Origin of the sequence: Nonomuraea sp. AD125B (assembly GCF_041402765.1) — a bacterium.
In the GTDB taxonomy this organism is placed as follows: Bacteria; Actinomycetota; Actinomycetes; order Streptosporangiales; family Streptosporangiaceae; genus Nonomuraea; species Nonomuraea bangladeshensis.
The window spans coordinates 56,626-168,827 of the sequence record NZ_JBGLOU010000007.1 but is presented as its reverse complement, the minus strand read 5'-3'; the positions used below and the strand labels follow the sequence as shown (position 1 = coordinate 168,827).

General features: G+C 71.7%; 101 protein-coding genes (2 of these 101 only partly in view). 53 read left to right on the top strand and 48 right to left on the bottom strand.

What is annotated here, in order from left to right:
- The 4 genes from ACBR40_RS20140 to ACBR40_RS20125 all read right to left on the bottom strand — a co-directional run.
- Positions 1-148: the 5' portion of a hypothetical protein gene (locus ACBR40_RS20140; protein ID WP_371249714.1), read on the bottom strand. Its footprint begins 383 nt before the window's first position; 148 of the gene's 531 nt are visible here — the first part of the coding sequence; the start codon lies at positions 146-148; its stop codon lies beyond the left edge, outside the window.
- A 91-nt stretch (positions 149-239) separates the two neighbouring features.
- Positions 240-1,502 carry a hypothetical protein gene (locus ACBR40_RS20135; RefSeq protein ID WP_371249713.1) on the bottom strand — a complete coding sequence of 421 codons (1,263 nt, stop codon included), beginning with the start codon at positions 1,500-1,502 and terminating at the stop codon, positions 240-242.
- Entirely contained in the window at positions 1,502-2,044 is a 543-nt protein-coding gene (locus ACBR40_RS20130; RefSeq protein WP_364455503.1) for a MarR family transcriptional regulator, read from the bottom strand. The genes ACBR40_RS20135 and ACBR40_RS20130 overlap by 1 nt, the downstream gene beginning before the upstream one ends.
- Positions 2,045-2,073: 29 nt before the next feature.
- Positions 2,074-3,282 carry a PP2C family protein-serine/threonine phosphatase gene (locus tag ACBR40_RS20125; protein ID WP_371249712.1) on the bottom strand — a complete coding sequence of 403 codons (1,209 nt, stop codon included), beginning with the start codon at positions 3,280-3,282 and terminating at the stop codon, positions 2,074-2,076.
- Between the two features lie 165 nt (positions 3,283-3,447).
- Between ACBR40_RS20125 and ACBR40_RS20120 the strand changes: the two genes are divergently transcribed.
- Positions 3,448-3,870 (top strand): anti-sigma regulatory factor, encoded by a 423-nt coding sequence (locus tag ACBR40_RS20120; RefSeq protein ID WP_344211401.1) that lies wholly within the window; start codon positions 3,448-3,450, stop codon positions 3,868-3,870.
- A gap of 82 nt (positions 3,871-3,952) precedes the next feature.
- A complete protein-coding gene (locus tag ACBR40_RS20115) occupies positions 3,953-4,933 on the top strand; it encodes a hypothetical protein (RefSeq protein WP_371249711.1) in 981 nt (326 codons plus the stop codon).
- A gap of 201 nt (positions 4,934-5,134) precedes the next feature.
- Here ACBR40_RS20115 and ACBR40_RS20110 read toward each other — a convergent pair whose 3' ends face one another.
- The 3 genes from ACBR40_RS20110 to ACBR40_RS20100 form a co-directional block, all read right to left on the bottom strand.
- Positions 5,135-7,216 carry a right-handed parallel beta-helix repeat-containing protein gene (locus ACBR40_RS20110; RefSeq protein WP_371249710.1) on the bottom strand — a complete coding sequence of 694 codons (2,082 nt, stop codon included), beginning with the start codon at positions 7,214-7,216 and terminating at the stop codon, positions 5,135-5,137.
- A 149-nt stretch (positions 7,217-7,365) separates the two neighbouring features.
- Complete coding sequence (locus tag ACBR40_RS20105; RefSeq protein WP_371249709.1) at positions 7,366-9,177, bottom strand: ABC transporter ATP-binding protein; 1,812 nt, start codon at positions 9,175-9,177, stop codon at positions 7,366-7,368.
- 11 nt (positions 9,178-9,188) lie between these two features.
- Positions 9,189-10,937 (bottom strand): ABC transporter ATP-binding protein, encoded by a 1,749-nt coding sequence (locus ACBR40_RS20100; protein ID WP_371249708.1) that lies wholly within the window; start codon positions 10,935-10,937, stop codon positions 9,189-9,191.
- A 573-nt stretch (positions 10,938-11,510) separates the two neighbouring features.
- Between ACBR40_RS20100 and ACBR40_RS20095 the strand changes: the two genes are divergently transcribed.
- Genes ACBR40_RS20095 through ACBR40_RS20085 form a run of 3 tightly spaced genes read left to right on the top strand, consistent with a single transcriptional unit; the run spans position 11,511 to position 14,352 of the window.
- Positions 11,511-11,744, top strand: a complete 234-nt coding sequence (locus ACBR40_RS20095) for a hypothetical protein (protein ID WP_371249707.1) — start codon at positions 11,511-11,513, stop codon at positions 11,742-11,744.
- A complete protein-coding gene (locus tag ACBR40_RS20090; RefSeq protein ID WP_371249706.1) occupies positions 11,741-13,816 on the top strand; it encodes a DUF6571 family protein in 2,076 nt (691 codons plus the stop codon). The genes ACBR40_RS20095 and ACBR40_RS20090 overlap by 4 nt, the downstream gene beginning before the upstream one ends.
- Positions 13,813-14,352: a hypothetical protein gene (locus tag ACBR40_RS20085; protein WP_371249705.1), complete on the top strand. Its 540-nt coding sequence runs from the start codon at positions 13,813-13,815 to the stop codon at positions 14,350-14,352. Before ACBR40_RS20090 ends, ACBR40_RS20085 begins: the two co-directional genes overlap by 4 nt.
- Before the next feature lie 339 nt (positions 14,353-14,691).
- Here the strand turns inward: ACBR40_RS20085 and ACBR40_RS20080 are convergent, their stop codons facing one another.
- Complete coding sequence (locus ACBR40_RS20080; protein ID WP_371249899.1) at positions 14,692-15,204, bottom strand: ATP-binding protein; 513 nt, start codon at positions 15,202-15,204, stop codon at positions 14,692-14,694.
- A 169-nt stretch (positions 15,205-15,373) separates the two neighbouring features.
- Here ACBR40_RS20080 and ACBR40_RS20075 point away from each other — a divergent pair, with 169 nt between their 5' ends.
- Positions 15,374-16,231, top strand: coding sequence for a helix-turn-helix domain-containing protein (locus ACBR40_RS20075; RefSeq protein WP_371249704.1), 858 nt, complete (start codon positions 15,374-15,376; stop codon positions 16,229-16,231).
- 19 nt (positions 16,232-16,250) lie between these two features.
- A complete protein-coding gene (locus ACBR40_RS20070; protein WP_371249703.1) occupies positions 16,251-16,460 on the top strand; it encodes a DUF397 domain-containing protein in 210 nt (69 codons plus the stop codon).
- Between the two features lie 411 nt (positions 16,461-16,871).
- On the opposite strand, the gene ACBR40_RS20065 is transcribed toward ACBR40_RS20070, so the two are convergent.
- The 3 genes from ACBR40_RS20065 to ACBR40_RS20055 all read right to left on the bottom strand — a co-directional run bounded on the left by ACBR40_RS20065 (position 16,872) and on the right by ACBR40_RS20055 (position 18,881).
- Positions 16,872-17,681: a DUF6551 family protein gene (locus ACBR40_RS20065; RefSeq protein WP_371249702.1), complete on the bottom strand. Its 810-nt coding sequence runs from the start codon at positions 17,679-17,681 to the stop codon at positions 16,872-16,874.
- A 23-nt stretch (positions 17,682-17,704) separates the two neighbouring features.
- Positions 17,705-18,019 (bottom strand): hypothetical protein, encoded by a 315-nt coding sequence (locus ACBR40_RS20060; RefSeq protein WP_371249701.1) that lies wholly within the window; start codon positions 18,017-18,019, stop codon positions 17,705-17,707.
- A 610-nt stretch (positions 18,020-18,629) separates the two neighbouring features.
- On the bottom strand, positions 18,630-18,881 hold the full coding sequence (locus tag ACBR40_RS20055; RefSeq protein ID WP_371249700.1) for a GntR family transcriptional regulator: 252 nt from the start codon (positions 18,879-18,881) through the stop codon (positions 18,630-18,632).
- 92 nt (positions 18,882-18,973) lie between these two features.
- Between ACBR40_RS20055 and ACBR40_RS20050 the strand changes: the two genes are divergently transcribed.
- A complete protein-coding gene (locus tag ACBR40_RS20050) occupies positions 18,974-19,216 on the top strand; it encodes a hypothetical protein (protein ID WP_371249699.1) in 243 nt (80 codons plus the stop codon).
- Between the two features lie 48 nt (positions 19,217-19,264).
- Here ACBR40_RS20050 and ACBR40_RS20045 read toward each other — a convergent pair whose 3' ends face one another.
- Positions 19,265-19,516, bottom strand: a complete 252-nt coding sequence (locus tag ACBR40_RS20045; RefSeq protein ID WP_371249698.1) for a GntR family transcriptional regulator — start codon at positions 19,514-19,516, stop codon at positions 19,265-19,267.
- Positions 19,517-19,686: 170 nt separating this feature from the next.
- On the opposite strand from ACBR40_RS20045, the gene ACBR40_RS20040 reads away from it, so the two are divergent.
- The 3 genes from ACBR40_RS20040 to ACBR40_RS20030 all read left to right on the top strand — a co-directional run bounded on the left by ACBR40_RS20040 (position 19,687) and on the right by ACBR40_RS20030 (position 21,344).
- Positions 19,687-19,869 (top strand): hypothetical protein, encoded by a 183-nt coding sequence (locus ACBR40_RS20040; RefSeq protein WP_371249697.1) that lies wholly within the window; start codon positions 19,687-19,689, stop codon positions 19,867-19,869.
- Positions 19,866-20,156 (top strand): hypothetical protein, encoded by a 291-nt coding sequence (locus tag ACBR40_RS20035; protein ID WP_371249696.1) that lies wholly within the window; start codon positions 19,866-19,868, stop codon positions 20,154-20,156. The genes ACBR40_RS20040 and ACBR40_RS20035 overlap by 4 nt, the downstream gene beginning before the upstream one ends.
- Positions 20,157-20,234: 78 nt before the next feature.
- Entirely contained in the window at positions 20,235-21,344 is a 1,110-nt protein-coding gene (locus ACBR40_RS20030; protein WP_371249695.1) for an ROK family protein, read from the top strand.
- Positions 21,345-21,394: 50 nt separating this feature from the next.
- Here the strand turns inward: ACBR40_RS20030 and ACBR40_RS20025 are convergent, their stop codons facing one another.
- The gene (locus ACBR40_RS20025; RefSeq protein ID WP_371249694.1) at positions 21,395-22,117 is read right to left on the bottom strand and encodes a hypothetical protein; all 723 of its coding nucleotides are present in this window, start codon (positions 22,115-22,117) and stop codon (positions 21,395-21,397) included.
- Positions 22,118-22,267: 150 nt separating this feature from the next.
- On the opposite strand from ACBR40_RS20025, the gene ACBR40_RS20020 reads away from it, so the two are divergent.
- A complete protein-coding gene (locus ACBR40_RS20020) occupies positions 22,268-23,245 on the top strand; it encodes a zinc-binding dehydrogenase (protein ID WP_371249693.1) in 978 nt (325 codons plus the stop codon).
- Between the two features lie 70 nt (positions 23,246-23,315).
- On the opposite strand, the gene ACBR40_RS20015 is transcribed toward ACBR40_RS20020, so the two are convergent.
- Complete coding sequence (locus ACBR40_RS20015; RefSeq protein WP_371249692.1) at positions 23,316-23,765, bottom strand: DUF1348 family protein; 450 nt, start codon at positions 23,763-23,765, stop codon at positions 23,316-23,318.
- 88 nt (positions 23,766-23,853) lie between these two features.
- On the opposite strand from ACBR40_RS20015, the gene ACBR40_RS20010 reads away from it, so the two are divergent.
- Positions 23,854-24,417 (top strand): TetR/AcrR family transcriptional regulator, encoded by a 564-nt coding sequence (locus ACBR40_RS20010; protein WP_371249691.1) that lies wholly within the window; start codon positions 23,854-23,856, stop codon positions 24,415-24,417.
- 207 nt (positions 24,418-24,624) lie between these two features.
- Complete coding sequence (locus tag ACBR40_RS20005) at positions 24,625-25,254, top strand: 1,4-alpha-glucan branching protein (RefSeq protein ID WP_371249690.1); 630 nt, start codon at positions 24,625-24,627, stop codon at positions 25,252-25,254.
- A 16-nt stretch (positions 25,255-25,270) separates the two neighbouring features.
- On the opposite strand, the gene ACBR40_RS20000 is transcribed toward ACBR40_RS20005, so the two are convergent.
- From ACBR40_RS20000 to ACBR40_RS19990, 3 genes are read right to left on the bottom strand one after another with little or no spacing between them, the layout of a single operon-like run.
- Complete coding sequence (locus tag ACBR40_RS20000; RefSeq protein ID WP_371249689.1) at positions 25,271-27,466, bottom strand: xanthine dehydrogenase family protein molybdopterin-binding subunit; 2,196 nt, start codon at positions 27,464-27,466, stop codon at positions 25,271-25,273.
- Complete coding sequence (locus tag ACBR40_RS19995; RefSeq protein ID WP_371249688.1) at positions 27,463-28,542, bottom strand: xanthine dehydrogenase family protein subunit M; 1,080 nt, start codon at positions 28,540-28,542, stop codon at positions 27,463-27,465. Before ACBR40_RS19995 ends, ACBR40_RS20000 begins: the two co-directional genes overlap by 4 nt.
- Positions 28,539-28,988, bottom strand: coding sequence for a (2Fe-2S)-binding protein (locus ACBR40_RS19990; RefSeq protein WP_371249898.1), 450 nt, complete (start codon positions 28,986-28,988; stop codon positions 28,539-28,541). The genes ACBR40_RS19995 and ACBR40_RS19990 overlap by 4 nt, the downstream gene beginning before the upstream one ends.
- Before the next feature lie 95 nt (positions 28,989-29,083).
- Between ACBR40_RS19990 and ACBR40_RS19985 the strand changes: the two genes are divergently transcribed.
- Entirely contained in the window at positions 29,084-29,740 is a 657-nt protein-coding gene (locus ACBR40_RS19985; protein ID WP_371249687.1) for a TetR family transcriptional regulator, read from the top strand.
- A 111-nt stretch (positions 29,741-29,851) separates the two neighbouring features.
- Entirely contained in the window at positions 29,852-31,462 is a 1,611-nt protein-coding gene (locus ACBR40_RS19980; RefSeq protein ID WP_371249686.1) for a cellulase family glycosylhydrolase, read from the top strand.
- 35 nt (positions 31,463-31,497) lie between these two features.
- Here ACBR40_RS19980 and ACBR40_RS19975 read toward each other — a convergent pair whose 3' ends face one another.
- From ACBR40_RS19975 to ACBR40_RS19950, 6 genes are all read right to left on the bottom strand, one after another.
- The gene (locus tag ACBR40_RS19975; protein WP_371249685.1) at positions 31,498-33,552 is read right to left on the bottom strand and encodes a sensor histidine kinase; all 2,055 of its coding nucleotides are present in this window, start codon (positions 33,550-33,552) and stop codon (positions 31,498-31,500) included.
- Positions 33,553-33,647: 95 nt separating this feature from the next.
- The gene (locus ACBR40_RS19970) at positions 33,648-37,616 is read right to left on the bottom strand and encodes an Ig-like domain-containing protein (RefSeq protein WP_371249684.1); all 3,969 of its coding nucleotides are present in this window, start codon (positions 37,614-37,616) and stop codon (positions 33,648-33,650) included.
- A 2-nt stretch (positions 37,617-37,618) separates the two neighbouring features.
- Positions 37,619-39,430, bottom strand: a complete 1,812-nt coding sequence (locus ACBR40_RS19965) for a glycoside hydrolase family 127 protein (protein WP_371249683.1) — start codon at positions 39,428-39,430, stop codon at positions 37,619-37,621.
- Positions 39,423-40,187 carry a carbohydrate ABC transporter permease gene (locus ACBR40_RS19960; RefSeq protein WP_364455577.1) on the bottom strand — a complete coding sequence of 255 codons (765 nt, stop codon included), beginning with the start codon at positions 40,185-40,187 and terminating at the stop codon, positions 39,423-39,425. Before ACBR40_RS19960 ends, ACBR40_RS19965 begins: the two co-directional genes overlap by 8 nt.
- Positions 40,184-41,098 carry a carbohydrate ABC transporter permease gene (locus tag ACBR40_RS19955; protein WP_371249682.1) on the bottom strand — a complete coding sequence of 305 codons (915 nt, stop codon included), beginning with the start codon at positions 41,096-41,098 and terminating at the stop codon, positions 40,184-40,186. Before ACBR40_RS19955 ends, ACBR40_RS19960 begins: the two co-directional genes overlap by 4 nt.
- Positions 41,095-42,366: an ABC transporter substrate-binding protein gene (locus ACBR40_RS19950; RefSeq protein WP_371249681.1), complete on the bottom strand. Its 1,272-nt coding sequence runs from the start codon at positions 42,364-42,366 to the stop codon at positions 41,095-41,097. Before ACBR40_RS19950 ends, ACBR40_RS19955 begins: the two co-directional genes overlap by 4 nt.
- Before the next feature lie 110 nt (positions 42,367-42,476).
- On the opposite strand from ACBR40_RS19950, the gene ACBR40_RS19945 reads away from it, so the two are divergent.
- Positions 42,477-43,490, top strand: a complete 1,014-nt coding sequence (locus tag ACBR40_RS19945; RefSeq protein WP_344211480.1) for a LacI family DNA-binding transcriptional regulator — start codon at positions 42,477-42,479, stop codon at positions 43,488-43,490.
- Positions 43,491-43,534: 44 nt separating this feature from the next.
- On the opposite strand, the gene ACBR40_RS19940 is transcribed toward ACBR40_RS19945, so the two are convergent.
- Positions 43,535-44,230 (bottom strand): leucine-rich repeat domain-containing protein, encoded by a 696-nt coding sequence (locus ACBR40_RS19940; protein ID WP_371249680.1) that lies wholly within the window; start codon positions 44,228-44,230, stop codon positions 43,535-43,537.
- Between the two features lie 266 nt (positions 44,231-44,496).
- Between ACBR40_RS19940 and ACBR40_RS19935 the strand changes: the two genes are divergently transcribed.
- The 11 genes from ACBR40_RS19935 to ACBR40_RS19885 all read left to right on the top strand — a co-directional run bounded on the left by ACBR40_RS19935 (position 44,497) and on the right by ACBR40_RS19885 (position 56,285).
- Positions 44,497-45,519: a LacI family DNA-binding transcriptional regulator gene (locus ACBR40_RS19935; RefSeq protein WP_344211484.1), complete on the top strand. Its 1,023-nt coding sequence runs from the start codon at positions 44,497-44,499 to the stop codon at positions 45,517-45,519.
- 11 nt (positions 45,520-45,530) lie between these two features.
- Complete coding sequence (locus tag ACBR40_RS19930) at positions 45,531-47,135, top strand: FAD-dependent oxidoreductase (protein ID WP_371249679.1); 1,605 nt, start codon at positions 45,531-45,533, stop codon at positions 47,133-47,135.
- Positions 47,136-47,172: 37 nt separating this feature from the next.
- Positions 47,173-48,411 carry a sugar ABC transporter substrate-binding protein gene (locus ACBR40_RS19925; protein WP_344211488.1) on the top strand — a complete coding sequence of 413 codons (1,239 nt, stop codon included), beginning with the start codon at positions 47,173-47,175 and terminating at the stop codon, positions 48,409-48,411.
- A gap of 4 nt (positions 48,412-48,415) precedes the next feature.
- Entirely contained in the window at positions 48,416-49,330 is a 915-nt protein-coding gene (locus ACBR40_RS19920; RefSeq protein WP_344211490.1) for a sugar ABC transporter permease, read from the top strand.
- Positions 49,320-50,144, top strand: a complete 825-nt coding sequence (locus tag ACBR40_RS19915) for a carbohydrate ABC transporter permease (protein WP_371249678.1) — start codon at positions 49,320-49,322, stop codon at positions 50,142-50,144. Before ACBR40_RS19920 ends, ACBR40_RS19915 begins: the two co-directional genes overlap by 11 nt.
- A gap of 12 nt (positions 50,145-50,156) precedes the next feature.
- Positions 50,157-50,426: a sulfurtransferase TusA family protein gene (locus ACBR40_RS19910; RefSeq protein ID WP_344211493.1), complete on the top strand. Its 270-nt coding sequence runs from the start codon at positions 50,157-50,159 to the stop codon at positions 50,424-50,426.
- A gap of 87 nt (positions 50,427-50,513) precedes the next feature.
- A complete protein-coding gene (locus tag ACBR40_RS19905; RefSeq protein ID WP_344211495.1) occupies positions 50,514-51,524 on the top strand; it encodes a LacI family DNA-binding transcriptional regulator in 1,011 nt (336 codons plus the stop codon).
- Between the two features lie 192 nt (positions 51,525-51,716).
- Positions 51,717-52,034: a DUF3140 domain-containing protein gene (locus ACBR40_RS19900; RefSeq protein ID WP_344211497.1), complete on the top strand. Its 318-nt coding sequence runs from the start codon at positions 51,717-51,719 to the stop codon at positions 52,032-52,034.
- 57 nt (positions 52,035-52,091) lie between these two features.
- Positions 52,092-52,307 carry a hypothetical protein gene (locus ACBR40_RS19895; protein WP_371249677.1) on the top strand — a complete coding sequence of 72 codons (216 nt, stop codon included), beginning with the start codon at positions 52,092-52,094 and terminating at the stop codon, positions 52,305-52,307.
- A 13-nt stretch (positions 52,308-52,320) separates the two neighbouring features.
- A complete protein-coding gene (locus ACBR40_RS19890; RefSeq protein WP_371249676.1) occupies positions 52,321-55,191 on the top strand; it encodes a BTAD domain-containing putative transcriptional regulator in 2,871 nt (956 codons plus the stop codon).
- 191 nt (positions 55,192-55,382) lie between these two features.
- Positions 55,383-56,285 carry an acyl-CoA desaturase gene (locus ACBR40_RS19885; RefSeq protein WP_344211659.1) on the top strand — a complete coding sequence of 301 codons (903 nt, stop codon included), beginning with the start codon at positions 55,383-55,385 and terminating at the stop codon, positions 56,283-56,285.
- Here ACBR40_RS19885 and ACBR40_RS19880 read toward each other — a convergent pair.
- A complete protein-coding gene (locus ACBR40_RS19880; protein ID WP_344211503.1) occupies positions 56,277-56,498 on the bottom strand; it encodes a hypothetical protein in 222 nt (73 codons plus the stop codon). The two genes, ACBR40_RS19885 and ACBR40_RS19880, sit on opposite strands and share 9 nt — an antisense overlap.
- Before the next feature lie 31 nt (positions 56,499-56,529).
- On the opposite strand from ACBR40_RS19880, the gene ACBR40_RS19875 reads away from it, so the two are divergent.
- The 4 genes from ACBR40_RS19875 (at position 56,530) to ACBR40_RS19860 (ending at position 60,424) form a co-directional block, all read left to right on the top strand.
- Positions 56,530-57,654, top strand: coding sequence for a sensor histidine kinase (locus ACBR40_RS19875; protein WP_371249675.1), 1,125 nt, complete (start codon positions 56,530-56,532; stop codon positions 57,652-57,654).
- Positions 57,651-58,319, top strand: coding sequence for a response regulator transcription factor (locus ACBR40_RS19870; protein WP_344211507.1), 669 nt, complete (start codon positions 57,651-57,653; stop codon positions 58,317-58,319). Before ACBR40_RS19875 ends, ACBR40_RS19870 begins: the two co-directional genes overlap by 4 nt.
- A 98-nt stretch (positions 58,320-58,417) precedes the next feature.
- Positions 58,418-59,671, top strand: coding sequence for a cytochrome ubiquinol oxidase subunit I (locus tag ACBR40_RS19865; RefSeq protein ID WP_371249674.1), 1,254 nt, complete (start codon positions 58,418-58,420; stop codon positions 59,669-59,671).
- A gap of 12 nt (positions 59,672-59,683) precedes the next feature.
- Entirely contained in the window at positions 59,684-60,424 is a 741-nt protein-coding gene (locus ACBR40_RS19860; RefSeq protein ID WP_344211511.1) for a cytochrome d ubiquinol oxidase subunit II, read from the top strand.
- Here the strand turns inward: ACBR40_RS19860 and ACBR40_RS19855 are convergent.
- Together ACBR40_RS19855 and ACBR40_RS19850 are read right to left on the bottom strand one after the other, a co-directional pair.
- Positions 60,421-62,187 carry a bifunctional UDP-sugar hydrolase/5'-nucleotidase gene (locus ACBR40_RS19855; protein WP_371249673.1) on the bottom strand — a complete coding sequence of 589 codons (1,767 nt, stop codon included), beginning with the start codon at positions 62,185-62,187 and terminating at the stop codon, positions 60,421-60,423. The two genes, ACBR40_RS19860 and ACBR40_RS19855, sit on opposite strands and share 4 nt — an antisense overlap.
- A 36-nt stretch (positions 62,188-62,223) precedes the next feature.
- On the bottom strand, positions 62,224-62,994 hold the full coding sequence (locus ACBR40_RS19850) for an alpha/beta fold hydrolase (RefSeq protein ID WP_371249672.1): 771 nt from the start codon (positions 62,992-62,994) through the stop codon (positions 62,224-62,226).
- A gap of 73 nt (positions 62,995-63,067) precedes the next feature.
- Here ACBR40_RS19850 and ACBR40_RS19845 point away from each other — a divergent pair, with 73 nt between their 5' ends.
- Positions 63,068-63,709, top strand: coding sequence for a TetR/AcrR family transcriptional regulator (locus ACBR40_RS19845; RefSeq protein ID WP_371249671.1), 642 nt, complete (start codon positions 63,068-63,070; stop codon positions 63,707-63,709).
- Here the strand turns inward: ACBR40_RS19845 and ACBR40_RS19840 are convergent.
- Together ACBR40_RS19840 and ACBR40_RS19835 are read right to left on the bottom strand one after the other, a co-directional pair.
- Complete coding sequence (locus ACBR40_RS19840; protein ID WP_371249670.1) at positions 63,696-65,357, bottom strand: alpha-amylase family protein; 1,662 nt, start codon at positions 65,355-65,357, stop codon at positions 63,696-63,698. The two genes, ACBR40_RS19845 and ACBR40_RS19840, sit on opposite strands and share 14 nt — an antisense overlap.
- 29 nt (positions 65,358-65,386) lie before the next feature.
- Positions 65,387-66,079 carry a TetR/AcrR family transcriptional regulator C-terminal domain-containing protein gene (locus tag ACBR40_RS19835; protein ID WP_371249669.1) on the bottom strand — a complete coding sequence of 231 codons (693 nt, stop codon included), beginning with the start codon at positions 66,077-66,079 and terminating at the stop codon, positions 65,387-65,389.
- 54 nt (positions 66,080-66,133) lie between these two features.
- On the opposite strand from ACBR40_RS19835, the gene ACBR40_RS19830 reads away from it, so the two are divergent.
- The 3 genes from ACBR40_RS19830 (at position 66,134) to ACBR40_RS19820 (ending at position 68,904) form a co-directional block, all read left to right on the top strand.
- A complete protein-coding gene (locus tag ACBR40_RS19830; protein ID WP_371249668.1) occupies positions 66,134-67,252 on the top strand; it encodes an FAD-dependent oxidoreductase in 1,119 nt (372 codons plus the stop codon).
- A 92-nt stretch (positions 67,253-67,344) separates the two neighbouring features.
- Entirely contained in the window at positions 67,345-67,545 is a 201-nt protein-coding gene (locus ACBR40_RS19825) for an EF-hand domain-containing protein (RefSeq protein ID WP_091092764.1), read from the top strand.
- A 93-nt stretch (positions 67,546-67,638) separates the two neighbouring features.
- The gene (locus ACBR40_RS19820; protein ID WP_371249667.1) at positions 67,639-68,904 is read left to right on the top strand and encodes a PucR family transcriptional regulator; all 1,266 of its coding nucleotides are present in this window, start codon (positions 67,639-67,641) and stop codon (positions 68,902-68,904) included.
- Here the strand turns inward: ACBR40_RS19820 and ccrA are convergent.
- Positions 68,879-70,192 carry a crotonyl-CoA carboxylase/reductase gene (gene ccrA, locus ACBR40_RS19815; protein ID WP_344211529.1) on the bottom strand — a complete coding sequence of 438 codons (1,314 nt, stop codon included), beginning with the start codon at positions 70,190-70,192 and terminating at the stop codon, positions 68,879-68,881. The two genes, ACBR40_RS19820 and ccrA, sit on opposite strands and share 26 nt — an antisense overlap.
- On the bottom strand, positions 70,189-75,795 hold the full coding sequence (locus tag ACBR40_RS19810) for a beta-ketoacyl synthase N-terminal-like domain-containing protein (RefSeq protein WP_371249666.1): 5,607 nt from the start codon (positions 75,793-75,795) through the stop codon (positions 70,189-70,191). Before ACBR40_RS19810 ends, ccrA begins: the two co-directional genes overlap by 4 nt.
- 235 nt (positions 75,796-76,030) lie before the next feature.
- Between ACBR40_RS19810 and ACBR40_RS19805 the strand changes: the two genes are divergently transcribed.
- Positions 76,031-77,080: an alpha/beta hydrolase gene (locus ACBR40_RS19805; protein WP_371249665.1), complete on the top strand. Its 1,050-nt coding sequence runs from the start codon at positions 76,031-76,033 to the stop codon at positions 77,078-77,080.
- Positions 77,081-77,113: 33 nt separating this feature from the next.
- Here the strand turns inward: ACBR40_RS19805 and ACBR40_RS19800 are convergent, their stop codons facing one another.
- From ACBR40_RS19800 to ACBR40_RS19775, 6 genes are all read right to left on the bottom strand, one after another.
- Positions 77,114-77,446 (bottom strand): hypothetical protein, encoded by a 333-nt coding sequence (locus ACBR40_RS19800; RefSeq protein ID WP_371249664.1) that lies wholly within the window; start codon positions 77,444-77,446, stop codon positions 77,114-77,116.
- Between the two features lie 96 nt (positions 77,447-77,542).
- Positions 77,543-78,823 carry a hypothetical protein gene (locus tag ACBR40_RS19795; RefSeq protein ID WP_371249663.1) on the bottom strand — a complete coding sequence of 427 codons (1,281 nt, stop codon included), beginning with the start codon at positions 78,821-78,823 and terminating at the stop codon, positions 77,543-77,545.
- A 52-nt stretch (positions 78,824-78,875) separates the two neighbouring features.
- Positions 78,876-80,075, bottom strand: coding sequence for a glycosyltransferase (locus tag ACBR40_RS19790; RefSeq protein ID WP_371249662.1), 1,200 nt, complete (start codon positions 80,073-80,075; stop codon positions 78,876-78,878).
- A gap of 47 nt (positions 80,076-80,122) precedes the next feature.
- Complete coding sequence (locus tag ACBR40_RS19785; protein ID WP_371249661.1) at positions 80,123-81,469, bottom strand: MFS transporter; 1,347 nt, start codon at positions 81,467-81,469, stop codon at positions 80,123-80,125.
- Positions 81,466-83,892, bottom strand: a complete 2,427-nt coding sequence (locus ACBR40_RS19780) for an MMPL family transporter (protein ID WP_371249660.1) — start codon at positions 83,890-83,892, stop codon at positions 81,466-81,468. The genes ACBR40_RS19785 and ACBR40_RS19780 overlap by 4 nt, the downstream gene beginning before the upstream one ends.
- Positions 83,885-85,540, bottom strand: a complete 1,656-nt coding sequence (locus ACBR40_RS19775; RefSeq protein ID WP_371249659.1) for a fatty acyl-AMP ligase — start codon at positions 85,538-85,540, stop codon at positions 83,885-83,887. The genes ACBR40_RS19780 and ACBR40_RS19775 overlap by 8 nt, the downstream gene beginning before the upstream one ends.
- 175 nt (positions 85,541-85,715) lie before the next feature.
- Here ACBR40_RS19775 and ACBR40_RS19770 point away from each other — a divergent pair, with 175 nt between their 5' ends.
- Positions 85,716-86,966: an MFS transporter gene (locus ACBR40_RS19770; RefSeq protein ID WP_371249658.1), complete on the top strand. Its 1,251-nt coding sequence runs from the start codon at positions 85,716-85,718 to the stop codon at positions 86,964-86,966.
- Here ACBR40_RS19770 and ACBR40_RS19765 read toward each other — a convergent pair.
- Positions 86,956-87,591 (bottom strand): hypothetical protein, encoded by a 636-nt coding sequence (locus ACBR40_RS19765; RefSeq protein WP_344211548.1) that lies wholly within the window; start codon positions 87,589-87,591, stop codon positions 86,956-86,958. The genes ACBR40_RS19770 and ACBR40_RS19765 overlap by 11 nt on opposite strands.
- A gap of 71 nt (positions 87,592-87,662) precedes the next feature.
- On the opposite strand from ACBR40_RS19765, the gene ACBR40_RS19760 reads away from it, so the two are divergent.
- From ACBR40_RS19760 to ACBR40_RS19730, 7 genes are all read left to right on the top strand, one after another.
- A complete protein-coding gene (locus ACBR40_RS19760) occupies positions 87,663-88,292 on the top strand; it encodes a helix-turn-helix domain-containing protein (RefSeq protein ID WP_344211550.1) in 630 nt (209 codons plus the stop codon).
- Positions 88,293-88,373: 81 nt separating this feature from the next.
- A complete protein-coding gene (locus tag ACBR40_RS19755) occupies positions 88,374-89,543 on the top strand; it encodes a homogentisate 1,2-dioxygenase (protein ID WP_371249657.1) in 1,170 nt (389 codons plus the stop codon).
- Positions 89,540-90,313 carry a hypothetical protein gene (locus tag ACBR40_RS19750; protein ID WP_371249656.1) on the top strand — a complete coding sequence of 258 codons (774 nt, stop codon included), beginning with the start codon at positions 89,540-89,542 and terminating at the stop codon, positions 90,311-90,313. The genes ACBR40_RS19755 and ACBR40_RS19750 overlap by 4 nt, the downstream gene beginning before the upstream one ends.
- Entirely contained in the window at positions 90,310-91,440 is a 1,131-nt protein-coding gene (fahA, locus tag ACBR40_RS19745; RefSeq protein ID WP_344211556.1) for a fumarylacetoacetase, read from the top strand. Before ACBR40_RS19750 ends, fahA begins: the two co-directional genes overlap by 4 nt.
- Before the next feature lie 60 nt (positions 91,441-91,500).
- Complete coding sequence (locus ACBR40_RS19740) at positions 91,501-92,715, top strand: Ig-like domain-containing protein (RefSeq protein WP_371249655.1); 1,215 nt, start codon at positions 91,501-91,503, stop codon at positions 92,713-92,715.
- Between the two features lie 55 nt (positions 92,716-92,770).
- Positions 92,771-93,202: an NfeD family protein gene (locus ACBR40_RS19735; protein ID WP_344211560.1), complete on the top strand. Its 432-nt coding sequence runs from the start codon at positions 92,771-92,773 to the stop codon at positions 93,200-93,202.
- A 2-nt stretch (positions 93,203-93,204) separates the two neighbouring features.
- Positions 93,205-94,281, top strand: coding sequence for an SPFH domain-containing protein (locus ACBR40_RS19730; protein WP_344211562.1), 1,077 nt, complete (start codon positions 93,205-93,207; stop codon positions 94,279-94,281).
- A gap of 49 nt (positions 94,282-94,330) precedes the next feature.
- Here the strand turns inward: ACBR40_RS19730 and ACBR40_RS19725 are convergent, their stop codons facing one another.
- Together ACBR40_RS19725 and ACBR40_RS19720 are read right to left on the bottom strand one after the other, a co-directional pair.
- Entirely contained in the window at positions 94,331-95,500 is a 1,170-nt protein-coding gene (locus tag ACBR40_RS19725) for a Gfo/Idh/MocA family oxidoreductase (protein ID WP_344211564.1), read from the bottom strand.
- Between the two features lie 68 nt (positions 95,501-95,568).
- Entirely contained in the window at positions 95,569-96,708 is a 1,140-nt protein-coding gene (locus ACBR40_RS19720; protein ID WP_364455684.1) for an ROK family transcriptional regulator, read from the bottom strand.
- 162 nt (positions 96,709-96,870) lie between these two features.
- On the opposite strand from ACBR40_RS19720, the gene tdh reads away from it, so the two are divergent.
- From tdh to ACBR40_RS19700, 4 genes are all read left to right on the top strand, one after another.
- Positions 96,871-97,899, top strand: a complete 1,029-nt coding sequence (tdh, locus tag ACBR40_RS19715; RefSeq protein ID WP_344211568.1) for an L-threonine 3-dehydrogenase — start codon at positions 96,871-96,873, stop codon at positions 97,897-97,899.
- A complete protein-coding gene (locus ACBR40_RS19710; protein ID WP_371249654.1) occupies positions 97,899-99,068 on the top strand; it encodes a glycine C-acetyltransferase in 1,170 nt (389 codons plus the stop codon). Before tdh ends, ACBR40_RS19710 begins: the two co-directional genes overlap by 1 nt.
- 14 nt (positions 99,069-99,082) lie before the next feature.
- Positions 99,083-100,003 (top strand): LysR family transcriptional regulator, encoded by a 921-nt coding sequence (locus ACBR40_RS19705; protein ID WP_364455694.1) that lies wholly within the window; start codon positions 99,083-99,085, stop codon positions 100,001-100,003.
- Between the two features lie 69 nt (positions 100,004-100,072).
- Positions 100,073-100,474: a hypothetical protein gene (locus ACBR40_RS19700; protein WP_344211574.1), complete on the top strand. Its 402-nt coding sequence runs from the start codon at positions 100,073-100,075 to the stop codon at positions 100,472-100,474.
- Between the two features lie 9 nt (positions 100,475-100,483).
- Here the strand turns inward: ACBR40_RS19700 and ACBR40_RS19695 are convergent, their stop codons facing one another.
- Together ACBR40_RS19695 and ACBR40_RS19690 are read right to left on the bottom strand one after the other, a co-directional pair.
- Positions 100,484-102,232: a GTPase gene (locus ACBR40_RS19695; RefSeq protein ID WP_371249653.1), complete on the bottom strand. Its 1,749-nt coding sequence runs from the start codon at positions 102,230-102,232 to the stop codon at positions 100,484-100,486.
- A complete protein-coding gene (locus ACBR40_RS19690; protein ID WP_371249652.1) occupies positions 102,229-104,031 on the bottom strand; it encodes an ABC transporter in 1,803 nt (600 codons plus the stop codon). Before ACBR40_RS19690 ends, ACBR40_RS19695 begins: the two co-directional genes overlap by 4 nt.
- A 98-nt stretch (positions 104,032-104,129) precedes the next feature.
- On the opposite strand from ACBR40_RS19690, the gene ACBR40_RS19685 reads away from it, so the two are divergent.
- Both ACBR40_RS19685 and ACBR40_RS19680 read left to right on the top strand, forming a co-directional pair.
- Entirely contained in the window at positions 104,130-104,687 is a 558-nt protein-coding gene (locus tag ACBR40_RS19685) for a GntR family transcriptional regulator (RefSeq protein ID WP_371249651.1), read from the top strand.
- A gap of 4 nt (positions 104,688-104,691) precedes the next feature.
- Positions 104,692-105,465: a GntR family transcriptional regulator gene (locus ACBR40_RS19680; protein ID WP_371249650.1), complete on the top strand. Its 774-nt coding sequence runs from the start codon at positions 104,692-104,694 to the stop codon at positions 105,463-105,465.
- Here the strand turns inward: ACBR40_RS19680 and ACBR40_RS19675 are convergent.
- The 4 genes from ACBR40_RS19675 to lhgO form a co-directional block, all read right to left on the bottom strand.
- Entirely contained in the window at positions 105,432-106,091 is a 660-nt protein-coding gene (locus tag ACBR40_RS19675; RefSeq protein ID WP_344211661.1) for a response regulator transcription factor, read from the bottom strand. The genes ACBR40_RS19680 and ACBR40_RS19675 overlap by 34 nt on opposite strands.
- A 65-nt stretch (positions 106,092-106,156) precedes the next feature.
- Positions 106,157-107,539, bottom strand: coding sequence for a sensor histidine kinase (locus tag ACBR40_RS19670; RefSeq protein WP_371249649.1), 1,383 nt, complete (start codon positions 107,537-107,539; stop codon positions 106,157-106,159).
- 29 nt (positions 107,540-107,568) lie between these two features.
- Positions 107,569-108,267, bottom strand: a complete 699-nt coding sequence (locus tag ACBR40_RS19665; protein WP_344211586.1) for a response regulator transcription factor — start codon at positions 108,265-108,267, stop codon at positions 107,569-107,571.
- A gap of 10 nt (positions 108,268-108,277) precedes the next feature.
- A complete protein-coding gene (lhgO, locus tag ACBR40_RS19660; RefSeq protein ID WP_344211588.1) occupies positions 108,278-109,468 on the bottom strand; it encodes an L-2-hydroxyglutarate oxidase in 1,191 nt (396 codons plus the stop codon).
- Positions 109,469-109,540: 72 nt separating this feature from the next.
- Between lhgO and ACBR40_RS19655 the strand changes: the two genes are divergently transcribed.
- Positions 109,541-109,918 (top strand): hypothetical protein, encoded by a 378-nt coding sequence (locus ACBR40_RS19655; RefSeq protein ID WP_344211590.1) that lies wholly within the window; start codon positions 109,541-109,543, stop codon positions 109,916-109,918.
- Positions 109,919-109,944: 26 nt separating this feature from the next.
- On the opposite strand, the gene ACBR40_RS19650 is transcribed toward ACBR40_RS19655, so the two are convergent.
- Positions 109,945-110,988, bottom strand: a complete 1,044-nt coding sequence (locus ACBR40_RS19650) for a hypothetical protein (protein ID WP_371249648.1) — start codon at positions 110,986-110,988, stop codon at positions 109,945-109,947.
- A gap of 75 nt (positions 110,989-111,063) precedes the next feature.
- On the opposite strand from ACBR40_RS19650, the gene ACBR40_RS19645 reads away from it, so the two are divergent.
- Positions 111,064-112,032 (top strand): aldo/keto reductase, encoded by a 969-nt coding sequence (locus ACBR40_RS19645; protein ID WP_357639099.1) that lies wholly within the window; start codon positions 111,064-111,066, stop codon positions 112,030-112,032.
- 97 nt (positions 112,033-112,129) lie between these two features.
- Here the strand turns inward: ACBR40_RS19645 and thpR are convergent, their stop codons facing one another.
- Positions 112,130-112,202, bottom strand: partial view of an RNA 2',3'-cyclic phosphodiesterase gene (thpR, locus tag ACBR40_RS19640; RefSeq protein WP_344211594.1) — the 3' end only. The gene runs 485 nt beyond the window's last position; 73 of the gene's 558 nt are visible here — the last part of the coding sequence; the start codon falls outside the window, past its right edge; it ends in the stop codon at positions 112,130-112,132.

The following is a 112,202-nucleotide window of genomic DNA, read 5'->3' as shown; positions in this document are numbered from 1 at the left end:
TCGTTCCGCGCAGCGGCTCGTACGCGCCCGCGTACGGCACCAGCTGCCCGCTCGGCGTGTAGAAGTACGCGAGGTAGGCGCCGGTCAGCAGGAGGAAGGCGAAGCCGTAGAGGAGCGTCTCCCCTACCAGTTGCCGGGCTCGGTCCATTCCCGGAATTTGATCATATTCAGGGCAGCTCGGCGATTCAGGGCGGCAGGGCGATTCAGGGCAGCTCGGCGATTCAGGGCGGCAGGGCGATTCAGGGCAGCTCGGCGATGGCGGCGCGGCTCCAGAAGCCGCCGTCCGCCGACAGCGTGCCGGCCGCCCAGGTCGTGCCCGACCGGGCCGCCCCCTCGACCTTGAAGAACTGTGAACGCTTCAGCCCGGGGATCGCCGGCAGGCGCGGCAGCGGGACCGCGGACCCGCCGGGCGCCGCCACCCGCCAGGTGTCGCGCAGGCGCGGGCTGCCGGTCACGACGAGGACCCCGCCGGAGGGACCGGCGGCCAGGCGTGGGCAGCAGTAGTGGCTGTCGCCGGGGGCGTTCTGCCTGCTCCAGCTCCGGCCGTCCCAGTGCAGGAGGATCGGCGGCGGATCGGCCGGCTCGTCCTCCACCTCGCCGTGGTTGAAGGTGTGCACGCCGATCGCCCACACGTCGTCCTCGCCCAGCACGAGCACGCCGTCCAGCGTGGCGCTGCCCTCGGGCGGCTTGGGCCGGGCGAAGGCGTACGTCGGAGTGGGCACCAGCCGCCAGGAGCGCCCGTCCCAGCGCATGGCCGCGGGCTGGTCCATCTCGCTCTCGGTGACGCCCGGCCCGGAGGATCGGAAGCCGACGGCCCACAGCCCGGTGGAGCCGGAGCCGCCGAGGGCCGACGCGTACGCGGGGAGCGGCACCTTCGTCCAGGACCGGCCGTCCCAGTGGGCGGCCTCCCGGCGGTCGGAGCCGTAGACGGCCCAGGCGTCGGCGGGCCCGAGCACCGCGAAGCCGGCGACGTACGGGGAGTCGATGCGCCCGGGGACCCGATGCCAGGCGGAGCCGTCCCAGCGTACGGCCGTCAGCGCCTGGACCTGGTCGTCGACCCCGAGCTCGGGGAGCAGCAGCCAGACGTCGTCCGGGCCGGAGGCGGCGATCCGGACGTCCGCGCCCTCGGGCACCGCGGCCGCCCCGGGCGGCGGATCGGCCTTGCGCCAGGCGGTGCCGTCGTGGTGGAGCAGCAGGAGCCGGTCACCTTCGGAGCCGGCGGCCCACGCCTCCCGGGGGCCGGCGGCGGTGACGCCGGTGAGGCGGGAGCCGGGCTGGTCGCTGACGTACGCGTAACGCCAGCCGCCGGGGGAGGCGGGGGGGGTGACCACCGGGCCCGGCGTCGGAGCCCCTTCGGACGGGGCCGTACGCGTGGGCGTGACCGTCTCCGTGGGCAGGGGTGTCGGCGCGGGCGACGGAGAACCACTCGCCCCCTGCCCCGCCGCGCATCCCACCGCCACCAGCAAGCTCGCCGCGACCAGCAGCGACGCTACGGCCCTCATCAGGCGAGAAGGCGGGCGGCGATCTGGATCCAGTCTTCGTCCTCCTCGGGCGTCTCGCGCGCCGTGACCCGGTCGGCCGCCTCCGCGAACGCCTGCAGCCCGCGCAGCAGCGCGATCCGCCCGGCGGGCGGCATCTCGCTGAGCACCCGGGCGAGGTCGTCCCGCCGCAGTTGCTGCAGCTCCTCGATGAGGGCGCGGCCGGAGGGGGTGAGGGAGAGCGTCAGCTCGCGCCGGTCCTCCTCGTCGTGGGAGCGCCGGACGAGCCCGGCCGCCTCCAGCCGGTCGCAGAGGCGGCTCGCGGACGAGGGCACCGCCCCGAGCGCCGTGGCCAGGCGGCCCAGGTTGATCGTCTCGTGCTTCTCGATGGTCAGCATGGCCTGGAGCTGGATGGAGGACACCTTCGTGACGAACGCCTGACGTGAGCGGCCCCAGACCGCGACCAGGGCCGCCGCCTCCCTCTCGATGAGGGCCCATTCGGTCGGTGGCAGGTGGCCGACGAAGGAGTCGAACGCTTCAACGGGTGGAACAGGCTCGTCAATCACACGCTATCCACTCAGTGAGGTGATGCCGGTCATGGTCGTTCTCGCCCGGGATGCGGCCCGGATGGCTTCGACCCCGGCTTGGGGTCCGGTGTCCAGTCGAGACATACCACGACCGCATCATCCAGCACTTCCATGCCCCGCCGGAAGTCCAGCAGTCCCCTGATCATCGTGCGGACCGCCTCATCGGCCGGCTGCATGCGCGTGGACTTGATCAGAGACTCCAGGGACGAGCCGCCGAACTCCGTACCGCCCTGGGAGCGCGAGGAGTAGACGCCGTCGCTGGCCACGATCAGCCGGTCGCCGGGCTCCAGCCGCAGGTGCTGCTCGGTGTAGGCGGTGTTGCCGAACATGCCGAGCGGGAGCTGCTGCTCCAGCTCGATGTGGCGGACCTGGCCGCCGCGCATGAGCAGCAGCCGCGGCGAGCCGGCGTCCACCAGCGCGGCCTCGCCGGTCTCGGCGTCGAAGCTCATCAGCAGGGTGGAGACGTGGAGGCGGCCGCCGTACTGGCTGTAGATGGCCTCGTCGGCGAGGCCCGCCTGCTCCTCCAGGCCCGCGCCCGAGCGGCGGGCGTTGCGCAGCGCGGTGATGGTGAGCGTGGTGAGCATCGCGGCCTCGACCCCGGCGCCCATACCGTCGGTGACCGACAGGATGAGGCCGCGCGGGCCGCAGGCCCAGTCGAAGTTGTCGCCGTAGACGGCGTACGCGGGTTCGAGCTGGCCGGCCAGGCGGTAGCCGTCGCCCTGGTGGCCGCAGCCGGGCAGCAGCGCCCACTGCATCTCGGCGGCGAGGGTGAGGCGGGCGGCGCGGCGTACGCGGTGGTAACGGTCGGTGATGCGGTAGGCGTCACACAGGATGTGGCCGAGCGCGGTGGCGATCTCCTGGAGGTCCTCGACGGCCTCCGTGCCGGGCGGCGTGCCGAAGCTCAGGCTGAGGACGCCGACGCGCTCGCCGCACGCGCTGACGGGCAGGTGCAGCAGGGCGCCTTCGCGCTGCGGCGTCTGCGAGGCGAACGTGCGGCCGGCGGGCGTGCCGTCGATGGCCAGACCACGTGCGCCGGGTGCGTACTCTTCGAGAACGGGACGGAGCGTGACCAACGCCGGGTCGGCGAGGAGCACCTCGACGCGCTCGACGGCGAAGTGCAGAGTCACCGCGTCGCGCAGCGCCTCGGCTACGGCATAGGGCGGAGCGGCCTGCATGGCCTGTCGCACCGCGTGAACGCCCTCGGAAATGCTGCCCAACGCATGTCCTCTTCTCCAGGCGCGTTCCGCGCGCCACCGATAAATTTGCACGATAGCAAATAACTCTGAGGTTACGTTCATCCAGGCCCGAACCTGCGACCGGAGTGACGATCCTATATATTTGCCACGCGACAACTAACCGGACGGTCACGGGAAGGATCCGGGTTGGGTGACAGTGAGCCCGCGGAGCCCGCGGCGACCCGCTCGCTGCCCATCCGCACCGAACGTGACCTGCTCACCGCCCGGCACGCGGTACGCGCCGCGTCCCTGGAGGCCGGGTTCGGGCTCATCGCGCAGACCAAGCTCATCACGGCGGCCAGCGAACTGGTACGCAACTGCTACGTCCACGGCGGCGGGGGCAGCCTGCTGATCGAGCACCTGCAGCCGCCGCCCCGGGCCGGGCTCCGGCTGACGATCTCCGACGAGGGCCCCGGCATCCCCGACCCGGACGTCGCGCTGGTCGACGGCTACTCCACGGGCCACGGGCTCGGCCTTGGGCTTGGCGGGGCGAAGCGGCTGGTGGACGAGTTCCGCCTGGCGAGCGCGCCGGGCCGCGGAACGACGGTCGTGATCACCCGCTGGACGTGAAAGATCCTCACTCCATAGCGGATCTGCTCACCTTCGTACGCGGGCCGCGCGCGTCCTCGCCGCCGCGGTGCATGATCCGTCCATGGTGTACGAGGCGGCAGCGGTGTACGAGGTGGCGGCCGTGTACGAGGCGGCGGCGGTGTACGAGGTTGCAGCCGGGCCGGGCCTGCCACGGGCGGCGCGGCGGTTCGACCTGGTGTTCGCGGGCCTGTTCCCCTGGCTCACACCGCTCGACGACGAACGTCCGGCGCTGCCGCCGCACACGCTCGCGCCCCTCCCCGAACTCGCCGCCCAGGCCGAGGACTCCCTGCTGGTACGCCGCGCCTCCCCTGAACACAAGTCCGCCGCCCGGGCACGGCTCGCGGCCGCCGCGACCGCCGAGCAGGCCCAACTGGAGGTGTGGGCCCGGCTGCTCGCCGGCTCGCTGCGGGATCGGGTGGAGGCCGAGCAGAAGGACGGCCGCTACTACTCCCTCCAGTCGCCCCTGGAGGCGATCCTCCCCCTGACCGCCCACCTCATGGCGGTCCACCTGGCCGAACGCCCGTTCCCCATGCTGCTCCCCGCCCTGCCCATCGCCGCCGCCACCCACGACCTCACGGGACCACACGACCCGTCCGGTGCGCTGTTCGCCGGCGTACGCACGGCGATGAGTGTCTGGGCCACCGCCGGAGTAACCGCCCCCGCCAACCCCCCAGCGCCCGGTTCCGGTCCCGGGACCGGGACCGGGACCTGGGCCGGGGCTGACGCCGGGACCAGGGCCGGGACCGACGCCATGTCCGGGACCGGAACCGGAGCCAACGCCGGGACCGACGCCATGTCCGGGACCGACGCCGAAATCGACGCCGGGGTCGGCGATCTGGTGACGCTCTTCTGGCGCCACGACGACGCCTCGCCCGACCGCGCCCAAGCCGCCGCTCACTTCCTACGCCGGATCCCCCGCCACGCCCTCGACGTGATCATGAACAGCCCGCCCGTCCAGCTCACCCCGCTCGGCGCGTACGGCGTCCGCAGGCTCCTGCTAGCCCACCGCTGGACGCTCAGCACGACCACTCCCGCCCCCTGACCGTGCTCCGACCAGACTCTGACCCTGCTCCAACCAAGCCCTGACCCTGCTCCGACCAGGCCCTAATCGCCGCACCCTGACCGGGCCCCAGCTGCGCTCGACGGGGGCCGGCCCTCCCCCAGCTCGCTCCCAGCCCCGCTCGCGCGAGAGCGGCCACTCCCGGCACCACCCGAAGCGGCCGCCCTCCAGCCGACCGGAACGTCAGGCTCGCGGCGCAGACACTGACCGCTGATCGGCCACCACGATGTCATCGAGGTGGAGCACGTCACCAGCACCACCGGCGGCGCTCCTCACCTCCAGCGAGACCGAGGCAGTCCCCGCAGGCGCGGTGAGCTGCCCCGTGAACTCCTGCCAGTCCGCGCTCAGACCACCGAGCGGAACCTGATCGGTCCGCAGAAGCTGCTGGTCGGCATCGCGCCACAGCACGCCGAGCGTCGCGGTGGAAATCCCGGAAGTACCCTGCCTGGCCCACACGCTGACCTGCTTGACGCCCGGCGTGGCGGCGAACCCGGGCCAGTTCGCGAGCTGCACCCCCCATCCACCGCCCTCGGTGACGTCGATCCGCAGCCCGTAGGCACCGCCGTGGGCCGCGCCGGCGGCTCTCTGCACGGAGCTGCCGTACCAGGCGGCCCACTGCCCGACCGACCCTTCGAGCGTCGCGGTGTCGGCGTCGAGGGCGTTGGACGAGGCGGGCGGCTCGGTCACGCCGTTGAGCGTGCTGCCCGCCTCCTGGTTGTAGGGGGCGGACCGCCAGGCGTTCCAGGAGATCGCCTCGCCCCACCCCTTCACGAACTTCCAATCACCGACATACGTGTTGTCGTGGAAGCTGTTGCCGCCGGTGAGCATGACGTTCTGCTGGATCTCCGCGACCGTGTACGGCATCCACGGCAGATTGTCGTCCCCTTGGGCGTACAGGGCCTGCACGCCGCAGTAAGTCCCGGCGCAGGGCACGTTCGCCTTCTCGAACCGGAACTCGTTGCCAAACACCTTGACGTTGCGCGAGTGCCAGCGGCAGTCAGTGCGGTAAGGCTCGTTCTTGATGGACGTGTAGCAGGGATGGGTGGCGTTGATGGGGTCGAGGTAGTCGTCGTCGTGCGGCTTCGGGATCACCGTGGGGCTGACGAACGGCGTGCAGTACGACTTGCTGGTGTTGCCGTTCGAGTTGCAGAACCGATTGGCGTTCTCGAAGACCGTGATGCCGGAGAAGTTGTCCTCGAAGTAGTTGTCGTTGATGGTGAGGTCCGAGCTGCCGCTCGTGCCGTGGGCGAGCCGCGCGTCGCCGCCCGACTCCGAGATGTAGATCGCCGGCGCCGGTGAGCCCAGGTTCTCGTTGCCGCTGACCCAGCCGTTCCGCCTGAAGGTGTTGCGGGTGATGGTGGCGTTGTAGCTGATCTCGTACCAGAGGCCGATGCTCTCGTTGTGCTCGATCCAGTTGCGGTCGAAGAGGAAGTCGACGTTGTTGGTGTCGGCCCAGAGTCCGATGCTCAGGTTGTCGTGTACGTAGTTCTCCGTGACCTTGGCGCCCTTGACGTCCCAGAACTTCGCGCCGCCGGTGCAGCCGCACCCTTCGATCTCGGCCTCCCAGTCGTCCTGGTTGTTGCCGGCGATCTCGTTGTTGTGCACGACGAGGTCCTTGATCGCCCAGTCGCCCTCGACCTGCTTCCTGTACGCGCTGAGGCCGTACTGACCGTTGTCCTTCAGGCAGCTGTGGCGGATCGTGTTGGCGTTCCCCAGGAACACCGCCGCGCCGTCGTTGTGGTGCGCGTAGAGATACTCCATCACCCAGCCGCTGCCGGCGTCGTGGTTGATGACGCCTTCGTCGTTGTTGTCCTTGCCGCGGCCGAAGTTGCGGATCTCCAGGTAGGCGATGCGCACGTTGGAGGCGTCACCGGAGAAGGCGTACCGATTGGTGTTCTTGCCGTCCAGGACGGCGCCCGGAGCCCCGATGTAGACGCTGTCGCTGCCAGGGAAGATCTGGCTGTACTCGCCCTCGCCGAGATCATGGATGCCCGGGGCGAACCAGTAGGTCTTGCCGGTCTGGCCGAAGTCGAAGCCCTTGTTGTTGCCGGCCGGAACCACGATGGCGCCCGACGGCGCGCTGGACGGCCCGCCCCGCCACGGGGCGTTGTCGCAGACTCGCAGGCTGTCCGGCAGCTCGGCGTACCAGCCACCGGCCGCCTGCCCCGCCGCCGCCGGGGCTGCGGCGTTGGCTGCCTGCCCGACGCAGAGGTTGGCGATGGCGACCACGGCCGTTAAGACGCCGATGACAACAGAATGTCGCATGATTTGACCTGTTCTGTCGGTGATGGTGCCTGCGAAGAGTAGCGCCCAAGATCGCCACCAGGCGGGCAATCCGCATCAGCCGCCCAGCCGACGACGGCGCAGCCGCCCGGCCGACGACGGCGACAGCCGCCCGCGCCGCGCCGGCCCGCTCACCCCTGGCCGACCGCGACGAACCCCGTACCCGCCCGATAGTTGGGCGACTGATGCCGGAAGTACGTGTTGTAGACCTCGCAGTAACGCCCACCCTTCGCCAGCAGCGTCGCGTGATCCCCCTCCTCCACGATCCGCCCGTGATCGAGCACGATGATCCGATCGACGTGCTCGATCGTGGACAGCCGGTGCGCGATCACGATCGATGTACGCCCCGCCAGCACCGCGTCAAGCCCTTCCTGGATCTGCGCCTCGGTCAATGGATCGACGCTCGCCGTGGCCTCGTCGAGCACCACGATCGCCGGGTCCTGGATGAGCAGCCGGGCCAGCGCGACGAGCTGCCGCTGCCCCATGGACAACGCCCGGCCGTGCTCGCCGACGTCCGTGAGCAGGCCGTTGGGCAGGGCATCGATCCAGTCGCCGCCGCCCACGGCCGCCGCCGCCCGGTGCACCTCCTCGTCGCTCGCCTCGGGCCGCGGATAGCGGATGTTGTCCGCCACCGTGCCGCTGAACAGGAACGGCGCCTGCGGCACCGCGCCGATCTGCCGCCGGTACGCGCCCAGCTCCAAGCTGCGGATGTCCTGCCCGTCGATCAGCAGGCTGCCTTCCTGGAACTCGTAGAAGCGGGTGATCAGCTTGCTGAGCGTGGACTTCCCCGCCCCCGTATGCCCCACCAGCGCGACCGTCTCCCCCGCCGCGATGGTGAGATCGAAGTCCCGCAGTACAGGACTGGCCGGGTCGTAACCGAAGGTGACGCCACGGAACTCGATGCGGCCCGCCGGCTTCCCGACCGGCCGCGCGTCGGTCTGCACCACGCGGGGCGGCGCGTCGATCAGCGCGAAGACCCGTTCGGACGCCGACAGCCCCTGCTGGAACTGCGACCAGAACGCCGCGATCGACGTCAGCGGGAACCAGAACAGCGCCACACTCTGCAGGAACAGGTACCACTCGCCCGCCGTGAGCCCACCCGCCACCACCCGCGCTCCGCCGAGCTGCACGAGCGCGACCGTGGCCAGCCCCGCCACCGTGAACAGCACGGGGAAGATGGTGGAGAAGACGAACCCCTGGCGCAGCGTCACCTGATAGCTCTGCTGGTTGATCGGCCGGAACTCGTCGTAGACCTGCCGCTCCTGCCGGAAGTTCTTGGCGACGGCGATGCCGCCCATGGTCTCCTGCAGGTTGGCGTTGACCCGGCTCAGCGAGCGCTGCGCCCGCCGGGTGCTGATCCTCGCCACCCGCCGGAACAGCAGCGCCAGCCCGACCACGATCGGCACCACCAGCAGCGTCATCAGCGCGAGCTGCGCGCTGCGCACGAACAGCAGCACCGTCACGAAGCCGACCATCAGCACCTGGCTGATGAGGTCCATCGTCAAAGTGGAGACGGTCGCGAAGTCGTCGGTGTCGGAGGTGACCCGGCTGACGATCCGCCCGGACGGCGTCTCGTCGTAGAACGACAAATCACGCGCCAGCACCGCATCAAAGGCGTCCTCGCGCAGCTGCAGCACGACATCGCCGGTGACCTGCGCACTGTGCTTCTGTCGGAGGTAGTTGAACACCCACGACAACACGCCGGTCCCCAGGATGGCCGCCACGAGCGCCGGCCCGGCCGCGCCGATCGTGCCGTCAGCGATGGCGTCCACGGCGAGGCTGCCGATAGCGGGCACCGCCGCCTGACTCGCCGACAGCAGCACGATCATGGCGGCGACCAGCAGCATCGGGCCCAGCTTGGGCCGGAAGTAGGACAGGATGCGCCGCAGCAGGTCACGATCGTTGTAGGTGCGGTCGTAGTCCTCGGCATCGAGTCCATCCATGATGAACCCCATCAGCGCACCCCTCCCTGCTCCCCTGCCAAAACCCGACCACCCGCACCCGGAACGCCGCTGCCCTGAACGCCGCCACCGTCACCCGGAACGCCGCCACCCGGAACGTCGATCTCGTCATAGTGAGCAAACACCCGCCGATAAAGCCGACTCCGCGCAATCAACTCGTCATGCGTACCGAAGTCGACAACCTCCCCGCGCCGCAGCAACAACACCTTGTCGGCCCACCGAATCTGCGAGAGCCGATGTGTGATCAGCAACGTGCTCCGCCCCTCCAGAATGCGCCCGACAGCCTGCTGGATCTTGTCCTCGGTCGCGGAGTCGATGGCGCTGGTGGAATCGTCGAGCACCAGAATCGCGGGATCGGTGAGCAACGCCCGCGCGATGGCCAGCCGCTGCCGCTGCCCTCCGGAGAGCGTGACGCCACGCTCCCCGATCACCGTCTCGTAGCCGTCCTCCAGCTCCCCGATGAACTCCGCGGCCTGCGCGTCCTCGGCCGCCCGCACCACCGCCTCGCGATCGGCCCGCTGCCCCAGACCGAAGGCGATGTTCTCGCTCACCGACCGTGAGAACAGCACGATGTCCTGCTCGATCGTCGAGATCTGCGACCGCAGCGAGTCGAGGTCCCAGTCGCGTACGTCAACCCCGTCGACCAGCACGCGCCCACCGGTGACGTCGTAGATCCGCGGCACCAGCTTGGTGAGCGTGCTCTTGCCCGACCCGGTCTCCCCCACGATCGCGACCGTCTCCCCCGGCTTCACGGTGAACGACACCCCGCGCAGCGCCGGCTCGCCATCTGCGGCGTAGCCGAAAGTGACGTCCTCGAAGACGATCTCGCCGCGAATCGGCGCGGCATGCCCGTCGGTCCGCTGCTCGATCTCACTCTCGGCGGTCATGATGTCGAGAATGCGCCGGGACGAGACGATGCCGATCTGGATGAGCGAAAACGTGAAGATCGACATCTGCGTCGGGAACCCGAGCATCCCCATGAGCCCCATGAACGCGACCAGTTCACCGACACTGATCGCCCCGATGCCCTGCAGATAAAGCGCATGCCAGAGCGCCCCTGCCATCGCGAACGAGAACAGCAACGTAGGCAGATAACGGGCCTGCACCAGCCCGTTGCGTACGAACGAGTCGCGGTAACGCCGCGCGCTGGCCCGGAACCGCAGCCGCTCCTGCCCCTCCTGCGCGGTCACCTTGATCACCTCGATGCCGCGCACCGCCTGACTGAGCCCGGCGTTGAGCTCGCCGAACTCCTCCCGCATCCGCGTCGCCACCGGGTTGAGCCTGCGCATGTAGGCCCGGAGCGCGATCACGAACACCACCGCGAACACCCCCGGCACCAGCAGCAGCCGCGGATCGATGGCCGCCATGAAGAACAGCGGGACGATGCCGGTGAGCCCGGAGTCGACGATGAGGTCGGCGCCCGGCGTGATCATGATGGAGAGCTGCCGGATGTCGTTGGCGGCCCGCGCCATGAGATCGCCCACACGCTGGCGGTTGTGAAAGGTCTGGCTCTTGCCGAGCAGGCTGACATACAGCTCGTCGCGCGCATCGCGCTCCAGCCGCTTGGCCAGCACCTCGCTCGACAGCCGCGCGACCAGGTCGAACACCCCGCGCGCGAGCACCACCGCCAGCATCGCGAGCGCGATGAGCCCGAGCGCGTCCAGCGGCCCGCCCCGGTGGCCGAGCACGGCGTCGAAGGCGTCGCCGATGTACTGCGGCACCATGGCGTTGAGCGTGGTCATGACCACGGACCCACCCAGGAACCCGACCAGATGGTACGGGTGCCGCCGCAGATGCGACCAGAGCCAACGCACGGGCCCACGCCGGTCGTGACGTGGACCCGCCACGGAGAACTCGGAACTGCTGCTCGTCACAGGCGCCGCCCCCGACCACGGATAGCTGACAGACTCGAACTCGCTTTCTACCACCGGCCTCCGACAATTTCCCAGCGGTTTACCGGCCCCGTCACCCACCTGATCACCGGCCCACCCGGCGACCACGACCACAGCCGGCTGCCGGACAACGCCCCACTTCGCGCCCAGTGGACAACAGTCCGCAAAATCGCGAGAATCACCCCACTACGCCCCTATCCGCGCCATTAAGCGCACAGCCCGCAGCCACCACCCAAGAAAAGCCGGAACGGAACCTCTTTTAGGCGCGCACGAAATCGCTTTTTCACCCGGCCCCATTATGCATATTCCCGCCCCGTCTTATACCGATTGACTGTGCAGCCGGAAATCGCGCTCTGTATCTCCCGCAACCCGGATACGCTGCGCATGGTCACTCGCCCGTCGACCGCCCACAGGGGACCCAGCATGGCGACACAGGAGCAGATCCATGCCGCCCGGCGGCAGATCGAGCAGTTGCGCGATCAGCACAGCGGCGATATCCGCGGCCTGATCCACCTCATTGACGCCGGCGCGATAAAAGGCCCTGCCGCCGACAGACTGGTACGCGACATCAACGGCTGGGACCAGGCGTACCGCGGCCTGTTCGACCGCGCACTCAACCTGCTGGACACCCTCCACCCGGAGGGCGCGACCTCATGACCCCCGGCCCGACGACACCCCTCGCCATCGACCCGACGCTGATGACCCAGCTCATCTCCCTGATGAAGCGCCTCAGCCAGACCGTCCCCGAGACCGGCGCCCAGGTGGACAAGGCCCTGAGCACGGTCCGGCTGAGCATGCCCGGCCCCGGCGCTGCCCGCGACATCGCCCACCAGATCGGCACAAAGGTCCCCGAACTACAACGCCGCCTCGACCTGATGCTCGCCGCCCAGAAGGTCGCGCTCAGCAGATCCCAAGCCCTGTGGGCCGACGAGTCCCAATGGGTCTCCGACACCCCCGCAGCCGGCGCCGCAACGGCCGACCGCCTGGCCGCCGCCCTCCGCACCGCCATGAAGAAGGGCGCCATCGACGCCAAAACCCTCGCCGACCTCCAGAAACACCAGAACGACCCATACTTCGCCATCGCCTTCGCCACCCAACTATCCCCCAGGGAGCTCAAGCAACTACTCACGTCCCTCTACCGCCGCAACACCACCGTGCTGGGCGCCGACCCGGAAGCGATCGCCGAGCTCGACAAACTGTCCGCCGCCCTGAGCACCACCCTCGCCACCGCCTCACGCGGCGCCGGCTCACTCAAGCTCCCGAAGGGCTACGTCGACCAGCTCCTGGAACACCTCGACACCCCCGAAACCGCCTTCGCACTCAACAAACTCCTGCGTACCGGCCGCTTTGACGACACCTTCCTCCGCGAGCTGGCCACCAAGGTCTACGACTACGAACGCAAACAACCCCCAGGCTCCCTGTACTGGCACAACCTGACCCCCGCCACGCAACCCGCCAACGACCTCCCGGCCGCGTACAAGGACCCACTGGCCGCCGTAGCAGCCGCCCTCGCCCACAACCCCCGAGCCGCCCAGGACTTCCTCACCGACCCCCAACGCAAGCCCCTCGACTACCTGATGCGCGAACGCACCTGGTACGAAGCCACCGACACCGACCTCGGCCACGCCCTCGAAGCCGCCACCACCACCTTCCGCGACCACGACCTCCCCCCAGGCGGTTCCCGCGGCTACAAGTCAGCCCTGATCGCCTCCTGGACCCTCCACTTCTGGACCAACCCCTCCGTCCAGTCCAACCTCCGCAACACCCGACAGAGCGTAGGCAACATCCTCAGCTCGTACATGAGCGACCTCAATCGCCTGTCCAGCCAACGGGTCTCACAGCAGCCCGGCGTCACTTCCGCCTCCGACCCCGATCCGCACATCAAAGGTGTGCAGCCGTACGGTGCCATGTTGGACCGAAAAGGTGTCATGGACGTGATGAAATGGGCTTTCGCTGATCCCACCGTGCTAAAGACGGTGGTGACAGCACAGGGACAGTACAGCATCAACGTGCTGAACGAACGGGCCGCCAAGGTCGCTGAACAGCTCCACTCGGATTTCGAGAAGTGGCGTAAAACGAATCCCGAGGCGACCGCCGCCGAGATCAACGACCAACGTCAGAGAATCCTGGAGGGTCTCATGACAGGCCCAGACGGCTCAGGATTCAGCTCAGACATAGAAAGGCTGAGCCGGACCCTGTATTTGGTCACCGACGCCGGCAACATTGCCCACATCGAGAAGGCCGATGCGCGCGACCGGGTTTTCGGCGCCTTCAAGGACGCTGTCACCAGTGTGACCGACCTGATCCCCGGACCTCAGGGCAAGATCAGCAACCTGCTCTTTGAAAAGGCCAAGGCAGGAGTGTTCGGGCAGGTGACAGGCGAACAGGGATCGGTGGCACGCAGTGAGGCGGAATCCACACTCGGCCAGAGCATCGACATGTTCACCGACATCACTGCGGACGTCATGATGCAACACGGGCTCTTTGGTGACGGCGAAGTGCCGGCCAGAACACACCCCTATGCATCGATCAACCACCCCCGCGGCTCCGAGGGGGATTTCGTCGCAGGCAACAAGATCGTGCCCTGGAGCCAGATGAACCAGCAGCAACGCGACGCCTACACGGAGTGGCTCGACCTAGCGGAGACGGGGACGGTCTTCCGTGACCCATCGAACGCGGTGAGAGAAGGATTCGGTCAAACCGCAAATTCCAAAGGACCAGGCAGATGAGGTCGTCCGCCCTTGCAGCCCTGCTGATCACAGTCGCGCTCGCGACAACTGCCTGCGATTCCGCACCTCCTGCTGATACGAAGCCACTGGGTAACGTCACAGCGAAGCCGCAGGAATGTGGCCTGATCTCCCGGCAGGCCATCACCCGAGCCACGGGATTGCACGACTTCCTAGCCACCGGAAGTCGGCCGGGTGACCCCTTCAGCCGCTGCATCGTGCGGAAGCTGCAGAACGACGAAATCGGAGCGGAGCTATCTATCACCCTCGACAATCCGTCGGCTCTGTCCCTGGCGGAATTGGAAGGCACGAAGAAGGCCGACCACGGAGTGGACCTACCAGCAGACATCGGCCCTGGATTCACCGCTCAGTTCGAAGGCAAGCACGGCTTGAGCACCTACGCCAACGCATGGACCCCCGACGCTCGTCGACTTCTGACCATCTGGATCACCCCCGGCGCTCCAGGCCGCGACCACAGAGCGGACGCCATCGAGTTCGTCCGCCAACTCAAACCCATCCTGCTCTCTCCGTCCAAGTGACGCGGCGAAGGTCTCGCTGACCGCCCATCGGCGACTCGATCGCGCATCATCCAGCACGCCCGCTCAGAAGCAGGCTCCAGAGACGTTCCGCCCGAGCGCACGCGAGCCACGCCGTCTCGTGCCTCTCCACGCCGCCCTCCGAACGCACTACACGCTGGATGAACATGAGCCCACCCGCCTGACAGAGCTCGTAGACCACGGACCTGCACTCACAAGTGTGATCACGTACCCGCACATGTGACGTTCGGTGACTCGGCGCTCGCCAGACGAGCCGCTGATACCCGTCCTGGAACGGCGCCGGGTGCAAGCCATGCCAACCTCGCTCACCCACGGCACGCTTCACCTTCCGGATGCCGCTGAGAAGATCATCTGGGACGGCCGCCCGCTCGACATCCAGCAGCGTCCGCAAACAGGCTCAAGCAGCGGAACGTCACCCCAACAAGCCGTGCGAGCGACATCGGCTTGTGCTCCGTCGTCATCGCACGATAGGTCCGCCCACACCACCCGCCCAGCCTCGTCACCCGCAACCCCGAGCCGGTCGGCGAGCGCAACAACGATGCTGAGCCCCCGCCCGCTCTCAACCAGCCCTCTCTGATGCCCTGACTGAAGACTGGGCTCATCCCAGCCGCCTGCGTCCTTTACCGCAACCCGGACGAAAGCATCGGCGGACCATATCCCGACCGTGAAAAAGCTGTTGGCCGACCTGGTGTGCAGGATGGCGTTACCAACGAGCTCGGCCAGACACGAGATCGCGTCATCACGTACCGGTGAGTCCTGGAGCAGAGCATCGGCGAGCCGCCGCACCTTCCCCAGTTGTACGCGTTCGCCCGGGAAATCACCCCGCCAAGCCATCCCGTTCATTGCCCCGCCCTTCCGCACCCGACGACAGCTTCCGCCGTCACTCACCGCGACCGTCTCGATACTGACATGCACTCTGCAAACTTGCACAGCGAAAAGATGAATGTCTCCGAGGCGCGCAGTGCACGTGTAACGTTCGGGACAGCCAATCGAGGTGGTGACCATGAGCGGAAAGCGCGGGGTGACGCTCCGAGCCCAGTGGCTCGGCAAGCATCTACGAGAGCTACGCGAACGCGCTGGGCTAACGCTCAAGGAGGCTGGCGAGTACCTCCAACGCGACGGCTCCACGGTCAGCCGCTTCGAGACCGGTCTCTACCCCGCCCGTACGCCTGACGTCCTCGCCCTCCTTGACCTGTACGGGGTCACAACGTCTCAAGAACGCGAAGGCTTGGTTCGCCTGAGCCGCGACGTATGGCAGAGCGGCTGGTGGGACAATTACTCAGGGGACGTGTCGCATGGCATCGTTGACTATGCCTGGCTGGAAGCCCGCGCTGAGAGCATCTACTCCTTCGACGCTCTGATGATCCCTGGCTTGCTCCAGACCAGGGACTACATGGAGGCCGTCATCCGCGCGGCGGACCCGGACGTGACCGACCACCAGACCAACCGCTGGGTCGACTTCCGGCGCGCCAGACAGGGCATTCTCACGGACGAAGGCCCACACCTCTCGGTAGTCCTGGACGAGTGCGTGCTACGCCGCCCGATTGGCGGACCTGGAACCATGCGGGACCAGCTGACACACCTCGCGAAGCATGCCACCGCCTCCAAGATCGAAATCCGCGTTCTTCCGCTCAGCGCGGGAGCACACGCCAGCCCTGACGGCGCCTTCCGTGTCTTCCAGCTCCCCCAGCCCTTTCCAGCCATCGCGTACGTTTCAACCCCAGCGGGAGCAATCTATGTCGAAGGAGATACCGCCGATAGACTTAAGCTGAAATATGACCGCATACGAGATAACGCGCTCAGCACCAAGAGTTCGCTGGAGCTGATCGGGGCGGTCGCTGAGAGTTTCGCCGACGCCTAAAGGACGGAGCCGCCCTATCATGACCACTCCCGAGGTCGCTTGGCACATCAGCAGCTTCAGCGCCGATGGCAGCGGGAACTGCGTAGAAGCCGGCCCTATCCAGGACGGGTCCGGCCGGGTGGCCGTTCGCCACAGCAGGCTTCATGGCGAAGTGATCATCTACACCAAGGCCGAGTGGCAGGCTTTCGTGGCCGGAATCCGCGCAGGAGAGTTCGACTTCTTTGACTAGCCTCAGCGGTGAACCCGGCCGTTAGCACCCTGCCAACGTCCCCCGGAGGGCTATTCAAGATCTGGAAAAGCCTCCCGGATGATGCTAAGGAGCTTGGCTGCGCCAGCCTGATCGAACTGCAGGGTCTGACTGACTTTCTTCGGAGACTGTCTGCCATCGGACCCATAGGTGCTCAACTGGAGTATGCGGCCTTCAGCCGTATGCACCACTTGATAACCACACTCGACCTCGGTCGGGTGAAGCCCGGCATTTTGCTTCGTCCTGGAAAATTCACGCACAACCGCCAAAGCATCCTCCTTGCAGATGAAGACCGAACTTCTTATAGAGGTAAGCGGTAAGCGCGCCTCATATTCCGACCTGCTTGGCCGCGATATCCGACTACGATCTTTCGCCGGCGCAGGAGCAAAACAGTCATCCGATACGGTTGGCGGCGGTCCGTCCCTTGTTCCAGCTTTCGATGACCATCTGGTAGCACTGACTCTCTCGTGACCCAGTACCGCTGTTGTTGTAGCCGCCATTCGACGCGCGGGTCAGCGCTTCAGACCTCCAGCGCGCGGCCAAACCCCGTTTGAGCATCTTCTTGGCCAGGTCATCGTCGTCGACATTCGCACCGTGACGCCCGAGGAACATGGCCACTCCTCCCAGGATTACGCCGTCCCAGGACTCTTTGTCCCTCCCCCAAGCCAGTTCGACAACCCGCAACGTTCGATGCAGAACTTCGGGTCCATACTGCTTCGTGATCCTCAAGACGGCCGACACCGCACCGACGCTGTTCGTCGAGCTTGACCCCAAGCCGAGCTGGTGATCCTTCAGCACTCTGTCGATGCTCACACAAAGCGCATCCCCCGCAGTCAGCCCAACCCTGTACTCGTCCAGCGTGCTGACTTTTGCTGACTCTCGATTCTTGATGAGGAAGAGAGTCGCCTCTTGCTGCTGGTCGAGGCCATAGTGGATCTCCGCTTTGAGGGTGCGAAGGCCCCGCAGTCTGCATGCCTCAGTTCTGTGCATGCCGTCAACCACGTACCGAAGGCCGTCGGCGCGCTCAGAAACCACGATAGAGCCGAGAGCGTCCACGATGAGCCCATCGGCGATGCTCTTCGCCCGCTTCGGGTTGAGCTTGCGCTGTGCATCCTCGTCAATCTTCAGCGTATCGATCTCAACCTCGACACCGTAGTCGACGCGGTGATCTGGGAGTTCGTACTGGAAGCGAGACTTGGCCACTCGAAGGACTCCGTTCTCGGATGCTAGCTAGGCTTCTTTTTCTGACGCTCTTGCGGCGGTTCCTGGTGGGTACCGACGCTCTTGAGAAACTCAGTGGCCACCTTCGGGTCCGTCGTTGACACGGTCCAGCGCTCACTTCCGCTTCGCTTGTCCCAGTGCAAAACTCGACGCTGCCCACTCTGATCAGCGAGTGAGCCAACCAGTGCGGTGAGGACCACGAACACAACCACCGCAGCCCAGGCCAATGTGCTGTGCTTCATCTCGGTGGCGAGGTTGACGGCAATACCCAAGCCAGCCGACACCACAGCGCCCCAAAGCGCCCAGGATTTGAGGCTCATATCCGAGGACCTCTCAGGACGGACTCTCAACGATGTAGGCCGTCCTGGTCACATGCGCGACTCCCCACTCGGGCCTGACGAGAGCGTAGTTGAAGACAGCTAACCCGCACAACCAGAACCTATATGAACTAGCATCACAGATGCCCAACAAGCATTACTAGCTCGACATTTTCACAGGTCACAGCTTCTCCTGCAGCTCAGACATCCAGCAATTTCGCGACGAACGCACGACTCGACCTCAGGCCCTCATCACATAACGACAACCGGACAAATAGGGTCAATTAGGCACAAAAGCGTGCATTAGGGACGGTATCGATGCCTAAGGATTCGACTGCCCGCCCGGCATGAGCTACATGCTGAGTCGGTAACAACGAGATAACGTCCGTCAGATACTTTCGCCCCTGCGAGCGGTCAGCTCGTAAGGGCTCTTGCGCCTGGCGAAGCGACCGCCTCCGCCGCCGCCTCTTCTTCAAGAGGCGCGACGAAGATCACCTGGCCTGAATGGTGACTACCAAGCCTTTCTCGCGCAGAAGTTCCGTTGCATGGCGTACTGAGCCACGAGCGATCCCACGCTCCTGCTGCATCGAGCTCTCTCAGGGGGCATCAGAGACTAGCTTTCTGCGGCGTCCGCGTCGTCAGGTTGGCTGACGAAGGTCCCCTTGCCCAAGACGGAGTACAGCGTGCCGTCTGCGAGTAGGGCGTTCAGCGCCCGGCGCGCCGTTCCCTTCGACACGCCCAACTCGACCGCCAGACGCGGCTCACCCGGGACAGGCATTCTGGGCCGATAGACCCCGTCGGCGATCCTGCGCCGGATCTCGTCCGCCACCGCCTGCCAGCGAAGCTCATCGGGCTTGAAGTCCATATGGGTAACGATAGGAAGCTAGGAGTTCCCCCGCCTTCCTAAAGGTCCATCCGTCAGCACACGGAATTGCGCAGGCTAGCGAGATGAGGCGAATGAGGACGTTCACCGTGACCATCGCGGGTACCGAGCGGTTCGACGGGGAAGCTCCGTACACCTGGGTCGTGGAGGCACCCAACATGGCCAGCGCGACGGACAAAGCCGTGGCGTACCACGCGCTTTCTCAGGATCAACGGCTGTGTGATCTGGAGATCGACCCTCTTCGCACCTTCGAGGGCACCCCTCCTCCGGATTGCGGCTACTACTGGAACGATCTGCGAGCTGAGGCGCTTAACTGAGCGCTCATCCCCCGCGTCAAGGCCGAAGCCCGCAGGCTGGCCGGCGTGTCAGTCCTTCGGCCAGCGCTCCCGGGGCGCGACGAATGTTCCCCGGCCCTGGATGGTGACTACCCAGCCTTCCTCGCGCAGGAGTTCCATCGCACGGCGTACTGAGCCACGAGCGATCCCATGCTCCTGCTGCAACGAGGCCTCGGAGGGCACCGTCTGCCGTTCTTCCAAGTCGCCTGCCTTGATTCGCTCCCTGATGATCCGCGCCAGCTGCTCATAGATCGGGGTCGGGTCAAGCTGGTCAACTGTCATACCCAGCACGTTAAGGACGTACTTCCAGGGCCTTACATGCGGTACGAGCTGTACGAGCTAGACGGGCTGTACGGGCTAGACGTATGGTTGGGCAGTTGGAGAAAGGAAGGGCCCGTCCGGCGATGCAGCGCCGAGACGGGCCCGTCAATCGGACACGGGAGGTCCGATTCATGAGCAACTCAACCACAGACCTGCGGTTCTCGCCTCTGCTGGCCGCCGAGGTTCAAGCCGTGCTCGAAAAGCACGGCTATCGACTGCCAGCGGGTGGAGATCACGTACAGGCGTTGGTGCTCGCGCGGGTTGAGGTCGCGCTCCAGAACCTCGCTGCGATCTTCGAGGGGAGGACCCGGTGATCCAGTGGGACGAGTTCGCCGACTACCACGGGCAGCACGATGAGCGGCCGAAGCCTGGTCATCTCGTTCTCAACTGGTATGTGCCCGGCAGCCGTACGTCGCGCGTTCGTGTGGTGGCGCACACGTGTGAGTGCAGGGGCATCGTGTACGAGCTCTGTCACATCGCCGGCCAGGGATTCGTACGGCGGACCGATCGGATACAGGGGACGGTTCACGAAACGGCCTGGATGAGCACGACGAGCGCCCTGGACACCTTTCATCGGATCCTGTGGGGACAGGCGCGATGAGAGTCAGGTAGGGGCTCTTGCTGGTGTGACGGGGCGCGGCGATGCTGAGAGGAGGGTCGGCTGGGGGGAGGGGTGGGTGTGGGCTCCGGGTCGTGGTTCGTCGTTGGGCTCGACAACGGGGGGAACGCCAACAACGCCACCGTTCTCGATGACGCGGGCCGGTTCCTCGTTCCGGGGATGGTCGAGTCGCCGAGTCGGGTGCGGGAAGGGCCGAAGGTGGCGTTGCGGGCGCTTGCCGAGGCGATGGAGCGGGTGCTGGAGGTCGCAGACGTACGGCGGGCGGCCGTGGTGGGGGTTGGGTTGGATACGCCGGGGCCGGCCAGTGCGTACGGGGTCATCTCGTCGCGTGGGTCGACGAACTTTCTGCATCCGGAGTGGGCCGGGTTCGATATTCGTACGGCGCTGGAGGATTTGCTGCAGGTGCCGGTCGTGTACAGCAATGACGCCAATGCGGCGGCGCTGTACGCCCATCACGCCTATTTTGGGGCGGAGGAGGCGGGGCGGCGGTCGTCGGTGTCGGCGATCGTCGGAACGGGGCTCGGCGGTGGGGTGGTCGAGTCGGGGCAGGTCGTGCGGGGGGCGGCGGGGATGGCTGGGGAGCTTGGGCACATTCCGCTTCCGTCGGGCGAGGTGTTGGAGGATGGGCAGGCGCTGCCGGAGTGCAATTGCGGCAATGTGTGTGATGTCGAGAGTTTGGCTTCGCTGACGGGGATCGAGAAGAATTTGCTGCCCTACTGGCTCGGGCGGTATCCGGGTCATCCGCTCGCGGCTGAGCCGTTAGCGGTGGCGGCCAAGGCTTTGCGCGGGTACGCCGAGCGTGAGGATCCGCTGGCGTTGAGCGTGTTCGAGCAGCAGGCCAAGGCTCTGGGGATGTTGTTCACGATCGCGGCCAATTTCACCGATCCGCACGCGTACTTCCTGGGCGGGGGTGTCGTGGCGGCCGGGGCGCGGTTCCGGGACTGGCTGCTGGGGCGGGTGCGGGCGTACACCGCGCTCCGGGTCGAGCAGCGGGAGGCGGCGGTGTTCGCGCTGGTGCCGGATTTGGACATGGCAGGGGCGAGGGGGGCGGCGATCGCTGCGCGCGAGGTGCTGCGGCCGCTGTTCGGCCTGGCCGGTACGGCTCCAGGCGTTCCCGGCGATCCAGGCGGTCCCGGCGATCCAGCCGGACCGGGTGTCGCCTCGGCTTGAAACGGCGGGAAGCCATCGCTCCCCCATCTACTAAGCAGAAGAAGCGCCCTCTAGCCCAGGCGTTCCCGCAGGCGTGCGCGCAGCGGTTCGTAATCGTGTCCGGGAAAGGATCGGGGAAAGACCTCGAGCATCGCGGTCAGGTTCTCGGCGGTGTCGTGGTGGCGTGGGGCGCTGAGGTCGACGTCGGCGAACAGGTACTGCCAGCCGAAGGCGCCTTTGGTCACCAGCAGTGTCTCCAGATATGTGCTGTAGTCCAGATGCAACCGGTGCAGCATGGTCCGGGTCGTGACGTAGAACCAGATCTGGGGTTCGCCGCCCTTCGGGGGCATGCGCAGGCCGGCCACGGCGCCCTCGCCGGCGAACGGCGCCTCGTCGAAGATCTTCAGTGTCGCGAGGACACTACGGTCGCCGGGCGGCAGATTCACCTCCCCCAGCGCCGGGTGCGGCCGGCCCACCAGGCAGTCGTAGATGTTGCGCAGGAAGAACTCGCCGTGCACGCTTCCATCGGTGGCGGCCCAGGCCGCATGGTACGCGTCGGCCGCGAAATGGTAGGGCCGCAGGACGTCGGGCAGCCCCACACCCCACTCGGCGGCTATGCGTTCGCACACCTGATCCGGGTCCGCCAGCAGTTCGAGCCGCTGTGGTGTCAGGTCCGGAGCCGGAGGCCGACGTTCGACCTCGACCCCGCCGCAGCGCTCCAAATCCGCGATGGCCTGCTCAAGCCGCATGCCATAGGTCACTTCGGTGCGCCCTTCGCTCATCTCGGCTGCCAAAGCTTTGGACGATCAGGCTGAGAGAGAGGTTCCCGGCATCATCCTGCCGAAAGACGCCGCGGCTCAGGGCGCGTCGGGTTGACCTCGACTTTGGTTGAGGTTGAAGACTGGCGAGGACGGTTTCTCCCGCGATGAAAGGCGGTCGTCCTCGTGCGTGCGATTCAGGTGGCCTCGTTCGGTGGGCCTGAGGTGCTGGTTCCTGTGGAGGTGCCCGATCCGGAGCCCGGGCCCGGGCAGGTGGTGGTCGGGATGGCGGTGGCGGATGTGATCTTCCTGGACACGCTGTTGCGTGCCGGGTGGGGGCAGGAGTTCTTTCCGCGGGAGCTGCCGTACGTGCCCGGCGGCGGCGGAGCGGGTGAGGTGCTGGAGGTCGGCGACGGGGTGGATCCGGCGTGGGTCGGGCGGCGGGTGGTCGCGCGGACGTCCACGGGGTACGCCGAGCGGGTCGTCGCCGGGATCGAGGAGATCGTCGCGATTCCGGACGGGCTGGCGTACGAGCCGGCGGCGGCCCTCGTGCACGACGGCGTGACGGCGCTCGGCATGGCCGACCTGGGCGTGCCCGAGGAGGGGGAATGGGTGCTGGTGTCGGCGGCGGCCGGTGGGGCGGGGTCGTTGCTGGTGCAGCTCGCCGCCGATGCGGGGGCGCGGGTGGTGGCGGCCGCGTCGAGCGGCGACAAGCTGGCGCTGGCGAAGGAGCTGGGGGCTGAGGCGGGCGTCGATTACACGCGGCCCGGGTGGGCCGAGCGGGTACGGGAGATCACCGGGGGCGGGGCGGCGCTGGTGTACGACGGGGCGGGCGGAGCCCTCGGCACGACTGCGGCCCGGGAGGCGGTGGCGGACGGCGGGCGGTTCGTCACGTACGGGACCGGCGAAGGTTTCGCGTCACCCGACCAGGAGGCGGCCGAGCGCCGGGGCGTGCGGCTGTTCTTCCCGCTCATGGAGGGCCCGCCCGCGCCGGAGGTCGCCCGCGAAGGGCTGGAGCGGGCACTGCGCCTGGGTGCGGAGGGGCGGTTGCGGCCGGCCGTCGGCGCCGCCTATCCGCTTGAACGGGCGGCCGACGCGCATCGCGCGCTGGCCGCGCGGACGACGGTGGGCAAGTCGCTGCTGGCGGTCCGCCCCGCGCGGTGATCGGCGGGCCGCGGCAGCGGCAGCGGCAGCGGCAGCTCGGAGTCGCGGCGGGGTCGCGGCCCGGGTCGCGTCACGCGAGCGGCAGCGGCGGCTCGGGGTCCTGGCGGGGGCCGAGGATGCGGCGTTCTGACTCCTCGATGCGTACGTCGTTGATGCTGGCCTCGCGCCGCCGCATCAGCCCGTTCTCGTCGAACTCCCACTGCTCGTTGCCGTAGCTGCGCCACCACTGGCCGGAGGGGTCGCGGCTCTCGTACTGGAAACGTACGGCGATGCGGTCGCCGGACACCGCCCACAGCTCCTTGCGCAGCGCGTAGTCCAGCTCGCGGTCCCATTTGCGGCTTAGGAACGCCCTGATCTCGTCGCGGCCCTGGAGGAACTCGTCGCGGTTGCGCCAGACGGAGTCCTCCGTGTACGCGAGCGCGACGCGGTCGGGGTCGCGGGTGTTCCAGGCGTCCTCGGCGGCCTGGACCTTGATCCGGGCGGTCTCCTCGGTGAACGGCGGGACGGGCGGGCGGGTCATGGGGCCTCCTTGGCGCACGACAAGCGGAGAACGAACGTTCTCCCGTATCGTAGAGAACGCTCGTTCTCCAAGGCAAGGAGCCCCGGTCATGGAACACGCGGAACGCGTTCTCACCGCGGCTGCGGACCTGTTCTACCGGCGTGGCGTGCGCGCCGTCGGCATGGACGAGGTCCGGGCCGCCTCCGGCGTGTCGCTGAAGCGGCTCTACCAGTGCTATCCCTCGAAGGAGGCGCTGGTGGTGGCGTACCTGAAGCGGCGGGACGAGCGCTGGATGTCCTCGCTCACCGGGTACGTGGCCGGGCGGCCCGACCCGGTCACGGCGGTGTTCGAGTGGCTGGAGCGGTGGTTCGGGGAGGACGACTTTCGCGGGTGCGGGTTCGTCAACGCCTATGGGGAGCTCGGGGTGGAGTCCGACGCCGTACGGGAGGTGGTGCGGCGGCACAAGGAGCGGCTGCGCGCGTACCTGCGCGGGCTGGCCGTCGAGGGCGGGGCGGCGGATCCCGGGCTGGTGGCCGAGCAGCTTCTCGTGCTGATCGACGGGGCCACCGCGGTCGCCATGGTGAGCCCGCGCGAAGCGGCGGCCACGGCGGCCCGTGCGGCGGGCCTGGCCGCCTCCGCGATCATGGCGGCGGACGGGACCCCGGGGCGATAGCACGCTCGGCGTCAGACGAGGCCCCGGGGCGACAGCGCACTCGGCATCGGACGGGGCCCCGGGGCGATAGCGCGCTCGGCGTCGGACGGGGCGCTGAGGCGACAGCGCCCCGAATGCCGGACGGGCCCCTGAGGCGACAGCGCCCCGAATGCCGGACGGGCCCCTGATGCCATGACGGGATCGGCGATCATGCGAGAATCCCCGTTCATGGCCGTCATCCACCAAACCACCCTCAAACCCACCAAACTCGAACTGCTCACCGCCTGGCTGCCCACCCGCCCCTGGTATCGAGGCGATGGCGTGCCGAGCCTGGTCAAGGCCGGTGGATTCCGGCTGGACGACCCGCAGGGCGAGGTCGGGATGGAGTTCATGGTCGTCGCCGACACCTCGGGCGCGCGTCCGGTCGCCTATTTCGTGCCGCTCACCTACCGCGGCGCCCCACTGGACGGAGCCGAGGACGCCCTGGTCGGCACCATGGAACACGGCGTGCTGGGGCGGCGCTGGGCGTACGACGGCTGCCACGACCCGGTCCTGCTCGCCCAGTTCGCGGCCCTGATCGAGGGCCGGGTGCAGGCCCAGGACCAGAACGTCAGCGACACCGTCGACCAGGAGGTCAGCCGTGCCTTCAGCGGCGACGTCCTTCCTCGTTTCCCGACCGTGTGGAACGACGACGAGGGCACCGAGCTGAAGGCGGCGGACGGCACGGTCCTGCGGCTGCAGCGGGTGCTGGGGCCGGCCGACGCCCCCGAGGAGGCGATCGGGCACGTCGCCGGCGCCTGGACCCTGCCGGACGGCGTACGGGGGCGCGGCCTGTTCGCCGTCCTGCGCCCGGCCTGAGCAGGCCGGGCGGGTCTCAGCGCGGCAACACCTTGTCGAGGGTGATCGGCAGGTCGAGGACGCGCACCCCGGTGGCGTGGCGGACCGCGTTCGCGACCGCCGCCGCCACCCCCGCGATGCTGACCTCCCCGATCCCCACCAGCCCCAGCGGCATGGTCGGGTCCGGCTCGTCCAGATAGTGCACGTCGATGTGCGGCACGTCGGCGTGCACGGGCACGTGGTAGTCGGCGAGGCTCGGGTTCATGATCCGGCCGGTACGCGGATCGACCAGCGTCTCCTCCGACAGCGCCATCCCAAGCCCCATGACGATCCCGCCCCGGAGCTGGCTGGCGGCCGTCTTGGCGTTGACGATCCGGCCCACGTCGAACACCCCGAGCCACCGCGACACCCGGATCTCGCCGGTGTCCCGGTCCACCCGCACCTCGCAGAAGTGCACCCCGCAGGCCGCCTTCACGAGCCGCCGCCGCTCCAGCAGCGTCCGGATCATGAACACGGGCATGTTGGCCTTCACCTCGGCGGTGACATGGTCACGGCCGGCCCGGGCCAGGATCTCCGCGTACGTTCCTGGAGCGCCCCGGCCCAGCCGCCGCACCGTCCGCTTCAGCTTGGCGCAGGCGGCCACGACCCCGGCCGCGACGCTGGCGGTCTGTGTCGAGCCGCCCGCGCCGGGCGCGTCAGGGAGCGAGGAGTCGCCGTACTCGACCCGCACCGACTCCAGGGGCACGCCCAGCTCGTCGGCGGCGATCTGGGCCTGGACGGTGGCCGCGCCCATCCCCATCTCCTGCAGCCCGCAGCGCACCACGACCCGGCCGTCCGCGCCGAGCCGGACGCTCACGTTCGCGGGCAGCACCATCGCCGGGTGGTAGGCCGTCGCGACGCCCATCCCGACCAGCCACCGCCCGTCCCGCGTCGCCCCGGCGCGCGGGTCGCGGTCGCGCCAGCCGAAGCGTTCGGCTCCGAGCGCGTACGCCTCCCGCAGCAGCCGCCGCGAGAACCGCTTGCCGTCCACCGGATTACGGTCAGGCTCGTTGCGCAGCCGCAGCTCGACGGGGTCGAGGCCGAGCTCCCAGGCCAGCTCGTCCATCGCGGACTCGATGGCGAACGTGCCGATGGCCTCGCCGGGGGCGCGCATGGCGGTGTTCGCCAGCAGGTCGAGCTCGACGACGTGCTGACGCAGATGGATGTTCGGGGCGGCGTAGAGGTGGCGGGTGGCGGCGGTGATCGGCTCGGGCATGCCGCCGATCCGCCCGGTCCTGGAGACGCTGGTGTGCACGATCGCGGTCAACCGCCCGTCGGCGTCCGCGCCGAGCGCGACCCGCTGCGTGCTGGGGGTGCGCCCGCCGACCGTGTGGTAGACGGCCGCGCGGCTGAGCGCGAGGCGTACGGGGCGGCCGACGGCCCGCGCGGCCAGCACGGCGAGCAGTGTCCCCGCCCACACCATGGCCTTGCCGCCGAACCCGCCGCCCACGTACGGCGCCAGCACCCGGACGCCACTTTCCGGCACGCCGAACCGGGTCGCCAGGTGCTTGCGCAGCCAGGCGATGTTCTGGGTGCCCTCGTGCACGGTGAGCCGGTCGCCGTCCCAGACGGCGGTCGTGGCGTGCGGCTCCAGGGCGTTGTGGTGGTAGGGCGGCGTGGTGAAACGCAGGTCCACCGTGACCGGCGCGGCCTTCAGCGCGGCCTCGGCGTCGCCCTTGTCGGCCTCGCTCTCCTGCAGCAGGTTGCCCTTCTGCGGCACGGCGTTCGGCTCCTCGGCGGCGAAGTCGAGGACGGCGGGCAGCTCCTGGTAGACCGGCCGGACGAGGGCGGCGGCGTGCCGGGCGGCCTGCGGGGTCTCGGCGACGACGACGGCGACCGGCTGGCCGTTCCAGTGCACCTCGTCCGTCGCGAGGTAGTTGACGGACGTGGCCGAGACGAACGTGCTGAGGTCGAGCGGCGTGAACTTCGGCGGCGGCTTCATGGCCGGGGCGTTCTCGTGGGTGAGGACGTCGATCACGCCGGGCACGGCCCTGGCCTCCGCCGTGTCGATCGCGGTGATCCGGCCGCGCGCGACGGAGGCGTGGACGAGGGCGGCGTGGGCCAGGTCGGGGTAGTGGTGCTCGGCGGCGAAGCGGGCCTCGCCGGTGACCTTGGCCCGGCCGTCGACGCGGTCGACGGGCTTGCCGACGTAGGCGGCCGGGGCGGTCGCGCGCTCGGTCTCGGTCGTGGTCATGCCGTCCCCTCCTCGTCGGTCAGGTCGCGCGGCATCCGGGCGATCCCCTCCTCGTCGGTCAGGTCGCGCGGCACCCCGGCGATCCCCTCCCCCAGCCCTTCCCCCAGGTCGCGCAGCGTGGCCACGACGGTCGCGCGGGCCAGGCCGGTCTTGAACGCGTTGCCGGGCCGTACGTCGGCGGGCGCCAGCTCGGCCTCGGCGGCCCGCCGGTACGCCTCCTCGCTCGCGGGCCCGCCGAGCAGCAGCCGCTCGGCCTCCCTGGCCCGCCACGGCGTGGTGGCCACGCCGCCCAGCGCCAGGCGCACGTCGGTGACGACGCCGTCCGTGACCTCCAGTGCGGCGGCCACGGAGACCAGCGCGAACGCGTACGACGCCCGGTCGCGCACCTTGCGGTAGCGGGAGCGGGCGGCGACCGGCGAGGGCGGCAGCTCGACCGCCGTGATCAGCTCGTCGGCGGCCAGCGCGGTCTCGACGTGCGGGGTGTCGCCGGGCGGCAGGTGGAACTCGGCGATCGGGATCCGCCGGACGCCGCGCACGCTGCGGGCCTCCACGACGGCGTCGAGCGCGGCGAGCGCCACGCACATGTCCGACGGGTGGGTGGCGATGCAGCTGTCGCTGCCGCCGAGCACGGCGTGGGAGCGGTTGAAGCCGCCGATGGCGTCGCACCCGGCTCCGGGCTCGCGCTTGTTGCAGGCCGACTCGCGGTCGTAGAAGTACGGGCAGCGGGTGCGCTGCAGCAGGTTGCCGCCCACGGTGGCCATGTTGCGCAGCTGCGCCGACGCGCCCGCCAGGATGGCCTGGGAGAGCATCGGGAAGCGGGCGGCCACGCGGCGGTCGGCGGCCAGGGCGCTGTTGCGTACGAGGGCGCCGACCCGCAGGCCGCCGCCGGGCAGGTCGTGCACCTCGTCGAGGGGCAGCGCGGTGAGGTCCACGACGGTGGCGGGGCGCTCGATGCCCTCGCGCATGAGGTCCACCAGGTTGGTGCCGCCGCCGAGGAAGCGGGCGCCGGGGTCGGCGGCCACGGCCAGCACGGCCTCGTCCACGTCGGCGGGCTTGAGGTAGGCGAAGGGTCTCATCGGGTCACGTCCTTGATCGCGTCCACGATGCCGTTGTAGGCGCCGCAGCGGCACAGGTTGCCGCTCATGCGCTCCCTGATCTCGGCCTCGTCGAGCGCGGCGGGGTCCGCGCCGGAGGCGGCGTGCTCGGCCAGCATGCCGATGGCCGAGCAGATCTGGCCCGGGGTGCAGTAGCCGCACTGGAGCCCGTCGTGGCGGACGAACGCCTCCTGGAGGGGGTGCGGGGTCACCCCTTCGATCGTGGTGATCTCCTTGCCGTCGTACTGGACGGCGAGGGCCAGACAGGAGTTGATCCGCACGCCGTCGGCGAGGACCGTGCACGCGCCGCACGCGCCCTGGTCGCAGCCCTTCTTCACCCCGGTCAGGCCCAGGCGGTCGCGCAGCAGGTCGGCGAGGCTCACCCAGGGGTCGGCGTCCAGCTTCTCCTCGGCGCCGTTCACCCGCATCCGTATCTCGGTCACGACGGGGACGCTAACAGAACAGTGTCCGCCTAACAAGAGAACGTTGTTCTTTTAAGTGCCGCCAGTATGCTGGCAGCGACATGACGCGATCGGCATTCCTCCGGGCCAGGCGGCCTGAGCACAAGGAGCAGCGGCGGCAGGCGATCCTCGACGCCGCCCGCGAGCTCGCCGCCGCCTCCGGCGTGCGCACGGTCAGCCTGGGGGCGGTCGCAGAGGCGGTCGGCCTGGCGAAGTCCAACATCGTGCGTTATTTCGGCACCCGCGAGGAAATCTACCTCCAGCTCGCCGCCGAGGAGTGGCGCGCCTGGGCGGAGGCGGTCACGGCACGCCTTCCGGAGACCACGGACCCCGACGCGGTCGTCACGGCGCTGGCCGAGACGCTCGCCGCCCGTCCCCTCTTCTGCGACCTGCTCGGCAACACCTCCACCAGCCTGGAGCACAACGTCTCCGTCCCGGCCGCGCACGCCTTCAAGCGCACCGTGGTCGACACCGTGACCGAGCTCGGCGCCCGCATCGCGCCCGCCGCCGGCCTCACCCCGACCGAAGGGCTCGAACTCGCCGCGGCCGCCGCGGGCCTGGCCGGGGTGCTCCACCCGGCCGCCAACCCCTCCCCCGTCCTGCTCCAGGTCTACGCCCAGGACCCCGAGCTGGCCGCCTCGTGCCCGCCGTTCGTGCCGACGCTCGTGCGCGGGCTGCGCGCCATCGCGGCCGGGCTGCCCGCGCTGCGGGAGAGCTGAAAGTTTCAGCGGCGTCCAGCGCATTCGCCGCCGCGGCGGCCGATTGCTGTACATGACGGCGGTTTCCCAGCACGGTGTGCCTAACCGGTTAACACTGGAGAAGGGACCCCCATGAGGAAACCCATCGGGCTCGTGGCGGCGGCGTTCCTGTCGCTCCTCGTCTCGATGCTCGCCGCCCCTGCCCCCGCGCACGCCGCGGTCGGGCTGCGGGTCAGCGGCACCAAGATCGTGGAAGCCAACGGGAACGCGTTCGTGATGCGCGGCGTCAGTCACGCGCACACGTGGTACACGAGCCAGACGAGCTCCTTCGCCAACATCAAGGCGCTGAAGGCCAACACCGTCCGCGTGGTGCTGAGCGGCGGCCGGTGGACGCCGAACGCCGCCTCCGACGTGGCCAACGTCGTCTCGCTGTGCAGGCAGAACCGGTTAATCTGCGTGCTCGAAAACCACGACACCACGGGCTACGGCGAGCAGAGCGGCGCGTACACGCTGGACCAGGCCGTCACCTACTGGAACAGCGTGAAGAGCGCGCTCACCGGCACCGAGGACTTCATCATCATCAACATCGGCAACGAGCCGTACGGCAACAACAACGTCTCCGGCTGGACCAGCGCCACCTCCTCGGCCATCGCCCGGATGCGCACCCTCGGCTTCCAGCACCTGCTCGTCGTGGACGCGCCGAACTGGGGCCAGGACTGGCAGTTCACCATGCGGGACAACGCCGCCACCGTGGCCGCCGCCGACCCGCAGCACAACACCGTCTTCGCCATCCACATGTACGGCGTCTTCGACACGGCCGCCGAGATCACCGCCTATCTCGACGCCTTCCAGAGCGCGGGCCTGCCGCTGATCATCGGCGAGTTCGGCTTCAACCACTCCGACGGCAACCCCGACGAGGACACCATCATGGCCCAGGCCCAGCAGCGGGCCCTCGGCTACATCGGCTGGTCGTGGAGCGGCAACGGCGGCGGCGTCGAGTACCTCGACATGGTCACCAACTTCGACCCCGCCCAGCTCACCTCCTGGGGCCAGCGCATCTTCAACGGCGCGAACGGCATCGCGTCCACCTCGCGCGAGGCCACGTTCTTCAGCGGCGGCAGCACCGACACGACCCCGCCGACCACGCCGGGCACGCCGTCGGCCGCGAACGTCACCTCCTCCGGCGCCACCCTGTCCTGGACGGCCTCCACCGACACCGGCGGCTCGGGCGTGGCGGGCTACGACGTCTACCGCGAGCAGGGCGCGACCGACCCGCTGCTCGGGACGTCGGCGACCAACTCGATCACGCTGACCGGACTGTCCGCCGCCACGCAGTACCAGGTGTACGTACGCGCCCGCGACGTCGCCGGCAACACCTCCGCGGCCTCCGCGACGACCACGTTCACCACCCAGCAGGGCGGCGGCCCGAGCGGCGGCTGCACGGCGGCCGGGACGGTGCAGAGCCAGTGGGGCGGCGGCTACGTGGTGCAGCCGGTCACGGTGACCAACACCGGCACCTCGGCCACCACCAGCTGGACGGTCACCTTCACCCTGCCCGCCGGCCACACCCTCGCCGGCTCGTGGAACGCCACGGTGAGCGTCAGCGGCCAGACGGTCACGGCCAAGAACGCGGGCTACAACGGCAACCTGGCCCCGAACGGCTCGGCCGGCTTCGGCTTCCAGGTGGCCCGTCCCGGCGGCAACACCGCGACGGTCTCCTCCTACACCTGCGCGGCCTCCTGAACGTGGCCGGTCCTCGCCATCGGGCGAGGACCGGCTCACGCCAAAGCCTCGGAAGGAGCGGTGAGCAGCGGGAACATCACCTCGACCCGGGTGCCCCCGCCCGGCTCGCCGCTCACCACGCAGATGCCGCCCAGCTCGGCCGCCCGCTCGCGCATCGACCCGAGCCCGACGCCCGACCGTACGGACTCGGGCAGCCCCTTGCCGTCGTCGGACACGAGCACCCGCAGCCCCGACCGCTCCCGCTGGAGCACCACCCGGGCGCTGGAGGCCGCCGCGTGCTTGCGGACGTTCGTCAGGGCCTCCTGGACGATCCGGTAGACGGCCACCTCGACGGCGGCGGGCAGCCGGCTCAGGTCGCCCTCGACCTCCGCCTCGACCGCGATGCCCGGCGACGAGCGCTCGGCGAGGTCGCGTACGGCGCGGGCCAGGCCGAGGTCGTCGAGCGCGGGCGGGCGCAGGCCGTAGACCAGTTCGCGGATGTCGCCGGTGACGGCGGCCATGCCGGTGTGCAGCTCGCGCAGCAGCTCGTCGGCGGTGTCCGGGGAGTCGGTGAGGCTGAGCCTGGCCATGTTGATGGTCATCGCCATGGCCGACAGGGTCTGGCCGAGCCCGTCGTGCAGGTCGCGGCGCAGGCGGCGGCGCTCCTCCTCGCGCGTGGTGAGGATGCGCTCGCGGGAACGCTGCAGGTCGGCGGCCATGCGGACGGCGTGGGCCACGTCGGCCGCGTACGGGGTGAGCGTGGTCAGCACCCGCTCGTTGTGCGCGGCCGGGAACCTGCGCGGCCCCGGCGGCCCGACGAGCAGCCGCCCCACCCGCTCCCCGTGCCAGACGAGCGGCACCTCGCGCGGGCTGTCGCCGACCCGGCCGCTCTCGACGTAACGGGGCTCACCGTCGGCCACCTCGACGGCCACGCCCTCGACCGCGAGCCCGTCGCGCAGCACGCCGACCACGGCGGTGAGCGCGTTGGCCGGGTCGCCGCGGCGTACGGCCTGGGTGAGGCGCTCGGCGAGCAGGGCGGGGTCGCCGACGGACCCGTACAGCATCCGGTCCACGACCCGCTGGAGCAGGCGGCGCAGCGGCTGGAAGAACGCCCCGGCGAACAGCGCGGCGGCCACCCCGGCGACCTGGCCGTAGCCGGAGACCACCAGGCTGGACAGCGCGCCCGCGCCGAAGTAGACCGCGCTGACCACGGCCACCACGCCGGCCGCCACGAAGGTGCGGCTGATCACCGTGTCGATGCCGTAGAGCCGGTAGCGCATCACCGAGAACGCCACCGCGAACGGGATGACCGCCGCCCACACGATCGCCACCCACAGGAACTTCTGGGTGAAGGCCGCGACGACCAGGAAGATGATGTAGCCGGTGAAGGCCAGCAGCGGCCAGCCGATCTGCCGCCGCAGCACCGGGTCGGCCCCGCGCAGCCGCACCGCCAGCGAGAGCGCGGCCAGCGCCATGGCGAGGTAGATGCCGGTCCAGCCGACCACCCCCAGCGTGTCGAGATAGGGCGTGAGCGCCGGCACGGCCAGCGGATTGGGGATGACCTCCGGGAAGAGGTAGCCCGCCGCCGGCGGCGGCTCCTTGAAGGTGTTGCGGACCAGTGTGAGCGTGATCGACGCCCAGCCGAGCAGCAGCGCCGCCCGCCAGCGCGGGGACGGCAGCCGCCCGTCGGGCGAGTACAGCGGCAGCAGCATGGTGAGCGTCAGCCCGCACACCGCCCACCCGACGTTCGCCGGTAACCGCATCCAGCCGGCGAGTGCCAGGTCGCCCGAGGCGGCGGCGCGCAGCATCAGAGCGTCCGACAGGTCGCTGACCGCCGCCGCGAACCCGCCGACGCACATGAGCCAGGCCATGTTGAGCCGCGGCCGGTGCACGATGAGGAACGCGCCCACGGCGGGGAAGGTCAGCGCGACCGCCGACTGCGGGGAGGCGGTGAGCGCCGGCGTCCACGCGTCCGGCATCCCGGCCCACACCAGCCAGGACGCGACGCCGAGCACCGGCGAGACGGCGGCCATGATCATCGCGACCAGCCGCGCGGGCGTGGCCTTCCCGAGGTCGGCCTTCTCGATGTCGTCGGTGGGTCGGCCGCTCACTGTGCCCTCCGTCCTCCGGACCCGGCAGGAGGGGTCCGGGCAGAACGCATTATGCCCTGGCCCCATGAACCCATAGGGCCAGGACAATATAGGCGCTACTGGACGGTGATCGCCGCCTTCGCCGGCAAGGTCGTCCCCTGGACCTGGCCTGTCACGGTGAACGTGCCGGGCCTGGCGTACGTGTCGGGGTCGATCGCCTCCCAGGTCACCGGCACCGAGCTGTCCTTAGAGCCGTCGTTGAAGGTCGCGAGCACGGTGCCGGGCAGGGCGGGCGCGACCCCGGCACGCGTGGTCACGCTCTCCTCCGCGATCGAGGTGACGGTCACGGCGGCGTTGACCCGGACGTGCACGGTGGCCTCGACCGCCCCGCGCACGCCCTCGGCGAGCCCGGCGACGGTGAAGCTCCGGCCGCCGGTGGCGACCTGGGCGGGCGTGACCTGCTGCCAGGTGACCGGGGCCCGGCCGCGCCCGCCGTCCGCGTACGTGGTCTCGACCGTGGCGGGCAGCTCCGGCAGCACGCCCGCCAGGGTGGGGACGTGCACCGGGCGGACCGCGTCGGGCGGCACCGCGTACGCCTTGACCTCCAGCAGCCCGACCGAGGCCCCGCCGGCCTCCATCCGCACGCGCAGGCGCGAGGTGGTGACCGCGTCGAAGGAGACCGCGTTGTAGGCGTCGGCGGCCACCGGGTACGTGCCCGGGATGTCGGCGAAGGCGGTCCCGTTCCAGTACTGGAGCTGCCAGGAGGCGGGCACCCGCACGCCGCCGCCGTCGTCGAAGAAGTACACCTCGGCCTGGTCCAGCCGGACCGGCTCGGGCCAGTCGAGCTGGACCCACTGCGTGCCCTGCTGCGGCCAGGTGCCCCAGCGCGGGTTCGCGGCGTCGTTCGAGCTCGGCGGGTCGATGCCGTCGTTGATCGCGGTGACCTTCTCCCACGGCGAGGTGTAGGAGGCGGTCGGCGTGGCGTAGGGGGCCACGTTCGCCCGCTCGCCCTGCGCGGTGGCGGTGACGGTGACGCTCGCGGCGGCGCTCTTCGCGCCGTCGCTCGCGGTCAGCTTCAGCGTGTACGTCCCCGGCTCCGAGAACGCGACCACGGTGGTCGTCCCGGCCGGCTCGGCGAAGAACGCCTCTCCCGGCCCGTCGACCTTGGACCACTGGGTGGTGAGCGTCCCCGACGGCAGCCCGTCGTCCTCGACCACGGCCTCGATCCTGACCTGGCCCGGCCGGTTGAAGGCGGTGTCGGGCACCGCCAGCACGGACGGCGCCCGGTTGGCCGCCGGGCGGGCCCCCTGACCGGTCAGGTACGCCTGCACCTCCTTCAGCCCGGCCGCCTGCCCCGGACGGGCGGTAGGCAGCACCCGCAGCTTCGCGGTGGTGATCGTCGGGAAGCGCACCTCGTTGAGGTTCGCCCGTGGGTAGGCGGGGGTGCGCGCCTGGCCGGGCACGTCCTTCCAGGCGCCGGCGTCGTCCTGGTACTGGACGCGGTAGACCGCGGGCTCGGCGTAGCGCTTGCGGTCGGCGTAGAAGTAGAGCCTGACCAGGTCCACCTTGCGCCGCCCGCCGAGGTCGGTCTCCAGCCACTCGCCGCCGCCCCAGTACGGCTCGTTGATCGTGAACCCGTCGGCGGCCCCGGTCGCGTCGCCGGAGGCGGCGGTGGCCGAGGCGACCAGGTTGGGCCGGGTGGAGCGCAGGTCCACGCCGGCCTTCTGGAACAGGTCGGTGACGCGCTCGCCTTCCAGCTCCACCTGGGTCGGCGCCTTCATGGACGGGGCCTTCTCCGCGTGCGTGGCGACGGCGCCCTCGACCTGGCCGGTGCGCGGGTCCCAGATCGCGTGCTTGAGCTCCGGCAGGGTGACCTTGCGCTTGCCGTTCACGAGGATCGAGTAGCCCTCGGGCACGCCCGCGTAGTGTGTGGTCCCGTCGCCGGGCTTGTCCCAGACGATGGTGAGGTCGTCGCCCCGGTAGTCGACGCCGTTGACGGTGAAGTGGTCCCAGCCGATGTCCACCGGCCACAGCTCGACCTTGCCGTCCGAGCGCGGGCGCAGGCCCATGGCGTCCTCGATGACCGTCCAGTTGCTGCTGCCCAGGATCGTGTGGTGGATCCAGGAGCGGTAGCCGATCGTCTTGGTGTCCGGCTTCCAGTCCGCCCAGAACTCGTTGGCGTCGGGGTAGCGGGTGTCGCCGCCGACGTACTGCGACCAGGCGTTCCAGTAGAGGAGCTGCTTGTACTGTGCGGCCGTCAGGTACGGCGAGGCGTACTCGCGCAGCGCCTTCGAGAACAGCGCGAAGTTCCGCGTCGAGTTGATCTGCGAGAAGTTGTTCGAGCCCGGCTTGCCCTGGGCGGCCGCCTCGGCCTTGTCCTTCTGGTTGGCGGTGTACGCCGGGAAGATCGGGTACTCCGCCGGGTCGGCCCACAGCCGCAGCGCCTCCCGGTACTTCGGGTCGTCGGCGGGCACCAGGCCGGTCGCGAACGGGATGTAGTTGTTGGACTCCTTCCAGGGGATGAGGTTGCCGGTCTGCAGGTCGCGGTGCTTGAACAGCTTGTCCTGCTCGTCCCAGAGCAGGGTGAGGATGCCGTTCTTCACCTTGTCGGCCACGGCGCGCAGCTCGGCGGCCTTCGCCTGGTCGCCGCTCAGCTCGTACGCCTGCGCCGCCGCCATCGCGTTGGCGTGGACGTAGGCGCCCTCCAGCCGCTCGTTGGCCCGGTCGTAGTAGTGGAAGGAGACGGCGTCGGCGTCGTTGCCGGTCATCGCCTCCCAGTCGTACTCGATGACGCCGTTGCCGTTGGAGTCGTAGGCGGCGAGCTGGCCGCGCACGTCCTTCTCCGCGTAGCGGGCCAGGTTGCGCAGGATCGCGGGCTGCCCGCCGTGGATCTGGTAGCTCTCCAGGGCAGCGGCCGAGATGTACTGCGTGTAGCTGTTCGACCAGTTCTCCGGGTCGCCCGGGTTGTCGGTGTACTTCGAGTTGCGCGAGACCTCGCCCGCCGACACCCACGGCCCGTACGAGTAGATCGGGTCGCGCAGGTACTTCAGGTCCTGCACGAACATCGGCACGGTCAGCACGATCGCGTTGTTGTAGCCGAGCGCGCCCTCGACCGACGTCGGGAACTGGAAGTCGTTGCCCGGGATGTCGGCGTCGAGGAAGTTGAAGCGCATCAGCCACCAGCGGTAGTAGACGAACTTCTTGATGTTCTCGTCGGGCACGTCGATGTACGGCAGGTTCTCCGCCCACCAGGCGTTGTAGTCCTGGAGCTGGCGGCGCAGCGCCTGCTGCGGCGAGCGGTCCCGGTAGGCGTCGTACTCGGCCCGCGAGCCCGGCAGCTCCTCGGTGACGAAGCCCATCTGCACCTTCGTGCGGACGGTCCGGCCGGGGCCGACCGTGAGCGTGCCCTTGAGCTCGCCGCCGGCCGCCTTGAGCCCGTCGCCGCTCAGCCTCGGGAAGATCGTGGTCAGCTTGTTCTTGGCCGCGACGACGCCGGTCAGCTCGCGCTCGCCGTCGGCGGTCCGCGCGTACGGCGAGGTCACGGTGACCGGGACGGTCCGCGCGGCCGTGCCGGTGTTGGTGATCTCCAGGGTGGTGACGGCCACGTTCTCGGCGGTGACGAACTTCTTGACGCCGACCGACAGGCCGTCACCGGCGTAGACGCCGCTCCAGTGGCTCGGCATCTGCAGCCGCTTCGGCACGTCCTCGGCGAGCGCCGTGCCCAGCGAGACGGTGTAGGCGTCCCGGTCGTCGATGCTCTCCCAGTACGCGACCGCCCCGCCGAACCCGATCTTCGCCGGGTCGTGCGTCTTCATGAACAGCGCCCGCCCGCGCGACATCAGCCACGTCCCCGCCGGGTCGTCCCCCGGCCGGGCGAGCATCCGGTCGATCCAGTACGAGTCGCCGCCCTTCTCCTTGGCGTAGATCGCCTTCATCATCCGCCGGGGGTCGTACCCGACCGGCTCGTCGGGCACCGGGTCGTCGCCCGTGAACACCGGCATCCCCAGGTCGGGGGCCGCCGCCGCGGGGGAGGTCATGAGCGAGACCGTGAGCGCCAGCACGGTGAGCAGCGCCATCTTCCGCATGGTCACTCCCCGGCCCCGACCGGCAGCCAGACGCGCATGGTCGCGGGGCCGCGATTGCCCCACCGGTGGTACGGCACCAGCCGCAGACCGGCGTCCGCACCCGAAGGACGCCCGTCCGGCTCGTGGCCGTACGGCCAGCCCGGCGGCTCGCTGCCGCCGCCGAGCGACGCGGCGACCTCCAGCTCGACCACCCCGTCCACGTGGTGCTCCACGGGCGGGGCCACGCGGGCGGCGAGGTCGCCGAGCGGCGGCTCGTCGGCCACCGACTCCGCGCAGTAGACCAGCGGCCCGCGCTCCACGGCGGCGCTGCCCCGCAGCGCGTCCACGCGCCGGTCGGGGAACGTCCAGCGCGGCGCCATCGGCAGCTCCAGCCGCAGCTCGTCGCCGGTCCGCCAGGGGCCGTCGGCGACGGCGTAGCCGGGGGCGACCTCGCGGACCTCGCCGCGGTGCGTGAGCCGCGCGCCCTCCGCCCAGGCCGGGACGCGAAGAGCGATCCTGCCCCTGCCGCCGGTCAGCGCCCGTACGGTCACCGCGCCGTCCCACGGGTAGCCGGTCTCCACCTTGACGGCGAGCTCCCCGTGCCTGATCTCGGCCGGGGTCGGGTGGTGGATCTGGATGCCGTCCGCCGTGGCGGTGGCGACGTACGCGGGCAGCGAGGCCAGCGTACGGGCGATGTTGTTCGGGCAGCAGGCGACGTCGAACCAGGGCGAGCGCAGCCCGCCCTCGGGGCCGTGGTTCACCCCGTCGAGCGGCACGGCGGGCACCCGCACCTGCAGCGGGTTGGCGTAGAAGAACGAGCGGCCGTCCAGCGCGACGCCGGTGGCCAGCATGTTGTAGAGCGTCCGCTCGGCCAGGTCGGCGTAGCGCACGTCGCCGGTCGCCAGCAGCAGCCGGTGGGACAGCATGACGGAGGCGATGCTCGCGCAGGTCTCGTTGTAGGCCCGGTCGGGCGGCAGCTCGTAGTCCTCGCCGAACGACTCGTCCGTGTGGCGCGAGCCCATGCCGCCGGTCAGGTGCGTACGCCGGGCGACCGTGCGCTCCCACTGCGCCTCGACCGCCTTCAGCAACTCCTCGTCGCCGGTCTCGACGGCCACGTCCACGACGCCGGAGGCCAGGTAGAGCGCGCGTACGACGTGGCCGCGGAACACCTGGGCCTGCCGTACCGGCTGGTCGTCCTGGTAGTAGGCGCGGCCGAAGGGGATGTCGGCGAGCGCGGGCAGGCCGCGGCGCTCGACGAAGCGGCGGGCCATCTCCAGGTAGCGCTCGGTCCCCGTCGCCCGGTACAGCTCGACCAGCGCCATCTCGATCACCGGGTGCCCGCAGGTCTGCGTGCCCTCCATGAAGCGGCGGCACACGTGGTCGGCGGCCCGCACCGCGACCCTGGTCAGCGTGTCCTCGCCGTGCGTGCGCAGCCGGGCCACCCCGGCCTGGATGAGGTGGCCGTAGCAGTAGAGCTCGTGGCCCCACTCCAGGTCGGTGTAGCGGCTGCCGGTCCAGCGGGTGTTGAGGTAGCCGTCGCCCTCCTGCGCGCCCGCCACGATCTCGGCCAGCGCGGGCAGCCCCGGATGGTCCGCCCAGGCCATGGCCTCCAGCAGCTTGTAGATCTCCGAGTCGCTGAACTCGCGGCCCCGCCTCGGGCGCTCGCCCCGGAAGTTGCCGATCCAGCCTTCGCGCTCTTCCCATTCCTGGCAGTGGGCGATCGTGACCTCGCGGTTGAGCGCCACCCGGTCGCCCCAGAAACCGGGCGAGAGGCGTACCGCGTCGAGGCCGAGGGGGGACAGGACGCCCGATGAGGGCAGGACGGGATTAGCCACGCAGAGCTCCTGACATGAATCCGCGCACGTAGTGGCGCTGCAGCACGATGAACAGGACGAGACAGGGGATGGCCATGACCATGACGCCGGCCTGGAGCATGCCGTAGTCGACGGCGCCGAACGTGCGCTGCGTCATGCTGACCACGGCCACCGGCAGCGTGAACGACGCGCCGTCGTTGAGCAGGATGAGCGGCGCGAAGAAGTCGTTCCACGAGGCGAGGAAGGCGAACAGCCCGACCGTGATCAGCGCCGGCCGCACCGCCTTCAGCAGGATGCCGGAGAAGGCGCGGAACGTGCCGCAGCCGTCCACCAGCGCCGCCTCCTCCAGCTCGCGCGGCAGCGCCTCGAACGCGTTGCGCATCATGAACAGCGCGAACGGGAGCTGGAACATCACGAACACCAGCGACAGCCCGACGAGCGAGTTCTGCAGGCCGAGGTAGCCGAGCAGCACGTAGAGCGGGATGAGGATGGTCGCGTACGGCACCATGAGGATCGCCAGCGTGGCGAGGAACAGCACGTTCTTGCCGGGGAAGTCGAAGCGGGCGAAGCCGTAGCCGCCGAGCGCCGAGACGACCAGCGTGCCGGCCACGGTCATGACGGAGACGAGGACGCTGTTGGTGGCGTACGTGCCGAGGCCCTCGCCGAAGCCGGCCATCTCCAGGTAGTTGGACGGGTCCTCCAGCGACGCCCAACCGCTCCACACCAGCGGGAACAGGAACAGCACCGCCAGCGCCGACAGCGTGAGATAGCGGCTCATCGCAGCCTCCGCATCATGAACGTGTTGAGGCCGACGAGGGCCACGAGCAGCACGACCGACAGCGCCGCCGCGCCGCCGAGGTCGAAACGGAAGAAGGCGTCCCGGTAGACGACCATGACCATCGACACCGTGCTGTTGTCCGGGCCGCCGTTGGTGAAGACGAAGAACTGGTCGAAGGCGAGCAGCGAGCCCGTCACGCTGAGGATGAGCATGAGGGCCAGCGTCGGGCGCAGCAGCGGCAGGGTGATCCTCGTGAAGATCTGCCGGCGGTTGGCGCCGTCGCTGCGGGCGGCCTCGTACACCTCGGTCGGGATGGCCTGCAGGCCGGTGAGCAGGATGAGCATGTTGAACCCGGCGAAGCGCCAGATCACCAGCGTGATCGTGGAGAACAGCGCCATGTTCGGGGTGCCGATCCACTTGACCGGCTCGCTGGTGAGGCCGATGGCCTGGAGCATCGGGTCGATGGGGCCGAAGTCGTTGTTCAGCATGCCGTAGAACAGCAGGCCCGCCGCCGCGAAGCCGACCGCGCCCGGCAGGAAGAACGCGGTGCGGAAGAACCCGATGCCCGGCCTGCGGTCCTGCACGAGCAGGGCCAGCCCGAGCGCCACCGCCGACAGCAGGACGGTGGTGAGGGCGGTGTACTTCAGCGTGAAGAGCACCGCGTCGACGAAGAGCGGGTTGTCGGCGATCTTGGTGTAGTTGTCCGGGGCGTTGAGCGCCGGGGCGCCGAGCAGGGGCCAGCGGTTGAGCGACATCCAGACCACCAGCACCAGGGGCGCGACGAAGAGCACGCCCACGATGACGGCCGTCGGTGCCGCGTACAGCCAGCCCTGGATCTTCCTGCTCCGCCACCGGGCGGGGGGCGTGCCGTGGGCCGCCCGCCGCCCGGAACGGGTCATCGTCAGGGTCATTGCTGCAGGGACTTCGTGATCTCGGCGTTGAGCTGCGGGAGCTTGGAGGCGTCGCCGAAGACGGCCTCACGGGCGTAGCGCAGCCACGGGCCCTGCGGGTCGTTGAAGGTCTGGCCGAAGCGCAGGGCGAACGGGGTCTGGCCCTTGGCCACCAGCGAGTTGATCAGCACCACGCGCGGGTCCTCGGACGAGTACTTGTTGCCGGCCAGGTCGGTGCGCGCGAGCACGTCCTTGTTCTTGGCCATGACCTCGACCTGGGCCTCGTCGCCGACCGTCCAGGACAGGAACTCCCAGGCGGCGTCGGCGTTCTTGGTGGTGGAGCTGATGCCGATCGAGTCGCCGCCGACGAACGTCGACTCGCCGCCGTCGGGGCCGGCGATCGGGGCGACGCCGATCTTCATGTCCTTCGGCATCAGGCCGAGCGTGGTCGAGGGCATCGGCATGACGCCGATCTCGCCCTTCGGGAAGAAGCCCGTCCAGGTCGGGCCCTGCTCCTCCTTGGCGGTGGGGCCGGTGACCTTCTTCTCGTACAGCTCGCGCCAGATCTTGAAGACCTCGGTCATGGCGGGCTGGTCGTTGAGCGACTGGGTGCCCTCGGCGTTCATGACCTGGCCGCCGGCCGCCCAGACGGAGGGCCAGAAGGTGAAGACGTAGCAGCCGCCGCAGTTGCCGCCGAAGAACGTGCCGTGGACCTTGCCGTCCTTGCCCAGCTTCTCCTGGACGGCGGTGGCCTGCTGGGCGAACTCCTTCAGCGACTTCGGGCCCTGCTCGGGGTCGAGGCCGGCCTTCTCGTACAGGTCCTTGTTCCAGAACCAGACCGACAGGTCGAGGGTGTGCGGCAGCGTGTACATGCGGCCGTCGAGCGTGCCCAGCTTGATGTGCGAGGGGGCGAGCTTGTCCTTGTACGGCAGAGCCGCCAGTCTGTCGGTGATGTCCAGGAACAGACCCTGGGAGGTGTAGTTCGGGACGAAGATGACGTCGGCCGCGAACACGTCGGGGAGCTGCTTGGCCCCGGCCGCGGCGGCGATGCGCGGCTGATAGTTGTCCGTCGGGATGACGGTGAGCTTGACCTGGTTCTTATGGGTCTTGTTGTACTGCTGGACCAGCCGCTCGCTCTGGGTCTGGGTGGCGGCGCGGGTCCACATCGTGATCGTGACGGGGCCCGCCTCCTGGGCGCCGCCGTCGCCGCCGTTCCCGCCGTTTCCGCAGGCCGCGGCCGTGAGCGCTAACACACCGAGAAGGGAGATCCCGGCCAGCCTTCGTCTCATGTTGTGCTCCTGGACTTAAAGGTTTTCGGAAACGTAGAAGAAACACGGACCTCTGTCAATGGGTGCTAGGGTGCTAAGCAGTTCACAGCGACCGAAAAGGGTTTCGAAGCATGGCGACTAAGCGGGCGACCATCAACGATGTGGCCTCGCTGGCGGGGGTGTCGATCGCCACGGCGTCCAAGGCGCTGAACGGGCGGCAGGACGTACGGGCCGCCACGCGCGAGCGGGTGCTCGCCGCCGCGGCCCAGCTCTCCTTCCAGCCGAACGCCCTCGCCAGAGGGCTGCTGTCCGGCCAGACGCGCACGGTCGGGCTGCTGACCTCCGACAGCGTCGGCCGGTTCGGCATCCCGGTGCTGCTCGGAGCCGAGAACGCCTTCGGAGCCGGCGAGATGGCCGTGCTGCTCTGCGACGCCCGCGGCGACGCCATCAGGGAGCAGCACCACCTGCGGGCGCTGCTGTCACGCCGGGTGGACGGGCTCATCGTCGTGGGCGAGAGCACCGACCCGCGGCCGTCCGTGAGCAAGGACCTGCCGGTGCCGGTCGTCTACGCCTACGGGCCCTCCGACGACCCGGAGGACGTCTCGTTCGTGCCCGACGACGTGGGCGCCGCCGCCATGGCCGTCAACCACCTGCTCGCCCTCGGCCGCCGCCGCATCGCCCACGTCACCGGCCCCACCCACTACAAGGCCGCCCGCGACCGCGAGGAGGGCGCCCGCCTCGCCCTGGAGGCGGCGGGCCTCCCCCAGGCCGGCCAGACCCTCTCCGGCCCGTGGTCGCAACGCTGGGGCCGGCACGCCGCCGAGATGCTGCTGATGTCCGAGCCCGAGATCGACGCCGTCTTCTGCGGCAGCGACCAGATCGCCGCCGGCTTCGTCGAGGCCGCCCGCGAACGCGGCCGGCGGGTGCCCGACGACATCGCGGTCGTCGGCTACGACAACTGGGAGGTCCTGTCCACCGAGACCCGGCCGGCGCTGACGACCGTGGACATGAACCTGGAGTCACTGGGCCGGACCGCGGCCCAGCACCTGTTCGCCGCGATCGACGGCAAGGCGACGCCCGGCGTCCACAAGATGCCCTGCCAACTCGTCATCCGCGACTCCACCTCCCCACCCGGCATCTCCTGACCCGTGGGCGCGTTCGGGACGCATGGCGGGCCCCTGAACGGCAACTAGTCGACATCGATGAGGCGCCTCAAGGACTCGGGTAGAGCGGTCAGATAGTTGCCATCCAGGTTGAGCCCGGTGAGAGCGGGCAGGTCGCCCAGCCACTCGGGCAGAACGGTCAGCCGGTTGTCGTACAGGTCGAGCCAACCGAGGGCGGTGAGATTCCTCAAGGACTCGGGCAGAACAGTCAACTGATTGCCGGCCAGGTCGAGCGCTTCGAGGGCGGTGAGGTTCCTCAAGGACTCGGGCAGAACGGTCAACTGGTTACCGGCCACGTTGAGGTCGGTGAGAGCGGTGAGGTTCCCCAGCCACTCAGGCAGAACGGTCAGCCGGTTCCCGTACAGGCCGAGCGATTCGAGGGCGGTGAGGCTCCTCAAGGACTCGGGCAGAACGGTCAACTGATTACTGGCCACGTTGAGCACGGTGAGGGCGGTGAGGTTCCTCAAGGACTCGGGCAGAACGCTCAACTGATTACCGGCCACGTTGAGCTCGGTGAGAGCGGTGAGGTTCCCCAGCCACTCAGGCAGAACGGTCAACTGATTGCCGCCCAGGTTGAGCCGTTCGAGCGCGGTGAGCTGGGCGAGTGACCCGGGCACCGTGCTCAGCTGGAGACGGCGCAGGTCGAGGTCGGTTGATCCGTCCTCCGAGCACTCGGCTATCCGTGTGGCGGCGATCGCCTGGCCTTCCTCGGAGTCCATCATGATCTCTTTTTTCCTTGTCCACTCGCGCGCCTGGGCTCGCCCTGCGCCATACCGGTCGCCGTCCCCTCCTCGGCCGCTTCGGGCACGAGGATCGACGATGACGATAGAGACGGGCACTGGAGAATGACTTGTAAGTCATGGGACGGCCCGGCCGGCGGGGCTGGTAATCCGGATTAGCACTGCGGGAACCCTTGACACCCGACGCGGGGGAGGCGAACAATTCCGGCATTGCCCCTCGCGCTAATGCGCATTAGCTGAGGAACGTCATGCCTCCCCCCGATCCCTCGTCACACCGTCGCCTCACCCAGCGCGACATCGCCCGCCTGGCGGGCGTCAGCCAGACCACCGTCTCCCTGGTGCTCAACAACCGGGCCGGCGCCGACTCGCGGATTCCGGCCGAGACCAGGGACCGGGTGCTGCGGGTGATCCGGGAGACCGGGTACGTCGCCGATCCGGCGGCCCGGCGGCTGGCGGCGCGGCGCAATCGCATGCTCGGGGTGTTCACCTACGAGCCCGTCTTTCCGAGCGCGACCGGCGACTTCTACCACCCGTTCCTCGTCGGGATCGAGGAGTGCGCCGAGCAGTTCGGGTGCGACCTGCTGCTGTTCACCAGCGCGCCCACCGTGGACGGGCGTAAACGCGTCTACCACCAGGACAACCGGCTGCGCCTCGCCGACGGATGCGTGCTGCTCGGGCGCGAGCTGGACCGGGAGGACCTGGCGCGGCTGGTGGGCGAGCGCTACCCGTTCGTGTCGGTGGGGCGGCGTGACGACGCGGGCGGCACGGTGCCGTACGTCGGCGCCGACTACGTCTCGGCCGTCCGGGACCTGGTGGTGAAGGCCCGCGCGCTGGGCCACGAGCGGGTCGCGTACCTGGGGCACGGGGTCGGCGCCGAGTCGTACGCCGACCGTTTCCGCGGCTTCGCCGACGCCGTCGAGCGTCCGCTGCGGCTCGTACCCGGCGAGGCCGCGGACATGGCGGAGCGGGTGCTGGCGGCGGACGTCACGGCGGTGTTCGCCGAGGAGTACGCCGACGCCGTCGCCCTCGCCGACCTGCTGGGCAGGCGCGGCGTCAGCGTTCCCGGCGACCTGTCGATCCTGACCCTGGGCGACCCCACCCGCCCGGCGCCGACCGACATCGACTTCACCGGCTTCCTCATCCCCCGCAGGGAGATGGGCCGGCAGGCGGTCGAGGACCTGACCGAGCTGATCGAGGGCGGACCGCCCGTCCAGCGGCTGTTGCCGTGCGAGCTGACCGAGGGCGTCACCCTGGCGCCTCCCACCAAGTGAAAGGATCGGAGTTGCGCGAGTCGAGCACCGAGGTGCTGATCGTCGGGGGCGGCCTCGGAGGAGTGGCCGCGGCGCTCGCGGCCCTGCGGGCGGGCAGGAAGGTGGTGCTGACCGAGGAGTACGACTGGCTCGGCGGCCAGCTCACCAGCCAGGCCGTCCCGTCCGACGAGCACACCTGGGTCGAGCAGTTCGGCATCACCGCGAGCTATCGGGCGCTGCGTGAGGGCATCCGCGACTACTACCGCCGCCACTACCCGCTCACCGAGGGCGCGCGCGCCTGGCGGGCGCTCAATCCGGGCGCGGGCTGGGTGAGCCCCCTGTGCCACGAGCCGCGGGTGGCGGTCGCGGTCATCGACGCCATGCTCGCCCCCTACATCGGCGGCGGGCGGCTGACGGTGCTGCAGCCGTACCGGCCGGTGGCGGCCGAGGTGGACGGCGACCGGGTGACGGCGGTCCGGCTCGCGCACCGCGACGGCGGCGACGAGCACTGGATCACCGCGCCGTACATCCTGGACGCGACCGAGACCGGCGAGCTGCTGCCGCTGACCGGCACCGAGTACGTCACCGGCTTCGAGTCGCAGGCCGACACCGGCGAGCCGAGCGCCCCGGCGACCGCGCAGCCGCTCAACATGCAGGCCGTCTCCGTCTGCTTCGCGATGGACCACGTGGACGGCGACCACACGATCGACCGGCCGGAGCGCTACGACTTCTGGCGGACGTACCAGCCGGAGTTCTGGGGCGGGCCCATCCTCGGCTGGCGCAGCCCGAACCCGCGCACGCTGGAGATCACGGAACGTTCCTTCACCCCCAACCCGGGCGACGACCCGCTCCAGGTCCACGCCGACCAGCGGCGCAACCCCGGCGACGGCAACCTGTGGACCTTCCGCAGGATCGCCGCCAAGGACCTGTTCACGCCGGGCGCGTACGCCAGCGACATCACCCTCGTCAACTGGCCGATGATCGACTACCTGGAGGGCGGGATCGTCGACGTCCCCGACGCCGCGGAGAACCTGCGGCGGGCGAAGGAGCTGTCGCTGTCGGTCCTGTACTGGATGCAGACCGAGGCGCCGCGTCCCGACGGCGGCACCGGCTGGCCGGGGCTGCGGCTGCGCGGCGACGTCACCGGTTCGGCCGACGGCCTGGCCCAGGCCCCGTACGTGCGCGAGTCCCGCCGCATCCGCGGCGCGTACACGATCGTCGAGCAGGACCTGTCGCTGGCCGTGCGCGGCGACAAGGGCGCCGTCCGCTACCCCGACTCGGTCGGCATCGGCATGTACCGCATCGACCTGCACCCGTCCACAGGCGGGGACAACTATCTCGACGTGCCGAACAGCCCGTTCGAGATCCCGCTCGGCGCGCTGCTCCCCCGCCGCGTCGAGAACCTCCTCCCGGCGGGCAAGAACCTCGCCACCACGCACATCACCAACGGCTGCTACCGGCTGCACCCGGTCGAGTGGAACATCGGGGAGGCCGCCGGCGCGCTGGCGGCGTTCTGCCTCGACCGGTCGACCACGCCGCACGCCGTGCGGCAGGACCCGGCTCTGCTCGCCGCGTTCCAGGACCGCCTGGAGGCGCAGGGCGTCGAACTCCACTGGCCGGACGTCACCGGCTACTGATCCCCCCTTCTGTACTCCCCCTCTGCAAGGAGCGCCGATGCGCATCACCCTGGCCGCCGCCGGCCTCGCGGGACTGCTCGTCCTCACCGCCTGCGGCTCTGGCGGCGACGAGACCGCGAGCGGGCCCGCCGCGCTGCGGATGACGGTCTGGACCGGCAACGCCGAGCACCTCGACCTGCTCAACGCGATCGCCGCCGACTATCTGAAGACCCACAAGGACGTGGCGTCGATCAAGTTCGACACGCTGCCGCTGGAGAACTACACGACGACGCTGACCACGCAGATGGCCGGCGGCAACGCGCCCGACCTGGCCTGGATCCTGGAGAACTCGGCGCCCGACTTCGTCGGCTCGGGCGCGCTCGCGCCCCTGGACAACCTGGTGAAGCCGGAGGAGTTCGCCCCCGCGACCACGAAGCTGTGGCAGCGAGACGGCAAGCTGTACGCCTACCCGTTCTCCACCTCGCCCTTCGGCGTCTTCGTCAACGAGGACCTGCTGAAGCAGGCGGGCCAGAAGGTCCCGAAGGCCGGCTGGACGTGGGAGCAGGCGGTCGAGACGGCGGCGGCGGTCAACGCGAAGACGGGCAAGGCCGGCCTGGTGGTCCGCGACTTCGACTACAAGGGCTGGGACAACCTGGCCACCGTGTGGGGCGGCTGGGGCGCCGAGGCGTGGAGCGAGGACGGCCGGACCTGCGGGTTCACCAAGCCCGAGATGGTCGAGGCGATGACGTTCCTGCACAAGGCGATCTTCGAGAAGAAGGCGCTGCCCGGTCCCGGCACCACGGCCGACTTCTTCGCCGGTGAGGCCGCGATGACGATCACCCAGATCTCCCGCGCCTCCCTGCTCAAGGACGCCACCTTCACGTGGGACCTGATCCCGCTGCCGACCGGCCCGAAGGGCGGCTACAGCGTGATCGGCCAGGCCGGCGTCGGCGTGGTCAAGAAGAGCCCGAACGCCGCCAAGGCCGCCGACTTCCTGGCCTTCCTCTCCAACCCGGACAACGCCGCCAAGCTCGGCCAGTTCTTCCCGCCGCCGCGCACGCCGCTGCTGACCGCCGACGGCCTGGGCAAGAGCAACCCGCTGCTCAAGCCGGAGCAGCTCCAGCAGGTCGTCATCGACGGCATCGCGAACGGCCGGGTCAAGCCCAACCACGCCGGCCAGGCCGAGCTGGCCCAGACCGTACGGGCCGGGCTCGACCCGCTCTGGCAGCCGGGCGCCGACGTGGCCAAGACGCTCGCCGGGGTCTGCGCCGCGATCCAGCCGATGCTGGCGAAGTGACGGCATGATGGCGATCGACGTCCGTCCCGGCGGTCGCTGGTGGACCGCGCGCCGCCGCGACCACCTGGTCGGCTACGCGTTCGTGGCCCCGCAGTTGCTCGGCAGCCTGCTGTTCGTGTTCCTGCCGCTCGGGCTGGTCGTCTACTACAGCCTGCACGAGTGGAACGTTCTGGCCGACACCTTCGACTTCGTCGGCGGCGACAACTACCGGCAACTCCTCGCCGACCCGAACGTCCCCAAGGTGCTCACCGCGACCGCGGTGTTCTCGGCCGGCCTGGTGGTGTTCAACCTGTCGCTGGCGATGCTGCTCGCGGTGCTGCTGAACCAGCGGCTGCGCGGCACGGTGGTGTTCCGTACGGTGTTCTTCTCGCCGGTGGTGGTCTCGCTGGTGGCCTGGACCATCGTGTGGGGCTTCATGCTCCAGCGGAACGGCGGCGTCAACGCGTTCCTGGACGTGCTGGGCGTCGAGGGGCCCAACTGGCTGCGTACGGGCTCGGGCGCGATGGTGTCGGTGATCGCCGTCCAGGTCTTCAAGAACGTCGGGCTCAACATGGTGCTGTTCCTGGCCGCGCTGCAAGGCGTGCCCAAGGAGCTGTACGAGGCCGCGCGGCTCGACGGCGCGGGCGCGTGGGCCCGGTTCACCCGGATCACCCTGCCGATGATCAGCCCGACCGTGCTGCTCACCTCGATCATCACGGTCGCCGGGTCGCTCCAGGTCTTCGCCCAGATCGCGGTGCTCACCCAGGGCGGCCCCGGCACGTCCACGACCGTGCTCGTCTACTACCTCTACCAGCAGGCGTTCCAGTTCCACCACTTCGGCTACGGCGCCACGCTGTCGGTGCTGCTCTTCGTGATCGTGCTCGCCCTCACCGTGCTGCAGTGGCGGATGCGCAGGAGGTGGGTGTTCCTTGAGACGTAAGACTCTTCTGTACGGCGTCCTGTGCGTGCTGTGCGTGCCGTTCGTCTTCCCGACCTGGTGGATGGTCACCTCGTCGCTGAAGCCGGTCAACGAGATCTTCGCCTTCCCGCCGTCGCTGCTGCCGAACGCGCCGCGGCTGGAGGCGTACCGGCAGGTGTTCGAGCTGCAGCCGTTCGCGCAGCAGTACTGGAACAGCCTCTACATCGCGGCCGTGGTGACGGCCGGGACGCTGGCGATCTCGGCGCTGGCCGGCTGGGCGTTCGCGCGCATCCGCTTCCGCGGCTCGAACGCGTTGTTCCTGGTGATCCTGGTCGGGCTGCTGATCCCGAGCGAGGTCACGATCGTGCCGCTGTTCCGGCTGTTCCACTCGGCGGGGCTGACGGACACGCACTGGCCGCTCATCCTCGTGCCGGTGCTGGGCGCGCCGAGCGTGCTGGCCACGTTCATCATGCGGCAGTTCTTCCTCGCGCTGCCGAAGGAGCTGGACGAGGCCGCGGCCGTGGACGGGCTCGGGCGGCTGGCCACGTTCTTGCGGATCGGGCTGCCGCTGGCCAGGCCCGCGATCGGCGCGGTGGCGATCTTCACGTTCCTGCACAGCTGGAACCTGTACCTGGAGCCGATCGTCTTCCTCACCACGCCGGAGCGATTCACGCTGCCGCAGGCGCTCACCCAGTTCGTGGACGCCTACGGCGGGCCCATGTGGAACGTGCAGCTGGCCGCCGCCTCGATGACGGCGCTGCCGGTGCTCGTGGTGTTCGTGCTGGCGCAGAAGCAGTTCGTGGAGGGGCTGGCGCACACGGGTCTCAAGGGATGATTTGCTGGAAGCATGCCTGATCTCGTTGTCGACGGCGGCGACAAGCTGTGCGTGCAGCTCCTCATCGAGCTGCGCGGTCACGTGCGCCGCGCCGGCCCCGGCGCCGTGATCCATCTGATCGCCACCGACCCGGCCGCGCCCGTCGACCTGCCGGCCTGGTGCCACCTCACCGGGCACACCTACCTGGGGCCGGTCGAGGGAGCGGGGCGGCCGACGTTCGCGCTGCGGGTGGCGGAGGAGGCGCACGAGACGCAGGACGCGCGGCCCTGGCACGTGGCTTGACCGGTTAACGGAGGTCTGCTCCGGGTGGCCTACAGTTAGAGGCGGTTACCCGGTTCAGGGCGGGAGCCAGGTCAAGAGAGGGAGTCCGTGAAGCGACCGACGATCGCCGACATCGCCAGCAGGGCGGGCGTCTCCAAAGTGGCGGTGTCCTACGCGCTCAACGGGCAGCCCGGCGTGTCGGAGGCGACACGGGCCAGGATCGTCGCCATCGCCGAGGAGATCGGCTGGCGGCCCAACAGCGCCGCGCGGGCGCTCAACGGGGCCCGCGCCGACTGCGTGGGGCTCGCGCTCTGCCGTCCCGCCCGGGTCCTCGGCGTCGAGCCGTTCTTCATGGAGCTGATCAGCGGCATCGAGGGGGTGCTGGCCGACCGGTCCTACGCGCTGCTGCTCCAGGTCGTCACCAGCCACCAGCAGGAGAGCGAGGTCTACCGGCGCTGGTGGGGCGAGAGCCGCATCGACGGCGTCTTCCTCGTCGACCTGCACACCTCCGACACCAGGATCGGCGAGCTGGAGCGGCTCGGCATGCCGGCCGTGGTCATCGGGCACCCGTCGCAGTCGGGCTCGCTGTCGGCGATCTGGTCCGACGACGGGCAGGCCGTCCGCGAGACGGTCGGCTACCTCGTGGCGCTCGGTCACCGGCGCATCGCCCGGGTGGCGGGGCTGCCCGAGCTGGTGCACACCGCGCTGCGCGACCGGGCCTTCGCCGAGGCGTGCCAGGGGGTGGCCGAGCCGGTCACGGTCCACACCGACTACACCGGCGAGGAGGGCGCCCGCGCCACCCGCCGCCTGCTCAGCTCGCCCGACCGGCCGACGGCGATCATCTACGACAACGACATCATGGCCGTGGCCGGGCTCTCGGTGGCACAGGAGATGCGGGTCGAGGTGCCGCGCGACCTGTCCGTGGTGGCCTGGGACGACTCGCCGCTGTCGCGGGTCGTCCGTCCGCCGCTGACGGCGCTCACCCGCGACATCCCGGCCTACGGGGCGCACGCGGCGCAGCGGCTGCTCGCGCTGATCGCCGGGGAGAGCGTCCCCCCGTACGAGGACCAGGCGGCGGCGCTCACGCCGCGCGGCAGCACCGGCCCCGCCCCGCTGTAGCGTCCCGGCACGTGTCGCGCGGCCGGGGCCAGGCGGCTGGCAGACCGCGTGGCCCTGCGCGCGACACGTGCCGCCCCCTCCTTCGCGGCGGGTCCGACCTCACTGAGCGCTCGGGCCGACGGTCGAATACCTCCATGTCGCCACGAATCTGGACGGGCGCGTAACGCCAGGTCTGCGGGGTAGGCGGCACCCATGACTGAGAGCCTTGACACCGATCTGCTCTGGGAAGAGTTCCACCGCGCGGTCAACATGAACTCGGAGGAGCTGCGCTCGTACCTGCTGGCGGACGCGTCGAACGAGGACGGCTTCCCGCCCGACCCCGACCTCGGCATCGACGAGCTCGGACGGGGCGTGCTGCACGTCCTGAGCAAGCGCAAGGGCGATCTCACCAGGACCGATCTCGACGTGATGCGGCAGGTCATCGAGCTGGTCGAGACCCTGGACGGCCGGACCGACGACGAGTCGCGGCGCGAGCTGATGTCCGTCGGCCACGACCCGCTGCGAGGCTGACCCCCTACCGGGGGCGCGCACTGCAAGAATGGGTCTTCGTCCATCCGAGGAGACCCGTTGAGAGACAACCTCGACCTCGCCGCGAGCGCCCAGAAACTGGCCGACGCCGCCCCGACGGGATCGATCGACCGCGCCGCCGCCTCGTCCGTGGCCATCACGCTCGCCACCACCCGCGACATCGACCAGGCCAGGGAGACCCTGGGCGGGCTCTCCCCCGAGGAGGTGCGCGAGGCCGCGCTGGAGCTCTTCGACCGGCTCTCCGCCGACTCCTAGGGCTCCCGGGCCGATGCGGGTCGGGATTCTGGGGCCGCTGCAGGTGGCGGGCGCCCAGGTGGGCGGGGCCAGGGTGCGGGCCCTGCTGGTGCGCCTGGCGCTCGACCCCGGCCGGGTCGTCCCCGCCGACCGGCTGATCGACGACCTCTGGCCGGACGAGCCGCCCGCCCATCCGGCGGCGGCGCTGCAGTCCCTGGTGTCGCGGGCCCGGCGCGAGGCCCCCGGCCTCATCGGCTCCCATCCCGCCGGCTACCTGCTGGACGTGCCGCCGGGCGAGGTGGACGCCTGGGCGTTCGAGCAGCTCGTACGCGACGGCGAGGCCCACCGGGCGCTGGCGCTCTGGCGGGGGCCCGCGCTGGCCGACGCGGCGGACCTGCCCTTCGCGGCGGGCCCCGCGGTGCGGCTGGAGGAGCTGCGCCTGACCGCGCTCGCCACCAGGATCGCCCACGACCTGTCCGCCGCCGGTCCGGTCCTGGAAGGGCTGGTGGCGGAGCTGGAGGGGCTGGTGGCGGCGCATCCGCTGCGGGAGCCGTTCCACGCGCTGCTGATGCGGGCGCTGTCGGCGCTGGGGCGGCGGGGCGAGGCGCTGGCCGTCTTCGAGCGGATCAGGGCCGCCCTGGGCGACGAGCTGGGCGCGGGCCCCGGGCCCGAGCTGCGCGAGGCCCACCTGGAGGCGCTGCGGGAGCCGCCGCCCGCGCCGCGCGGCAACCTGCCCGCCCCGGTGACGAGCTTCGTGGGCCGGGCCGGCGACGTTTCCCGGCTGCGCGCCCTGCTCGGCGGCGGGACCCGGCTGGTCACCCTGACCGGCGCGGGCGGCGCGGGCAAGACCCGGCTGGCGCTGGAGGCGGCCGGCGGGCTGGTCGCGCCCGGCGGGGTGTGGCTGGTGGAGCTGGCGGCCGCGGACGGGGTCCGGGCCGCCGTGGAGAGCGTGCTGCGGACCAGCGACCCGGCGGCGGCGTTACGCGGGGCCGGCGCTGTGATCGTGCTCGACAACTGCGAGCACGTGGTGGAGGAGGCCGCCAGGGTGGCGGGGCGGCTGCTGGCGGAGGTCGCGGACCTGCGCATCCTGGCCACCAGCCGGGAGCCGCTCGACATCCCCGGCGAGACCGTTCATCCCGTCCCGCCGCTGCCGGAGACGCAGGCCGTCGAGCTGTTCGCGGCGCGGGCCGCCGCGGCCAGGCCCGGCCTGCGGGTGGAGCCCGGCCAGGCGGCGCGGATCTGCCGGGAGCTGGACGGCATCCCGCTCGCCATCGAGCTGGCCGCCGCCCGCCTGCGCACGATGCCGGTGCCGCTGCTCGTCGAGCAGCTCGGCGAGCAGCGGCAGCGCCTGGCCCTGCGCGGCGGGCGCACCGCCGAGCCGCGCCACCGCACGCTGCGCGCGGTCATCGACTGGAGCTGGAACCTGCTCTCCGACGCCGAGCGCGAGCTGCTGCGCGGGCTGACCGTCTTCTCGGGCGGCGCGACGTACGAGGCGATCGCCCGGGTCTGCGGCGGCCGCCTGGACCTGCTGTCCTCGCTCGTGGACAAGTCGCTCGTCGCGGTGTCCGGCGACCGCTACACGATGCTGGAGACGATCCGCGAGTACGCCGCCGCCGACCTGCCCGAGCTGCGCCGCGCCCACGCCCTCCACTACACGGAGCTGGCCGAGCGCGCCGAGCCGCACCTGCGCACCGGCGCGCAGTTCGCCTGGCTGGCGGTGCTGGACGCCGAGCACGGCAACCTGGAGGCCGCGCTGCGCCACGCCGAGGACCCGCTGCGGCTGATCCTGCCGCTGTTCTGGCCGTGGATCATGCGGGCCAGGCTGCGGGAGATCCGCGAGCAGGCCGCCGCCGTGCTCGCCCGGGTCGGGGACGTGCCGCCGCCGGGCAGGGAGCTGGCGCACGGGCTGTGCCGGATGCTCGCGGGCGAGCCGGCGTCGGAGGCGGTGCGTGACTCCGACCATCCGGCGGCGCTGAACTTCTGGGCGATGGGGGCCGTGCTGGGCACCCCTGACGACGTCGTGGCGCTCACGGAGCGCGGCGCCGAGCGGCTGCGCGACCATCCCGACCCGTGGGTCAGGTCCGCGGCGCTGCTGGTCGCGGGCCTGGTGCGGTTCGAGTACGGCACCGTGGCGGGCGCGGAGGACCTGCTGGAGCCGGCGCTGGACGGCTTCAGGCGGACCGGCGACCGGTGGGGCCAGTGGGCGGCGTCCTACTGGCTGTCGCTGGCGGCCGAGAACCGCGGCGACTTCGCGGCCGCCGTCGCGCTCACCGAGACGCCGGGGATGGCCGGGTCGCCGGGGCTGCCGGGGCTGGAGGAGGTGGCGCTCGGGCCGATGTCGTACCTGCTGCGGCTGGGGCAGCTCAAGTGCCGGGCGGGCGACCTCACGGGCGCGGCCGGCGCGCTGGCGCGGGCGCAGGAGGCCGCCGAACGGTCGCGGGAGCCCGAGCCGCTGGCCCGGGTGCTGCACGCGCGCGCCGAGCTGGCCCGGCGCGGCGGCGATCCGGCGGAGGCGCGGCGGTTGCTGGAGGCCGCGCTCGCCCTGGACGTCGAGGCGAGCGCGCAGTTCCGTGCGCTGCTCCAGATCGAGCTGGCCCGGGTGACCGAGCCCGGCCGCCCGCTGCGCGCGGCGCTGGAGCTGATGGCCGGCTGCTCCGACCGGACGGTGCGGGCCACGGTGCTGGAGGGCGTGGCCGGGCACCTGGAGCCGGCGCCCGCGGCCGAGCTGCTGGGCGCGGCGCGGGCGCTGCGCGGCATCGCCGAGTCCGCCGACCCGTACGTGACCGCCCTGGCCGCGCGCTGCCGCGAGGCGCTGGGCGCGGCCGGTTTCGCGGCGGCCGTGGAGAGGGGCGCGGCGCGGCCGGACCCGGAGCGGCACGCTCTGGGGTCGCTCGCGTCCCGGTGAAACGCCACGACCTGCGAAGCTTCCCTACCGGTGTCCGATACGTCAGGGTGGCAACAACGAATCCGTGAGGAAGGAGACCTGTGGCCAGTCCTGGCACGCTGGACGCTAGGGGAAGCGATTTCGCCCGGCTAGCCCATCGCATCGCGGACGCCGGCCTGCTCGACCGGCGTCCCGTCTACTACGCGGTCCGGATGGGCGTCTGCGTCGCCGTCTACGTCGCCTCCTGGACGCTGTTCGCCCTGGTGGGCGACTCGTGGCTGCAACTGCTCGTGGCGGCGCTGCTGGCCGTGGTGTTCAGCCAGTTCGGCTTCCTCGCCCACGATCTCGGCCACCGCCAGGTCTTCCGCACCCGCCCGCCCAGCGACCTCGCGGGCCTGCTGTTCGGCAACCTCGCGATCGGGCTCGGCTGGGGCTGGTGGAACAGCAAGCACAACCGGCACCACGCCAACCCCAACCACGAGGACCACGACCCGGACGTCTCGCCCGCGGTCATCGTGTTCTCGGCGGACCAGGTCGCGAGGAGCCGCGGCCTGCCCAGGCTCGTCGCCCGCCACCAGGCGTTCTGGTTCCTGCCGCTGCTCACGCTGGAGGCCTGGCACCTGCACGTGGCCAGCGTGAAGGCGCTGCTCAAGCCGGGGGCGCGGCGGCGGTGGCAGGAGCTGGGACTGCTCGCGGCGCACTTCGCGGCCTACTTCGGCGCGGTCTTCGCGGTGCTGCCGCCGGGCAAGGCGCTGGCGTTCCTGGCCGTGCACCAAGGGCTGTTCGGGCTCTACCTGGGGTGCACGTTCGCGCCGAACCACAAGGGCATGCCGGTGCTCACCAAGGAGGACAAGCTCGACTTCCTGCGCAAGCAGGTGCTCACCTCGCGCAACGTGCGGGGAGGGCCGGTCCGCGACGTCCTGCTCGGCCAGCTCAACTACCAGATCGAGCACCACCTGTTCCCGAACATGCCCGCGCCGAACCTGCGCCGCGCCCAGCCCATCGTGGAGCGCTACTGCGCGGAGATCGGCGTCAGCTACCTGCAGACCGGCCTGGTCGCCTCCTACCGGCAGGCGCTGGGTCATCTGCACGAGGTGGGCGCCTCGCTACGCTGACTCCTCCTCCTCCAGGCGGGCGACCAGCCTGTCGCGGCGGCGCTCCAGCTCCGCGATCAGCTCGACCTGCTCGTCCGCCTGGCTGATCACCGCGGCCTTCTCGATCTGGTCGGTCGCGCCCATGTCCCGGATCTGCTCGCGGATGTCGTGGTTCTCCGCGCGCAGCCGGGCCAGGTCCTCGTCGAGCCGGCGCAACTCATCCTTGGTGCTCATCCACGGACGGTACCCGTACAGAATGGGAGGCATGCGAAAGCCCTCCACCAGCACGCTGGTCTCGCTCGCGGCGGTCGGCGTCGTGGCGGTGGGCACGGTGGTCACCGCGATGCTCAACCCGTCGCGGCCGCCCAACCTGCTGGACGTGCTGCTGCCGCTGGCGGCGAGCGCGGCGACGCTGGTCCGGCGCAGGTTCCCGGTCACGGCGCTGATCGTGGTCGCGCTCTGCGTGGCGCTCTACTACCCGTGGGGGCGGCTCGACGGGCCCCTGCTGGTGCTGGCGTTCGTGGTGCTCTACACGGCGGCCGACCTCGGGCACCTCACCGCGGCCGTCGCCACCGGGGGCACGCTGCTGCTGGCGATGGGGCTCGGCGAGTCCGGCGGCACCCGGCACGTGGACGACACGATGTTCGTCGCGATCGGCGGCTGGGTGGTGGCGGCGGTGGCGTTCGGCGGGGTGACCAGGACGCGGCGGGCCTACCTGCTGGAGGCGGAGCGGCGGGCGGCCGACGCCGAGCACAGCAAGGAGGAGGAGGCCAGGCGGCGGGCCAGCGAGGAGCGGCTGCGCATCGCGCGGGAGCTGCACGACGTGCTCGGGCACAACATCTCCATGATCAACGTGCAGGCCGCGGCGGCGCTGCACGGGCTGAAGAAGCGGCCCGAGGAGGCCGAGCGGGCGCTGCGCACGATCAAGGACACCAGCAAGGAGACGCTGCGGGAGCTGCGCACCACGCTGGGGGTGCTGCGGCAGGTGGACGAGGGCGTGCCGACCGCGCCGGCCGACAGCCTGGCCAGGATGGACGCGCTGGTCGCCGCCTCGGGCCTGACCGTGCGCACGGAGCTGTCCGGGCCGCTCGACGCCCTGCCCACCGAGGTGGACCTGGCCGCCGCCCGCATCATCAGGGAGGCGCTGACGAACGTCTCCCGCCACTCCGGCGCGGCCGAGGCCCGGCTCTCGGCCGCCTGCCGGGACGGGGAGCTCGTCGTCCGCGTGGAGGACGACGGCCCCGGTGTCACGTACGACGGGGGCAGCGGCTTCGGCCTGCGGGGCATGCGCGAGCGCGCGAGCGCGCTCGGCGGCACGCTGGAGGCCGGTCCGCGCCCCGAGGGCGGCTTCCGCGTGGTCGCCCGCCTGCCGATCGAAGGAGCCCGATGATCCGCGTGCTGCTCGCCGACGACCAGACCCTGGTACGAGCGGGTTTCCGGTCCATACTCAGCGACGAGGACGACATCGAGGTGGTCGCCGAGGCCCCCAACGGCGAGGTCGCCGTGGCCGGAGCCCGCGAGCACCGGCCCGACGTCGTGCTCATGGACATCCGCATGCCCGAGCTGGACGGCCTGGAGGCCACCCGCAGGATCGCCGGCGACCCGCGGCTCGACGGCGTCAAGGTGATCATCCTGACCACGTTCGACCTGGACGACTACGTCTACGGGGCGCTGCGGGCCGGCGCGAGCGGCTTCCTGGTCAAGGACACCGAGCCGGCCGAGCTCATCCACGCGGTCCGGGTGGTGGCGCGGGGCGACGCGCTGATCTCGCCGTCGGTCACCCGGCGGCTGATCGCCGAGTTCGCCGGCCGGGTGAAGCGGCCCGAGCCGGGCCCCCGGCTCAACGCGCTGACCGAGCGCGAGCGGGAGGTGCTGACGCTGGTCGCGGCCGGGCTGTCCAACGACGAGATCGCCGCCCGGCTGGTGCTGAGCCCGGCCACGGCGAAGACGCACGTCAGCCGCATCATGACCAAGCTGGCGGCACGCGACCGGGCCCAGCTCGTGGTGCTCGCGTACGAGGCCGGGATGATCACGCCCGGCTGGCTTACCACCTGAGCGGTACGCGAGGGACCCGCCTGCATCCCAGGGTGTACGGGCAATCGTCGTCCCCGGCATGACGCGGCGGCCGGTGCCGTGACCGGAGACTCTGCGGCATGGAAACGGTGGATCTCGCCCGGCTGCAGTTCGCGCTCACGGCGGGCGCGCACTTTCTCTTCGTCGCGCTCACTCTGGGCCTCGCGACCCTGGTGGCCGTGCTCCAGACCCGGGCGACGGTGACCGGCAGCCCGATCCATCTGCGGATGACCCGGTTCTGGGGCCAGCTCTACCTCATCAACTACGCGATGGGCATCGTCACCGGCCTGGTCATGGAGTTCCAGCTGGGGCTGGCGTGGAGCGGGCTCACCGAGTACGCGGGCGACGTCTTCGGCTCGGCGCTGGCCATCGAGACGCTGGTGGCGTTCTTCGTCGAGTCGACGTTCCTCGGGCTGTGGATCTTCGGCTGGAACCGGCTGAACCGGTGGGCGCACCTGGCGCTGATCTGGGTGGTGACGCTGACCGCGTACGCGTCGGCGTTCTGGATCATGGTGGCGAACGGCTTCCTGCAACACCCGGTCGGCCACGTGCTGGAGGGCGGGGCGCTGCGGATCGCCGACTTCGGGGCGATGGTCGGCAATCCGGCCGCGCAGCTCGCGTTCTGGCACATCCTGGGCGGTGCGCTGCTCACCGGCGGGTTCTTCATGGCCGGGGTGAGCGCCTACCACCTGCGGAGGCGCACGGCCGAGCAGGACTTCTTCCGCAAGTCGCTGCGGCTCGGGCTCGGGCTGGCGCTGCCGGCGGCGATGTTCACGGTGACGTTCGGCGGGCTGCAGTTCTCCTACCTGCAGCCGTCGAAGACCGCGGTGTGGGCGGACCGGGCGGAGCTGATGGCCGAGACGCAGGCCGCGATGGCGGCGCTGCACGGGCCCGGCGACTACCTGCCGCCGGTGGGCGCGGTGCGGGTGGCGGGCGTGCTGATGATGGTGCTCTGGCTGGTCATGACCGTGGTGGCGGGGCTGAGCGTGCTGCTCATGGCGTTCCGGCCGGCCGTACGGTCCTTCCGGCCCTGGCACTGGCTGCTGACGCTGATGATCCCGGTGCCGTTCGTCACGATGCTGGCCGGATGGGTGTTCCGGGAGGTGGGACGCCAGCCCTGGGCCGTGTACGGCCTGCTCACCACGGCCGAGGCCATGTCGCCGCTGACCGCGACGCAGGTGCGGGTGTCGCTGACCGCGTTCGTCGCGGTGTTCGCGGCGCTCATCGCGGTCAACTACTGGCTGCTGGCCCGGCACGCCCGGCGCGGCCCCGGCGCGGTCGCGCTCGGCGAGCAGCCGGTCGAGCCCGCCCCCGCCCCCGTCCCCACCTTCTAGGAGTACGCCGTCATGGAGATCTTCGTTCTCGCCTTCTTCGCCCTCGGCTATCTCGTGCTGGGCGGGGCCGACATCGGGGTCGGCATGGTGCTGCCCTACCTGGGGCGCTCCGCGGCCGAGCGGCGCGAGGTGATCGCCGCCATCGCGCCGTTCTTCCTCGGCAACGAGGTGTGGCTGGTGGCGACCGCCGGGGTGCTCGCCGGGCTGTTCCCCGAGCTGGAGGGCGAGCTGCTGAGCGGCAACTACACGCTGGTGGTCGGGCTCGTGCTGGCGTGGGTGGTCCGCGACATGGGGCTGTGGCTGCGCGGGCGGCTGGAGCGGCCCGGCTGGCAGGCGTTCTGGGACGGCGCGACCGTGGCGGGGAGCTGGGGGCTCGCGCTGACCTGGGGGCTGCTGCTCAGCCGCGTGCTGCTCGGGCTGGAGGGGCCGATCGCGGTGCTGCCCGCGCTGGTGGTGGCCGCGCTGTTCGGCACGCACGGGCTGACGTTCGCGGCGCTGCGGCTGCGCGGCGGGCTGCGCGAGCGGGCGGGCGTGCTCACGGGCGGCGGCGGGGAGGCGCGGGCGTACGCGCTGACCGCGGCGGCGCTGCTGGCCGTCGGGGTGCTGGCGGGGCTGCGCCTCCCCCTGCATCCGGGCACGTCGGGGCCGGTGCTGGTGCCGGTGGTCCTGGCACTCGTCCCGTTCCTGGTGGCGTCCCAGGCGTGGGTGTGGTGGACCTTCCGGCACCGGGTCACCGGGCCTTCCTACCTCTAGAAGACCGGAACCCCTTCCCTGGTGAGCTTCCAGTTGGAGGCGGCGAAGTCGGCCGGGTCGATGGTGCCCTTGGCGGTGGCGTACTCGATGAGCGCCTGGCGGATCTCCACCTGGGCGTTGTAGAGGACGGGGGCGGTGGTGACGTGCGGGAAGCCGCCGCCGCCCGACTGCCGGTAGTTGTTGATCGCGACCACGAACTCCTTGTCGGCCGGGACGGGCTGGCCGTCGTAGGTCAGGTTCGCGATGCGCTGCCCCACCGGCTTGCTGACGTCGATGTCGTACGAGACGCCGGAGAGCTGGTCGTAGTTGTAGTCGGGGGTGCCGGAGGCGTTGGTGAGCGTGGCCACGTCCACCGGAGCGCCGGGGGCGAGCTGGTTGAAGTACTTCGCCGAGTACTCCAGGTAGTCCTTGATCTGCGCGCCGGTCAGCTTGATCGCCAGCAGCGTGTTGTCGTAGACGTAGAGGCCCGCCACGTCCCTGACCCGGACGTCACCGGCGGGGAAGACCGCCGAGCGGCTGAACGGGGCCGCGATCGACAGCACCGGCAGCGTGTTGTCCGGCAGCGCCTGCTTGACCGTCTCGGTCTGCACCTGCTGGATGTAGTCGAGGATCGGCGTGTCCTTGTACGGCGACTCGGCCGCCGACAGCTCCTGCGCCGACTTGGCCACGACCTTGTTGACGTAGCCGACGGTGGTGTCGTGCTGCGGCTTCAGCAGCGAGACGATCTTGGGGTCCTCGGCGACCGTGTTGGTGTTGATCGTGGCCGAGGACTTGCCGGTCACGACCCACTTGCCGCGCTGCTTGGCGAGCTGGAAGTCCAGCCGGGACAACCGCTGGCCCCACCGGCCGGGCTCGGTGAGCAGCACCTGCTGCCCGGTGACCTTGTTGGTGACGAACTTCTGCGGCACGTCGTTGTGCGCGTGCCCGAACAGCACCGCGTCGATGCCCGGCACCTGCTCGGCGACCAGGGCCGAGGCGTTCTCGACGGGCAGGTCGCCGCCGTAGGAGGACATGCCGTTGTCGCCCGCGTGCGCGGTCACGACGACCACGTCCGCGCCGAGGCCGCGGATGACCGGCACCCACTTCTTCGCCGAGTCGACCAGGTCGGTGAAGCGCAGCTTGCCCTCGACGTTGGCCTTGTCCCAGATGGCCACGCCGGGGTTGGTGAGGCCGAGCACGCCGACCTTGATCGGCTTCTCGCCCTTGACCTTCATGGTCTTGATGACGAACGGCTGATACGCCGGCAGGCCCGACTTCGCGTGCACGGCGTTCGCGCCGAGCACGGGGGCCTTCATCTGCTTGATCCAGGTGGCCAGCAGCGGCAGACCGTAGTTGAACTCGTGGTTGCCCAGGGTCACGGCGTCGTAGCCGATGGCGTTCATGGCCTTGGCCATCGGGTGCGTCTGGCCGGTCTCGGTGATCGGCTCGATCTTGGCGTAGTAGTAGGCGAGCGGCGTGCCCTGGATCGTGTCGCCGGAGTCGAAGAGCAGCGTGTGGCCCGGCCCGCGCTCGGCCCTGATCGTGTTGACCAGCGTGGAGACCTTGGCCAGGCCGACGCTGTTGCCCGCGCTGTCGGCGTAGGCGGCGTCCTTGAAGTAGTCCCAGTTGAGGACGTTGCTGTGCAGGTCGGACGTGCCCATGACGGTGACGGTGACCGTCTTCGCGGGTCCCGCGTGGGCGGCCCCGGCCTGAGCGGGGAGCGCTGCCAGGGCCAGCGCGGTCAGCGCGGCGGCCCCGGCGAGGGCGAGCTTCTTGGTCTGCATGTGCCTGGAGGGTAATCGGGACAAATTACTCAGTGGTTACGATTTACCCAACGGCTCCCGGGTCACGAACTCCCGGATCAGCGCGGTGATCTCGGCCGGGCGCTCGTGCAGGACCACGTGACCGCTGTCGAGCTCGGCGTACTCGCTGCCGGGGATGGCGGCGTGCATCGCGCGGGCGTGCTCGACCGGGACCAGGTAGTCGCGGGTGTTGCCGACGACCAGCGTGGGCGCGGTGATCTTGGGGAGCAGGTCGCGGACGTCCACCCTGAGGTCCAGCTCGATCTGGCGGAGCGTGCCGCGCGGCGGCTCGCCCATGAGCGCCGCGACGCCTGCCTCGCGGACGAACTCGGGGCTGAAGGCCACCAGCGGCCCGTACGCGGCGAAGCTCTCGGGGTCGGTGCGGGCGAGCCTGGCCCAGGTGCGCAGGCCGAGTTCGAGCCGGTCGTCGGCGAGGTGCGTCCAGCCCGCGATGAGCACCAGCCGCCGGACCAGCTCGGGCCGCTCGGCGGCGACCGCGGCGGCCACGACCGCCCCGAGCGAGAACCCCACCAGGTCGGACGGCCCCTCGAAGGCCGCGGCGACCTGCCCGGCGAGCAGGTCGAGCGTGAGCTCGCCGCCGGGGTCGGCGGTGGCCCCACTGCCCGCGTAGTCGGGGGTGATGACGGTGCGCAGGTCGCTCAGGCCGGGCACGAGGTGGGCCCAGTTGGTCGCGGCGTCGCCGCCGGTGCCGTGGACCAGGACCAGCCCGGGGCCCTCGCCGGCGCGGCCGTAGTGGACGGGGCCCGCGGGGTGCTGCGCGATGGGCATGGTTCTCCTCAACCTTTCTTTAGTGATCGCTACAGAACAGACAATAACATAGCGATCGCTATAGAATGACGGCATGGCAAGGCAGCGGACATTCGACCGGGACCTCGCGCTGGAGCAGGCGCTACGGGCGTTCTGGCGGCGCGGCTACGAGGCGACCTCGATCGCCGAGCTCACCGCCGCGATGGGCATCAAACCGCCCAGCCTGTACGCCGCCTTCGGCGACAAACGCCGCCTGTTCGAGGAGGTCGTCGCCCGCTACCAGCGCACCTACGGCGCCTTCACCACCCGCGCCCTGAACGAGGAGCCCACCGGCCGGCAGGCGATCGAGCGCGTGCTGCGGGAGGCCGCGGCCGAGTACGCCGACGCCGCGCACCCGCCCGGCTGCATGATCGTCTCCTCGGCGGTCAACTGCGGGCCGGAGTCCGCCGAGGTGGAGGAGCTGCTGCGCGAGCACAGGAAGGAGGCCACGGCCGCGCTGAAACGGCGCATCGACGACGACCTCGCGGCGGGCCGCATCCCGGCCGGCACCGACACGGCCGGGCTGGCCGCCTTCTACGCCTGCGTCATCCAGGGCATGTCGACGCAGTCGCGCGACGGGGCGGGACCCGCCGAGCTGCGGCGGATCGCCGCCCTCGCCATGGCGGCCTATCCGGCTGCTGATCCGGCCGCTGCTCCGGCTGCTGCTCCGGCCGCTGCTCCGGCTACTGCGACATGACCCCCGCGTCCTCGGGCGCGATCTCCGGCGGGGAGGCCCGCAGCCAGCGGCAGTCGTGCGGCCCCAGCGGCAGCTTCACCTTGGCGTCGGCCGACACGTCGAGCGTGCCGTCCACCAGCAGGTCCGTGAGCTGCTGACCCTCCAACCCCGGCAGTTCCAGCTCGGCGTCCACCGCCGTGTCGCACAGGTTGTGCGCCACCACGACCGTGGCGCCGTCGGCGTCGCAGCGGTGTGCGAAGACCGCGTGGTGCCCGGCGTCCAGCACGGTGTACGTCCCCCACGCCAGCTCCGGGCACTCCCGGTAACGCTCGATGAGCAGCTGGAACCAGCGCAGCAGCGAGGCCGTGTCCCGCTTCTGGTCGGCGACGTTGACCCGGTCGGGGGCGAAGGAGCCCTCCGGCATCTCGCGCACCGGATCGGCCTGGCTGAAACCACCGTCCGGCGTCCACTGCATCGGGACGCGGACCGCGAGCCGGCCCTCCTCGGCGAGGTTCTCGCCCATGCCGATCTCCTCGCCGTAGAAGATGACGGGGGTGCCGGGCAGGGAGAACAGCAGGCTGTAGGCCATCTTGACGTGGCGCAGGTCACCGCCGAGCATCGTCGGCAGCCGGCGGCGCAGGCCCCGGCCGAAGATCTGCATGTCCTTCTCCGGCCCGAACGCGTCGAAGACCTCCTGCCGCTCCTCGTCGGTCAGCTTGTCGAGGGTGAGCTCGTCGTGGTTGCGGAGGAACATGGCCCACTGGCCGTCCTTCGGCGGCTTGGGACGCTCGCGGAGGGCGTCGGCGAGGGGGCCGGCGTCCTGGCGTGCCAGCGACAGCCACGCCTTCTGCATGCTGATGAAGTCGAAGCACATGGTGACCTGGTCGCCGAGCCCGTCGCCGAAGTACTTCACCAACTCCGGGTAGGGCACGTTGACCTCGCCGAGCAGGATCGAGCCGCCCTTCCTGCGGGTCATGAACGCCCGCATGTCCTGGAGGAACTCGTGCGGATCGGGCAGCTTCGGGTCGACGTTCTCGATGAGGAACGGGACGGCGTCCACCCGGAAGCCCGACAGGCCGAGCTCCATCCAGAACCCGAGAATGCGGGTGATCTCGTCCCTGACCTCGGGGTTGGCCACGTTGAGGTCGGGCTGGTGCTTGTAGAAGCTGTGCAGGTAGTACTGCTTGGAACGGTTGTCCCACTCCCAGAGGGAGTCCTCCTTGTCGGGGAAGACCACCTTGCTCGGGTCGTCCGGCTCCGGCTTGTCGGACCAGACGTACCAGTCGCGCAGCGGCGAGTTCTTGCTGCTGCGGGACTCCTTGAACCAGGGGTGCTGGTCGGAGGTGTGGTTGACGACGAGGTCGGCGATGACGCGCAGGCCGCGGTCGTGGGCGGTGCGCATGAACTCCACGAAGTCGCCCAGCGTGCCGAGGCGGGGGTCGATGCTGTAGAAGTCGGTGATGTCGTACCCGTCGTCCTTGTTGGGGGTCGGGAAGAACGGCATCAGCCACAGACACGTCACACCGAGCCCGGCGAGATAGTCGATCTGCTGGGTGAGCCCGCGGAAGTCGCCGACGCCGTCACCGTTGCCGTCCTTGAAGGTCTCCACGTCCAGGCAATAGACGACGGCGTTCTTCCACCAGACGTCAGAGGTGTACGTCAGTCGCATGACCCCCCGACTACCCCTGCTTTGCCGTTTCAGGCGATTCGCGCGGCGACGGCGTCGAGCACCCAGTCGAGCTCCAGGTCGAAGGACGTCCCCGCGTCCGTCTCCGTGCCCTCGTGCACGAACCTGGCCAGCGCCGGATAGCGGCCCGTGTCCAGCATCCTCGTCAGGTGGGGGCCGTGGGCGCGCTGCCAGTCGTGCTCGGACAGCCCCGTGGCGCGCTCGGCGCGCAGGTTCGCGATCTCGCGCCTGATCGCGCCGGTGACGTAGGCGTTGACGGTCGCCACGGCGCGGGCCACGGTGTCCACGTCGGCGAGGCGGTCGAACGCCGCCAGCGTGACCTCGGCGGCGGCGAGGGCGTTGGGCCCGAGGCTCGGCCGGCCGCCGAGCAGGTCGGCCAGCCATTCGTGGCGGAGTGCGGCCTGCCGGGTGCGGCGGGCGTGGGCGCGCAGGGTCTCGCGCCAGCCGGTGGCCCGGTCATCCGGGGCGGGCAGGATCTCGGCGTAGACCGCGTCCAGCATGAGGTCGAACAGCTCTTCCTTGGTGGCGAGGTAGCCGTAGAGCCGCATCGGTCCTGCGTCGAGCCGGGCCGCGACCTTGCGCAGCGACACCGCCTCCAGCCCGCCCTCGTCGGCCAGCTCGACGGCGGCGGCGACGATGCGCTCGCGGTCGAGCGGCACGGGCGCGGGCCGGGGCTGCGGCTCTGGCCGGTCCCAGACAGTCATGGAATACATCGTACGATTGCGATACGGCGTATCTAGTCAATACAGTGTATCGACATGAGACAACGTATCGCCGTCGTCGGCGCCGGGCCCGGCGGCCTCGCCTTCGCCCGCGTCCTGCACCGCCACGGCCACCCCGTCACCGTCTACGAACGCGACCCCGGCCCCCGCGCCCGTCCCCCGGGCGGCACCCTCGACCTGCACGAGAACATGGGCCAGTGGGCGCTCGACCGGGCCGGGGTGCTCGACGGCTTCCGGGCCCGCGCGCGCCCCGAGGGCCAGGCCATGCGCATCCTGGCCGAGGACGGGACCGTGCTGCGCGACTGGGCGCCGCGGCCCGGCGACCCCCAGCATCCCGAGATCGACCGCGGCGACCTGCGCGACCTGCTGCTCGGGCCGCTCGACGTCCAGTGGGGCCGGGCCGTGACCGAGGTCGTGCCGTCCGCCGGTTCCACGGCGCGGGTGCGCACGGCGGACGGCGGCGAGGAGACGTACGACCTGGTGGTGGGCGCGGACGGCGGCTGGTCGCGGGTGCGTCCGGCGCTCTCGCCCGCGACCCCCCGCTACACCGGCGTGCGCTACGCCGAGACGTCGCTGGACGACGTGGACGCCCGCCATCCCGACCTCGCGCGCCTGATCGGCGACGGCTCCATGGCCGTGTACGGGGTGAACAAGGCCCTCGTGGCGCAGCGCAACAGCGGCGGCCACGTCAAGGTGTACGCCCAGTTCCGCGCCCCGCTGGAGCGGTGGGCGGAGCCGGACGGCGCACGGGAGGAACTGCTCGCCCTGTTCGACGGCTGGGCCGATCCGCTGCTCGACCTGCTCAGGCGCGGCGGCCCCGTCGTCCACCGCGCGCTGCACGTCCTGCCCGTGCCGCACACCTGGGCGCACGTCCCCGGGGTGACGCTGCTCGGCGACGCCGCCCACCTGATGCCGCCGCTCGGGGCCGGCGCGAACCTCGCGCTGCTGGAGGGAGCCGAGCTGGCCGAGGCCGTGGCCGCCGCCGCTCCGGGCCGCCTGGACGAGGCCGTCGCCGCCTTCGAGGAGCGGATGCAGGGGCGGGCGGTCAGGTGGGCGAGGCTCACCGCGGCCGGGCTCGACCGCATCGTCAGCCCCGACCCGGCCGACGCGCTCGCCTTCTTCGACGAGCTCCAGAGCCCCGAGCAGGTCCGTTAGGGCGGCGTTTGCGGGGGAATGGCGTTCCATCGACGGGCTGCGATCCGCGCCACTAAGGTTCGAACGCGACGACAACCAGAAAGGCCCCCCGCATGAGCGACTACGCGATCACCTTCGATCTCATCGACGTCGACAAGGACGGCCGGATCTCGGCCGAGGAGCTCGTCCGGCTCATGGAGATCATGGGTCAGCCGGTGACGCTGGAGGCGGCGCAGGAAGGCGTGCGCAGGCTCGACAAGGACGGCGACGGGCTGATCGACGTGGAGGAGTTCGGCGCCTTCGTCAGCCGGTGAGCGGTGCCGCCGCCGGTATAGCCGGATGTGATAAAAGCAAGCACTTGCTACAAAACTCCTGTCGCCTGGGTCACAATGGCGACAGGAGGGACGATGGCCATCAAGAGTGACGTACGCGAAAGCCGGGCGCCCGCGGGCCTCGTGAAGACGCTCAGGTCGGGCATCGGCCGGGTCTCCGAAGAGGTGATCGAGGAGATCCAGAACCGCATCCCCGAGTACGCCAGGCGGGAGGACGAGCTCTACATCAAGGTCCTGCGCACCGCAGTCGAGCAGGCCATCGAGGGCTTCCTCGACCGCGTCGAGAGCCCCGACGCCGCCTGGGACCCCGAGCCGTTCCGCATGGTCGGCAAGGGCGAGGCCGCCGAAGGGCGCAACCTGGAGCCGCTGCAGACCGCGCTCCGGCTCGGCGCGCGGGTGGGCTGGCGGCGGCTCACGGAGATCGCCGACCCGCTCGGGCTCTCCCCTCAGTGCCTGTACGACCTGGGCGAGACCATCTTCGTCTACCTCGACCAGCTCGCCGACGCCGCGGCCGAGGGGTTCGAGGAGGCCAGGGCGCGGGCCGCCGGCGAGATCGAACGTCGCCGCGGCCGGCTGCTCGACCTGCTGCTCAGCCAGCCGGCCGCGAGCCCCGAGGCGATCGCCGACCTGGCCAAGGCGGCCGGGTGGCGACTGCCGCGCACGGTCGCCTGCGTGGCGCTCGACGACCTGCCCGGCGTTCCCGCACAGGGGCCCGCGCAGGGGCCCGCGCAGGGGCGGCGTGGGACGGCGTACCGGATGCCGGCCCGGATGCCGGCGCTGCCGCCCGACGTGCTCGCCGGGCTGGAGCGGACCACGCCGTGCCTGCTGGTGCCCGACCCGAGCGGGCCGGGGCAGGCGCAGATGCTGGAGCACGGGCTGCGCGGCTACTGGGGCGCGATCGGGCCCGCGGTGCCGCTCGCCGCGGCGGCGACGTCCCTGCGCTGGGCGCGGGAGGCGCTGGAGCTGTCGCGGCGCGGCGTGCTGCCGCGCGGGTTGCCGCGCTGCGAGGACCACATGGCGACGCTGGTGGTGTTCAAGGACGAGGAGCTGGTCAACGCCCTGGCCGAGGCGCGGCTCGCGCCCCTCGCGCACCTCCGCCCCACCCAGCAGGACCGGCTGGCCGAGACGCTGCTGGCCTGGCTGCGGTACGGGCGCGGGGCCGGCGAGGTCGCCGCCCGCCTGCACGTACACCCTCAGACCGTGCGTTACCGGTTACGCCAGCTCGAAGAGCTGTACGGCGAGCAACTCGCCGACCCGGACGTCCGGTTCGAGCTGGAGATCGCGCTCCGCGCCCGCCAGGCCGTGAACAGGACGTTCAGAGGGGCCGGCGGAAGAGCCTGAGCCGGTCCTCGCCGATCCGCGCCCGCAGCGCGTGATCCTCGATCCCCAGGTCCTCCGACGGGGCGAGGGCGAGCACGCCGACCTTGCCGACGTGCTGGTTGAGCTGCACGGCGCGGGCCGCCTCCGCCGCCCCCTCCAGCGGGTAGACGGCCGACAGCGTGGGGTGGACCATGCCGAGCGAGATCAGCCGGTTCACCTCGTGGCATTCCTGGTAGTTCGCGCCGTGGGAGCCGATGATGCGCTTGAGCTTCATCCACAGGTGCCTGTTGTCGTACTCGTGGGCGTAGCCGCTGGAGGAGCCGCAGGTCACGACCGCGCCGCCGCGCCTGGCGACGTACACCGACGCCCCGAACGTCTCCCTGCCCGTGTGCTCGAAGACGATGGCCGGGTCCTCCCCCACCTGCCGTCTGATCTCCGCGCCGAGCCGCCGCCAGCCCTTCTCGTCCGCCAGGCCGCCGTCGAGCTGCGAACGGTCCACGACGTACGGGCAGCCCATGCGGCGCAGCAGCTCGGCCTTCTCCTGGCTGCCGACGACGCCGACCGGGATGCCGCCGCCGTTCCTGACGAGCTGCACGCCGTACCCGCCGAGGCCGCCCGTCGCCCCCCACAGCAGCACCACGTCGCCCTGCTTCATGCGCGCGCCACGCTCCCCGACGAGCATCCGGTACGCGGTCGAGGCGCACAACATGTTGCAGGCGGCCTCCTCCCAGCTCAGGTGCCGGGGCTTGGCGAGCAGTTGCGTGGCCTTGACCACGGCGAAGTCGGCGAGGCCGCCGAAGTTCGTCTCGAAGCCCCAGGCGCGCAGGTCGCCCGCCAGCATGCCGTCGTGCTGGATGACCGGGTCCTCGCCGTCCACGTACGCGGGGCTGGTCACCACCCGGTCCCCCACCCGCCAGCGGCGGACCGCGCGGCCGGTCCTGACGATCACGCCGGCCGCGTCCGAGCCGAGCACGTGCACCGGCAGGTCGTGCCGCGCGTCGCTGCGCCCGAACCGCTCCAGGAACGCGAACGTCGGCACCGGCTCGAACATCGCCGACCACACCGTGTTGTAGTTGATCGCGCTCGCCATGACCGCGACCAGCACCTCGTCCTCGGCCAGCTCCGGCATCGGCACCTCGCCGACGTGCAGGGTGCGGCGGACGTCCTTGTCCTGCTCGTCCTGGTCGAAGCTGCCGACCTCGTCCTTGCGCAGGTGGGCGGCGCGGTAGGCGGAGGGCACGTCCAGGCGCGCCAGCTCGGCCGGCTCGGCGCCGGCCACCACCGCCTCGGCGAGTGCTGTCGTCTTCACAGGAGTAGTCCCTTCAGGTGCTCGGCGATGACCTCGACGTGGGGCGGGTCGAGCAGGTTGAGGTGGTGCGAACCGGGGATCTCGACGACCTCCAGCCGGGGCGCGTACGGGGCGAAGCCTCTGGCCGGGTCGTCGGCGTGGGCGTACCGGGGGTCCTCGACGGTCCAGGGGGCGGGCTCGGTGGAGCGGTAGAGGACCGCGCGGCCGTGGTACGGGCCGGCGGGGCGGTAGCGCTCGATGGCCCGGGTGTCGTCGTGCGAGGTGAGCTGGTGGCGCAGGATCGCGGGCGGCAGGGTGGCGAGCACGCCCGACTCGGCGATCCTGGCCTCGGTGAGCGCGAACTGGGCCGGCTCGTCCAGCGTCTCCAGCTCGGCGCGGTCCAGGTGGATCGGGGTGCCGTACGTCCTGGTGAGGTAGGCGGCGAAGGCCGCGTAGCGGCGGGCGGCGAGCCGTCGGCGGTCCGGCCCGCCGACCTCGTCGGGGAGGCCGGAGTCGATCATGGCCAGCAGCTCGACGTCGTCCTCGCCGAGCAGCCGCGCGATCTCGAACGCCAGGATCCCGCCGAACGACCACCCGCCCAGCCGGTACGGGGGCTCCGCGGCCCGGCGAATGGCTTCGGCGTAGCGGGCGGCGCGGCCGGGGATGTCGTCCGGCTGGTCCAGGCGTTCCAGGCCGAGGACGGGGACGGGGAGCCGGGCGGCGAGGAGGGCGTACACGCCGGTGGTGCCGCCCGCCGGGTGCGCCAGGAAGATCGGCGCGCCGGCGGGAGCGGCCGGGGTCAGCGGCCGGACGACCCCCCGCCCCGCCTCGGCCTCGTCCACCCGCCTGATGGCCACGGCCAGGTCGGCGGGGGTGACGACCTCCCGCGCGGACTCCTGGCCGAGGAGGGCGAGGGCTTCGGGCAGGATGCCGGGCGGCAGCGGCTCGGTGACGGAGGGCTCGCGGCCGAGCAGCCCCGCGAGCACGCGGGTGACCTGGCGCTCGGCCGCGTCCCTGGGCTCGACGACGGCGAGACCCAGGCTCTCGGTGACCGTGCGTGCCAGCGCGCCCAGGGTGCCGCCGTTGAGCAGCGGGGCCGCCGCCACCCGTACGCCGAAGTCGTGCTCGATCATGCCCCGCAACCGGGTGGCGGCCAGCGAGTCGAGACCGAGGTCCGTGAGGACGACGTCGTCCCCCAGCCGGGACGGCTCCACCCCGAGCACGGCGGCGGCCCGTTCCCGCAGCTTGTGAGAGACGCCCACCGGCCCCGGCAGGTCCTCCAGGGCCGGGGCCTCGGCGACCTCGGAGAAGTACGGGATGCGCACCAGGGACGGGAAGAGCGCGACCGCCCGCGCAGGATCGAGCTTGACCACCCCCGCCGGGAAGTCACGTTGCAGCAGCGCCTCCAGCGCCTCCAGCCCCTCGTCCTCCGTCAGGGGCTCGACGCCCGGGGTGGCGGGCGCGGCGGTCCCGGCCCAGGGACCCCAGTTGACGGCGAGAGCGGGCAGCCCCTCGGCGCGGCGGCGCTCGCACAGCGCGTCCAGCCAGGCGTTCGCGGCGGCGTAGGCCGCCTGGCCCGGCGAGCCGAGCAGGGACGCCGCCGACGAGAACGCCACCCACCAGTCGAGATCCAGGTCCTTGGTGGCGTCGTGCAACCGCTGGGCGCCGACGACCTTGGCGGCCCACACGCGGGCGAGGCCGTCCGGTTCGAGGTCGGCGATCAGGCGGTCGTCGAGCACCCCGGCGGCGTGCACGACGCCGCGCAGCCGCAGCCCGCCCTCGGTGGCGGCGGCCACCAGCCGCTCGGCCGTGCCCGGCGCGGCGAGATCGCCGGTGACCGTCCTGACAGGCCCTGCGTCCGGGTGGGGAGTACGGCTGTTCAGCACGACGCGGGTGGCGCCGCGTTCGAGCAGCAGACGGGCGGTGAGGCGGCCGAGGTGTCCGTGGCCGCCGGTGATGACGTACGCCCCGGGTCCGGCCACGGGGCCACAGGGGGACGGGAGGGTGACACGGCGGAGGCGGGCCGCGTAGCGGATGCCGGCCCGCCAGGCCACCTCGTCGTCCTCGGCGTCGCAGGACAGCTCCCTGACCAGCGCGCCGAGGTCGTCGTGGTCGACGAGGCGGGCGCGGGTCTCGGGATGTTCCAGGGCGAGGACCCGGACCAGGGCCCGGAGGGCGGCGGGCCCTGGGTCGGCGAGGTCGCCGTCGCGTACGGCCTGGGCCCGCTCGGTCGCGATCACGATCCGCGCCCCCCGCCGAGCCAGCCCGGCCACCCGGAGCATGACCCGCTGCACCCCCGCCACCCCGAGCCCCGGCGGCACCAGAACCAGCACCCCGTCACCAGGCAGGACGCCACCACCCGCCGGGGCCCCCTCGCCCGAAGGGGTGGGCAGCAGGGCGCGGAGGCGGGCGGCCCGCGCATCCCCCTCCTCGGCCAGGACGAGCCAGGGGCGGGACATGCCCGCCTCCGGCGGCGGTGGCACGCTCACCCACGCCCGCGCGACGAGCTTGGCGTCCAGCGTGACGGGGACGGGCCCCGGGAGCAGGTCGATGAGCTCGGGAACCCCGGTGACCGGGCCGGACACGGCGCTCCCGTGGACGGTCCACCGGCCTGCGGCGTTCTTCGCCGAGAGCTCGACGCGCCCGTCCGCGAGGGTGATCGTCACCTGGGCGGGAAGCGGCAGGTGGGCGTGCAGCGTCACCTGCCGGAGCTCCATCTCGTCGGAGGTCTCCGCGACGGCCGCGCGGGCGAGCCGCGCCAGGACGGCGGGCGTGAGCACCGGATGGCCGTCCCGGTGCCATTCCTCCGGCGGCAGCCGCCAGGGGGCGTCGGCGAGGTCGTCGAGCGTGGTGGTCCACGAATGGCAGGACGGCGTCTCGACGTGCGCGCCGAGCAGCGGATGCCCGGCCGGCGGCCGTTTCGGCTCGGCCCAGTGCCGTACGTGCTCCCAAGGCGAGTGCGGCACGTCGGCGAGCCGCCCCCGCGTCCGGGGCGGCACGGCCACGGCGACGGCGGCGAGCTGGTCGTGGAAGGGCCCCTCGGTGACGCGGGCGGTCGCGGGCAGGGTGTCGCGGAGCGCCCCGGACAGCAGCGGGCGCGGCCCCAGCTCGGTGAAGAGCGTGTGCCCGTCCTCGGCCGCCGCCCGTACGGCCTGCATGAGCCGTACGGGACGGCGCAGCCCGGCCGCCCAGTACGCGCCCTCGAACGCCGGCGCCTCGCGCGGATCCTCGAAGACCGGCGAATAGTACGGGATGTCAGGCTTGCCCCCCGCGATCCCGCGCAGTTCCTCACGCAGCAGCGGCACCAGCGACCGTACCTGCGGCGAGTGCCCCGCCCCCTCGGCCGTCAGCGTCCGCGCGAACAGCCCCCGCGCCGCCACCGACGCCGCGAACTCCGCCACCCGCTCCGGCTCCCCCGTCACCACGGTCTGCGACGGCGAGGCGTACACGGCGACGTGCAGGTCGTCCGGCACCTCCTCGGCCCCGGTCTCGACGACCGCCATGGCCCCGCCGCCGCCCAGCCCGCCGAGCAGCCGGGCCCGCGCGCAGATCACCCGTACGCCGTCCTCGACGCCGAGCCCGCCCGCCACCACCGCGGCGGCCACCTCGCCCATGGAGTGCCCGATCACGGCGGCGGGCTCGAAGCCGTAGGCCCGCCAGGTCTCGGCCAGCGCGAGCTGCGCGGCGAAGATGATCGGCTGGAGCGTGGCCACGCCGGCCGCGCCGGGGTCGTGGACGTCGATGCCGGCCTCGTCCCGCAGCATGGGGGCCAGCAGGTCGAGGGTGCGGCGGTAGGCGGGCTCTGCGGCGTAGAGCTCCAGGGACGGCCGGTGCGGGCTGTAGCCGCTGAACACCCAGACGGGCCCCTCGGCGGCGGTGACGGGGCCGACCGGCCGGACCTCGCGCAGCTTGGCGGCCAGCTCGCCGGCGTCGCCCGCCACGACGGCCGCCGCCACCCGCCCGCGCCCGGCCCGCCTGGCGAGGGTGTGGGCCACGTCCGCCAGGTCGGCGGGGGGCTGCCAGGAGGCGAGGACGCGGGCGTGGCGCTCGACCCGGCGGGGGGTCGCGTCGGTGAGCAGGAAGACGTGCTTGGCACGGACCGGGAGAGCGGCCTGAGGAGCGGGGAAGGCGTCCAGGGCGACGTGGGCGTTCGTGCCGCCGAAGCCGAACGCCGACACCCCCGCCCTCGCCGGGTCACCACCCTCCCGGCACGGCCACGGCGTCGGCGCGGTGACGACGCGCAGCCGCTCCCACGGGATGTGCGGGTTCGGCTCGCGGAAGTGCAGGCTGGGCGGGATCACCCCGTGGTGCAGGGCGAGCACGGCCTTGATGAGCCCGGCGACGCCCGCCGCCGCCTCCAGGTGCCCGAGGTTGGTCTTGACCGAGCCCAGCAGGACCGGCGTCGGCACGGCGGCGGCGATGGCCCTGGCCTCGATCGGGTCGCCGAGCAGGGTTCCGGTGCCGTGCGCCTCGATGTAGTCGGGCCCGCGGCCGAGCCGCCCGTACACCTGCCGCAGCAGCGACTCCTGCGCCTCCGGGTTGGGTGCGACCAGACCGTTGGAGCGGCCGTCCTGGCCCACGGCGCTCTCCCTGATCACCGCGAGCACCCGGTCGCCGTCCCGTACGGCGTCCGCGAGCCGCTTGAGCACCACGACGCCGCAGCCCTCGGCCCGCACCATCCCGTCCGCCGCCGCGTCGAACGCCTTGCAGCGCCCGTCGGCCGCGGTGCCGCCGCCCCGGTCGAAGGCCACGGTGACCAGCGGCGACAGCAGGAGGTTCACCCCGGCGGCGAGCGCCAGGTCGCACTCGCCGGCGCGCAGGCCGGTGACGGCCAGGTGGGTGGCGACGAGGGAGGAGGAGCAGGCGGTGTCCACGGCCAGGGAGGGGCCGCGCAGGTCCAGCAGGTACGACACCCGGTTGGCGGCGATGCTGAGCGCGGCCCCGGTGGCGGTCCAGGCGTCCACGGCGGCGAGGTCGGCGCCGGTCAGGTGGGCGTACTCGGTGCCGGAGAGACCGGCGTACACGCCGGTGCGGCTGCCGGAGAGCGTGCGCGGGGCGTGGCCGGCGTGCTCCAGCGCCTCCCATGCGGTCTCCAGGAGCAGCCGCTGCTGCGGGTCCATGGCGGCGGCCTCGCCCGGCGAGATGCCGAAGAACTCGGCGTCGAACCCCGCCACGTCGGCGAGGAACCCGCCGTGCCGGGTGACGCCGGCCAGCGCCTCGCGGGTGCGCGCGGAGCCGTCGTCGAACGCCTCCCAGCGCCCCTCCGGCACCTCGCCGACCGCGTCCCGGCCGTCGACGAGCAGCTTCCAGTACGCCTCGGGGCCGTGCGCGCCGGGGAAGCGGCAGCCGACGCCGATCACCGCGATGGGCTCCCCCGCCGTCCCGCCAGCCTCGGCGGTCTCCTGGGGCGCGGACAGCGCGCGGGCGAGCCGGTCGATCGTCGGGTGCTCCCACACGATCGTGGGGCTCAGCTCGCGGCCCAGCAGCTCGCCCAGCTCGCCCGCCACCGCGACGGCCTCGCGCGAGGACAGCCCGTGCTCCTCCAGCGGGCGGCCGGGGTCCACCTGCCCGCCGAGCCGCTCGATGAGGAAGGTCCGGATCTCGCTCTCATCGGGTACGTCCACGAAACACTCCCGAGTGCGCCGGGGCCGGGGTGATCGGCCACCCTACTGAGGAGCGCCGGACGGGCGGCACGACCGTACGGAACATTCCTCGGTCGTGTTTTGTCACGCCGGTGACAATCCGGGCGAAATTGTCCGACGGGCCACAACGGACGGGCCGATTTCGTTGCGCCGCCTCATAGCCCCGGGCCGGCGCCGCCTCTACTCTCGCCTGCACCCCGAGCGAAGGAGGGCTCCCATGCGTGCCCTGGCGGCACTGGCGGCGGCGACGGCGCTGCTGCTCTCCTGCGCGGCCCCCGCCTCCGCCGACCCCGACTGGTCGTTCGCCCAGGAGAGCGAGCCGCCGCGCGCCGAGCCGGCCACCGGCGGGTACGCCCCCGGCCAGCGCGCGCTGCCCGGCCCCGCCCGCGTGGTCGCCGAACGCCGGCTCGACCCGCGCACCCTGGACCTGCTCGTCTCCTCGCCGGCCGTCGGGAAGCTCACGCCGGTCCGCCTGCTGCTGCCCCGAGGCTGGTCGCGGACGGCCGGGCGGACCTGGCCGGTGCTCTACCTGCTGCACGGCGGCGCCGACGACTACACCTCGTGGACCCGGATGACGGACGTGGCCACGTACACCGCGAACCTGGACGCCATCGTCGTCATGCCGGAGGCGGGCCGGGCGGGCAACTACTCCGACTGGCACAACGCCGGACGGGGCGGGCCGCCGAAGTGGGCGACGTTCCACACCTCGGAGGTGCGGCGGCTGCTGGAGTCCGGCTACCGGGCCGGCACCCGGCGGGCCGTCGCCGGGCTGTCGATGGGCGCGTACGGCGCGATCAAGTACGCCGCCGCCAACCCCGGCATGTTCCGCTTCGCGGGCGCGTACAGCGGCATCATGGCCACCCGGCTGCCGGGCATCCCCGCGGTCATCATGAACGCGCAGGCCAGCGAGAAGCAGGACCCGCTCGCGCTGTGGGGCGACCCGAAGCGGAACGCGAAGGTGTGGGCCGCCAACGACCCCCTGGCGCTCGCCGCCGGCCTCCGCGGCACCTCGCTCTACATCTCCAGCGGCAGCACGTCGCTGAACGGCCCGCTGGACCGGCCCGACGCCGCCTGGAACCCGGCCCACCTGGGCGAGCCGATCTCCGCCTACACGGCGCGGGCGCTGAGCGAGCGGCTGAAGAAACTCGGCATCCGGCACACGCTGCACCTGTACGGGGACGGCACGCACACCTGGCCGTACTGGACGCGCGAGTTCAAGAGGTCGTACCCGATGATCGTGCGCGCTCTGGGGCTGCGGCGGGGATGACGCGGCGGGCCATCGGCCCGCCGCGTCCTCCGCCTACGGGACGTCGAACGTCTTGCGTCCGCCCGCCCCGATCACCTCGATCCCCTTGGCGCCGAGGATGCCGTCGAGCGGCAGCGACACCGAGTAGGGCGCGGTCGCGGGCAGCCCGATGCCGCGCAGCCTGCCGACGACCTCGATCCCCCAGTATTCGGGCTGCCGGACGTACACGAGCGGCGACAGCTCGACGTGCATGGTCAGGTACGGCTTGGTGCCGTTGACGACCAGGATGAACGTGTTCGGCACGATCCCCGGCACCACCCGCGCCTCGTCGAAGTCGATCAGCCGCACGGACTGCGGCGCGGGCAGTTCGGCGAAGTCCTCCGTCATGGCGGAGCCCCCTTGCGTGAGATGGTCAACCCCCGTCGGTTACCGAAACTCTCACGCCGGCCCCGTCCGGGCAACGACTGTCGCGGGCGAGGCGGCTCAGGCGACGTGCAGGTAGACCTGGCCGAACACCTCGGACAGCCGCTTCAGGTCGGTGGCGAGGTCGACCTCGGGGTGGGCCGGGTCGTAGAAGGTGGCCAGGCGGGCGCGGAGCGAGCCGAGCTTCCCGAGCTGCTCCCACGCCGGGGTCGCGGCCCACTTGTCGCCGTAGACGCGGACTGTCTGGTTCTCGGGGTTCACCCAGCGGGTCCACAGGGTGACGGTCTCGGCGGCGTCCTCCTGGAGCGGCGCGGCGACGCGCTCGGTGAGCGCCTGGGTGACCTGCTCGGCGGTGAGCGCGGAGGTGACGGTGGCGTCCTCGACGGCGATCTGGCCGTAGGCGTCCCAGGCCCGGCCGCGGATCTGGATGGACTGGTTGCGCTGGGCCTCGGCGGCGTCGATCTTCCAGGTGGCGTACCCGCTCGCGAGGAGCACGTTGTCCAGGGCGAGCTGGTCGGCGTAGCCCTTGGTCAGCCAGGCGCCGACGCGGTCGGGGTCGAGCAGCGGGTACTTCTTGCTCATCTCGGCCTTGCAGGCGTCGTTCGCGCCGCAGCCGAGCACCGGAGCCACCGTGTGCACCGACAGCTTGCGGCCCGGCACGGCGGCGCGCAGCGCGGTCGCGGCCGTGGCGACGAACTTGTCGATCTCGTCGGCGCTGTCGAACGTCTCGTTGAAGCCGAGCTGCGAGGTGAAGCGGATGCCGACGACGCCGGGCTGCGTGGCGGCCAGCGCGGCGACCTTCTTGACGGCCTCGTCCAGCTTGCCGGCCTTGTAGTCGTCGGCCAGCTCGGTCTCGATCCAGAGGCGCAGGCCGGTCGGGGTGGCGGCGGTCGCGGCCTGGCCGGCGGCGGTCTGCTTGGCGGCGGCCTTGTCGGCGGCGCTGATCTCGCTGCCGTCGGTGTAGCACTGCTCGCCGTTCTGGCACTCGGGGGTGCCGCCGTCCTCGGCGCCCTCGACGTCCGGGTCGCCCGCGTCGTGGGCCTCGCCGTCGCCTTCGGAGTCCACGGCGCACGCGTTGGCGGGGTCGGTGCAGTCGACGCGGATGGTGCCCTGCGGGCCGGAGTCGATCATGTTCTGGCCGTCGTTGCCCAGCCAGAACCTGGCGATGTCGGCGGCCTCCTCGGGGGTGGCCATCCAGGTGCAGACGACGTACGCGGGGGTGTCCGCGGCCAGCAGGTCGTTACAGCTGCGCGGATCGTCGGCCGACCAGGCCGGCAGGCCGATCCCGAGGAACGACAAGGTGATTCCGAGGACGAGGAGCTGCCGCAGCCGCTTTCGCATGGCACCTGACTTCCTGGGGGTGATCGTGGCCATATGCACCATATCTGGCTGATCAAGGACGTTCAATGAGATCGGCTGCCGTCCGTACTCCCTTCTCGACCGTCAGTCGCTCGCCGAGTCGGGCGGCCCGCTCGCGGTGGCGGGGTGCGGCCAGCAGCCGATCGGCCAGTTCCCGCCGGTCGAGCCGGCGGATCGGCAGCGGTGGCGGGCCGGCGCCGAGTGCCGCGACCCGGCGGCCCCAGAAGGGCTGGTCGGAGAAGAACGGGCAGACCACGCTCGGCACCCCGGCCGTGAGCGCCGTCCCGGTGGTCCCGGCGCCGCCGTGGTGCACGACCGCCGCCATGCGCGGGAACACCAGGTCGTGCGCCACCTCCCCCACCGGCAGCAGGTCGTCGCCCGCCGCCACCGGCAGTCCCTGGACGACGCCGCGCAGCCCGGCCAGCCGCAGCGCGGCGACGACCTCCCCGGCCACCCGCTCCGGGCACGGCATGCTGCCGAACCCGACGAACACCGGCGGCGGGCCGGCCGCGAGGAAGTCCTCCAATTCCTCGGTGCCGCCCTTGCCCGGGAGCCGCCAGTAGCCGGTCAGGTGCACGTACCCGGGCCAGTCGCGCGGGCGCGGCACCACCAGCGGGCTGACCCCGCACAGCACCGGCACCCGCTCCCGCCGGTCGGCGGCGAACGGGCTCCCCCGCAGCGGCCCCAGCCCCAGCACCTCGGCGCGCAGCCGGTTCATCAGACGGGCGAGCACCAGCAGCCCGGCCCGCTCCACGACCGCGTACGAGGCCCGGTTCCCGAGCCGCCCCAGCGTGGCGAGCGGCACCAGCGGGTTGGGGAACTCGCCGGTCGGCTCGCTCGGCTGGAACTGCAGGATCCGGTACGGCATCCCGTGCCGCTCGCTCAGATGCCGCCCGAACGCGCCCAGCGCGGGGGCGAGCACCAGGTCCGCGCCCGCGCAGGCGGCGTCCACCTCGGCGACCAGCCTGGCGGCCAGCGGCTCGACGACCGTCCTCAGCCCGCGTACGAAGCCGAGGTGCCCGCTGTCCAGCCACGCCCGCCCCTCCTCGCCGTCCAGGACGGTCGCGGGGTCCACGCTCAGCGCGACGAACCGCACGCCGGGAGCCGCCAGGGCGGCGTAGCGGGCGGGCGCGGCGAGCACGATGTCGTGCCCGCGCCCGGCCAGTTCAAGCGCCAGCGCGGCGCACGGCTGCGTGTCCCCGCGCGACCCCAGCGCCAGCACCGCGACCCTCACGACAGCGCCCTCACGACAGAACCCTCACGACAGCGCCCGGCCCCGCGTCACTTGAGCGTTCTCAGCGCGATCAGCGCGCCCGCCAGCACCAGCCCGGCCGCCGCGAGCAGCCCGGTGGCGTACCCGGCGGCGAAGCTCGGGGCGGCCTGCACGACCGCCCCGACGGCGGCGATCCCGAACAGCCCGGACACCTCCCTGCTGACCGAGAAGACCCCGCCCGCGACCCCGGCCCGCGACGCGGGCACCGCGCCCAGCACGGCCGAGCCCAGCGGCATGGTGAGCGCCGAGCCGATCCCGATCGCGCACACGGCGGGCAGCAGCCGCCCCCATCCGTCGCCCGCCTCCAGCGTCGCCGCGACCGCCATCCCGCCCGCGACCAGCGTCAGCCCGGCCGCCACAGTGCGCCCCGCGCCCACCCGCCGCTCCAGGAGCGGAGCGAGCGGCGTGACCAGCACCACGAGCAGCGCGAGCGGTACGAACGCGAGCCCCGACCCGGTCGGCGTGAACCCGAGCACCCCTTGCAGGAAGATCGCCGTGTAGAAGAACACGCCGTTCACGCCGAGCCCCCAGAGCACCTGGGCCGCCACCCCGCCCGCGAAGGCCCGCACCGCGAACAGCCGCAGGTCCACCATCGGATCGGCGGCCCGCCGCTCGGCCACGGCGAACGCGGCCCCGCCGCCCGCGCACAGCGCCAGCGCGGCGACGACCGCCGGAGAGCCGTACCCGTGCTCGCCGCCGTGGATCAGGGCGAAGGTCCCCGACGCCAGGAACACCGCCGAGGCCAGCACGCCGGGCACGTCCAGCGCCCGCCGTACCGGCCGCGAGGCGGGCACCGCCACAGCGGCGAGCGCGACGACCGCCGCGCCCAGCGGCACGTTGACGAGGAACACCCAGCTCCAGTGGGCGTGCTGGCTCAGGTAGCCGCCGACCACCGGCCCGAGCGCGAGCGCGGCCGCCCCGGACGCCATCCAGACGGCCACGCCCGTCGAGCGCCGCCGCTCGTCGAGCACGGCGAGCACGGCGAGCGTCGCGGGCAGCACCAGCGCCGCGCCCGCCCCCTGGACGAGCCGGGCGGCCACCAGCGGCCCCACCGTCCCGGCCAGCCCGGCCGCGAACGAGGCCGCGGTGAACAGCATCAGCCCGGTCAGCAACGTCGTCCGGTGCCCCCAGACGTCGGCCAGCCGCCCGCCGGCGGGCATGAGACCGGCGAACGTCAGCAGGTAACCGGTGGCCACCCATTCCAGGGCGGCGAGGCTCGCGCCGAGGTCGCGCTGGATGCTGGGGAGCGCGACGGTGACGACGGTGTTGTCCAGGGTGGTGAGGAACCCGGCGAGGGCGACGGCGGTCAGCAGCCGGCGGCCGGTCGCCGGGCGGGTCGCGGTGCGGCCGGTCACCGGTCCACCTCCACCCAGGTCCAGCCGGTCCCGTCGGGGGTGGCCCGCACCACGCGGTCCCGTTCGCGCCCGATCCGCTCCCACCGTGGCCCGCCCTCGGCCCTGGGCCGGCCACGCCCTCCGGCCCCGGACGGGTCCTCGCGCGGGGCCGGGGGCCCCGGAGCCGCCACGGGCTCGCGCAGGGCCGGGGTGCCCGGAGCCGCCACGGGCTCACGCAGGGTCGGGTTTCCCGGAGCCGCGGCCGGCTCGCGGAACTCCACGCGCCGGTGCAGCGCGCGCAGCGGCCGGGGCAGCCACCAGTTGGCCCCGCCCATGAGCCGCATCGTCGCGGGCACCAGCAGCGCCCGCACCAGGGTCGCGTCCACCACGATGGCCACGAACAACCCCACCCCCAGCAGCTTCACGATGGTGATCCCTGCGGTCGAGAACGCCCCGATCACCACCAGCAGCAGCAGCGCCGCGCTGGTGATCACCCCGCCGGTCTGCCGCAGCCCGGCGGCCACGGCGGCGGTATTGTCCCCGGTGCGCAGCCACTCGGCCCGCACCCGCGACAGCAGGAACAGCTCGTAGTCCATCGACAGCCCGAACACCACGGCGAGGATCAGCACGGTCACGGTCGCCTCGACGGTCCCGGTGGAGGTGAAGCCCAGCACGGACGCGAGGTGCCCGTCCTGGAACGCCCACACGATCACCCCGAGCGAGGCCCCGATGGACAGCACGTTCATGAGCAGCGCCTTGACCGGCAGCACCACGGACCCGAACGCGGCGAACAGCAGCACCGCGGTCACCGACCCCACCACCAGGGCCATCCAGGGCAGCCGGGCGGCGAGGCTGTCCATGAGGTCCATCTGCGCGGCCGTGGGCCCGCCGACGACGACGCGCCGTACGTTCGGCTCCGGCGACAACGTTCTGATGGCGGTGACGAGGTGCTGCGCGTCCGCCGACATGGGGTCCACGTCGTAGCGGACGGCGAGCCGGACGGCCCCGTTGTCCTCCGACAGCCCGGCGACGTCCACGCCGGTGACGTGGGGCAGCCGGCGCAGCCGCGCGGCGAGCGGGTCGGCGTCGTCCGGCGTGACGGGGGTGACGGCGCTGATCGCCGCGTGCCCCTGGCCGAGCGGCCCCGGCCGGGCGGGCGCCTCGGTGAAGGACCGCTCGACCAGCACGTGCACGTCGATCGCGGCCATCGAGTTGCGCCCGAAGTCCCGGTCGACGATCTCGGCCACCCGGCGGCTCTCGGAGTCCGCGGGCAGCACGCGGTGGTCCACGTTGCCGAACGTGACGTGCAGGAACGGCGCGGCCAGCGCCACCAGCACGGCGGCCACGGCCACGAAGTAGAGCACCGGCCGGCGCATGACGCTGGAGGCGACGGCGTGCCACATGCCGCCGCCGCTCCCGCCGTCCCCGAGGTCGGGGGTGAGCCGGAGCGCGTTCACCCGCCGCCCGAGCACGCCGAGCGCGGCCGGCAGCACGACGAGCGCCGCGCCCATCGCGACCAGCACCACGGCCGCCGCGCCGAGCCCGATCGAGCGCAGGAACATCTGCGGGAACACCAGCAGCCCGAGCAGCGCCGTCGCCACGGTCAGCCCGGAGAAGGCGACGGTACGCCCGGCGGTGGCCATGGTCCGCACCACGGCCTGCTCGCTCGTCGCCCCGGCCGCGATCTCCTCGCGGAACGCCTTGAGCACGAACAGCGAGTAGTCCACGGCGAGCCCGAGCCCGAGCATGGTGACGACGTTGAGCGAGAAGACCGAGACCTCGGTGACCTCGGTGAGCAGCCGCAGCAGCACCAGCGCGCCGAGCACCGCGAACGCCCCCACGAGCAGCGGCAGCCCGGCCGCCACCAGGCTGCCGAACACCACGACCAGCAGCACCAGCAGCACCGGCATCGAGATGGCCTCGGCGCGGGCGAGGTCGGCGGCGGTCTGGTCGTTGAGCTCCTTCAGCAGCGGCACCGGCCCGCCGACCGAGACCTGGAGGTTCGTGGCCCGCCGCAGCCGGTCGGCGACGGCCGCGTAGCCGGCCTGCTTGTCGCCCTTGAGCGTGACCAGCGCGTACGTGGACCGCCCGTCCTTCGACACCATCAGCTTCGACCCGGTCGTCCAGTACGTCGCGAGCGCCCCCACGTGCTCGGCCGGCAGCGCCCGCAGCGCGTCGTGCACCGCCTTCTTGTATCGGGGGTCGCGGGCCTTGACGGACGGGTGGTGGTAGAGGACGACGACGTCGGGGGCGTGCGCGCCGTACCAGTCGTCGCTCCACCGGGCGGCGGTGGTGGAGTCGGCGCGCGGGTCCTCGAAGCCGCCGTCGGCCATCCGCCCGAACAGCTCCATGCCGAGCGGCGCGACGAGGAGGGCGGCCGCCAGGCTCAGCACCAGCAGCGTCCACCTGCCGCGGTAGACCAGGCGGCCCGCGCGCTCAAACAAGGGCGCCCTCCAGGTACGCCCGCAGGCAGGCGCGCCGGGCGAGCTTGCCGCTGGAGGTGCGGGGCACGGCCCCGGCCTCGGTCAGCACGAAGTCGTGCACCGCGAGGTCGTGCCCGGCACGTACGGCGGCCCGCACCGCCCGCGCGACCTCCGCCGCGTCGGCCCCCTGCCCGCGCCGGGACCGCTCGGCCACCACGACCAGCCGCTCGGTGTCCTCGCCCGGCACCGCGAAGGCCGCCACCCGGTCGCGCCGCACCGCCTCGTGCGCCTCCTGGACCGTGGCCTCGATGTCCTGCGGGTAGTGGTTGCGGCCGTCCACGATGACGAGGTCCTTGATGCGGCCGGTGACGTAGAGGCGGTCGTCGTGCCACACGCCGAGGTCGCCGGTGCGCAGCCAGCTGTCGGCGCCGAAGACCTCGGCGGTGCGGGCGGGGTCGCGCCAGTAGGCGCGGGCCACGTTCGGCCCGCGCACCCAGATCTCGCCGACGTGGCCGTCCGGCTGGTCGCCGGCGTCGCCGACGATCCTGACCCGCTGCCCGTGCGGCCGCCCGCAGGCGACCAGGTGACTGGCCGGGCCCTCGGTCCAGGGGACGGCGCGCCCCTCGCGCAGGGCGTCGCGGGAGAAGGCCGTCACGACGGGCCGCTCGTCGCGGCCGGTGGCGGCGACGAACACGGTGGCCTCGGCCAGCCCGTACGCGGGCGTGTGCGCCTCGGGCCGCAGCCCGCACCCGGCGAAGGCCGCGTCGAAGGCGGCGAACGCGCCCGGCCGGACCGGCTCGGCCCCGTTGAGCATGACCCGGACCCCGGACAGGTCGAGCCCTTCCTTGTCCTCGGGGCGGACGCGGGCGGCGGTGAACTCGTAGGCGAAGTTGGGCGCGCCGGTGAAGGCGTCGGCCTCCTCCGACAGCAGCCGCAGCCACCGTACCGGGCTCATGACGAACGCCACCGGGTCCATGAACACCGCCCGGTTCGCCCCCATGATCGGCATGGCGACGGTGGCGACCAGCCCCATGTCGTGGAAGAGCGGCAGCCAGAGCACCGCCGCCGAGACGCGGGGCCGGGCGCGGAAGACCTCCCAGAGCTGGGCGGCGTTGGCCGTGAGGTTGCCGTGCGTGATCTCGACTCCGGCGGGGGCGCGGGTCGAGCCGGAGGTGTACTGCAGGTAGGCGAGGTCGCCCGCGGCGATCGGCTCGCGCTCCCACTCGTCGGCGAGCAGATCGGAGACGGCGTCCACGACGACGACGGGCGGCTCCTCTTCAAAAAGCCGGGCCTCCCCCAGGAAGGCGTCCACACCGGGCCGCGCGGCCGTCGTGGTGAGCACGACGGCGGGGGCGGCGTCGGCGAACGCCCGCTCCAGCCGCTCGCCGTGCCCCGGCAGCCCGGGGGCGAACAGCGGGACCGCCACCAGCCTGGCGTACATCGTGCCGAGCACGGCGACCACGTAGTCCAGCCCGGACGGCGCGAGCACGGCCGCCCGGTCGCCGGGGCGGGCCAGCTCGCGCAGCCGTACCGCGAGCGCCCTGGCCTTGAGGTCGGCCCGCGCCCACGTGTACGTCCGCCGGGAGCCGTCCCCGAGGTGGTCCACGAACGTGTACGCCGGCGCGTCCGGGACCTCGCGCGCCCACCGCGCCACCCGTGTGATTAGCATCTCGTCCGGCATGCCCGCGTCCCCTTGGCTGGAGCTGGAGGGACCTAGCAAATTACGGGAGGATCGGGCCGCGATTCTTGCCAAACCCCTGCACATTCCGCGGCCCGTCTTTTTTATCGAGTGACAAGACACGGGGCCGGATGGCAGGCTTTGACCGTTTTGTAGGGGGTTCTTGGTGCACGACTACGCACGCGATCTCGGCCTGCTCCGGGATCGCCGCTTCGCGCTGCTGTTGTCCGGGCGGACCATCTCCGTCCTCGGCAGCGCCTTCGCCCCGGTGGCGCTGGCGTTCGGCGTGCTCGAACTGCCCGGGGCGAGCGCCGGAACACTGTCGATGGTCCTCGCTGCGGCCTCGGTGCCCATGATCGCGTTCATGCTGGTGGGCGGGGTCGTCGCCGACCGGCTGCCGCGCCAGCAGGTCATGATGACCGGCGAGTTCCTGGCCTCCGCCGGCTACTTCGCGATCGGCGCCATGATGCTCACCGGCTGGACGCCGATGCCCGCGCTGATGACGGCCGCGGCGCTCACCGGCATCGCCACGTCGCTCGCGCTGCCCGCGCTCACCGGGATCATCCCCGACGTCGTGCCGCCCGACCGGCTGCAGTCCGGCAACGCGCTGCTCGGCCTCGGCGCGAACGCCTCCCGCGTCGGCGGGGCGGTGCTGGGCGGCGGCACGGTGACGCTGTTCGGCGGCGGCTGGGCGCTGGTGGCCAGCGGGGCCATGTTCGGCGGGGCGGGCGTGCTCGTCGCGCTCATGCGCTTCGACCGGATCGAGCGCCCGCCGGGCGAGCGGCACTCGGTGCTGAAGGACCTGCGGGACGGCTGGCGGGAGTTCCGCAGCCGGCAGTGGCTCTGGGTGGTCGTGGCGCAGTTCTCGCTGCTGATCATGGCGTTCGAGGCGGGGCACGGCGTGCTCGGGCCGCTGCTGTTCAAGGACCACCTCGGGGGGCCGGCGGCCTGGTCGGCGTTCCTCGCGGCCGAGGCCGTCGGGATGATCGCCGGGGTGCTGGTGTCGATCCGGCTGCGCCCCCGGCGGCCGATCCTGGTGGCGGTGCTGCTGTGCCTGCCGGTGGCGCTGCCGTACCTGCTGCTCGGCAGCGACGCGCCGCTCTGGGCGGCCGTGGCCGCGGCGTTCGTGCTCGGGGTGTGCTTCGACGTCTTCGGCGTGCTCTGGCAGACCACGATGCAGCGGGAGGTGCCGCCCGAGGCGCTGTCGCGGGTCAGCTCGTACGACATGCTCGGCTCGCTCATGTTCGGGCCGCTCGGGCTGCTGCTGGCCGGAGGCGCGGCGGACGCGTTCGGGGCGGAGACGTCGCTGCTGGCCTGCGCCGCGATCATCGTGGTGTGCACGCTGGGCGCGCTGCTGGCCCCCGGCGTGCGGAACCTGCGCGCGCCGGTCGAGCCGGTCGAGCCCGTCACTCGATGATGAGCCGGACCACCACGCCCGCGCAGTTGCCCGCCACGCAGATCCGCACCGGCACCTCCGAGATGCCGGCCTTCGCCGGGACGCCGCCCACGTGCCCGTCGGGGCCGATGGAGACGCCCTCGGGCAGCCTGCCGTGGTCGGTGACGGTGAAGGTGGGGAGCACGCCAGGCGGGCCGCCGTTGATCCCGATCTCGCCGTTCAGCGGCACCCCGGCCTTGCCGGGGAAGATCAGGTCGCGCGGCGTCCAGGGGACGTTGCCGAGCACCACCAGGGTCACCCGCGTCTCCCGGCAGGACGAGCCGGAGCAGATCTGGACGGGAGCGACGTAGGTGCCGACGCGGGCGGGCTTGCCGTGGAGGCGCCCGCCCTCGTCCACGCTGACGCCGACGGCGAGGTAGGCCGGCCGGACGGAGACGCCCTTGGCGGTGGGCAGGAGCTGCTGGGCGACCTCGATGCCCTCGGTGACGTAGAAGGTGTCCTCGACCAGCTCGCCCTCGGGGCGGTGGTAGGGAGTCTCCCGGGCCATCAGCTCGACGGGCGCGATCGGCTCGGTCAGCGACGGCACCGTGGCGGACAGCCCGCACACGGCCATCCCGGCCAGCAGGAAGACCCACCTTTGCCGCACGTGCACCCCCCGGTTCCGCTGCTTCCCGTACGTACCCCCTTCGCGGCGCAGCGTCACCAGATAATGGGGAGATGGCCGCTGAATCCGTACAGACCTTGGAACGCGGGCTTCGCCTGCTGCGACTGCTCGCCGACGGCAAGGCCGGGCGCACGCCGACGGAGCTGGCGGGTGAGCTGCGGCTGAGCCGGCCGGTGGTCTACCGGCTGCTCACGGCCCTGATGGCGGAGGGGTTCGTCCGCCGTGACGCCGATGGGCGGGTGCATCTGGGGTTCGGGGTGCTGGTGCTGGCGCAGGCGGTGCAGCCGCTGCTGCGGGCGGCGGCGGTGCCGACCCTGCGGCGGCTGGCCGAGGAGGTGGGCGCGACCGCGCACCTGACCGTGGCCGAGGGGGACGACGGCCTCGCCGTGGCGGTGGTGGAGCCGTCGTGGACCGACATGCACGTGGCCTACCGGGAGGGCTCCCGGCATCCGCTGACCAGGGGCGCGGCGGGGCAGGCGATCCTGGCGCTGCGCGAGGGGCGCGGCGACTACTTCGTCTCTGAGGGGCAGTTGCAGGAAGGAGCCCGGGGCGTCGCCGCGCCGGTGACCGGGCTGCCGTGGCTGGAGGCGTCGGTGGGGGTGGTGACGTTCGGGCCTCTGGACGAGCGCGCGGGGGCGCGCGTGGTGGCGGCGGCGGCCGAGCTGTCGGCCGCGCTGGGTTGACATCCTCGGGCACATGACGGACGGTTAGTACACATAGAGGACACTTGCGTCCGATAACAGGACAGCTTGGGAGGGGCCGGTATGCCGTACTACCGGGTCGTGGGAGAGGTGCCGCGCAAGCGGCACGTGCAGTTCAGGCGGCCGGACGGCGGGCTCTACGCCGAGGAGCTGATGGGCGAGGAGGGCTTCTCGTCCGACTCCTCGCTGCTCTACCACCGCCACCTGCCGACCGCGATCGTCAAGGCCGAGGCCGTCGAGCCGGTCGCCGGGACGCGACTGGAGCCCAACCTGCCGCTGTCGCCGCGCCACTTCCGCACCCAGGAGCTGGGCAGCGCGGGCGACCTGGTGGGCGGGCGCATGCTGCTGGCGGGCAACGGCGACGTCCGCTTGTCGTACGCGACCAGCGACCGCCCGAGCGAGCTCTACCGCAACTCCATGGGCGACGAGTGCGTCTACGTCCAGCGCGGCCGGGTGCGCTTCGAGTCCACCTACGGCGTGATCGAGGCCGGCGAGGGCGACTACGTCGTCATCCCGACCGGCACCATCCACCGCTGGGTGCCGGACGGCCAGGTCAACGTGCTGGCCATCGAGGCGTCCGGGCACATCAGGCCGCCCAAGCGCTATCTGTCGCAGTACGGCCAGTTCCTGGAGCACGCGCCCTACTGCGAGCGCGACCTGCGCGCCCCCTCCGAGCCGCTGCTCGCCGAGGGCGAGGAGGTGCCGGTGCTGGTGCGCACGCGCGGCGGACTGACCCGGCTGGTCTACCGCGACCACCCGTTCGACGTGGTGGGCTGGGACGGCTGCCTCTACCCGTACGCGTTCAACATCGAGGACTTCGAGCCGGTGGTGAAGAAGACGCACGCGCCGCCGCCGGTGCACCAGACGTTCGAGGGGCCGGGGTTCGTGGTGTGCTCGTTCTGCCCCCGGCCGCTGGACTTCCACCCCGAGGCCGTGCCGATCCCGTACAACCACCACAACGTGGACTCCGACGAGTTCATGTTCTACGTGGGCGGCGACTACTCGGCCCGCAGGGGCTCGGGCATCGACGTCGGCTCGGTGTCGCTGCACCCGGCCGGTTTCACGCACGGGCCGCAGCCCGGCGCGGTCGAGGCGGTCGTCGAGGCGGTGGCGAACGGCGTGACGACCACCAGCGAGATGGCCGTCATGGTCGACACCTTCCGCCCGCTCGACCTCGGCCCGGCCGCCCTGTCCTGCGAGAACTCCGGCTACGCCTGGACGTGGGCCCGATGAGCGCCACCCTGTACGCCGCGCTCGTGGACGACGCCGGGCTGTTCCCGCCGACGTCCCTGCACATGGAGGAGGCGCTCGCCCGCAACCGGCGCGACCTGGAGAGCGGCAACCCGGTGCTCACCAACCGCTTCCTGTGCCCGGCCGGCCGTCTCGACCGGCTGCGCGGCCAGGACTTCCGGCCGGAGCGCATCGGGCTGATCCTCGACACCGAGGAGCTGCCCGACTTCGGCGACCTGCCGATCGACCTGGTCGAGACGCCGCTGCCGGAGGGCGAGACCGTCGAGGCGCTCGCCGCGCGGCTCCGGCTGCCCCTGGGGGTCCGGCTGTTCGCCGAGGTCCAGCCGCGCAAGCTGGCGATCGACGTGCCCGAGGGCACGGGGCTCAAGGTGCGCTGCGGCGGGCTGACGGCCGACGCGTTCCCGGCGGTGGAGCCGCTGGCGGCGTTCGTCAGGTCGTGCGTGGACCACGGAGTGCCGTTCAAGGCCACCGCGGGGCTGCACCACGCGGTGCGGCACTTCGACCCCTCGCTCGGCGTGGACCGGCACGGGTTCCTCAACCTGCTGCTGGCCGTCTGCGAGGCCGTGCAGGGGCGCGATCCCGCGCACGCCCTGCGCATGACCGACGTGGGGCAGCTCGTGCGGATGGCGCGGGCGGTGCCCGAGGAGATCGCGGCGCGGGCGCGGCGGCTGCTGGTGAGCTACGGCTCCTGCGCCACCCACACGCCTTTGGAGGACCTGCGTACGCTGGGCCTGATCGAGGAGGATCAGTGAGCTGGGGCATCGACAACCTGCCGTACGGCGTCTTCTCCCTGCCGGGGCAGGAGCCCCGCGTCGGGGTGCGCTACGGCGACAGGGTGCTCGACCTGACCGCCGCGCTGCACGACGAGGTGTTCGCCGCGCCGTCGCTCAACCCGTTCATGGCGCGGGGCCGCGCGGCCTGGCGGGACACCCGGGCGCTCATCCAGGAGAAGCTGACGAGCGACCTGTCGGTCGTCGAGCGCCACCTGGTCCCCCTGGCGCAGGTCGAGCTGCACATGCCCGTCGAGGTGGCCGACTACGTCGACTTCTACTGCTCGCTGGAGCACGCGAGCAACGTCGGGCGGATGTTCCGGCCGGACGACGAGCCGCTGATGCCCAACTGGCGGCACCTGCCGGTCGGCTACCACGGCAGGTCGGGCACGGTCGTGGTGTCCGGCACGCCGGTGCGCCGGCCTCAGGGGCAGCTCGGCGCGGGCCGGTTCGGGCCGTGCGGGAAGCTGGACGTCGAGGCCGAGCTGGGGTTCGTGGTCGGGGTGCCGACGGAGATGGGCACGCCGGCCGGCGAGTTCGAGGACCACGTGTTCGGGGTGACGCTGGTCAACGACTGGAGCGCGCGCGACATCCAGTCGTGGGAGTACCGCCCGCTCGGGCCGTTCCTGGCCAAGTCGTTCGCCACGTCGGTCTCGCCGTGGGTGACGCCGCTGGAGGCGCTGCCCCGGATCCCGGGGCGGGCGCAGGACCCCGAGCCGCTGCCCTACCTGCGCAGGAAGGCGGACTGGGGGCTGGACATCGCGGTCGAGATCCTGCTCAACGGCGAGGTCGTGGCCCGGCCCCCTTACGCGGAGATGTACTGGACGCCCGACCAGATGCTCGCGCACCTGACCGTGAACGGTGCGTCGCTGCGCACCGGCGACCTGTTCGCCAGCGGCACGATCTCGGGTCCCGAGCGCGGCCAGCGCGGCTCGTTCATCGAGCTGACCTGGAACGGCGCCGACCCGATCAAGCTCGGCAGCGGCGAGACGCGCACGTTCCTGGAGGACGGCGACACGGTGACGATCAGGGCGACGGCCGGCGACGTGACCTTGGGGGAGGTTTCCGGAACTGTCGTACAGGCCCTGAATGTCACTCAAGGTGCTTGACCGGTGGCTCCCCGCTAATCTTGGGGGACCCCTTCTCCCGGACAGCAGGAGTCATCTCTCATGCGGCGTGCCGCGACGCTTCGTGTCGCCTTCCTCCTGGTCTGCGCCATGGCGGCGGTGTCCGTGGCGTGCGGCTGCGGGCCGGTCACCGCGGAGACGCCCGCCGCCCCGCCGGTCGTGAAGATCGCGCCGGCCCTCGACAGCGTCCGCGCCCGGCCGGGGCGCGGCCTGGTGATCAGGGCGACGGGCGGCACGCTGAGCGAGGTGGCGGCGCTCACCGGCGGCGAGCCGGTGCCCGGCCGGCTCGACGCCGAGCGCCGCGTCTGGCGCTCCGACTGGACGCTGAAGCCCGGCGCCGAATACACCGTGGCCGCCACCGCCACCTCGCCGGGCGGCCCCGCCACCGTGCTGGCCGGCCGTTTCCGCACCCGCCCCGCCCAGGAGACCTTCGGGCTCGCGGCCACCGCGCCGCTGCCCGGCGAGACGGTCGGCGTCGGCATGCCGGTCATCCTCGACTTCGACCGCCCGATCGAGGACAAGGCGGCCGTCGAGCGGGCCCTTGAGGTCAGGTCCGGGCATCCCGCCGAGGGCGCCTGGCACTGGGCCGGCGACACCCGCGTCATCTACCGCACGCGCCGCTTCTGGACGCCCAGGCAGCGGGTCACCGTCACCGCGCACCTGGCAGGGGTGCGCGCGGCCGACGGCATGCACGGAGCCGTCGACTCCACCTTCGCCTTCACCGTCGGCCGCGCCCAGACCAGCGTGGTCGACACCCGCACCCACCGGATGACGGTCGAACGCGACGGCCGCACCGCCCAGCGCATGGCGATCAGCGCCGGCATGGCCACCACCCGCGAATACACCACGACCAGCGGCGTGCACCTCACCATGGACAAGGGCGACCCGGTCCGCATGATCTCCCCCGGCCGCGAGAAGGGCGATCCCGGCTTCTACGACCTGCTCATCGAGCACGCCGTACGCATCTCCGACAGCGGCGAGTACATCCACGCCAAGGACAACGTGTGGGCCCAGGGCCGCCGCAACGTCAGCCACGGCTGCGTCAACGCCCGCCCCGACCAGGCCGCCTGGTTCTACGCGAGCTCGCTGCGCGGCGATCCCGTCACGATCACCGGCACCGGGCGCGAGCTCGCGTGGGACAACGGGTGGGGTTTCTGGCAGCTCACCTGGGAGAGGTGGATCGAGGGGAGCGCCCTGCGGGCCGCCGACGCCGCAGGTGAGAGGGTGCCGCCGGGGTTGACTCCGGGGCTAGGTTAGAAGAGGGGGGAACCACCCGCGGCACGGGCCCGTTGTTCTTACAGGAGGGCCGGACATGGATGAATGGGTCATCTGGGTAATCCTCGCAGTCGTCCTCGGCGTGGCGGAGCTTTTCACCTTCACGGCGGCTCTCGGGCTGCTCGGCGCGGCGGCCCTCCTCACCGCCGCGACCGCGGCCATCGGCCTGCCCGTCCCGCTGCAGTTAATATTCTTCGCCGCCGCCTCCGCGGCCGGTCTCCTGGTCGTCAGGCCGCTCGCCCTGCGGCACATCAAGCAGCCGCAGCTCCAGCGGTTCGGCGTGGAAGCCCTCGTCGGCAAGCCTGCGTACACGGTCTCGGAGGTCACCGGGCGTGAGGGGCGGATCCGCGTCGGGGGCGAGGAGTGGTCGGCGCGTGCCTACGACGAGACACTCGTGATCCCCGCGGGCGCGACCGTAGACATCATCGAGATCGAGGGCGCGACCGCCCTCGTATATCCCCGGGAGTAGGCATGGATCCGCTCTTGATGGTCGGCATCTTCGTCATCCTGTTCGCCGTCTTCACCGTGCTCAGAGCCGTACGGATCGTGCCGCAGGCCCGGGCCCGCAACGTCGAGCGGCTCGGCCGTTACCACCGCACGCTCAAACCCGGGCTCAACTTCGTCATCCCGTACATCGACCGCGTCTACGCCATGATCGATCTGCGGGAGCAGGTCGTCTCGTTCCGCCCGCAGCCGGTCATCACCGAGGACAACCTGGTCGTCGAGATCGACACGGTGCTCTACTTCCAGGTCACCGACCCGCGGGCGGCGGCGTACGAGATCGCCAACTACATCCAGGCCGTCGAGCAGCTCACCGTCACCACGCTGCGCAACGTCGTCGGCTCGATGGACCTGGAGAAGACGCTGACCTCCCGCGACACCATCAACAGCCAGTTGCGCGGGGTGCTCGACGAGGCCACCGGCAAGTGGGGCATCCGCGTCAACCGCGTCGAGATCAAGGCGATCGATCCGCCCAAGACCATCAAGGACGCGATGGAGAAGCAGATGCGGGCCGAGCGCGACAAGCGGGCCGCGATCCTGACCGCCGAGGGCCAGCGCCAGTCGCAAATCCTCACGGCCGAGGGCGACAAGCAGAGCCGCATCCTGCGCGCCGAGGGCACCAGGGCCGCGGCGATCCTGGAGGCCGAGGGCCAGTCGCGCGCCATCGACCAGGTCTTCCAGGCCGTGCACCGCAACGACCCCGACCCCAAGCTGCTCGCCTACCAGTACCTCCAGGTGCTGCCGCAGCTCGCCCAGGGTCAGGGCAACACGTTCTGGGTGATCCCGAGCGAGGTCACCTCGGCGCTGACGGGCGTGTCGAAGGCGTTCACCGAGGCGCTGCCGCGTTCGGCGGCCACCCGCGAGGAGGTGGCTCCGGAGCACTCGGCGGCCGACGAGGACGCCGCCCGCGCGGCGGAGGCCGCGGCCGAGGCCGTCGCCGACGCCCAGGAGGCCGACCCCAAGGGCCCGCGCCAGCTCACCCAGGCCATGCAGGAGCCGTCCCCCTTCCCCGACCTCGACCCGCAGCCCAAGGAGGCCGAGCGCTGAGCCCCTGGCGCACCGGCCCGGTCCCCTCGCGGGGCCGGGCCGTCGTGGTTCACGCCTGCCCGCCCGCGAAGTACGCGGCCAGGTCCGGATCGAGCGGCGGCACGTCGTACGGCATGCCGCCGTCGCGCAGCGACATCGTCGCCATGTAGCCGGCCGCCACGCTCATCCGCGCCGCCACCGGCGAGGTGTCGGTGGCCCCGCCCTCCTGGACGAACCTGCGGAACTCGCCGATGATCTCGGCGTCCGCCCCGCCGTGCGACCCCTCGGCCAGCGGCACCTTGTACGCGATGTCGCAGTCGTCCCGGTAGCCGGTCGGCCCGGTGTTCCAGACCTTGACCGTGTCGCCGGGCCCGTCGCCGAAGTTCTCCAGCCGCCCCTCGGTGCCGATGACGGTGTAGTTGCGCACGTAGTCGGGCGAGAAGTGGCACTGCTGGTAGGCGGCGATGACGCCGTTGTCCAGGCGCATGTTCATCACGGAGACGTCCTCGACGTCCACGACGTGGTGCAGGTCGCGGCGGGCGGTGGGCGGCCACTCGTACGTGCGCAGCCAGTCGTCCGGACGCGGGGTGCCGGGGGCGCGGCGCGGCAGGTCGCCGTAGACCATGAGGTCGCCGAGCGCGTTGACCCGGGTGGTGTAGCCGCCGGCCAGCCAGTGGATCACGTCGAGGTCGTGGGCGGCCTTCTGCAGCAGCAGGCCGGTGGTGCGGGTGCGGTCGGCGTGCCAGTCCTTGAAGTAGTAGTCGCCGCCGTAGCCGACGAAGTGCCGCACCCACACGGTCTTGGGCTCGCCGATGACGCCCTTGCGGATGATGTCGCGCATCAGCCGGACCACGCCCATGTGGCGCATGTTGTGGCCGACGTACAGGCGGGTGCCGGTGCGGCGGGCGGCGCGCAGGACGGCGTCGCAGCCCTCCACGGTGATCGCCATCGGCTTCTCCAGGTAGACGGCCTTGCCGGCCTCCAGGCAGTCGATGGCGATGCGCTCGTGGGTGTCGTCGGGGGTGTTGACGATGACGGCGTCGAGGTCGGGCCGGTCGAGGAGCGCGCGGTAGTCCTCGGTGAGGAAGCCGGCCTCGAAGCGGGCCGACTGGCTCTTGAGCACCGCGGGGTCGGAGTCGCAGAGCGCGGCCACGACCGATCCGCCGCCGGGACGGTGCGCGTGCAGCGCGAGGCTCGTCCGCAGGCCGAGACCGATGACTCCGATGCGCAGGTCTTTCACACGAGTCCTTCCACGTTCGAGCGTTGTGTGACCTGCAGGCTAGCGGTCAATTATGAAAACAACTAGCTTTAATCCAGCGCAAACAGGTGCTGGTCGGCGTGGTCGAGGGCCAGGCGGACCGCGCCGATCACGATGCAGTCGGCGCCCAGCGCCGAGGCCACGACCTCGGGCGGATAGAGGCAGTGACGCTCGAAGACCTCACGCGCCGGCTCCACCAGCAGGTCGCCGGCCGAGGCCAGCGCGCCGCCGATGACCACCATCTCGGGGTCGAGCGGGTTGACCACGGTGACCAGGCCCGCCGCCAGCCCGCGGGCCAGCTCGCGCACGGCCGTCGCGGCCCGCTCCTCGCCCGCGCGGGCCCGGCCGATCGCGAAGTCGGCGCTCTGCCGCATCGAGCGCAGCTCCCCCGGCTCGGCCGCCATCGCGTAGTCGATGACGTGCCGGAACGCCGTCCAGTTGTCGTTGGGCTGGGAGCCGATCTCGCCCCCGGCCGCGTGCGCGCCCCGGTGCGGCCGGCCGCCGACCAGCAGGCCCATGCCGATGCGGTCGCCGGTGAACAGGTAGACCACGTCGGAGCGGCCCCGCGCCGCGCCGCGCCAGTGCTCGGCCAGCACCGCGAGGCGCATGTCGTTGTCCACCAGCACGGGGACGGGCAGCCTGCGGGCCAGCTCGCCGCGCAGGTCGAGCCCCGTCCAGTCGTCCAGCGCGACGCTCTTGACCACCCGGCCCGCCGCGTCCACGGTGCCGGTGGTGCCGACGCCGGCGGCCACCAGGCCCTCCAGCGTCAGACCCGCCCGGCCGGCGGTCTCGGCGGCCAGCGCGGTCGCCGCGTCCAGCCGCTCGGCCGCGCTCAGGTGCCGGTGGGTGGGCACGCAGCCGGAGGCCCGCACCGTGCCCGCGAGGTCGGCCACCATGGCCCGCACACTGGAGCCGCCGATGGAGACGCCGAGCACGTGCCCGGCTCCCGCGCGGAACCTGAACCGCCGGGCCGGCCGCCCGCGCTGCCGGTCGCCCTCGTCCTCCGTCCACTCCTCGGCCCAGCCCTCGGCGACCAGGTCGTCCACGATGGTCTCGGCCGTCGGCCGCGACACCCGGACGGCCCTGGCCAGCTCCGACAGCGTGGCGACGTCCACCTCGCGCAGCACGCGCAGGATCGCCGCCGAGTTGAGCCTGCGCAGGAGGGAGGCGTCGCCGCTCTGCTGTCGCACGTGACCTCCACATCGAGTCATCTTCAAGCCTATTGCGTAATTGTGCCTGCTCGCGGGCCCGCGTGAAGCTGAGCTGTGGGGGCACTTAAGAAGTCCTCGATGGACACCTCACGAGTGGACCGGGCACAGTGCGTTAGGTTCGACCTAGGGGGAGAGAGGGCCATGAAAGCGCTGGTCAAGGAGAAGGCCGAGCCCGGTCTGTGGCTGGTGGACGTCCCGGAGCCCGAGGTGGGGCCCGGCGAGGTGAAGATCCGCGTGCTGCGCACCGGCATCTGCGGCACGGACCTGCACATCCGCAAGTACGACGACTGGGCCAGGCACACGCTGAAGCTGCCCCTCGTCGCCGGGCACGAGTTCTGCGGCCACGTGGTCGAGGTGGCGCCCGGCGTCGAGGACGTCGCCGTCGGCGACCTCGTCAGCGGCGAGGGCCACCTGGTCTGCGGCAAGTGCCGCAACTGCATGGCCGGCCGCCGCCACCTGTGCCGCAACACGATCGGCCTCGGGGTCAACAGGGACGGCGCGTTCGCCGAGTACGTCACCCTCCCCGCCACCAACGTCTGGGTCCACCGCACCCCGGTCCACCCCGACATCGCCGCCATCTTCGACCCGTTCGGCAACGCCGTGCACACCGCGCTCTCCTTCCCCCTGGTCGGCGAGGACGTCCTGATCACCGGCGCCGGCCCGATCGGCCTGATGGCGGCGGCCGTCGCCACCCACGTCGGCGCGCGCAACGTGATGATCACCGACGTCAGCGACGAGCGCCTCGACCTGGCCACCAAGCTCGGGGTCTCGCTCGCGCTCAACGTCTCCCGCACCTCCATCGAGGAGGGCATGCGCCGGCTCCAGATGCGCGAGGGCTTCGACGTCGGGCTGGAGATGTCCGGCAACCCGGCGGCGGTGCGCGAGATGATCGCGCACATGACGCACGGCGGCAGGATCGCCATGCTCGGGCTGCCCGCCGAGGAGTTCGCGATCGACTGGGCCACGGTCGTCACCTCCATGATCACCATCAAGGGGATCTACGGCAGGGAGATGTACGAGACCTGGTACAACATGTCCGTCCTGCTGGAGAAGGGGCTCGACCTCTCCCCCGTCATCACCCACAGGTTCGACTACCGCGACTTCGAGGCGGCCTTCGACACGGCGGCCGGCGGGCGTACCGGCAAGGTCATTCTGGATTGGAGCGCTTGATGTTCACCAACGTGCGCGGGCAGCTGCGGACGACCCTCGACGAGATCGCCGAGGCCGGGCTGCTCAAGCCCGAGCGGGTCATCACCACCCCGCAGAGCGCCGAGGTCGGCGTGGCCGGGCGCGAGGTGCTCAACTTCTGCGCCAACAACTACCTGGGCCTCGCCGACCACCCCGAGGTGGTCGCGGCGGCCAAGGAGGCGCTGGACCGGTGGGGGTTCGGCATGGCCTCCGTACGCTTCATCTGCGGCACGCAGGAGGTGCACAAGGAGCTGGAGTCCCGGCTGTCGGAGTTCCTCGGCATGGAGGACACCGTCCTCTACAGCTCGTGCTTCGACGCCAACGGCGGCGTCTTCGAGACGCTGCTCGACGCCCAGGACGCGGTCATCTCCGACGCGCTCAACCACGCCAGCATCATCGACGGCATCCGCCTGTCGAAGGCCCAGCGCCTGCGCTACGCCAACCGCGACATGGCCGAGCTGGAGGCCCGGCTGAAGGAGGCGTCGGAGGCGCGGCGGCGGCTCATCGTCACCGACGGCGTCTTCTCCATGGACGGCTACGTCGCCCCGCTGCGCGAGATCTGCGACCTCGCCGACCGCTACGACGCCATGGTCATGGTGGACGACTCGCACGCCGTCGGCTTCGTCGGCCCCACGGGACGCGGCACGCCCGAGCTGCACGGCGTCACCGACCGCGTGGACATCATCACCGGCACCCTCGGCAAGGCGCTCGGCGGGGCCAGCGGCGGCTACGTCGCGGCCCGCGCGGAGATCTGCGCGCTGCTGCGCCAGCGCTCGCGCCCCTACCTGTTCTCCAACTCCCTCGCGCCCGTCATCGCGGCCGCCTCGCTGCGCATCCTCGACCTGCTGGAGACCACCAGCGAGGCCCGTGAGCGGCTGCGCGCCAACACCGCCCGCTTCCGCGCCGCGATGACCGAGGCCGGTTTCGACATCCTGCCCGGCGACCACCCGATCGTGCCGGTCATGATCGGCGACGCGGCCGAGGCGGGCGCGATGGCCGAGCGGCTGCTCGACCTCGGGATCTACGTCGTCGGGTTCTCGTACCCGGTGGTGCCGCAGGGGCAGGCGCGGATCCGGGTGCAGCTCTCGGCCGCGCACCGCGAGGAGGACGTCGACCGGGCGGTGGACGCCTTCGTACGCGCACGTAGCTGAGTATCCTCACCTGCGTGATAGACACGCGGCGGCTGCGCACGCTCCGTGCCGTGGCCGACCACGGCACGGTCACCGCCGCGGCGGCCGCGCTGCACCTCACGCCGTCGGCCGTGTCGCAGCAACTCGTGGCCCTGGAGCACGAGGTTGGGCACCGGCTGTTCAACCGCGACGGGCGCGGCGTGCGGCTCACCGCGGTCGGCCGGATCATGCTCGGGCACGCCAACGAGGTGCTGGCCCAGCTCGAACGGGCCCGTGCCGACGTGGCCGCGTACGCGGCGGGCGAGGCCGGCGAAGTGACCGTGGCCTGCTTCGCCACGGCGATCAGCGCCGTGCTCTCCCCCGCGATCGCGGCGCTGCGCGCGAGCGCGCCCGGCATCCAGGTGCGGGTGCTCGACGCCGAGGGCGACCAGGGGCTCGCCATGCTGCTGGACTCGGCGGCCGACCTCGCGGTCGCGGTCGAGTACCGCGGGGCGCCCGACGCCGCCGACGGGCGGCTGTCCCGGCTGCCGCTGTACGCCGAGCCGTTCGACCTGGTGCTGCCCCGCGGCCATCCGCTGGCGGACTCGGCCACGCTGGTGTCGCTGTCCGCCGAGCGGTGGATCGGGCCCTATCCCGGCAATCCGGTGCATGACGTGATCACGTTCGCCTGCCAGCAGGCGGGCTTCACGCCCAACGTCGCCCACTGCTCCGACGACTTCCGCGCCGTGGTGGCGCTGGTCGGGGCGGGGGCCGGGGTGGCGCTGGTGCCCCGGCTGGCGCTCCGGGACATGGCTCCCGCCGGGGTGGTCGTGCGCCGTACGCAGGGGGCGGCCGAGCGGCGGGTCTTCGCGGCCGTGCGGCGTGGGGCCGACTCGCATCCGGTGGTGCGGCCGGTGCTGGCGGCGTTGCGGGAGGTGGCGTCCTCGATCGGCGGCACCCCGCCCGATACATCCTGATTTATCGGCGTATTGGTGCCCTATCGTTGATCTTCACATCGGATCACATCGAAGGAATCCCGAGTGCGCATGATCAAGCGGAGTGCGACCCTCTCCCTCGGCCTCGCGACCGCCCTCGCCGCGTCGGTGACCCTGAGCGGCCCGGCCGCCGCGGCGTCCACGCCCATCGGCGCGTGCGGCGGCGGCAGCTACCACGTCATCGACAGCCACGCCTACGGCTCCAGCGCCGTCACGTACCTGCTCTACAACGGCACCACCAACTGCGTGGTGACGTGGAAGACGGGCGCGGCGGGCAACAGCACGTACGTGCGCGCCGTGATCTGGCCGTACGGCGGGGAGGGCAAGGTGGACGCGGACAACTACCGCTACTACGCCGGGCCGGTCAAGGTCAACGCGGCCGGCAAGTGCGTCAAGTGGGGCGGCACGTACGGCGGCACGTGGTGGGAGAGCGACTGGGAGCACTGCGGCTGACCCCGGCCCTCACACCTCGGCGCGGGCCAGGCGGAGCGCCTCGGTGAAGCGGGCGTGCCGGTCCAGCTCCGCGCGTACGGGCTCCAGCACGAGCCGATCGCTCACCTCGGCGATGGCCGTCCGCAACGCCTTCCCCGTACGGCGGGCGCGGCGGCGGCCGCCCAGCCAGGCCAGCAGCCGGGACAGCAGCGCGACCAGCACCCCCGCCAGCGCCCCGCCCGCCAGCAGCACCGTCGGCCACGGGACCGGCCCGGCGGTGGGCAGCGGCGGCTGGGGCAGGCGCAGGTAGTCCATCCCGAACAGCACCCCCAGCCAGAGCGCGCCCGCCAGCATGGCCGCGAACACCAGCCACTGCAGCGCGTTCACCGCGCTCCACCAGCGGGGGCGGCGGGTCGCGTCGAGCGAGGTCGTGGCGATCGCGCGGTCCACCGCGTCCATCAGCTCGGTGGCGTGGGAGCGGGCCGCGTGGCGCACCGCCGTCGCCCAGGGGCCGGGCAGGCCGGTGGCGGCGGACTCGCCGACGTCCCTGAGCGCGGTCTCGACCTGCGCCCGCTGCACGGCGGACGCGCCCGGCACGGACGTCCGCCCGACGATCTCCGCGTCCCCTGGCGAGGGGAGCTGGGGGCGCGCGTTCTGGACCGCCGTCGTCCCCAGGCGGAGCCGGCGCAGCGGGTCGGGACGGAAGCGCCGCAACCAGCGGGTGACCGGCCAGCCGGTCGCCACCACGGCCCGGTGCCGATGCCCCTTGGCCACGGCCTCCACCACCAGCGGCACCCCTGCGGCCCGCGCCAGCGCCTCCCTGAGCCCCTTGTCGACCCCCTTGCCGAGTCCTCTCCCAGGCCCCTGCTCCGGCCCCCTCCCAGGTCCCTTCTCCAGCCCCCTCCCAGACCCCTGCTCCAGCCCCCTCCCAGACCCCTGCTCCAGCGCCGGGACCTCGCCCCCGCCCCCGCCCCCGCCCTCGGCCGCACCCAGGTGGGCGGCGGCCGCGGCGACGTCGGCGCCCAGGCGGGCCGCCCACGACGCGCGGGCCGCGACCCGCTCGTCCAGCACCTCCCGAAGCCCGGACATCCCCTCACCGGTACGCGCCGAGACCGCCAGCACCGGGACGTCCGCCAGCCCGTCGCCCTCCAGCAACCGCCGCAGGTCGCCGACGCAACGCTCGACGGCCTGCGGCGGCAGCCGGTCGACCTGGTTGAGCACCACCAGCATCACGTCCCGGTGCCCGGCCAGCGGCCGCAGGTAGCGCTCGTGCAGCGCCGCGTCGGCGTACTTCTGCGGATCCACCACCCACACCAGCAGATCGACCAGCTCCACCAGGCGGTCCACCTCCAGCCGATGGGAGAGCCGGATGGAGTCGTGGTCGGGCAGGTCCAGCAGGACGAGCCCGGACCCGTCCGCGTCCGCGGCGGAGTGGCGGTGCGGGACGTCCAGCCAGTCGAGCAGCGGGCCCGCGCCCTCGCCGTCCCAGAGCGCCGCCTGCGCGGTCGAGGTCGTGGGCCGGGTGACGCCGACCGCCGCCAGCTCCTGCCCCGCCAGCGCGTTGTAGAGGGACGACTTGCCGCTGCCGGTGGCCCCGGCCAGCGCGGCCACGGTGTGGTCGAGGGACAGACCGGCCCGCGCTCCCGCCCGTTCGGCGACGGCCCGCGCGGCGGTCACCGCCTCCTCGGGCAGCCGGCCGTCGCCGAGCGTGGCCGCCTCCAGCAGCGCGCTCACCCGCGTGTCGAGGGACGGCCCCTCCTTGCGCCGCAGCAGCTTCACCGGCCCTCCTCCTCGGCGCCGGACTGGACCGGCAGCTCCATGGTGGCGGCGGGCTGCCACGCCCCCGGAGGGAGCGCCGGCTCCACGGCCGACGCCGGGAGGTCGGCGCGCCGCGCCCGCTGGGCCCTGATCTCGGCAAGGGCCTCGTCGAGCTGCTCGGCCGTGCCCTTCGGCGGTTCGGCGGACTCCAGGAGGGCGTCGAAGCGGGCCGCCTCCTCCGCCAGCAGGACGCGGACCCGTTCGCGCAGGTCCTCGCGGGCCGTGACGGTCAGCGTACGGACCGCCTGGTCGCCGAAGACGGCCTCCAGCACCTTCTGCGACAGCACGCTCGTGCCGCCCGCGATCCCCACCTCGATGCCGGTCAGCCCGCCCGTGGAGGCGAACACCCCCAGCATGAGCAGCAGCCCCGCCCCGTTCACCCCGAACGAGGCCACCCGTGCCGCGGTCCGCCGCTCGGCGCCCTCGTCGCGTACGAGGTCGAGCACGAACTCCTGCCAGCCGCGCACCGCCGCCTCCGCCCGCCTGCCGAGGTCGGGCGAGGCCCGCCCGAGCCGGGCCGACTCGACGGCCCCGAGCCGGTCGAGCAGCCCCGCGCCGCCGGGCGCCGCGGACCAGCCCTCCAGCGCCCGCTCGGCGGACCCGTCGGCGGCTCCACGGATCAGCGACTCGACACCGCTCTCCAAGGCCTCCTTGAGCTGCGTCTCCGGCACCCGCCCGGTGAAGAAGCCCACGATGCGGTCGCGCAGCCAGCCGACGCGGCTCTCCAGCGTACGCATGAGGTCGCCGGTGCCGATGAAGTCCTGCCAGCGGGCCAGCACCTCGCCGCGCAGCAGCGAGCCGTCGCGCATGCCGCCGTCGAAGTCGGCGAGGCCGCCCGCGTACGCGTTCGCGACGATCGCGCGCAGCCCGTCGAAGCCCGCCTGCTGCCTCGCGACCGCCGTGGCCAGGGCGGGCACCCGGGTCTCCAGGCTGTCCAGCGCGCCGGAGAGCGTCTGGCGTACGACGCGGGCGCGCTCGGCGGCGTCCTCGGCCAGCCCGTTGAGCCAGGAGGCGATGGGGCGTACGTACTCCTCGGGCAGGCGCGCCTTCTCGTCCGGCAGGGCCGCCTCGGGGACGGTGAACAGGCGGGTGCCGTCGAGCCCGTTCTCGTCGAGCAGCCGGTTGAGGTCGCGGGCCACCGGCTCGATCGCCTCCCGCGACACCCGGTCGAGCACCACGGCGAGGGCCGTGCTCCGTTCGCGGGCCGAACGCAGGAAGCTCCACGGCACCTCGTCGGCGTACCGGGCGGCGGTCGTGACGAACAGCCACAGATCGGCGGCGGCGAGAAGCTGCGCGGCCAGCTCCCGGTTGGCGGTGACGACGGAGTCGATGTCGGGCGCGTCGAGCAGCGCCAGCCCGGCCCCGACCGCGTCGGAGGTCACCACGCGCAGCGCGCCGGGGCCCTCGCCGGTGGCGCGGGACAGCCCGGGGAGCACGTTCTGCCCCATGAACCAGGGCCGGTCGGCAGGGTTGACCACGAGCGTGGGGGTCAGCGTGGTGGGCCGCAGCACGCCCGGCTCGGCCACGTCCGCGCCGACCAGCGAGTTGACCAGCGTGGACTTGCCCGCCCCGGTGGAGCCGCCGACGACGGCCAGCAGCGGCGCGTCGATCGCCCGCAGCCGCGGCAGCAGGTAGTCGTCGAGCTGCCCGGTCAGCTCGCGCAACGCCCGCCGGTCCGCCGCCGCCTCGCCGATCGCCAGCGGGAACAGCTCGCGGTCCAGCGGCCGGCGCAATGCCTCCAACGCGCCCAGCAGATCCATACGCCTCACGCTACCCACGCGGAGGCCGATTCAGCGGTGCCATGTGGGGAGCGTCGCGGTGCGGAGCGGTACCGTGACACCTCTCGGATCTCGACCTCGTGGAGGACTCGTGTCGGACACGGGCTGGACCGACAGCCCCTTATCTGCGGCCTCGCCGCCCCGGCGACCCGGACGCCTGGACAGCCGAGGCGGAGGCGCACGGCCGTGCCGGGACGAACCAGCTACGCGGCGTGGAAGAGATCCGGCCGCCGCAGGCGGTGGCCGACGCCCTGCGGCTCGGTCCGGAAGACACCGCGATCGTCCGGCGGAGGCTGGTGCTGCTGGACGGGCGGCCGACGGAGCTGGCCGACTCCTACTATCCCGTCGGGATCGCGGGCGGCACGAGGCTCGCCGAGTCCCGCAAGATCCCTGGCGGAGCCGTCACCCTGCTGGCCGAGCTCGGCTATCGGCCACACAAGGTCGAGGAACGGGTCACCGCCCGCCCCTCGACGGAGCCCGAGCAGGCCGTGCTCGGCCTCCGCCCGCAGGACTGGGTCCTGGTCCTCACCAGGGTGTCGCGTACGAGCGCAGGGACCCCGTACGAGGTCAGCGTGATGACGATGGTCGCCGACGGGCGCGAGCTGCGTTACGAGATGACCATCAGCAAGGAGACGTGACAGCTTGGCAAGGCGGCCCGACCCACGCCCTCGTCATCAGCAGATCGCGGCGGAGCTGCGAGCCGAGATCATGTCCGGCGCACTGCGACCAGGTGAGCAGTTGCCTTCGACGCCGCAGTTGGTCGGCCGGTTCGAGGCGGCGAACGCGACGATCCAGCGAGCCCTTCAGTCCCTGAAGGACGAGGGTTTCGTCCGTGGTCATGCAGGCAAAGGCGTGTTCGTACGAGAACGCCGGCAGTTCGTCGTCGAGGCCACCGCCTACAAGCCGCCGACCACGGGCGGCTACAGCTACGAACTGCTTGAAGTGAGCAAGACGCCGCCGCCGTACGACGTAGCGACGGCACTCGCGACACCTGACGGCGAGAACGTCGTCCTGCGCCACCGCCTGCTGCTGCACGACGGCGAGCCGGTGGAGCTGTCGTGGTCGTACTATCCGCTCGACATCGCCGCCGACAGCCCCTTGAGCAGCCGTAAGAAGATCCGGGGCGGTGCGCCGCAGGCACTCGCGGACCTCGGCTTCCCCGAGCGGCGTTTCGAGGACCGCATCTCGGTACGGCAACCGACCCTCGATGAGGCCGAGGGTCTGGACCTGCCGGCCGATGTGCCCGTCTTCCGGCAGTTCCGGGTGGTCTACAGCGATTCGGGACGGCCGGTCGAGGTCTCGATTCTGATCAAGGGCGGCCATCTCTACGAGCTGTCGTACCGTGACCAACCTGCGGAGGGCCGACCCGACGCCCCGGACCGTCAGGGGCCGGGCGGCGGTTCGCGGAGCACGTAGCCGACGCTGCGCAGGGTGTGGATGAGCCGTGGCTCGACGTCGTCCACCTTGCGCCGCAGGTAGGACACGTACGACTCCACCACCCCGGCGTCTCCGCCGAAGTCGTAGTTCCAGACGTGGTCGAGGATCTGCGCCTTCGACAGCACCCGCCCGGCGTTGACCATGAAGTAGTGCAGCAGCTTGAACTCCGTCGGCGACAGGCGCACCGACCGGCCGCCGCGCCAGACCTCGCGGGAGTCCTCGTCCAGCTCCAGGTCGGCGACCTTGAGCCGGGTGGCGGGCGCGCCGTCGACGCGGGTGCGCCGGAGCACGGCCCGGATGCGGGCCTGCACCTCCTCCAGGCTGAACGGCTTGGTCACGTAGTCGTCGCCCACCCGCAGGCCCGCGATCTTGTCCTCGGTGGCGTCGCGGGCGGTGAGGAAGAGCACGGGCGCGTCGATGCGCTTGGCGACCTCCAGGCCGTCGAGGTCGGGGAGCATCACGTCGAGGACCACGAGGTCGGGCGAGGCGCGTTCGGCGACCTCGACGGCCTCCTGCCCGTCGGCGGCGGTCAGGACCTCGAACCCGGAGAAGCGCAGGCTGGCGGAGAGCAGGTCCCTGATGCTGGGTTCGTCGTCCACCACCATGATCAGCGCCTCGGGTTTCGTCACCTACTTACAGTGACAAAACGACCTGAGGGTTAGCTGAACGGTCACTCCAAAGCTAGTGGGAGTTCGACCCGGAACGTGGAGCCGTCCTCGACGGTGCTGGTCACGGTGACCTCGCCGCCGTGGGCCCGTACGAGTGCCTGGACGATGGCGAGGCCGAGCCCGCTGCCCCGTTCCTCGGTCGAGCGGCGGCGGGCGCGGGCGGTGTCGGCCCGGTAGAAGCGTTCGAAGACGTGCTCGACCTGCTCGGGGGTGAGTCCGGGGCCCTGGTCGGCGACCTCCAGGAAGACCTGCTCGCCGCCGGCGCCGACCCGGACGATGATCGGCGAGGCGGGCTCGGTGTGGACGATGGCGTTGGTGACGAGGTTGCTGACCACCTGGCGCAGGCGCACCTCGTCGCCGGAGACGATCAGGGCCGCGCCGCCGACGACGTCGAGCTTGATCGTACGGTCGGGCGCGATGATCCGGGCGTCCTGCACGGCGTCGGCGGCCAGCGCCAGCATGTCCACGGGGCGCATCCGCAGCGGCCGCTGCTGGTCCACCCTGGCCAGCAGCAGCAGGTCGTCCACCAGCAGGCTCATCCGGCCGGCCGCCTTCTCCACGCGCTGCATGAGCTCGACGGGGTCGGCGCCGGGGTTCTGGCGGGCGTACTCGGCGAAGCCGCGGATGGAGGTGAGCGGGGTGCGCAGCTCGTGGGAGGCGTCGCCGACGAACTGCCGCATGCGGTCCTCGGAGCGCCGGGCGGCCTCCTCGGAGGCGGAACGGGCGGCGAAGGCGGCCTCGATCTGGGCGAGCATGCCGTTGAGCGACCTCGCCAGGCTGCCCACCTCGGTACGGGGGTCGGCGTCGGGGACCCGGCGGCCCAGCTCGCCGCCGGCGATGGCCTCGGCGGTGCGCTCGATCTGGGCGAGCGGGCGCATGCTGCGCCGGACGATGGTGACGCCCACGACGGCGAGGATGAGCAGGCTGCCGCCGCCGCCCAGCAGCTCGATGAGCACGAGCCGCTTGGTGATCGCGTCGACCTCCTCCAGGTCCACGGCGACGACGAGCGTGGTGCGATGCACCTGCCGCTGCAGCACCCGCCATTCGCCGTCGCCGCTGGAGGCGAGGGCGGTGTAGGCGTCCTGGCCGGGGGCGCTGCCGAGGAGGGGCTTGGGCTTGGCGTCCACGTCGCGGTCGGTCAGCATCGGCACGAAGTCGCCGCCGGGCTCCTTGACCAGGACGATCGCGTCCGACTCGATGAGGATCGGCCGCTCGGGGGTCTCCCTGTCGTTGCGCCGGTCGTTGACGATCTTCTTGTGCATGCGCTCGCTGAGCAGCGTGAGCTGCCCGTCCACGCGGTCGATGAGGTAGCCGTGCAGCACCGACACGCTGACCAGGCCGATGAAGACCATGCCGAAGCCGAGCAGCGCCAGCATGGACGCCATCAGCTTGATCCTCAGCGGCAGCCGGGTCATCAGGAGCTCGGGGGCAGGCGCAGCACGTACCCGACGCCCCGCAGGGTGTGGATGAGGCGGGGGCTCCGGTTGTCGATCTTGCGGCGGAGCACGGACACGTACGACTCGACGATGCCCACCTCGCCGCGGAAGTCGTAGTCCCAGACGTGGTCGAGGATCTGCGGCTTGGACAGGACGCGCCCGGCGTTCGTCATGAAGTAGCGCAGCAGCTTGAACTCGGTCGGCGACAGCGGCACGGCGGTGCCCCCGCGCCACACCTCGTGGCTCTCCTCGTCCAGCTCGATGTCGGCGAACGTGAGCCGCGGCGGCGCGGCCGGCAGGTCGCCGCTGGTACGGCGGAGCACCGCGTGGATGCGCGCGATCACCTCCTCCAGGCTGAACGGCTTGGTCACGTAGTCGTCGCCGCCGATCGTGAGGCCGCGGATCTTGTCCTCGGTCTCGTCACGGGCGGTCAGGAACACCACCGGCGTGTGCAGCCCGCCGCCGCGCAGCCGCCTGACGATCTCGAAACCGTCCAGGTCGGGCAGCATGACGTCGAGCACGACGAGGTCGGGGCGGTGTCGTTGCACGGAGGCGACGGCGTCGACGCCGCTCTTCGCCGTGGTCACGTCGAAACCCGCGAACCTGAGGCTCGCGGCGAGGAGTTCGAGGATGTTGGGGTCGTCCTCGACGATCAGCAGGCGTGATTCCATCACCATAAGGATGCCTTTAACGGACGAGTGCTGGGACAATTCCGGCAACATGCCTGGCGATCGCCAGGCTCGACGTGGCCGCGGGCGACGGGGCGTTGCGGACCAGCACGACGTTGCCGTGCACGTCCACGACGAAGTCGTCCACCAGCCGGCCGTCCCTGGCCACGGCCTGGGCGCGGACGCCGCCGGGCGCGCGTACGAGGTCGGCGCCGCTCAGCTCGGGCACGTAGCGGCGGGCGGCCCGGACGAAGGCGCCCTTGGCGAGGCTGCCGCGCACCTCCTTGATCCCGGTGCGCCAGTGCTGCCGGGCCAGGCGGAGGGTGCCGGGCCAACCAAGAATTTGCCGGATATTTCCGAACTTGCGCCAGTTGTAGCCCTCGTACGCGAGCGCCAGCACCGCGTTCGGCCCCACCAGCACCTCGCCGCCGACCGTACGGGTCAGGTGCACCCCCAGGAACGGATAGCGCGGATCGGGCACCGGATAGATCAGCCCGCGTACGAGCTCCTTCGCCGCGCCCTGGAGCGCGTAGTACTCACCACGGAACGGGACGATCCGCACCTCCCCCGGCCGCCCGGCCATCGCGGCCACGGCGTCCGTGCCGAGCCCGCCGCAGACCACCAGGCGGTCGAAGGTGAAGATCCGGCGGGCGGCCAGCACCTGCACGCCGCCCGCGCGCTCGCGGATGCCGCGGACGGGGTGCGCGAGGCGTACGGACCCGCCCAGCTCCTCGACGTCCTCGGCGAGGCGGCGGGCGACGGCGGGGAAGTCGCAGATCGCGGTGTGCGGGGAGTGCACCGCGCCGACGCCCACCGCGTGCGGCTCGACCTCGCGCAGCCCCAGCGCGTCCAGCTCGGCGATGCCGGGGACGCCGTTCGCGCGAGCCCGCTCGGCCAGCGCGGCGAGGCCCGCCCGCTCGGCGTGGGTGCTCGCCACGACGAGCTTGCCCACCTCCTCGTACGGCAGCCCGTGCGCCGCGCAGTAGTCCTTGAGCAGCGCCACGCCCTCCCGGCACAGCCTGGCCTTGAGCGAGCCGGGCGGGTAGTAGATGCCCGCGTGGACGACGCCGCTGTTGTGCCCGGTCTGGTGGACGGCGACGCCGTCCTCCTTCTCCAGCACCGTCACCTCGGCGCCCCGGGTGGCGGCGAGCTCGCGCGCCACCGCCAGCCCGACGATCCCGGCGCCCACGATCCCGATTCTCTCCGTCACATGACCGATTTTCCCGGCTTACCGCCCGTCCCCGCCATATCAGGACGAATCGAACATGAGTACGATGCCGATATGTACGTCCCGCCCGAGTGGCCCGCCGAGGTCCGTCCGCCCAGCGTCCCCGACTGGGAGACCTCGGCCGTGGCCTGGCTGCTCGACGCGGTCCCGCCCGACTACCGCGCCTACGAGGTGCTGCGCCGCCACCCCGTGGCCCTGGCCAGCATGGCCAGGCACCACGTGCACTCGGCGGTCGAGGCCGCCCGCGCCGGCTACCGCGCCGCCGCCGTCGACCTCAAGGGCCACCTGCCGCCGCACGCCATCGAGGCGGTGCTCGACGCCTACCGACAGGAGGGCCCGCGGCTGGTCCGGCTGTCGCGCTCGATCGAGGTGGTGGAGCGGGCGCTGCGCGGCGACATGTTCACCGCGACCATGCGCGGCGGCGGCCGCTGAGGCCGGTCAGGTGGCCGCTAAGGCCGTCAGGCGGTCCGGCGGGCGATGAAGGTGATCACGCCGATGGCCGTCGCCGCCGCGGCGAGCCAGATGAGCACGTCCTTCAGCGCCAGCCCGCCCCCCGCCGCACTGTCCGCCTGCGCGTCCATGCTGCTCTCGGCCTTGGCCGGGCTGTGGGTGGGGGTGGGGGTGGGCGCAGGAGTGGCGCCCGGCGAGGCGGAGGCCAGCGCGCGGGCGGGCAGCGGCACCCGGTAGACCGGGCTCCGCGCCCCCTCGCTGCCGGTGAGCAGGGCCTTGCCGTCCGACGTGAACGCGATCGACTCCGCCTGCTCCAGCTGCGGCATCGTCACCCTCGCGATCGTCTCGCCCGAGGGCTTGTAGAGGGTGGCGGAGAAGTAGGTGCGCACGACGTACGAGGAGCCGTCCGGCGCGTACGCCGCGTCCGTCGCCATGATGGGCGCGGCGGCCACCCTGCGCAGCACGTTCGTCCGGTCGGTGCGCAATGTCTTCGGCGCGGCGTAGACCGAGCCCGCGAACTCCTTGGACACCACGTAGAGCCGCCCGGTCCTCGGGTTGACCATGATGCCCTCGGCGTTGCGCGCGCCGTCGGCGTAGCGGAACCGGTAGCGGACGGCGGGCAGCGTGGCGTCGCCGAGCCGCTGCGGCTCCATCACCTTGTAGATCGACACGTCGGGCCAGGCGCCGTCGAGGTTGTCGCCGATGTCGGCGAACCAGAGCACGCCGCGCCCGGTGCGCGGGTCCTTGCTCGCGGCCATCGCCTCCCAGTCGCGCGCCTCCGCGCCGCGCAGCTGGTACGTCGCCCGGGTGCGCCCCTCGCCGTCCACCGCGTAGAACGTCGGGGCGGCGGCGCTGTCGTTGTGCGTGTAGTAGATGCCAGGATGGGTGGGCGACACCGCCAGGCCGCTGGACTCGGTGATCCTCGGGTCCTTGAACGTGAAGAGCTTCTCCATCCGCTCGTCGTCGTCGGCCGCCGCCGCATGGACGGGCACGACGGCCAGGCAACAGGCCGCGAACACGGCCGCGAGCATCCGGATCAAGGCATCCCCCACGCCGCCATCATGCCCCACCGGCGCGCCGGGAAGCGTCTGGCCTGGAGTGCGCTCCAGGTCTTTAGGGTTGGATCCATGGACTATGTCAACCTCGGACGCAGTGGCCTTCAGGTCAGCCCCCTCTGCCTCGGCACCATGAACTTCGGCCCGCAGACTTCGGAGGAAGACTCCTTCGCGATCATGGATCGGGCCCTGGAGCTGGGCATCAACTTCTTCGACACCGCCAACGTCTACGGCTGGAAGCTGGGCGAGGGCATCACCGAGAACATCATCGGCAGGTGGTTCGCCCAGGGCGGCGGGCGGCGCGAGAAGACCGTCATCGCGACCAAGCTCTACGGCGGCATGAGCGAGTGGCCGAACGACAGCAAGCTGTCGGCGCTCAACATCCGCCGGGCCTGCGACGCCTCGCTGAAGCGCATGCAGACCGACTACATCGACATCTACCAGGCGCACCACGTCGACAGGAACACTCCGTTCGAGGAGTTCTGGGAGGCGATGGAGGTCCTGCGCCAGCAGGGCAAGATCCTCTACGTCGGCTCCTCGAACTTCGCCGGCTGGCACATCGCCAAGGCGCAGGAGACCGCCGCCCGGCGCAACTTCCTCGGCCTGGTCAGCGAGCAGTCCCACTACAACCTGCTCACCCGCGCGGTCGAGCTGGAGGTGCTGCCCGCCTGCGAGGACTACGGGCTCGGCGTGATCCCGTGGAGCCCGCTGGCCGGCGGCCTGCTGGGCGGCGTGCTCCGCAAGATCGACAAGGGCCGCTCGGCGAGCGAGCAGATCGTCAAGCAGCTGGAGAAGCACCGCGACAAGATCGAGGCGTACGAGAAGCTCTGCGACGAGCTGGGCGAGGACCCGGCGCACGTGGGCCTGGCCTGGCTGCTCAAGCAGCGGGCGGTCACCGCGCCGATCATCGGCCCGCGCACGCTGGAGCAGCTCGAAGGCAGCATGCGCACGCTGGAGATCGAGCTGGACGACGCCGTGCTGGCCCGCCTGGACGAGATCTTCCCCGGTCACAGGACCGCGCCGGAGGACTACGCCTGGTAGGGCTCAGGTGAGCAGCGCGCCGAGCACCACGATCAGCAGGAGCAGGCCGAGCACCAGGGGCAGCAGCCAAGGACGAGGACGATCCACGCCCTGGAGCCTAGCCCGGCTCGGCGGGTGCGAGCGCCCATTCGGCGAGTGACTCGTACCTCACCTGCGGTCCGGTACGGCTG

Coding starts and splice junctions, on each gene's coding strand:
- ACBR40_RS20135 (WP_371249713.1), bottom strand. CDS start 1,502: ATGAGGGCCGTAGCGTCGCTGCTGGTCGCGGCGAGCTTGCTGGTGGCG.
- ACBR40_RS20115 (WP_371249711.1), top strand. CDS start 3,953: ATGGTGTACGAGGCGGCAGCGGTGTACGAGGTGGCGGCCGTGTACGAG.
- ACBR40_RS20110 (WP_371249710.1), bottom strand. CDS start 7,216: ATGCGACATTCTGTTGTCATCGGCGTCTTAACGGCCGTGGTCGCCATC.
- ACBR40_RS20105 (WP_371249709.1), bottom strand. CDS start 9,177: ATGGATGGACTCGATGCCGAGGACTACGACCGCACCTACAACGATCGT.
- ACBR40_RS20100 (WP_371249708.1), bottom strand. CDS start 10,937: ATGACCACGCTCAACGCCATGGTGCCGCAGTACATCGGCGACGCCTTC.
- ACBR40_RS20095 (WP_371249707.1), top strand. CDS start 11,511: ATGGCGACACAGGAGCAGATCCATGCCGCCCGGCGGCAGATCGAGCAG.
- ACBR40_RS20090 (WP_371249706.1), top strand. CDS start 11,741: ATGACCCCCGGCCCGACGACACCCCTCGCCATCGACCCGACGCTGATG.
- ACBR40_RS20085 (WP_371249705.1), top strand. CDS start 13,813: ATGAGGTCGTCCGCCCTTGCAGCCCTGCTGATCACAGTCGCGCTCGCG.
- ACBR40_RS20080 (WP_371249899.1), bottom strand. CDS start 15,204: ATGGCTTGGCGGGGTGATTTCCCGGGCGAACGCGTACAACTGGGGAAG.
- ACBR40_RS20075 (WP_371249704.1), top strand. CDS start 15,374: ATGAGCGGAAAGCGCGGGGTGACGCTCCGAGCCCAGTGGCTCGGCAAG.
- ACBR40_RS20070 (WP_371249703.1), top strand. CDS start 16,251: ATGACCACTCCCGAGGTCGCTTGGCACATCAGCAGCTTCAGCGCCGAT.
- ACBR40_RS20060 (WP_371249701.1), bottom strand. CDS start 18,019: ATGAGCCTCAAATCCTGGGCGCTTTGGGGCGCTGTGGTGTCGGCTGGC.
- ACBR40_RS20055 (WP_371249700.1), bottom strand. CDS start 18,881: ATGGACTTCAAGCCCGATGAGCTTCGCTGGCAGGCGGTGGCGGACGAG.
- ACBR40_RS20050 (WP_371249699.1), top strand. CDS start 18,974: ATGAGGACGTTCACCGTGACCATCGCGGGTACCGAGCGGTTCGACGGG.
- ACBR40_RS20045 (WP_371249698.1), bottom strand. CDS start 19,516: ATGACAGTTGACCAGCTTGACCCGACCCCGATCTATGAGCAGCTGGCG.
- ACBR40_RS20040 (WP_371249697.1), top strand. CDS start 19,687: ATGAGCAACTCAACCACAGACCTGCGGTTCTCGCCTCTGCTGGCCGCC.
- ACBR40_RS20015 (WP_371249692.1), bottom strand. CDS start 23,765: ATGACCCGCCCGCCCGTCCCGCCGTTCACCGAGGAGACCGCCCGGATC.
- ACBR40_RS20010 (WP_371249691.1), top strand. CDS start 23,854: ATGGAACACGCGGAACGCGTTCTCACCGCGGCTGCGGACCTGTTCTAC.
- ACBR40_RS20005 (WP_371249690.1), top strand. CDS start 24,625: ATGGCCGTCATCCACCAAACCACCCTCAAACCCACCAAACTCGAACTG.
- ACBR40_RS20000 (WP_371249689.1), bottom strand. CDS start 27,466: ATGACCACGACCGAGACCGAGCGCGCGACCGCCCCGGCCGCCTACGTC.
- ACBR40_RS19995 (WP_371249688.1), bottom strand. CDS start 28,542: ATGAGACCCTTCGCCTACCTCAAGCCCGCCGACGTGGACGAGGCCGTG.
- ACBR40_RS19990 (WP_371249898.1), bottom strand. CDS start 28,988: ATGCGGGTGAACGGCGCCGAGGAGAAGCTGGACGCCGACCCCTGGGTG.
- ACBR40_RS19985 (WP_371249687.1), top strand. CDS start 29,084: ATGACGCGATCGGCATTCCTCCGGGCCAGGCGGCCTGAGCACAAGGAG.
- ACBR40_RS19980 (WP_371249686.1), top strand. CDS start 29,852: ATGAGGAAACCCATCGGGCTCGTGGCGGCGGCGTTCCTGTCGCTCCTC.
- ACBR40_RS19970 (WP_371249684.1), bottom strand. CDS start 37,616: ATGCGGAAGATGGCGCTGCTCACCGTGCTGGCGCTCACGGTCTCGCTC.
- ACBR40_RS19960 (WP_364455577.1), bottom strand. CDS start 40,187: ATGAGCCGCTATCTCACGCTGTCGGCGCTGGCGGTGCTGTTCCTGTTC.
- ACBR40_RS19955 (WP_371249682.1), bottom strand. CDS start 41,098: ATGACCCTGACGATGACCCGTTCCGGGCGGCGGGCGGCCCACGGCACG.
- ACBR40_RS19950 (WP_371249681.1), bottom strand. CDS start 42,366: ATGAGACGAAGGCTGGCCGGGATCTCCCTTCTCGGTGTGTTAGCGCTC.
- ACBR40_RS19945 (WP_344211480.1), top strand. CDS start 42,477: ATGGCGACTAAGCGGGCGACCATCAACGATGTGGCCTCGCTGGCGGGG.
- ACBR40_RS19940 (WP_371249680.1), bottom strand. CDS start 44,230: ATGATGGACTCCGAGGAAGGCCAGGCGATCGCCGCCACACGGATAGCC.
- ACBR40_RS19935 (WP_344211484.1), top strand. CDS start 44,497: ATGCCTCCCCCCGATCCCTCGTCACACCGTCGCCTCACCCAGCGCGAC.
- ACBR40_RS19925 (WP_344211488.1), top strand. CDS start 47,173: ATGCGCATCACCCTGGCCGCCGCCGGCCTCGCGGGACTGCTCGTCCTC.
- ACBR40_RS19920 (WP_344211490.1), top strand. CDS start 48,416: ATGATGGCGATCGACGTCCGTCCCGGCGGTCGCTGGTGGACCGCGCGC.
- ACBR40_RS19910 (WP_344211493.1), top strand. CDS start 50,157: ATGCCTGATCTCGTTGTCGACGGCGGCGACAAGCTGTGCGTGCAGCTC.
- ACBR40_RS19900 (WP_344211497.1), top strand. CDS start 51,717: ATGACTGAGAGCCTTGACACCGATCTGCTCTGGGAAGAGTTCCACCGC.
- ACBR40_RS19890 (WP_371249676.1), top strand. CDS start 52,321: ATGCGGGTCGGGATTCTGGGGCCGCTGCAGGTGGCGGGCGCCCAGGTG.
- ACBR40_RS19885 (WP_344211659.1), top strand. CDS start 55,383: ATGGGCGTCTGCGTCGCCGTCTACGTCGCCTCCTGGACGCTGTTCGCC.
- ACBR40_RS19880 (WP_344211503.1), bottom strand. CDS start 56,498: ATGAGCACCAAGGATGAGTTGCGCCGGCTCGACGAGGACCTGGCCCGG.
- ACBR40_RS19875 (WP_371249675.1), top strand. CDS start 56,530: ATGCGAAAGCCCTCCACCAGCACGCTGGTCTCGCTCGCGGCGGTCGGC.
- ACBR40_RS19870 (WP_344211507.1), top strand. CDS start 57,651: ATGATCCGCGTGCTGCTCGCCGACGACCAGACCCTGGTACGAGCGGGT.
- ACBR40_RS19865 (WP_371249674.1), top strand. CDS start 58,418: ATGGAAACGGTGGATCTCGCCCGGCTGCAGTTCGCGCTCACGGCGGGC.
- ACBR40_RS19860 (WP_344211511.1), top strand. CDS start 59,684: ATGGAGATCTTCGTTCTCGCCTTCTTCGCCCTCGGCTATCTCGTGCTG.
- ACBR40_RS19855 (WP_371249673.1), bottom strand. CDS start 62,187: ATGCAGACCAAGAAGCTCGCCCTCGCCGGGGCCGCCGCGCTGACCGCG.
- ACBR40_RS19850 (WP_371249672.1), bottom strand. CDS start 62,994: ATGCCCATCGCGCAGCACCCCGCGGGCCCCGTCCACTACGGCCGCGCC.
- ACBR40_RS19845 (WP_371249671.1), top strand. CDS start 63,068: ATGGCAAGGCAGCGGACATTCGACCGGGACCTCGCGCTGGAGCAGGCG.
- ACBR40_RS19840 (WP_371249670.1), bottom strand. CDS start 65,357: ATGCGACTGACGTACACCTCTGACGTCTGGTGGAAGAACGCCGTCGTC.
- ACBR40_RS19835 (WP_371249669.1), bottom strand. CDS start 66,079: ATGACTGTCTGGGACCGGCCAGAGCCGCAGCCCCGGCCCGCGCCCGTG.
- ACBR40_RS19830 (WP_371249668.1), top strand. CDS start 66,134: ATGAGACAACGTATCGCCGTCGTCGGCGCCGGGCCCGGCGGCCTCGCC.
- ACBR40_RS19825 (WP_091092764.1), top strand. CDS start 67,345: ATGAGCGACTACGCGATCACCTTCGATCTCATCGACGTCGACAAGGAC.
- ACBR40_RS19820 (WP_371249667.1), top strand. CDS start 67,639: ATGGCCATCAAGAGTGACGTACGCGAAAGCCGGGCGCCCGCGGGCCTC.
- ACBR40_RS19805 (WP_371249665.1), top strand. CDS start 76,031: ATGCGTGCCCTGGCGGCACTGGCGGCGGCGACGGCGCTGCTGCTCTCC.
- ACBR40_RS19800 (WP_371249664.1), bottom strand. CDS start 77,446: ATGACGGAGGACTTCGCCGAACTGCCCGCGCCGCAGTCCGTGCGGCTG.
- ACBR40_RS19795 (WP_371249663.1), bottom strand. CDS start 78,823: ATGCGAAAGCGGCTGCGGCAGCTCCTCGTCCTCGGAATCACCTTGTCG.
- ACBR40_RS19775 (WP_371249659.1), bottom strand. CDS start 85,540: ATGCTAATCACACGGGTGGCGCGGTGGGCGCGCGAGGTCCCGGACGCG.
- ACBR40_RS19760 (WP_344211550.1), top strand. CDS start 87,663: ATGGCCGCTGAATCCGTACAGACCTTGGAACGCGGGCTTCGCCTGCTG.
- ACBR40_RS19755 (WP_371249657.1), top strand. CDS start 88,374: ATGCCGTACTACCGGGTCGTGGGAGAGGTGCCGCGCAAGCGGCACGTG.
- ACBR40_RS19750 (WP_371249656.1), top strand. CDS start 89,540: ATGAGCGCCACCCTGTACGCCGCGCTCGTGGACGACGCCGGGCTGTTC.
- ACBR40_RS19740 (WP_371249655.1), top strand. CDS start 91,501: ATGCGGCGTGCCGCGACGCTTCGTGTCGCCTTCCTCCTGGTCTGCGCC.
- ACBR40_RS19735 (WP_344211560.1), top strand. CDS start 92,771: ATGGATGAATGGGTCATCTGGGTAATCCTCGCAGTCGTCCTCGGCGTG.
- ACBR40_RS19730 (WP_344211562.1), top strand. CDS start 93,205: ATGGATCCGCTCTTGATGGTCGGCATCTTCGTCATCCTGTTCGCCGTC.
- tdh (WP_344211568.1), top strand. CDS start 96,871: ATGAAAGCGCTGGTCAAGGAGAAGGCCGAGCCCGGTCTGTGGCTGGTG.
- ACBR40_RS19710 (WP_371249654.1), top strand. CDS start 97,899: ATGTTCACCAACGTGCGCGGGCAGCTGCGGACGACCCTCGACGAGATC.
- ACBR40_RS19700 (WP_344211574.1), top strand. CDS start 100,073: ATGATCAAGCGGAGTGCGACCCTCTCCCTCGGCCTCGCGACCGCCCTC.
- ACBR40_RS19690 (WP_371249652.1), bottom strand. CDS start 104,031: ATGGATCTGCTGGGCGCGTTGGAGGCATTGCGCCGGCCGCTGGACCGC.
- ACBR40_RS19675 (WP_344211661.1), bottom strand. CDS start 106,091: ATGGTGGTGGACGACGAACCCAGCATCAGGGACCTGCTCTCCGCCAGC.
- ACBR40_RS19670 (WP_371249649.1), bottom strand. CDS start 107,539: ATGGCGTCCATGCTGGCGCTGCTCGGCTTCGGCATGGTCTTCATCGGC.
- ACBR40_RS19665 (WP_344211586.1), bottom strand. CDS start 108,267: ATGGTGATGGAATCACGCCTGCTGATCGTCGAGGACGACCCCAACATC.
- ACBR40_RS19655 (WP_344211590.1), top strand. CDS start 109,541: ATGTACGTCCCGCCCGAGTGGCCCGCCGAGGTCCGTCCGCCCAGCGTC.
- ACBR40_RS19645 (WP_357639099.1), top strand. CDS start 111,064: ATGGACTATGTCAACCTCGGACGCAGTGGCCTTCAGGTCAGCCCCCTC.